The following is an 82,925-nucleotide window of genomic DNA, read 5'->3' as shown; positions in this document are numbered from 1 at the left end:
CGAGGGATTCCTCACCTGTCACAATGCTCAACCTCACAGCCCCGAACGCCTTCCCCACCCACCTCGGCCGCCTCGACAGCGGCGAAGTGAAGAGCACCCTCGCCGGTCGGCTGGACACCGACCTTGCCGCTGTCGTCGGCATGTCGGCCGGCGTGGGAGGCGCCTTCCAGGCGGCCCGCGCCGATGAGCGCCTCTCCGCAGTGATAGCCCTCGACGGCCGTCCATACGACGCCCGACCCAGTTCGTATGACCAGCCGGCGCCGGCGCTCACCAACCGATCGGGGCTGGAGGAAAATCCCACCTATCTCCCTCACTTGGGGCGAGGACTCGAGCGCAGCACGAAGACCGGCTACCTGCTCACGATCCCCGGCACCACCCACCCGACCTTCACTGACGCGCCGCTGTGGTGGCCGCCGGTGCCGTGGCTGGTCGGCACCCGCGGGCGCACCGAAGGCAACCGCATCATCACCGAGCTGACGATCGGCTTTCTCGACGCCGAGCTCCGCGGCCGACCGACGGACCTTCCCGCCCTCTTCTCCAAGCATGGCGAGCTGACTGTTTACGACTCCGACGAATAACAGCGGCACGCATGGCTCGTTCGCCGCCTGAACGCCGGCCTGCTGCGCCAGTTCCTCGGCACTTGGGGGCCGGGTAAGGCGCCGCCTACTGCCAGGACTCTTCATGGCGCGGCGGACGCCTGCTCGCCGCGGCTCTGCCGCGCGCCTTTGTGGGTCGGGCGCCAGCCCACCACGACGCAGGCAGTGCCTCGCCAGTACGACCAGCTGACTCGGTCACCCCGGCCCACACTCACCTAGCAGTTAGGTTAGGCTTACCTAACTGACTCAGTTCAGAGTCTTCCGCCTGCTGCCATGGGAGAACTTGGATGCGTCCCTTCCGCGCCCGCGTCACGCAGCCGACCCACGCCGAACGAGTGCGCTCGATCCTGGTCGCGGCCCACTCGATGACGGTGGTCAGCGACGGGCTCCACACCGAAGTGCACCGGCTCCACGAGACCGGGGCGACGGGGCACGTCCACCTTCACGCACCCCCCGAGTCCGCTCCCGCCGGCAGCGAGAGGCGTGTCCCGGTGAGGCTGGAGCTGACCGACATCGCGCCCACACCGGTACGGGACCGGCTGCGGGCCCAGGTCACCCTGACCGGACTGCTGGCAGCCCCGTACGACGAGGGCGCCACGGCGAGCACCTGCATGGAGTTCGGACAGGCGCTTCTCGAAGACTCCCGCGGACGAACGTTCGTGACGCTGGAGGAGTTGCAGTCGGCAGCGCCAGACCCACTGGCCACCTGCGAGGCGGGTTTGCTCACGCATCTGCTGGACGGTCACCGCGAGTTCGTGCCGCTGCTGCTGCGACTCGTACGCCCGCAGCCAAACAGGGGCGTACTGCGCGCTGTCCCTGTGGCGCTCGACCGTTACGGGGTGACGCTGCGACTGGAGTACTCCGGAACCCACTGCGATGCCCGGCTGCCTTTCGCGTCGCCCGTGACCCACCCCGACCAGGTCGACTCCCGGTTCCAGGCCCTGCTGGCCGCGGCCCGCCGCGCATCCCACCCCAACTGCCTGCTGACCTGATCGACGACCCCGGGCAGGGGTCACCAATTCACGGGCCGCGCACCGGTGTTGACGCCGCCGCCGTCCCCGGACGAACGTGACGCCGGGGCGGAGAGTTGCGGCGGGCCGGGTCAGGATTCGGCCGCCTCCAGGAACCGTTCCAGTTCGGCGCGGGTATCGGGCCCGCAGGGCTGGAAGACGATCTCCGTGACGCCCTGTGCGGCGAAGTCGTCCAGGCGGCGCCGGACTTGGTCACGGGTGCCGCTGACCGTCACGTCCTGGAGCATCCGGTGACCGCCGGCCTTCCACGCAGCCTCGTCGGCTTCGTTGAGCTCGACGCAGTGCCCCTCGTGGACCGCGAGGTGACGGCGCTCCTCGGGGGCCCGCTCCACGGCGTCCATCCACTCCGCGCCGCCCGGGAGTTCACGCACCGCGGAGGGGCCGCCGAATTCATAAGCCCCGTGGTAGGCCAGGGCCCAGCCCGGTCCGCCGGCCAGGCGGGCGTGCTCGGAGTCCGAGGCTTCCCCTTCGTCGAGCACCGTTCCCCATACCAGGTTGGGCACCCACGAGTACTCCTTCATGAACTCCGGCAACTGGAGAGTGACGTAAAGGCCGTCGCCGATCTCCTTCGTCACTCCGTGTCCCTTGGGGCCGAGCGCGCTGATCAGGACGGGAACGTCGACCGGGCGGGCGGGAGCGTGCCCGTCGGGGTGCAGCATCTGCATCTGCGCCCCCTCCCACTCGACGACCTCGCCCCGGAGCAGCCCCCGGTAGGCGCGGATGTAGGAGTCCATGTAGGACCAGGTGATCGCGCGGTACCCCATGGCGCGGCGGCCGGTGAACCCGGTGCCGAAGGCGACCGCGACGCGGCCGGGGGCCAGTTCGGTGAGGGTGGCGGTCGCGGCGGCATTGACCATCGGGTGGCGCAGGCTGGGGATCAGCACCCCCGGCCCGAGGCCGATCCGCTCCGTCCTCTCGGCGGCCAGAGCGAGGGTCATCCACACGTCCGGGCTCTGCTGAGGCGTGTCGTACACCCAGGCCCGCGCGTATCCAAGGCGCTCGGCCAGTGCGATGTTGTCCGGTGAGTCGAGGGCGGTCGGGAAAGCACAGGACACCTCCACGGCCCCTCCATTTCTCAGATGTCGGATCGGGCGGAACGGGACAGGCGGCCGGGCGCCGCAGGCACGCGGCCGATTCGGTCAAGGCAGGCCGGCGTGCGGGATGTCGACGCGTACCGCCAGCAGTTGGGCTTCGCGCACCGGGCGGCGTTCGTGTTCCGGGAAGGAGGGCGCAGCGCACAGGAACAGGGTTCGGCCGTCGTCACCGCCGAGCATGCAGGCGAACACGCCGGTCCCCGTGGGTATCTCCTCCAGGATCTCGCCGCCCTCTGCGACGCGCAGTACGCGGTGGTGCAGCGCGTCCGCCACCCAGATCGCGCCGTCGGCGTCCGCGCAGAGCCCGTCGGGACCGACCTCGAGACGCTCGACGGCCTCACCGACGTCCTCGGTGCCGGGCGTCTCGCCGAACTGCGCCCATACGCGCCGGTTGGTCAACTCGCCGTCCCCGCCGACGTCGAAGGCGGTCAGCCTCCCGGCGAACGTCTCCGCGACGACCAGGACTCCGCCCGGCAGGATCACCATGCCGTTGGGGAAGCCGAGGTCCTGTGCCGCGGTCGTCACGGTGCCGTCCGGGTCGACACGGGTGAGGGTGGTGTACCGCAGAGCGGCCCCGCCCATGAGGTCGAAGCCGAAGTTGCCGACGAAGGCACGTCCGTGCTCGTCGACGACCATGTCGTTCAGCACTCCGGAGACGGCGCCTGACAGGTCGGCGTGCTCGGTCAGCTCTCCCGTCGCGTCGCGGGCGAGGACACGGTGATCGCGCATCGAGACGATCAGTGCGCGCCCGTCGGGCAGGAAACCGAGCCCGGACGGCTGGCCGGGCACCTCCGCCACGACCTCGGTGCCGCCGCGGCCGTCGGTCGCCACGACCTGGTTGGTGTAGAAGTCCGACACCCACAGCCGGCCGTCGTGCCACCGCGGGCACTCCAGGTAGGAGTAGCCCTCCAGCACGACTGTCAACTCCCGGGCAGACGGCTGTACTTCCTCCATCGTGACCTCGTTCCCCCACGCCGTCGTGGGCAGTTCGGAAGGCCTGGTCCCACGGTGGCTCCTGGGGGCGGCCACGTCGCACGTCACGAGGGCGGCGCAGCGAGGCTTGTGGGACGTACTGACTAAGCGCATAGTCATTCCAGCGGGAACGGGTGTCAAGGGTCCGGACGACGACTTCGGGAAGGGGCGGCGGCGGGACGGTGACTGAGCGCATGGTCACCGGCGCGTGGTACACAGTTCGAGGCGCTCGTGACGCGGAGCCTCACCGAGCGGGCACCGCATGCGAGCCGGAACCGAGCCGGCAGCGAAGCCAGGATCCGTACCGGAACCGCAGGAAAGGCGTCTCGGCATGGCCAAACGGCAGGCCCGTTTCACACCAGGGGAGATGGAGGGCGACCCCCGCCTGCAGGACCAGTCCCCGGATCTGTGGAGCGAGGACTTCGGAGACGTCGCCCGCAGTCTGCTCGCCTCCGCGGTCCGCTGCTTCGCCGCGAACGGCTTTCACGCCACGACCACGCGCGACATCTGCGCGGGTGTCGGGCTCAGTCCGGCCGCGCTGTATGTGCACTTCCCGTCCAAGGAGCTCGTGCTGTACGAGATCACGCGCATCGGCCACGAGCGCGCTCTCGCTCACATACAGGTGCCCGAAGTCGAGGCGGCCGGCGGTGCCGCGGACCGTCTGCACCTGCTCATGAGGCGGTACACCGCCTGGCACGCACGCCATCATGTGGCGGCGCGGGTCTGCCAGTACGAACTCAACGGGCTCGCCCCGGACCACTACGACGAGATCCGGCAGCTGCGTCGCCGCACCAACGAGGTGTTCCGCGACGTCGTCGCCGGCGGCGTCGCGGACGGCTCCTTCGCGCAAGTCGACGTGAACAGGGTCGTACGCGGCACGCTCTCGCTCGGCATCGACCTGGTCCGCTGGTACCGGCTGGACGGGCCCGACTCCCCGGAGGAACTCGGCGAGTTCTACGCCGATCTCGCTCTGCGGATGGTGGCGGGGACCGCCTCGGAGGACGGCCGGTCCACGACCGCGCCGCCGCGGTCACGCAGCGGCCGGAAGGCGAGCAGCTCCCCGGTCCCGGTCACCGGCTAGCTGTATTGACCTGATGCGTTGTTCACACGGCTGATTGGTGGCTGGCCTCCCAGTGCTGTGTGGCATCGGTGGTGGTTGTAGGTGTGCAGGAAGCTGTCCAGTGCGGCTGTGCGCTCTGCGTTGCTGGCGTAGGGCTGTTGGTAGGCCCATTCATCGAGAAGGGTGCGGTTGAAGCGCTCGACCTTGCCGTTGGTCTGTGGCCGGTAGGCGCGGGTGCGCTTGCCCGTCGCGCCGAGATCGGTCAGAGCCTGCTGGAACAAGCTGCTCTTGCGGTAGGACCAGGCGTTGTCGGTCAGCACCCGCTCGATGCGGCGGATGCCGTGGTGGGCAAAGTGGGCGGCCGCTCGGTAGAGGAAGCCGGCGCATGTGGCTGCCTTCTCATCGGTGTGGACCTCGCTGTAGGCCAGGCGGCTGTGGTCATCGACGGCGGAGTGGATGTAATCGAAGCCGACACCGGTCTTGGTGAGCCGGCTCTCGGCCCGGCCGTGGACACGCCAGCCGCCGCCATCGGGGATACGTCCGAGCTTCTTGACATCGACGTGTACCAACTCGCCGGGAGCCGCGCGTTCGTAGCGTCGGATCACGGTTCCAGTGGGTCGGTCCATCCAGGCCAGCCGGTGCAGACCATGCCGCGTCAGTATCCGGTGAACGGTCGAGGCGGGCAGGCCCAGGATCGGCCCGATCCTGGCCGGTCCCAGCTTGCGGATCCGGCGCAGTTCGCACACCCGGGCCTCGTCTGCGGCCGGGGTGCGACGCGGCGTGGTGTGCGGTCGGCTGGAGCGGTCGTGCAGCCCTGCTTCGCCCTCCCGGCGCCAGCGGCGGACCCACTTGTGGGCGGTGACCCGGGAGATCCCCATCGCACCCGCAACATGAGCGACGGGACAGCCGGAACGGACACGATCGACCAGCAGCCGCCTGCCATGAACAGTCAGACGGGCATTACGGTGGGACACGAAGACCTCCCTGCGGTGCAGTCCTTAGACAGCTCCACCACAGCGGAGGTCTTCGCTATTGATCAAGACCCCAGAGTTAACAACGCTCATGATCAATACAGCTAGCAGCTTCCTCCACGTCGCCGGCGGCGGGCCGCCCTGGGGCGCTCACGTGGCGGCGGCACGGACCGCTCTTCGTTGTTCTGCCCGGCCGGACCAGCTCACGCCAACCGGAGGATGTGCCAGTGCCGTTCAACCGTCCCGCCGCTGTTTCCGCCACCCGGATCGGACTCGGTCTGGCCGCCCTCGGGCGCCCCGGCTACATCAACCTCGGCCGGGAGTCCGACCTGCCCGCCGAGCGGACGGCCGAGGCGATGGAGGCACGTGTCCGCGCGGTACTGGACGCGGCGTACGAACGCGGGGTGCGGTACTTCGACGTCGCCCGCTCGTACGGGAGAGCGGAGGAGTTCCTTGCCGGCTGGCTGCGGAGCCGCCCGGAGGCCGACGATGCGGTGATCGGCAGCAAGTGGGGCTACACGTACACGGCCGAGTGGCGTGCCGACGCGACGGTGCACGAGGTGAAGGACCACAGCCTGGCCACCTTCGAACGCCAACTGGCCGAGACGCGCGGCTTTCTCGGCGGCCGCCTCGACCTCTACCAGGTCCACTCGGTGACTCCCGACAGCCCCGTGCTCACGGACCGTGCCCTGCAGGACGCACTCGCCGCTCTCGCCGCCGAAGGCGTCACCATCGGCCTGTCCACGTCCGGTCCCGGGCAGCCGGCCGCCATCCGCGCCGCTCTTCGGGTCACGGTCGACGGCGGCCCGCTCTTCTCCAGCGTCCAGGCCACGTACAACCTGCTCGAACCCTCGGCGGGACCCGCGCTCGCCGAAGCGCACGAAGCCGGACGCACCGTGATCGTCAAGGAAGCCCTCGCCAACGGGCGTCTCGTGCACGAGGCTGCCGGCTCGCCCCTCGGCCGCCTCGCCCGGGAGACCGGCACCGCACCCGATGCCCTGGCCATCGCCGCCGTACTGCGGGAACCGTGGGCCGACATCGTCCTGTCCGGCGCCGCCACCACAGGGCAGCTCGACGGCAACGTCTCGGCGCCGGCCGCGCACCTCACGGACGGTCACGTCGAGCAGCTGTCTGCCCTGGCTGTGCCGGCCACCGACTACTGGCGACACCGGTCAGCCCTGCCCTGGACCTGAACGGCACCTCTCGGACCGGAACCGTCCGGTCACCGCCGCGCACAGCAGGTCACTCGTCCCCGTGACGGCGGCGTCCGCATCCTCCGGAGACGGCCTCCGCCCGGCGTTACCGTCGAAAGCAGGAGGAAGGGGGACAAAATGTCGTCCCGGATGCTGCACGACAGCACACTCACCGGCCTGCGCACGGGCTTCACCGGCACCCTGCTCACACCAGGCGACCCCTCCTACGAGGAGACCCGCGCCGTCTTCAACGCCATGATCGACCGCTCCCCCGCGCTGATCGCTCTGCCCCACAACGAGGCGGAGGTCGCCCGGGCAGTCGCCTACGGCCGCGCGGAAGGCCTGCCGATCGCGGTGCGCGGCGGCGGCCACAGCGTCGCCGGCAACTCCACCTGCGACGGTCTCGTGGTGGACTTGCGCGAGATGAACGGCGTCACCGTCGATCCCGCGGCCCGCACGGTGCGGGTGGGCGGAGGCGCCACCATGCGTGATCTCGACACCGCCGTCCAGCCCTACGGGCTGGCCACGACCGGCGGCCGCGTCTCCACGACCGGTGTCGGCGGGTTCGTGCTCGGCGGAGGCTCGGGGTGGCTGGAGCGCGCCTTCGGGCTGGCCTGCGACAACCTCCTGGCCGCCGAGCTGGTGACGGCGGACGGCAGTCTCGTACGGGCGACGGCGCACAGCGACAGCGAGCTGTTCTGGGCACTGCACGGGGGCGGCGGCAATTTCGGCGTGGTGACGTCGATGACGCTGAGGCTGCATCCCCTGCCCGTGCTGACCGCCGCACTGCTGATCTGGCCGGAGGAAGCCACGCCCCAAGTGGTGCGCGAGTACAGGGATTTCATGGAGAACGCGCCCGACCAGGTGGGCGGGGGGCTGATCTGCCTGACGGCGGGTCAGGAGTCCTTCGTCCCGGAGGACCTCGCCGGGAGACTCGCCTGCGCCGTGCTGATCACCTACACCGGGCCGGAGTCACAGGCCCGCGACGTCATGGCTCCCATGCTCCGGCTCGGCCACGCGGGAGAGATGATCGCCGAGATGCCGTATGCGGAGCTGCAGAGCATGCTCGACGACCCGCCCGGCTACCGGAACTACTGGTCCGCGGAGCACCTCGACGCGTTTCCCGACGAGGCCGTGGATCTTTTCTGCGCGCGGGCTCACGACATGGTGGTTCCCTCGCCGTCCCAGCATGTGCTCTTCCCCCAGGGCGGCGCGGTCGCGCGGGACGCCGGTCTGTATCCGCTGCCCTGGCGCAGCGCCCCGTGGACGGTGCATCCGTTCGGCCTCTGGGACGATCCCGCCGACGACGCCCGGGCGAAGGAGTGGGCACGCGGCCTGCGCAGCGATCTGCAGCCCTGGGCGAGCGGTGCCGTGTATCTGAACTTCATCGGACAGGAGGGCCAGGACCGGATCGTCGCCGGCTTCGGGCCTGAGAACTACGAGCGCCTGGCCGCGGTCAAGGCCTACTTCGACCCGGAGAACGTCTTCCGGCTCAACCACAACATCCAGCCTGCCGCCTGAGCGCGCGAGGCCGTCGCGGGTGACGGCACGCCGCTGCTGTGCGTCACTCCTCGTCGAGGGCTGCGCTGAGCAGACGCCGGGTGCCTTCCTCGACGCGGTCGGCGTAGTAGTCGTAGAGCGCCTGGCGGCCCAGGCGGGCAGCGAGCGCACCGTCGCCGTCGCGGATCGCGGCGAGGACCTGCCGGTGGTGGGCGATGGAACGCTGCATCCAGACGGTGGCGTCGGCGGCCACCGCAATCTTCTCCTCGATGACCTCGACGACGGCGTCGTGGACGGCGCGTGCGCACAGGCCCAGCAGCGAGTTGCCGCTGGCCTCGGCCACGGCCTGGTGGAAGAGCGCGTCGGCCTCGCTGAAGGCGTGCAGCCCGGCCTCTCCGGCGCTGAGCGTCTCCATCCGCTCGATCTGCTCCGCCATGCGCGCCAGGTCGCTCTCGCTGTGCAGACGGGCGGCGAGGCGGTTGCTCTCGGCGTCCAGCACCATGCGGAACTGCACCAGCTCGCCGAGGGTGGACAGATGGGAACGGGCGAGCCGTCCCAGGGTGCGGCTGAGGTTGTCCGGGGTGATGCCGAGGACCTCGGCCCCCAGGGGGTCGCCGGGCCGGGAGCGTACAAGCCCGGCGGACTGCAGTACGCGCAGTGCTTCGCGGACCGTGGAGCGTCCGACGGCAAACTGGCTGACCAGCTCGCGCTCGCCGGGGAGCCGTGAGCCCGGCGGAAGGTCGCCGCTGAGGATGCGCTCCTCGATCTGTTCCGCGACGCGCTGGTATGCGCGCACCGGCTCCACCGGCTGGAAGATGGCCTCCTCCGCGGACATCTGCTCCCCCTCGTCGTACCGGTCGGCTCCTGGACTCCTCGTACTCACGGCCCCGGACCTCCGCTCCGGCGGAGGAAACGGCATGTTCTCCCCCTTGACCGGGGCGTGAGCGCCCTAGGAGAGTACGGGAATTCAACTGGTCTGACCAGTCTCCTGGTTGCCTGGCCAGGTGTCTTGGAGGGTTGCCACATGCGTTCCAGTCCTGGTGCTCCGCCGCGTGATCCCGTGGTCGACGCGGAGGCCGCCGTCCGTCTCACCCGCGATCTGGTGCGGCTGCGCACCGTGAGCGATGCGGGAGACGGCGGCGTGGAGGAGCCGGCCGTCGGCCTGCTCGCGGAGCTCTTCACCGAGTTCGGCTGGGAGTACGAGGTGACCGAGGTCGCCCCGGGACGCCCGAACCTCGTCGCCGTCGTCGAGGGCGGCGGCGGGGACGGGCCGACGCTGATGTTCGAGGGGCACACCGACGTCGTCACGGAGGGACGCGTCGAGGACTGGAGCGTCGACCCGTACGGCGGCGAGATCCGCGACGGCAGGCTGTGGGGCCGGGGCTCGGCCGACATGAAGTCCGGCCTGGCCGCGATGATCCACGGCGTACGGGGGCTGCAGCTCGCCGGCCCCTTCCCAGGACGGATCGTCCTCGGCGTGCTGTGCGACGAGGAGGGGATGATGCTCGGCGCCAAGGCGTTCGCGGCCTCATCGCTCGCGGCCGGGGTGGACGGGGTCGTCGTCTGTGAGCCCGAAGGCTACGAGGTGTGCACCTCGGCCCGCGGCGGCATCCGCCTCCGGCTGGACCTCACGGGCGTCATGGCGCACGGCGCGATGCCGCAGGAGGCGCGTTCTCCTCTGGTTGCCGGAGCCCGGATCGTCGAGGCCCTCGCGGAAGTGGAGGGGTGGGCCGTGCGGCGCTTCGGCACGCATCCGCATGCCGGGGCGGTGACCGTGACGCCGACCGTGCTGCACGCGGGGGACCCGGAACAGCTCAATGTCATTCCCGCACACGGCATGGTCGGCGTCGACGTACGCACGGTTCCCGGCACCGACCACGCCGAACTGATCGCCCGTGTGCGGAAGGCGGCGGCCGACGCCGCCGGGACGGCCGGCGTCACGGTCGCGACGACCGTCGTCGACGACCGGCCCGCGATCGAGATCGGCGAGGACCATCCCGTCGTCGCCGCGCTGGTCGCCGGGCACCGCGCCGAGCACGGCTCCGCACCCGCGTTCGGGGCGGTGCCGGGCACCACGGACGGCACGATCCTCACCCGTGACGCGGGCCTGCCGACCGTGGTCTACGGCCCGGGCGGCAAGTGGATCGCGCACCAGAAGGACGAATACGTCGAGGTCGCCGAGATCGGCGAATACGCGAGGGTCTACGCGGCCGCCGCCCGGCACTTCCTCACCGCGGGGCCCCGGGAGTCCGAGGGGGCGGCACGGTGAACGCCTTCTCACCTTCCGGCGGTCCCCTGCTCGCCGGCTTCCTTCCGGACGGCCTGACCGGTTCGCTTCCCGTCGGCGACGAGGGGGTGCCCGCCGAGCGCCGGGAGCCGGTGCGCTTCCCGTACGACGGCAGCGAGGTCGCTCCCGCCCCGGTCGGCGACGAGGCGCTCGCGCTGCGGGCGGCCGGGCACGCGGCTCAACTGCGCAGGCAGGTCGCGAAGCTGCCGACACGGGTACGGCGGCGGGTCCTCACCGGAGTCGCCGCGGCGCTGCAGGAGTCGGCCCGCGGTATGGAGGATCTGCTCGTACTGGAGACGGGCAAGCCCCGCACGGACTGCCGCACAGAGGTGGTGCGGGCCGTGGCCACGTGGGAGGCAGCGGCCGACGAGGTGTCCCGCGTGCACGGTGAGACGGTGCCGCTGGACGGCCTGCCGACCGGCGACGGCCTGACGGGGTTCTGGACGCGCCGGCCGGTCGGTGTCGTCGTCGGGGTCGCCGGGTTCAACTATCCGATGATGCTGGCCTCGCACAAGATCGCTCCGGCGATCGCCGCCGGCTGTCCTGTGATCGTCAAGCCCGCGCCGGCGACGCCGCTCGCGACGCTGTGGCTCGTCGCGCTCGTGCGGGAGCAGCTGACGGCGGCCGGGGCGCCGGCCGGAGCGGTGCAGATGGTCACCGGCGGCGCCGGCGTGGGGCGGGCGCTGACGACGCATCCGGACGTGGCGGCGGTCTCCTTCACGGGGTCCGCGGAGATCGGGCACCGCATCGCGCGCGAGGCGGCACCGCGCAAGGTGGTCCTGGAGCTCGGCTCGAACGCGGCGCTGGTGGTGGCCGCCGACGCCGATCTCGACGCGGCGGCGGACGCCGTGGTGCGCGGCGGTTTCTACGCCTCGGGTCAGGCCTGCATCTCCGTACAGCGCGTGATCGCCGTGGAGGAGATCGCCGGCGAGCTCGAGCGGAAGATCACCGAGCGGCTGCCCGGCGTCGTCGTCGGTGATCCACGCGAGCCGGACACCAGGGTTTCGGCGCTCATCGACGAAGCGGCGACGCAGCGGGTGTGCTCCTGGATCGAACGTGCCCGTGCCGCGGGAGCGCGGCTGGTGCACGGCGGTACCCGCAGCGGCCCGTGCGTGACGCCGACGCTGCTGGCCGGGGTGCCCGACGGCGAGCCCGCCTGGGACGAGGAGATCTTCGGGCCGGTGGTGTGCCTGCGGTCCGTGCCCGATCTGGATGCCGCGTACGCGACGGTCAACGCCAGCCGGTACGGGCTGCACGCGGCGGTCTTCACTCGGGATCTCGGAGCGGCCCTCGACGCCGTCGAGGAGCTGGAGACCGGAGGCGTCGTCGTCAACGAGGTCCCCGGCTACCGCTGCGACATCGCACCGTACGGCGGCGTGAAGGACTCGGGGACCGGCCGGGAGGGTCCGCGGTTCGCGATCGAGGAGATGACGGTGACGCGGATGGCGGTGTTCCGGCGGTGAGCGCGGCAAGGGAGGAGAGCAAGGTGGCGTACGCGGATCTGTTCCGCCTGGACGGGCGCCGCGTGGCGGTGGTCGGCGGGGCCAGCGGCATCGGCCGGGAATCGGTGCGGGCGCTGGCCGCGCACGGTGCTGAGGTGGTGGTCGCGGACAGGGACGCGCAGGGCGCGCAGGAGACGGCGCGGCTCGCCGCCGGTGAGCGCCCGGCGCCGGGGGCCGGCACGGGCGCGGTCAGCGCATGCACCCTCGACGTGCTGGACGACGCCGCAGTTCGGGAGGCCGTGGCCGGGTGGGGAGAACTGGACGGCCTCGTCGTCACGGTGGGCGCCAATGTGCGCAAGCGGATCGCCGACTACACGCCGTCCGACTTCGACCGGGTCATCGGGCTCAATCTGCGGGCGTATCTGACGCTCGTGCAGTCGGTGGCGCCGGGGATGGCCGAGCGGGGCCGGGGCAGCGTCGTGGGGCTGGCTTCGATGCGGGCGTTCCAGGTCGAGGCGGGCCAGAGCGTGTACGCGGCCTCGAAGGCGGGGCTTGTGCAGTTGCTGCGTACCGCGGCCGCGGAGTGGGGGCCGCGCGGAGTGCGATTCAACGCGGTGGCACCGGGGGTGGTGCGTACCCCGCTGACCGATCAGATCGCCGCCGATCCGCAGTGGTACGACGCGTATGCGCAGGCGTCGGCGCTCGGGCGGTGGGCAGGCGCGGAGGAGATCGCGGGGGCCGTCGCGTATCTCGTCTCGGACGCCTCGACGTACGTCACCGGCAGCGTGCTGAGTGTGGACGGTGGCTGGACGGCGGTGGACGGCCGTTTCGAACCGTCGCTGTAGCCCTTCCGGCGGGCTTCCGGTCCGGCCTGCGGAAATGCCGAGCGGCCGGCACCGGGCACCGGGCTCCGGGCAGCGGAGAACGAGCAGCGGACGAAAAGCAGGACAACGAGCAGCAGCAGCGCAGACGGCAGCACAGAAGGAGCGACATGTCCGACAGCCGATCAGAACCAGGCCAGGAGGAGCCCGGCCGGGACGAGGCCGGCCGGGCTGGTCCGCCCGGGGCGGCACCGGCCGCGAAGAGGCGCCGCCGCTCGCTGTGGCTGCTGGTGGTCCCCGGTGTGCTGTACTGCGCGGCGCCGGTGGTGGCCAACAGCATCGAACCGCGCATTCTCGGTGTGCCGTTCCTGCTGGCCTGGATCATCATGGCGACCGTCGTCAGCCCAGTGATCATCTGGGTTGCCGCCCGCCTCGACCCCGCCTACCGCGCTGACGCGATCGAACCGATACCCGCGGACGACGTCCCGGGCGGAGCCGCGGAAGGCGGCGAGGAGCGCGGGCCGGCCGCCACGGGAGGTCCGGCATGAGCGGCTCCGCTGCGATCGCGACGACGATCTTCGGTCTGGCGATGGTGGCCACCATCGCCGTGGGTCTGCTCAGCGCGCGCGGCAGGGACAAGGGACTGGCGGAGTGGTCGGTCTCCAGCCGCGGCCTGGGGGTGCTGTTCATCTGGCTGCTGATGGCCGGGGAGACCTACACGAGCTTCTCCTTCCTCGGCACGGCCGGCTGGTCGTTCTCCTTCGGCGTGCCGATCCTCTATCTGGTGGCGTATCTGACGACGGGATTCGCCGTGGCGTACGTGGTGGGCCCCGCCCTGTGGACGTACGCGAGCCGGCACCGCCTGATATCCATCGCCGACATGGCCGAACACCGCTTCCGTTCCCGGCCGTTGGGAATGCTCGTCGCGGTCGTGGCGACGATCTTCATCGTGCCCTACATCCAGGTGCAGATTCAGGGCATGGGCGTGGTGGTCAACGCCATGACGTACGGCAGCATCGATCTGCGCGTCGCCGCGGTGATCTCCTTCGTCGTCGCCGAGGTCTTCATCCTGGTGTCCGGTCTGCGCGGTTCGGCCTGGGTCAGCGCGCTCAAGGACGTCCTGGTGATCGCCGTCGTGGTCTTCCTCGCGGTGTACGTGTCGATGCACTTCGTCGACGGGCTGGGCGACTTCATGCACCGGATGGTGACGGAGAAGCCGGAGTGGCTGACCTTCCCCGGCCATGAGTCGGACGGCCTTGACGGCACGTGGTTCGTCACGACGCTGCTGCTGAACGCCGTGACCATCACGATCTTCCCGACGACGGTCGCCGGCTACCTCAGCGCGAACTCCCCGAACGCCCTGCGCCGCAACGCGGTTCTGCTGCCGTGGTACCAACTGCTGCTGTTCATCCCGATGATGGTCGGCGCGACGGCGCTGTTCGTGGTGCCCGATCTGAAGAACCCGGACCTGGCGCTGTTCTCGCTGGTCACCGAATCGCTGCCGGCTCCGCTCGTCGCGGTGATCGGTGTGGCGGGGGCGCTGTCGGCGATCGTCCCGATGAGCGTGTTCATGCTGGCGATCGGCACGCTGTGGGGACGTACCCTGCTCGGCGGCGGCAACGGAGCCGACCCGCGCAGCCGCCGCAGCGGCTCGGCTCCGGCCGACGACATGCGCACGAAGCGGCTCTCGCAGCTGGTGTGTCTCCTGGCGGGGCTGCTGGCCCTGGCCGGAAGCCTGTTCTTCCCCAACACCCTTGTCCAGCTGTCCGTTCTGTCCTATCAAGGCCTTGCGCAGCTGGTTCCCGCCGTGTTGCTGGCGCTGTACTGGCGGCGGATGCCTGCCGCGGCGGCCGTCGCGGGAATGCTGGTGGGCCTGACGGTGATGACGCTGCTCTGGGCCACCGGCAACGATCCGCTCAACGGCATCAACGGCGGCATCATCGCCCTGGCGGCGAACCTCGCCGTGACCGGTGCCGTCACCTGGCTGCGCCCCGCCCGGGGAGGCCCGCCCGCGGTCGCCCCGCAGGACCGCGCACCGGATACCGCAACTGCGACAAGGGAGGCCAAGTGACCGGCGGACTCAGCGAGATCCGGCCCGTGCTCCACCGCGCCGCCCGCATCGTGAGCCAGCAGACGGGCGGCGGTCCCGAGCCGGAGGCGATCGCCGTCGCCGGCGGCCGGATCGCGGCCACCGGCACGGTGACGCAGCTGCGCGACCGGTTCCCCGGCGCGCAGGAGGTCGACTTCGGGGACGCCGCCGTCGTACCGGGCCTGAACGACGCGCACATCCATCTAGCCATCGCCGCCGAGGACTTGCTGCATCTCGACCTGTCGGCCGACGCTGTCGGCGGCGTCGAGGACCTGCTCGGCCACGTACGGGCCGAGGCGTCACGTGCCGCACCCGGGGAGTGGATTCGCGGCAGCCGGTACGACGACACGAAGACCGGCCGGCTCACCCGCTGGGACCTGGACCGTGCGGCGCCCGGACACCCCGTCCTCGTCGTGCAGGTCGCGGGCCACTGGGGCGTCGCCAACTCCGCCGCGCTGCAGGCACTCCACATCGACGAGGACTCCTCGCCGCCCGACGGCGGGGACTTCGGGCGCGGCACGGACGGACGCCTCGACGGCCGGCTCATCGAGCGTGCGCTGATGAACGTCGTCTATCCCGCCACCGCCCGCGGCGACTCGCCCCTGCGGCCCAGTTCGCCGCAGGAGAAACTGCGCGGCCTGTCCCGCGCCCAGCGGCAGTGGCACGCGGCAGGACTGACCTCCGTGTGCGACGCCCTCATCGCCCCCGAGGACATCGCCCTGCTGCGCCGGGCGCGGGCCAGGGACGAACTGACCCTCCGCGTCGGCATGCTGCTGTCCATCGACCACTACGCGGCGGCGCAGGCACTGGGCGTCGGCAGCGGCTTCGGCGACGACGTGCTGCGGCTCGTCGGGGTGAAGGCGTTCGTGGACGGCGCGATCGGCGGGCGTACGTGTCTGCTGGCGGAGCCCTACTCCGACTCCGGAGGCCACGGGCTGCAGACCACGCCCACGGAGGAGCTGTCCGCGCAGGTACGGGCCGTGCACCGGGACGGCAACCGCATCGGCGTCCACGCCAACGGTGACGCGGCGATCCGTCTCGTCCTCGACGCGTTCGAGGCCGCGCAGCGGGAGATGCCGCAGCCGGACCTGCGGCACCGCATCGAGCACTGCAGCGTCATCGACGCGGACATCCTGGAGCGGATGCGCAGGCTCGGCGCGGTCGCGGTGCCCTTCGCGGGCTATGTGGGCTACCACGGCGGCGCGTTGAACCGCTGGTACGGCGAGGAGCGCACCGAGCGCATGTTCGCGCACCGCTCGTTCCTGGACGCCGGGGTCGCGGTCGCCGGTTCGTCCGACTACCCGTGCGGCCCTTATCAGCCGCTGCTGGGCATCCAGTCGATGGTCACCCGGGAGGGGGCGGACGACGGTGTGCCGGTCGGTCCGTCGCAGCGGATCAGCGCGCGGGAGGCGCTCGGCGTCTTCACTCTCGGCTCGGCCGAGGCGGAGGGCACCTCACGGTACAAGGGGCGCCTGGAGCCCGGCTGTCTCGCCGACTTCACGGTGCTGGGCGAGGACATCCTCACCGTGGAGCCGGAGGGCATCGGCTCCGTGCCGGTGCGTGCCACGTACGTCGGGGGTGAGTGCGTCCACGAGGGGTGACCGGTGACATCTCGCGGCGGCGGAAACGGCGGACACCTCTGACGTACGGGAGAGGCGTCCGCCGTGTCCGGCCGGACGGACAGGCCGCCGGCCGGGACCGCTCCACGGCGGCCACGCCTGAGCGCCGCCCCGCTACTGCGGGTGCGGCCGCAGCGCCGGGTCGACGCAGCGAGGCGGTTCGAGACGGTCGGCGATGCCGCGCAGCGTACGTGCGAGCGTGCGACGCGACTTGCGGACCTTCTCGGGCCCGTCCGGGACGACGGGAGCGTCGGGCAGCGCGGAGTGGGCCAGATGACGTGTCGCGTCGGCGACGATGGGGCCTTCGATCGGGAACATGGCGTCTCCTTCGGGGTCAGTGGGGTGCCGGGCCGGTGGTGGCCCGTACTACCAGTTCGGTGGGCAGCTTGATGCGCGGCACCTTCTCCTCCTCCGGGGGTTCGAGCAGCAGCCGGCCTGCGAGCCGCCCCTTCTCGCCCATGGGCTGGCGCACGGTCGTCAGGCGTGCCCTGCCCGCTTCCGGGACGTCGTCGAAGCCGGCGACGGAGATGTCACGTCCGACGGCGAGCCCCCGCTGCTCGCAGGCGTCGAGCACCCCGAGCGCGAGCACGTCGCCGATCGCGAGCACCGCGGTGGGCCGTTCGGCGACGTCGAGGAAGTGGGCAGCGGCGGAGGCTGAGGCGGAGCGGGAGTTGCGGCCCGCTGCGACGACGCGGACGCTGCTCCAGTCGACTCCGGCCTCTTCCAGGGCGTCGCGGTAGCCCGCGAGGCGGCCGCGCAGGTCCGCGCAGTCGGAGGCGAGTTGCTCGTCGAGGCTCGCGGGGCCCGACACCCCCGGGCCGACGACGTGGTCGACCATGACCGCGACCCGCCGGTGGCCGAGTCTGGCGATGTGTTCTCCGGCCAGCCGGGCCGACGCCCTCTCGTCGATGCCGACATACGGGATCGACGGGTCGTCGCTCTCGTCGGTGGTCACGAGCGGCAGTCCCCGTGCCCGTATCAGCTCCTTCGCGGGGTGCCCCTTGGGCACGCAGTAGAGGCAGAAGCCGTCCACGACCGCGTTCCGCACGGCCGTCTCCGAGTCGCCCCCGCCGGCGGGCGGCATGGGGATGAGCAGCAGGCCGGTGCCCGAGGCCTCGGCGACCTCGGCCACGCCCCGGAGGAAACCCACCGAGTACGGGTCGGCGAAGGCGTAGGAGAGGGTCTCGGTGAAGACGAGTCCGATGGCTCCGGCCCTCCCCCGCCGCAGCGAACGCGCCGTGGCGTCCGGGCCGGAGTAGCCGAGGCGCCGCGCGGCCTCGAAGATCCGCTCACGGAGGTCCTTGTTGAGCTGGTCGGGACGGCCGTACGCATTGGAGACGGTCGTCCGTGACACCCCGACGGCGTCCGCGACGGTCTGCAGAGTCGCCCGCTTGCCTCGCGAATCCATGGTGCCCACCGCTTCTGTATCGATTAAGTCTGTATCGATACAGTAGTGCGCCGCGGCAGCGGGTGTCCAATTCTTTTTTCGGTGCGGCAGCTGCACCCCGCGCCTCGGGACGGTTCAGGACCGCCGGGACCTCAGGACCGGTTCCTGGCCGATTCGACGGCCTGCTTGATCCGCCTTCCGAAGTCCTCCGCGTCCTTGCGTGCGGCGTTCAGGGCGACACCGGCGATCATCTTGCCGACGCCGTGACCGGTGAGGGAGTTGAACAGCCGCACGCGCGTGCGGCCTTCACCCGCCGCCTCCAGGTCGTAGCCGCCCTCCTCCGCGGTCACCAGATTCTCCGAGATCTCCGTCCAGCGGATCCTGGTCGGCGGTTCGAACTCGGTGATGCGGAATTCCCGGCGGGTGCGCACCCCGGCGTCCTTGACCGTGCTCCTGTACACGGTGCCCACCCCGGTCGGGCCGTCGGTCACCTTCGCCATCTCCTCGACCCTGGGGCTGAAATCGGGGTCGTTCCGCCCGTCGGCGAGGAATGCGAAGACCTCCTCGACGGGACGGTCGATCTCCGTCGTCACCTCGAACTGTCCGGCCATCGCCTTCTCTCCCCTGCCTCGGATCACCTCCTGGACCGGCCTCCCCTCAGGGCTGCTTGCGGGCCTGTCTGGTGGCCTTGTCCGCCGCGTCCCGTTCGGAGCTCGCGCTCGCGGTGCTCAGTGCACCGCCGGCGCTCTCCAGGTGTGCCCGTACGAACCACTGGAAGAGTTCGAGGCTCCGCAACTGCTCGATGAGCATGTCCTGGGTGATGGGGTCGGTCTCGTCGGTGGCCTTCACCGCTTCCCGGTGGTCCTTGATGATTCCGCTGTAGACGAGGTCGAGAGCACCGAGGTGCTCGATGGACTCGGCGCGGCCGATGGCGTAGTCCTCCCACCGGCGCTCCGCCACGAGGGCCCCGGGGGTGCCTTTCGGCGATCCGCCGAGTGTGGAGATGCGCTCAGCGGTGGTGTCGGTCATGTCGCGTACGGAGTCGACCTGGGGGTCGAGCATCTCGTGGACGGCGATGAAGTGCGGGCCGACCACGTTCCAGTGGATGTGCTTCAAGGTGAGGGCCAGGTCGTTGAGGGCATGCAGCCGCATCATCAGCAGCCGGATGACGTCGCCGCCGTCCCGCTGGGACATGCCGGGGACCGTGTACTTCGGTTCGGGCGCACTGCTCGGCACTCGTCTCTCCCTCTCCGCGGACGGTCCGCCCCACCTCGGCGGCTTCTCCCATGCGACCACCGGCGACCTCCTGGCGCGCGCCGGGAGAGCGCCGAGTCGCCCATTCGGGAGCGGTGAACCCGTGGCGGCGCGGGTTCTCCCGCGGGTGTGAGGCCGGTACGGCGCCGGAGCGCCCGCCGGCGCCGGCCACCTGGACGCTCCGGGCGTTCACGTGCCGGCCGGCGGCGCCGCGACGCTCCGTACGAGCGCGCTGAGCCGCTGGTCGGCAGGCGGCGCCAGACGGGCCTGTTCCAGAGCCGTGAGCGCGGACGCGGCGAGCTGGCCGATGCGCGCCTCGACGGCGGCGACGGCACCGAGACCGGTGAGGAGGTCCTGGATCCGCCCGAGCTCGCCGGCGCGGAGTTCCTGGTTGCCGAGCGCGGCACGCAGCCGCCGCTCGGCCTCGTGTCTGCCGTGTGCGCGTGCCCGCTGCAGCGCGATGGCCATCAGATACGTGGAGACACCGTCCCGGATGTCGTCACCGGCCGGTTTGCCCGTACGGACTGGCCCTCCGAAGACGCCGGCGAGGTCGTCGCGCAGCTGAAAGGCGACGCCGGCGCTGCGTCCCGCCCGGCGCAGCGCGGCGATGAGCTCCGGGCCCGCTCCCGCCATGGCGGCTCCCAGATGGAGGGGGCGTTCGACGGTGTAGAGCCCGCTCTTGAGGTAGGCCACCCGCAGCGACTCCTCGGGAGAGTCCACGCCGGTGCCCTGCCCGTACAGGTCGAGGTACTGGCCGGCGATGGTCTCGGTACGCATGGCCTGCCAGGCGGGACCGACGGCCCGTCTGGCCCTGCTGTCGAGCCCGGCGGTCTCGAACAGGTCGTCCGCCCACACCAGCGCGAGGTCGCCGGCGAGGATGGCGGCCGAGACCCCGAAGGCGTCGGCGTTGCCGCGCAGCCCCGCCGCCCGGTGCTGGTTCGCGAAGGCGACGTGGGCGGCCGGCGCGCCCCGGCGCAACAGCGAGCCGTCCATCAGGTCGTCGTGGATGAGCGCACAGCCCTGGATCAGCTCCAGTGCCGTGGCGACCTTGAGCACCGCCTCGGCTCCCGCGCCCCGCGGCGCACCGCCGCAGCCGCGCCAGCCCCACCACAGGAACGCGGGCCGGGTGCGCTTCCCGCCGCGCAGGACGACATCGGCCAGCAGGTCGATGACGTCTTCCGCGAACCGGCCGCTGCTGCGGGCGGCCTCCTCCCTGCGGACCGAGATGTGCCGGGTCAGCAGCGCCTCGATGACGGCCGCGGTGTCCTGATCGGGATCGATGCCGAGCGTACGGACGTCCCGTACGTCCTGGTTCCCTTCGCGTACATGCGCGCTGGGTCGGCGCTGCATGGCGGCTCCTTCCCACGGGTCGGCCCGACAGCGGGCACGCCGCTCGCACTCACGGACGGTGAAGGGAGATCTGCAGAGAGTTTTTCAGCAGTGCCGCGCAGGTGCACCTCCGCACCGCGCACCTGCCGGGAAGCGGCCGTACGGGGCGACGAGACGGCCCGGACCAGGGGCGGAGCGGACCTGCAGGCATTCACCGGGGCCGGTGGGGCACCCGTCCACCGAATGGTACGAATCATGCGAAAGGCGGCACACACCGATGCCGAGGGGCAGAGACATCCTCCGGGACCGCCGGCTGTCACGGAGAACCCAGGGCCATGCGGCACTCGGGAGGTTCCGCCGCCGGATCGCGGACGGAACACGCGTGGTGGCCCGTACGGACGCCGGCGTTCTCCGAGCCGCCGGCCAGGGCCGCGGGACTTCACCGGGCGGCTCCGGAGCCCCGCCCGACCGGCCGGAAGACCTGTACGGGAGAGGGGACGCCCCATGAGTGACATGAAGCAGGGATCCCAGCGCGATCAGCTCTTCGCCGACTTCGCCCGGCACGTGAATCTGCCCGCCGGCCAGCTCGAGCACTGGCTGGAGACGGAGCGGTCGCGCAACGTGGGCCGGCACAAGGGTCAGCGGGAGAGCCACGGCCACGCCGCCGGGCGGCGCATACTGCGGCTGCTGCGCACCCCTCGGGCGGACTTCACCGCGGACGACCTGGTGCACATGCGCCGGGCGATCCACCACATCGACCGGCAGCTCAAACACCGGCCGCGGGGCGACGTCAGCGACACCGACTGGCGCTTCGCCCTCATGAACTGGGGGCACGACCCGCAGCGCTGAGGCCGTCCGGAAGCACCGCACAGGGGCTGGGGCGGCCGTGCGGACCGCCGCGCCGCGGGTGATGCGCAGCCGGGGCGGGCGAGTGAGGATGGTGCCATGCTGCTGGCCGACATCGCCCGGACGTCGAGGGAGATCACGACGGTCACCGCCCGCAAGGAGAAGGTGGCCCTGCTCGCGGAGCTCTTCCGTGCGGCTTCGCCCGCCGAAGTCCCGGTCGTCGTCACGTACTTGGCGGGCCGGCTGCCGCAGCGCCGTACCGGTGTCGGCTACCGGACCCTCTCGTCGTCCCATCCGCCGTCGCCCGAGGCCCGGTTGACCATCGCCGAGGTGGACGCCGCGCTGGAGGAGATCGCCTCCGTTCGGGGCAAGGGCGCACAGACGGAGCGGAAACGCCTGCTGGACGCGTTGATGTCCGCGGCGACGGAGGAGGAGCAGGACTTCCTCTTCCGGCTGCTCACCGGCGAGTTGCGGCAGGGAGCGCTGGACGCGTTCGCCGTGGAGGGGCTGGCGGAGGCGGTCTCCGTACCGTCCGGGCAGGTGCGCCGGGCCGTGATGTTCGGTGGTTCGCTCGGCGCGGTCGCGAGTGCGCTGCTGGCCGAAGGGCCCTCCGCGCTGGAGGAGTTCCGGCTGCAGACGGGCCGGCCGGTTCAGCCGATGCTCGCGCAGAGCGCTAAGAACGTACTGGAGGCGGTCGACCGGCTCGGTCCCTGCGCCGTGGAGGAGAAGCTGGACGGCATCCGCGTGCAGGTGCACAAGGACGGCGAGAGCGTGGGGATCTACACGCGCACCCTGGACGACATCACCGCCCGGCTTCCCGAGGTCTCCGGCGCCGTCGCCGCTCTCCCGGTGCGGCAGGTGGTGCTGGACGGCGAGGTGACAGCGCTGGACGAGGACGGCCGGCCGCGTGCGTTCCAGGAGGTCTCCCAGCGTGTGGGGTCGCACGCTGACGTGACCGCGGCGCGTGGGACTCTCCCGGTGACGCCGCGCTTCTTCGACGTGCTCTCGGTCGACGGCCGCGATCTGGTGGACCTGGACGCGGCACAGCGTCACGAGGCTCTCGCGCAGGTCGTTCCCGAGTCCCTCCGGGTACGGCGCCTCGTCGTCGCCCGTCCGCAGTCGGACGAAGAACGCAGCGCCGCTGAGCAGTTCGCCCAGCGGGTCCTGGACCAGGGCCATGAGGGCGTCGTGGTCAAGGCGCTGGACTCCGCCTACACGGCGGGGCGGCGCGGCGCGTCCTGGCTGAAGGTGAAGCCCGTCTTCACGCTCGATCTCGTGGTGCTGGCCGCGGAGTGGGGCCACGGGCGGCGCACGGGGCGTCTGTCCAATCTCCATCTGGGCGCCCGGTGGCCGGGCGGATCGTTCGCGATGCTCGGCAAGACCTTCAAGGGGCTGACGGACGAACTGCTGGCCTGGCAGACCGGGGAGCTGCTCGCGATCGCGGAGCACGAGCACCGCTGGGGCGTGACGGTGCGCCCGGAACTGGTGGTGGAGATCGCCGTCGACGGGCTGCAGCGCTCGACGCGCTACCCGGCGGGGGTGACGCTGCGCTTCGCACGCGTGGTGCGCTACCGGCCCGACAAGAGCGCGGCGGAAGCCGACACGGTCGACGACGTCCTCGTGCTGCGGCGGTGAACGGGGCAGCGGCGCATGGGCGTACGGGCGTGGGGCGTACCCGTGGCCGCCCGGCACCGCGGCGTCCGCGGTGCGGGGCGAGCGGGCCGCGGTGCGGGCGGCGGACGGCCGGTGCCGGACGGGTGAAGTCCCCCGCCCCCTGAGGCGGTTCAGCCGCGCGGGACGACCATCGAGAGGACCTTCGGCAGCGGGTACCAGTCGGAGGTCGCGAAACTGGCGTGCGATGCGGCGAGTTGGGTGACCCGGTCGCGGGCCTCCTGCTCGCCCGGTTCGACGTTGTCGATCTCCGGGGCAACCTTGTGCGCGTCCGTCATCACCGTGAGATAGCCGTTCTCCTGGTACCAGGCGGTGTCGATTCCGTCGCCGGTGAACGTCGCCGCGTCGCCGTCGAAGACGACGAACCAGGGGCGCAGCGCCTCCTCGTAGCGTTCCGTGCGGGGGTCGCCCTTCTCCGCGCCGTGCACCGCCGGGAAGGCACCGGCCTCGGCCAGCGAGCCCTCGGCGGCGAGGTCCTTGAGGTGGGTGGCGTACTCCTCGTCCGTCCACAGGTCGTCGGCCGGGTTCTCCTCCTCGACGGTGCCGGGGATCAGTTCCACGAGGAACTTGCCGGCCATGGCGTCACGGGCGGGCCAGCCGGTGCTTCCCACGGCTTCGTCGAGGGTGGCGTGTCCACCGGTGACGTCGGAGGGGCGCAGCAGGGCGTCACCGAGCTTCTCGCCGAGCAGGGCGTCGAGTTCGTCGGGGCCGCGGTCGGCCTTGTCGTAGAAGCCGTCCTTCATCTCGACCTTGATGAGGACGGGCGGATGTCCTGGGTTGGCGTCGTGCCAGGCGCGCATGTCGGCGAGGCAGCCGTCGAGGCGCTGATCGCGTTCCTTCGTGCGCAGTTCGTCCGCGGATGCGGCGTTCTCGCAGTTGTTGTCGTTCCCGGTGGGGTTGCTGTGTGAGACACGCCAGCCCTTGCCGAGGACGTTGGTCCACACGTCGAGTTCGAGGAGGGAGGCGCCCGAGTCGAGAGCGTCGGCGAAGTACTCGTATTTGTCCTGCTCGTAGGCGTTGTGCACGCCGACTCCTGTGGTGTCGCCGTAGGAGGAGGCTGCCGGATTCCCGGGGCCCGCCTGGGCGGTGACCGGGAGGGCGAGCGCGGTGGCGGCGGTGACGAGCGCGGCAGTCGACACGGCGAGGGCGAGGCGGGATCTGCTCATGGCCTGAGTCCTTGGTGGTGTGGGGGGTCCAAGTGGCCATCAGCGTAGAGCGGTTCACCGTCCGGGGGTACGGGTTGCGGCGAAAGTGCCCAGCGCAACAGGGGACCGGTCACAGGGCCGGTGACCGGCAGGGGCTCAGCGACCGGCGCCGGCAGCGGCACCGGGCCGGCGGCATGCGAAGGCCCCTTGCCGGAGCATGTGTCCGGCAAGGGGCCCCTGCGGTCGACGGGTTCGCCGCGTGGGCGTGCCGCTCAGCGGCGGCGGCGTTTCGAACGGTCGAGGGCGGAGACGCCGAGTGCCGCCAGGACGAGCTGGATCAGCCACTCGACCCAGTCGACCCCCTTGGTGTCGGCCACACCGAAGTACGTGGCGATGGCCGACCCGATCAGGGCGGCCACGATGCCGACCCCGATCGTCAGGAGGAGGCCGACGCGCTGACGTCCGGGCACGATGAGCCGCCCGAGCACGCCGATGACGATCCCGATGACGATGGCGCTGATGATGCCTGAGATCTCCATGATCTCCCCTTGTCGGTCGTCGTGTTCCCTCCTTCTGCCCGCTTACCGGGCCTGCACTCGGCACTTCTCACCTCGGCTTCCCTGCGTGCGACGCCCCCTGCGTGCCGTCACCGGCGCGGGGGCCGGCGGCCGATTCCCGCCGTCCGCTTCCGTACCGGGCTGCGACACTGGCGGTGTGCGGCCGGCCCGGTTCGTACAGCGGCAAAGCACCAAGGAGGTCCGGCAGTTGGACGCCCTCATCCCCGCTCCCCCGTCGCGCCCCGCGCCCGGTGCCGTGCATCTGCCCGGGTGGCTCGGCATGGATGAGCAGCGGCGTCTGGCCACGGCCTGCCGGGAGTGGGCGGCCGGTCCCGTACCGCTCCGGCACACGAGGCTGCCGCGCGGCGGCGTGATGTCGGTGCGGACGGTGTGCCTGGGATGGCATTGGCAGCCCTACCGCTACACACGTACCGCCGACGACGTGAACGGGCGCCGGGTGGCCGGCTTTCCCGGATGGCTGGCGGAGTTCGGCCGCCGGGCACTGGGCGACGCGTACGGCGAGAGCGAGGCCACGCGGCAGTACGCCCCGGACACGGCACTGGTCAACTTCTACGACGGCAGCGCACGGATGGGCATGCATCAGGACAAGGACGAAAAATCGGCCGAACCGGTCGTCTCGCTGAGCATCGGCGACTCGTGCGTCTTCCGCTTCGGGAACACCGCCTCGCGCGGCCGGCCGTACACCGACATCGAGCTGGCCTCGGGCGACCTGTTCGTCTTCGGCGGCCCGTCCCGGTTCGCCTACCACGGCGTGACGAAGGTCTTCCCGGGCACGGGCGACCCGGCCACGGGCATGGCGTCGGGGCGGCTGAACCTCACTCTGCGGGTCACCGGTCTGGCGGACTGAACCCGGACCGGACCGGCGGAGACGGCGGCCGGTGCCCCTCTGCGTGTATGGATCGCGCATCGCTGCCCACCCGGGGGCCATGGACGAGAAATACCCGGACCCGGACGATCCCCGGCACACACCCGGTCTGGAGCCGGGCGGTGGTGTACCGCCCGGGGAGACGCCTCCCGGCGAGGACAGCACGGGCGGCGCCGGGCCGGACGAACGCCACAACCCCGCGAAGGGCTGGGCGAGGACGCCGGTGATCGTGCTGGCGCTGCTCGTCGCGGTCTTCTTGGTCTACTTCCTGGCCTGGGCGGTCGAGCTCTGAGCGGAGGCGCCCTGCTCACGGCGCCGGAGCAGCGCTCGCGGCGCCGTGAGTCGGGCGAGGAGCCGGGCGCAAGGCGGAATCCCGGCGGTGACCGGTCGCGTCGGGGCACGGTCCTGCCGTGTCCGACCGTGCACGTGCGTGTCTCTGCGGCGGTGCGGCCTGGGCCGGCACAGCCGGAGGCCGTGGGCGGACAGGCAGGAAGGGGATGTGCCTGTCGCCCACGGCCTCCGTCCGGGGCGGTCCGCCGTCGCGGACCGGCTCGCTCTCCTACGGCACTACGGCAGCTGCGTCACGGCGCCGGCGGAGCCGGCTGCGGCTCCGGGTCCGGCGGGACGGGCTCGGGACCGGGAGCCGGCGGGATCGGGTCGGGTGCGGGCCCCGGCGGCGGGGCCGGTGTCGGCGCCGGCACCGGATCGGGTGCAGGCCCGGGACCCGGCCCGCCGGGGCCGGGCGGCGGAGTGGGCTTCGGCGGAACCGGGTCGCGCGCCCGCACGGACGCGAACCTCGTGCCTGGCTGCTGAGCCATCACAACTCCAGCGGTCTCACGTAGCGGCCTGTTCCTGCTCCCGCTGCGGGTGCCCGGTTGTCCGCGTGGCACTCCCCGCCCGCCGGCTGACGCCCGGGTGGGCACCCGCCGGTCAGTCCGCGGACACCTCGCTGCGGTCACCGCCCCAGAGCGTGTGGAACGTCCCCGGGCGGTCCGTGCGCCGGTAGGTGTGCGCTCCGAAGAAGTCGCGCTGCCCCTGTGTGAGGGAGGCGGGCAGCCTCGGGCTGCGCAGGGCGTCGTACGAGGCGAGGGCGGCGGAGAAGCCCGGCACGGGGATGCCGTGCCCGGCCGCGGTGGCCACCACCGACCGCCAGTCGCCCTGTGCCTCGCCGATCTCCTTGGCGAAGCGGTCGTCCGCCAGAAGGGTCGGCAGATCGGGCCGGGCGGCGAACGCGGCACGGATGCGGTCCAGGAAGACCGCGCGGATGATGCACCCCGCGCGCCAGATGGCGGCGACTGCGCCGGGGTCGATGTCCCATCCGTATTCCTGGCTGCCGCTGGAGATCATGTTCCAGCCCTGCGCGTACGAGGTGATCTTCGAGGCGTAGAGCGCCTGTTCGACCTTCTCCGCGAACCGCTCGGCGTCGTCCGGGGCGAGCGGCGCGGCGGCAGGGCCCGGCAGGTGGGTGCTGGCGGAGCGCAGATCGGCGTGGCCCGACAGGGAGCGGGCGAAGACCGCCTCGGCGATGCCTGAGACCGGCACTCCGAGGTCGAGTGCGGTCTGCACGGTCCAGCGGCCGGTGCCCTTCTGCTCTGCCTGGTCGGCGACGACGTCGACGAAGGGCTCTCCGGTCGCGGCGTCGTCGTGGGACAGGACCTCGGCGGTGATCTCGATGAGGTAGGAGTCCAGACGGCCCGTGTTCCACTCGCGGAAGGTCTCGGCGATGCGGGCGGGGCTGTAGCCGGCGACGTCGCGGAGCAGGTGGTAGGCCTCGCCGATCAGCTGCATGTCCGCGTACTCGATGCCGTTGTGCACCATCTTCACGAAGTGGCCCGCGCCGTCGGGGCCGACGTGGGTGGTGCAGGGAGTGCCGTCCGGGGCCTTGGCGGCGATGCTCTCCAGCATCGGGCGGAGCGACTCGTAGGCGTCGGCGGAGCCGCCGGGCATGATGCTCGGGCCGTGCAGCGCGCCTTCCTCACCGCCGGAGATGCCGGCGCCGACGAAGTGCAGTCCTCGTTCCCGGAGTGCCTTCTCGCGGCGGCGGGTGTCGGCGTAGTGGGCGTTGCCGCCGTCGATGATCACGTCTCCGGGTTCGAGCAGTGCGGCGAACTCGTCGATGACTGCGTCGGTGGGACCACCTGCCTTGACCATGATCACCAGCCGTCGTGGCCGTTCCAGTGCGGCGACGAACTCCTCCGCCGACTCGGCGGCGACGAAGCTGCCCTCGTCGGAGAAGTCGCGCACGAGGTCACGGGTCCTGGAGACGGTCCTGTTGTGCAGGGCGACGGTGTATCCGTTGCGTGCGAAGTTGCGGGCGAGGTTCCGGCCCATGACGGCGAGGCCGGTGACACCGATGTGTGCGCTGGTGCTCATGCTGGATGCTCCTGTGAAGTGCGGTCGGGGCGTTGCGGAGGGGACACGACTCAGGCGGCTTCAGCCCTCGCGGCTGAGGGGCGGAAGAGGCAGGGGCAGAGCCGGCAGCCCGTCGAGGCTGACGCCGACGTGCTCCTTCTTCTCGCAGTACGCGGCGAAGGATTCGTCGGTCTCGCGGGCGAAGCGCCGGGTGTGCAGGGGACGGTCTCCCTGCCACTCCATGAAGGGCACCGCGAAGCCGCACGTGTCGCTGATCCGCTCCGCGCGCACCGTGATGAGGGCACGCAGGTCCGTGCGCCTGCGCATGCTCTCGTCGAAGTGCGGCAGCAGCTCCGCAAAGCGCGGGTCGTCGCGGAAGACGGGGGTCCCGGTGCCGTGGATGCGTACGATGCGCGGCGGACCGCCGAAGGCGCACCACATCAGGGTGACGCGGCCGTTCTCCCGCAGATGCGCGACGGTCTCGGCGCCGCTGCCGCCGAGGTCGAGGTAGGCCACGGTGGTCTCGTCGAGCACGGCGAAGGACCCGGCGAGGCCCTTGGGTGACACGTTGACGTGCCCGTCGGCGGCCAGCGGCGCGGTCGCGGTGAAGAAGACGTGCTGCTCCTCGATGAAGGCACGGAGCCCGCCGTCGATGCGTTCGTAGATCTTGCCCATCCCGGCATTGTGGGCCGCAACCGGGCCCGCCGAGCGGGGATTTCACCAAAGCGCGCGGCACCCGGGTGTCAGCTCAGGGGCGTGCCGTCGACGACGGTCTCGATGCCGTCGGCGAGGAAACAGAGGTGTCCGGCGATGCGCACCGCCTCGTCCAGTGGCTGCTCGTAGCACCACGCGGCGTCCTCGATGACGACGCCGCCGGTGCGCAGCGTCCGGTAGGAGGCCCGGCCCTTGTAGGGACAGTGCGTGTGGGTCGCGCTGGGCCGCAGGAGTTCGGTGCGTACGTCGGCCGCCGGAAGGTAGTAGCGGTTGGGCAGGCCCGTCTCGGAGAGCAGGTACGCCCTGCGGCTCTCGGCGATCTCCGTGCCCGCGGCCCTGACCACCACGTGACGGCCGGTGGGGCGTACGTCGACGCGGTGGTACGGGTCGCGTACGTGCCCGCTGACCTCCTCGTCCTCGTCGAACCAGGCGTCCATGGCCGCCCAGTACACGGCGACGTGTCCCTTGAGCCACCCGGCGCCCTCCAGCGGATCCGGGTAGCTCCACACGGCGTTCTCCGCGAGGCGGTCGCCGGAGCGCACGCTCCAGTAGCGGGCGTCGCCCTTGAAGGGGCAGTGGGTGGTGTGGCCGCTCTCCTCCAGCAGGTCCTCGCGCAGGTCGCCCTGCGGTACGTACAGCTGCGGCAGCAGGTTGCTCTCGTGGAGCAGCTTGGCGCCGGCGGAGTCCAGCACCGTCTCGCTGCCCAGCAGCGCCCGTACGCGGCGCGGGAACGGCTGCCACAGCAGCCGGTGAGCCGGGCCGTCGATGGTGTAGTTGACGGTCTCCGGGGACCGCGAGGCGAGCGGTCCGCCGCCGAGGGTGAGGGTCATGGTCTGCGCCTCCGGATCAGCGTGGCGGTGCGGTGCGCTTCCCACTCTCGCACCGCGTCCGCCCCGGCGCGGGCTCTCACCCGTACGGTCCGGTCCCGCTCATCTCACCGGATGGGGCTCCCGGAGACCGTCCGGGCGATGACCAGCCGCTGGATCTCGCTCGTCCCTTCGAAGATCGTGTAGATGGCGGCGTCGCGGTGCATCCGCTCCACCGGGTATTCGCGTGTGTAACCGTTGCCGCCGAGGATCTGCATGGCCTGGGCCGTGACCGTCTTGGCCGTCTCGCCCGCGTAGAGCTTCGACATGGACCCCTCCGCGGACTCGAACGGCCTGCCCGCCGCCGCCATCCACGAGGCGCGCCACACCAGCAGGCGGGCAGCGTCGATGCGGGTGCGCATGTCGGCCAGCTGGAAGGCGATGCCCTGGTTGTCGATGATGGGCCGCCCGAACTGGACCCGGTCCTTGGCGTAGTCGAGCGCGACCTCGTACGCGGCCCGCGCGATGCCCACGGCCTGCGCGCCCACAGCCGGGCGTGAGGCCTCGAAGGTGGCCATGGCCGCGTTCTTCACGCGCTCACCGCCCTGCTTGGCGCGCTCACGCGTGCGGGCGAGACGCTCGTCCAGCTTCTCCTTGCCTCCCAGCAGGCAGCTGCCGGGAACGCGGACGTCTTCCAGGACGACCTCCGCGGTGTGCGAGGCGCGGATGCCGTGCTTCTTGAACTTCTGGCCCTGGGACAGGCCCGGCGTGCCCGGCGGGACGATGAAGGACGCGTGCCCCTTGGAGCCCAGCTCGGGGTCGACGACGGCGACGACGACGTGGATGTTGGCGATGCCGCCGTTGGTGGCCCAGGTCTTGGTGCCGTTGAGGACCCACTCGTCCTTGGCCTCGTCGTAGACGGCGCGGGTGCGCATGGCCGAGACGTCGGAGCCGGCGTCGGGTTCGGAGGAGCAGAAGGCGGCGACCTGCACGTCATCGGGGGTGCCGTACATCTGCGGGACCCAGGTGCCGATCTGCTCCTCGGTTCCGTTGGCCAGTACGCCGACGGCCGCCAGGCCCGTGCCCACGATGGACAGGGCGATCCCGGCGTCGCCCCAGAACAGCTCCTCCATCGTCATGGCGATGCCGAGACCGGTCGGGTCGAAGAACTGCTGCGCGTAGAAATCGAGCGAATACAGACCGATCTTCGCGGCTTCCTGGATGACGGGCCAGGGGGTTTCCTCGCGTTCGTCCCATTCGGCGGCCGCCGGGCGGATCACGTCGGCCGCGAATCCGTGAATCCACTCACGGATCTCCTTCTGGTCGTCATTGAGATCGAGCGCGAATGCGGAGTCGCCCATGACCCGTCCTTCCAAGAGCAGAGTTACCAATGGTAATGGCAAGTCTGTTACTGGTCGGTAATTGATGTCAACTCCCGGCCGCGACCGGTCATCCGGCTGCGACGGGTGTTACGTTTCGCTGGGGTAGCGAGATTGCAAAGGGTGGGGAGGCACCATGGAGACCACACAGCCGGCGGAGCAGCGGAGCGCCGCGGAGCAGCGCCGCAAAGAGCTGCTGGAGGCCGCCGACCGCGTGGTGCTGCGCGAGGGCCCGGGTGCCTCGATGAACGCCATCGCCGCAGAGGCGGGAATCACCAAACCCATCCTCTACCGCCATTTCGGGGACAAAGAGGGGCTTTATCGTGCGCTGGCCGTACGGCACACCGACGCCCTGCTCAGCGCGCTGAGAGCGGCGCTGGACGCCCCCGCGGAGCGGCGCCAGCGCGTCGAGGCCACGCTGGACACCTACCTCGCCGCCATCGAGGTCCGGCCCCAGGTCTACCGCTTCCTGATGCACCCCTCCGAGGGAGGCTCGGGCAGCGACCGGGGCTTCGACGCGGGGCAGCACTCCGCTCCCCTGCTGCGCCGCCTCGGGGACGAGCTGGGCAAGGTGATCGAGGAACGCCTCGACCTCGGGCCCGGCGGTCAGGAGGCGGCGCGCGTATGGGGACACGGCGTCGTCGGCATGGCCTACGCCGCCGGTGACTGGTGGCTGCGCGAACGGCCTTGTTCGCGGGCGGAGTTGGTGAGGCAGCTCGCCGACCTGCTGTGGGGCAGCCTTGCGAGCGCCGAGGACCGTCCCGGCGCCCCCGGCCGCCTCTGAGAGCGCCACGGAGCTTCCGCGCACACGTCCGCGTGCAGACGGCGGCCCCGGCCCCCGGGCAGGAGCGGGTCACCTGTGCATGAGGGCAAGTCGGCTGTGGGTGAGGCGGTTCGGGCACAGCGGCGGACCTCGGTAGGCTGCTCCCCACCGAGGGGCAAGGAGGAGCAGGACGATGGCAGGCAACCAGGAGCCGCTGTCTCCGCGGGCCAGGCTGGCCGTGACGGCGGGCAAGGCCGCGGCGGCGGTGTCGAGGGCAGCGGGTCGCGGCAGCGGATCGGTGATCGGCGGCAGGGTCGCTCTGAGACTCGATCCCGACCTGCTGGCTCAGTTGGCCCATCATCTCGACGTGGTCCTGGTGTCCGCGACCAACGGCAAGACCACCACCACCCGCCTGATCGCCGAGGCGCTGCGCGCCAACGGCGGAGTGGTCTCCAACGCGCTGGGCGCGAACATGCCCGCAGGGATCACGTCGGCGCTCGCGGGCGGATCGGACGCCCGGTACGGCGTGATCGAGGTCGACGAGAAGTACCTCGACGCCGTCGCACGCGATGTCACCCCCAAGGCGATCGCCCTGCTGAACCTCTCCCGCGACCAGCTCGACCGTGCCGCCGAGACGCGCATGCTCGCCGAGCGCTGGCGTGAGGGGCTCTCCGGCACCAAGGCCGTCGTCATCGCCAACGCCGACGACCCCCTCGTCGTCTGGGCGGCCTCCTCCGCGCCGAACGTGGTGTGGGTGGCCGCCGGCCAGGAGTGGAAGGACGACGCGTGGTCGTGCCCCGCGTGCGGCGGCGTCATGCAGCGCCCGGACGACGACTGGTTCTGCGGCGAGTGCGGTTTCCGCCGCCCGACGCCGAGTTGGGCGCTGTCCGGGGACGAGGTGCTGGACCCGCACGGCTCCGCCTGGCCGATCAAACTGCAGCTCCCGGGCCGCGCCAACAAGGCCAATGCCACGACGTCGGCCGCCGTCGCCGCGGCGTTCGGGGTGGCCCCTCAGGTGGCGCTGGAGCGGATGCACTCGGTGACCGCCGTCGCAGGCCGCTACGACGTGGTGAACTACCGGGGCCGCGAGGTGCGGCTGCTGCTGGCGAAGAACCCCGCCGGTTGGCTGGAGACCTTCTCCCTCATCGACGCGCCGCCCGCTCCCGTCATCCTCTCGGTCAACGCGCGCGGCGCCGACGGCACGGACACCTCCTGGCTTTGGGACGTGGACTACTCGCGGCTGGCCGGGCACCCGATCTGCGTGATCGGCGACCGCAAGCTGGACCTGGCCGTACGGCTGGAGGTCGCCGGCGTCGACTTCCAGGTCTGCGAGAGCGCGGCCGAAGCGGTCTCGGCGTGCCCGCCCGGACGCATCGAGGCGATCGCGAACTACACGGCCTTCCAGGACCTGCGCCGCGTCGTCGGCAACTGAATCCATCGACCCGCTCAAGGAGTTGGCGAGCATGAGTGACACGGGCCTGCGGGTGGTGTGGGTCTACCCCGACCTCCTCAGCACCTACGGCGACCAGGGCAACGCGCTGGTGGTGGAGCGGCGCGCGCAGCAGCGGGGGCTTGCTGTGCAGCGCACCGACGTCCGTTCCGACCAGCAGGTGCCGACCTCGGCGGACATCTATCTGATCGGCGGCGGCGAGGACCGGCCGCAGCGGCTCGCCGCGGAGCGGCTGCTGCGCGACGGCGGGCTCAGCCGGGCCGTCGACAACGGCGCCATCATCTTCTCCGTCTGCGCCGGCTATCAGATCCTGGGCCGGGAGTTCGTCAACGACTTGGGAGAGCCCCAGCGCGGCCTCGGACTGCTGGACGTGGTCAGCACCCGTGGCGAGGCGGAGCGCTGCGTGGGCGACGTACTGGCCGACATCGACGGCGAGTTGGGCCTGCCGGAGCTGACGGGCTTCGAGAACCACCAGGGCATCACGCACGTCGGGCCCGGCGCCCGCCCGCTCGCCCGGGTGCGGCTGGGCAAGGGCAACGGCACCGGGGACGGCACCGAGGGCGCGTGGAACGACACCGTCTTCGGCACGTACATGCACGGCCCGGTTCTGGCGCGCAACCCCCAGATCGCGGACCACCTCATCAAGCTCGCGCTGGATGTCAACGCGCTTCCGTCGGTCAACGACCAGTGGTATGAGGCGCTGCGCAAGGAGCGCATCTCCGCGGCGCTGCAGCCCGCCTGACGCCGCCTGACGGCCCTTCCTTCCCCGCCCCCGGTCGCCGTACCGGAGGCGGGGTCTTTCATGCCCGGACCGGGAGCGGGTCCCCGGGGGCCACGGCCCGGGAGCGGGCGAATACGCTTGTCGGGCAGCCCAAGTCAGGAGAGAGCGCAGATGGACCACGGCGGGCACGGCATGACGATGGATCTGCCGCCGTTCACACTCGGCCGCGGTCTGGAGTTCACCGGGGAGCCGTTCTTCCTGGTGGGGTGCCTGCTGGCGCTGACCCTGTACGCCGCCGCCGTGGCGCGGCTCCGCAGGCGTGGTGACGCGTGGCCGCTGCCCCGCACCGTCGCGTGGGTGCTGGGTGTGCTCAGTGTCGCCGTGACGATGTGCACGGCGCTGAACGAGTACGGGATGGTGCTCTTCAGCGTCCACATGGTCCAGCACATGATCATCAGCATGCTCTCGCCGATCCTGCTGCTGCTGGGAGCGCCGGTGACGCTGACGCTCCGTGCGCTGCCGTCGGCGGGGCGCGGGCGCAAGGGCCCGCGGGAGCTGCTGGTGGCGCTGCTGCACAGCCGCGCGCTGCGCGTCCTCACCCATCCCGGCTTCACGATCCCGCTGTTCATCGCGAGTCTCTACGGGCTGTACTTCACGCCGCTCTTCGACTTCCTGATGGGGTCGGCCGCCGGGCACCTGGCGATGATGGTCCACTTCCTGATGGTCGGGCTGGTCTTCTTCTGGCCGATCATGGGCGTCGACCCGGGGCCGCACCGGCCCGGCTACCTGATGCGGATGCTGGAGCTGTTCGCCGGAATGCCCTTCCACGCCTTCTTCGGCATCGCGCTGATGATGGCCTCGGAGCCGATGATCGCCACGTACGCGAACCCGTCGGCGTCACTGCAGGTGACAGCGCTGTCCGACCAGACGGCCGCGGGCGGGATCGCCTGGGCGTTCAGCGAGATCCCGTCCGTGCTGGTGCTCCTCGCCCTGGTCTTCCAGTGGCACAGGTCGGAGGAGCGCGAGGCGCGCCGCAGGGACAGGATGGCCGACCGTGACGGCGACAAGGAGCTGGCCGCCTACAACGCCTACCTGGCATCCCTGCAGGCCCGTCAGCAGTGACCTCCGGACGGTAGCGCCACCGCCCTCCGGCGAGCGACCATTGGAGGCGGATCCGGTCCTTTTTGTACGGGAATCCCCGTCGCCCGGCCGGATCGCGGGAGGAGGGTGCAAGGATGCCTGGCTCAGCGAAGGCGATGACCGTCGGTACCGTGTCGGCGCTGGTGCTCGTGACGGCCTACACGGTGACCCTGGGGAGCAGCGGGTGGCTGTGGTTCGCGTGGGTCGTGCTCGTACTCGTCACGCTGGGAGCCGTCTCCGCACAGCGGAACTGAGTCCGTCAGCGGTGGGCCCCCTCCCCCGCCCGCCGGGGAGGGAGCTACCCTGCGATCTCACCGGAACGCATGGGGGAAGGCCTTAGCGTGTTCTACAACTTGTTCAAGTACGTGTTGCTGGGGCCCCTGTTGCGCCTGTACTTCCGTCCGCGGATCGAAGGGCTGGAGAACATCCCTGACGACGGGGCGGCCATCGTGGCCGGGAACCATCTCTCCGTCTCGGACCACTTCCTGATGCCGGCGATCCTGCGACGGCGCATCACATTCCTTGCGAAGTCGGAGTACTTCACCGGGCCGGGCCTGAAGGGCCGTCTGACGGCGGCGTTCTTCCGCAGCGTGGGCCAGATCCCGGTGGACCGCTCGGGCAAGGGCGCCGGGCAGGCCGCCATCGACGAGGGTCTGGGCGTTCTCCGCAAGGACGAGCTGCTCGGCATCTATCCCGAGGGCACCCGGTCCCACGACGGACGGCTGTACAAGGGCAGGGTCGGCGTCGCGTCGATGGCTCTTCAGGCAGGGGTGAAGGTGATTCCCTGTGCGATGGTCGGCACCTTCGAACTGCAGCCGCCGGGACGGAAGATGCCCCGGTTCGGGCGGGTGACGATCCGCTTCGGCAAGCCTCTGGACTTCTCCCGTTACGCGGGTATGGAGGGCGAGCGCACGGTGCTGCGGGCCGTGACCGACGAGATCATCCACGAGATCCTTCAGCTGTCCGGCCAGGAGTACGTAGACATGTACGCGCCCGAGGCGAAGGCCCTTCAGGCGCAGGAACGGCAGCAGGCCCGTACACGGGGGCGGAGCGAGGAGCGCGGCAAGAGCTGAGCCGCCTGGACCTGGCGGTACGTGACGAGGGGCGGCCGGATGTTCCGGCCGCCCCTCGTGCGTTGCGCTGTCGGCCCGCGCCCTCAGCTCAGCGCGGCCCCTGCAGCCGCGCGGCGCCGGCCTTGGCCTCCGGCAGGCTCACGCTGGGGACGATCTGCGGGACCGGCGCCGAGTGCGGCGCACAGACGACGTCCTTCCCGCCCACCGTGCCCTCGAGGAGATAGGTCTCGACACGCTTGTTGATGCAAGGGTTCCTGACGTCGGTGATTCCGTGCGAGCCGGCGTCCCGTTCGGTGATGAGCCGCGAGCCCTTGAGGCGCTTGTGCACCTCCAGGGCACCGCCGTACGGGGTGGCCGCGTCCCGCTCGGACTGGGTGATCAGGACAGGCGGAAGCCCTTCCCCCGAACCCACCTCGACCGGTTCCTGCTGCTTCACCGGCCAGGTGGCGCAGGGCAGGTTGAGCCAGGTGTTGGACCAGGTGAGGAACGGGTGCTTCTCGTGCAGCCGCGTGCTGTCGCTGTCCCACTTGTCCCAGCCGGCGGGCCACTTGGCGTCGGTGCACTCCACGGCCGTGTAGACGGCGTTGCCGTTCTCCGCCGCCTTGTTGCCGGCCTTGTCGGACAGATCGGGTCCGGCGGCTTCGACGAGAGCCTTCTCGTTCCCCTTGCGGTGGTCGGACCAGACCTTGGCGACCTGCGGCCACATCTGGTCGTAGTACGGGGCGTTCTGGAAGAAGGTCAGCAGTTCCGCCGGCCCGACGACGCCGCCGAAGGGCTTCTTCGCGGCCTCGGCCCGCAGCTTCTTCCACTGCTCGTTCACCTTCGCGGCCGTGTCGCCGATGCCGTAGGTCTCGTCGTGCTCGGCGACCCACTTCGTCCAGTCCTCCCAGCGGCCCTGGAAGGCGACGTTCTGGTCGAGGTTGTTCTTGTACCAGATCTGGTCGCGGGAGGGATTGACGACGCTGTCGAGGATCATGCGGCGCACATGCGCCGGGAAGAGGGTGCCGTAGACGGAGCCGAGGTAGGTCCCGTAGGACACCCCGAGGTAGTTCAGCTTCTTCTCGCCCAGAGCGGCACGGATGACGTCGAGGTCGCGGGCGGTGTTGGGCGTCGTCATGTGCGGCAGCAGGCCGCCGCTGCGCTCCTTGCAGCCCTCGGCGTACTCCTCGGCCAGCTTGCGCTGGGCCCTCTTGTCAGCCTCGTCGCCGGGCACCGGGTCCTGCTTCGGAGCCTTGACGTACTCCTGGGGGTCCATGCAGGAGACGGGCGCGGAATGCCCGACCCCGCGCGGGTCGAAGCCGACGAAGTCGTAGGCCTTCGCGGCCTTCTTCCAAAGGGCGTCGTTCTTGGTGATGCGCGTGGGGAAGGACAGCCCGGAGCCGCCGGGCCCGCCCGGGTTGTAGAGCAGCGAACCCTGGTGGTCCTTCTCGGCACCGGTGGACTCGGCCCGGTCGACGGCGATCTTGATCGTACGTCCGCCGGGGTCGCTGTAGTCGACGGGAACGGTCACGAACCCGCACTGGACGGGCTTCTGGACTCCCCAGTCCTCCGGGCAGTCCTTCCAGTCGACACCCTCCTTGGCGGCGCGCGCCGCTGCGATCTTCACGCCTCGGGCCTCGGCACCACCGCCGGGCTGGGCCTGGCCGCTGCGGGCGTCCGCGAACGCCGGGGGGACTAGGACGAAGCCGGCCGTGAGCGCGGCTGCGCCGACGGCGGCGATGCTTGCGTTTCGTATGTTCACGTGGGGTGGTCCCCCTTGGGGTGGCTGGCCGCTGGAGGCAGACCGTGATCGTTGATCACGGTTAACGTCGATCCCTACCTGCCCGCGGCACACAGGGGACAGGGTGCGCAGGCGATCTTTATCAAGTCGTGAATCTACCGGTCCCGGCCGGTGCACGCCTGAGCAGCGCGGCCGTTCGGGTAGCCGGCGCCTGGCGGCCGCAGTCCGTACGCGAGGCCGCACCGTCAGACCTGTTGCGCCCGCGCGGTGTTGGAGGATTCACGCGGACGGCTTGCCGCGCTCGCGCCGCTCCGGCACGTTCATCGCGACCAGCGCCCGCAGCGCCTTCTCGAATGCGTCCGGGTCCATCCCGCCGAAGAGCGCCTGCTGCACGAAGTACCCCTGCACCATGCCGATGAGGGTGCGCGCGACGTGGTCGGGGTCCGCTCCCGGGTCCACCCGGCCTCGCGCCTGGTACTGCTGGACCAGCGCGACCCACTGCCCGCGCAGCCCCTGGTATCCGTCCGCCAGCACTCGCGCCACTTCGGGATTGCGCAGCGTCTCCCCCCACACCTGCATCAGCATCTGCGGAAGCGCCCGCTCGTCGTCGGAGTCCGCACCGACTTCCGCAGGCGGGCGGGGACCGTGCCGAACAGCTCGTCCGGGGTGGGCGGCGGATCCGCGGCGGCCACCGCGGCGTAGGAATCGCGGACGCTCTCCAGCGTCTCGGCCGCGACCGCGGCGACTGATCTCACCCGCGGTCAGCGCGAGCGTGGCCGGTCTCGGCACCCTGCTGGGACCGGCGGGCAGCGGACTCCCCTGTGCTGGTGCTGACCGTTCGGGCGGTCGCCGGCCTCACGCTCGTGACGATCGGGGGGCTGCGCCGGCGGACGGGCACGCAGGCGGCCGGCGAGGCAGAACCGCGGCCACGGGTGCCGGCGGCCTGACCGCCCGGACGGCGGTCCCAAGTACGGGCCGTACGCCGCCTGTTGGAGGGACGGGCGGCGTACGGCTCCGCGGTGTTTCACCGCACCCCTGAGCAGGCTGTTCCGGTCGCGACTCTCCGTATGCCGCAACCCCCCGTCCGGTAAACGCTCTTGACGCCGTGCGTGCCCGCGGACGATTCTCATCTGGACGCAAGACCCAGCAGTAACTTCGAACCCCCCACACAGCATCGGAGTCCCTGTGATCCGCAAAGAGAAGCGTCGTACTCTCATAATCGCCTCCGCGAGCACCGCGCTGGCGGCAAGTCTGCTCGGGGCAGGCGCAGCTCAGGCGGCCAAGCCGGAGCAAGCGGCCGCACCCGACATCTCCGTGGACGCCGTCCAGAAGGACCTCAAGGAGCTTCAGTCGGTGGCGGAGGCCAACGGCGGCAACCGCGCGCACGGCGAGCCCGGATTCAAGGCGTCCATCGACTTCCTCAAGAAGAAGCTCGACGACGCCGGATTCAAGACCGAGGTCCAGGAGTTCGACCACGGTGGCGCGACCGGGTACAACCTCGTCGCCGACTGGCCGGGTGGCGGTTCCGCCGACGAGACGGTGATGGTCGGCTCCCATCTCGACTCGGTGGGCAGCGGCGCCGGCATCAACGACAACGGTTCGGGCTCCGCCGGTGTGCTCGAGACCGCCCTCGCCGTCTCCGCCGAGAAGCTGGAGCCGAAGAAGCACCTGCGCTTCGCGTGGTGGGGCGCCGAGGAACAAGGCCTCGTCGGCTCGCAGCACTACGTCGACAGCCTCTCCCAGGACGAAGTGAAGAACATCAGCGCCTACCTCAACTTCGACATGATCGGCTCGCCCAACGCGGGCTACTTCGTGTACGACGACGACGCGGCCGTGCAGAAGGTCTTCACGGACTGGTTCAAGTCCAAGGACATCAAAACGGAGACGTCCGCGGAGGTGGGCGGACGAAGTGACCACGCCTCGTTCGCGGCTGCGGGAGTGACCGTCGGCGGCACCTTCACCGGCGCCGGGGACACCATGACCGAGGAGCAGGCCAAGCAGTGGGACGGCCAGGCGGGCGAGCCGTACGACAAGTGCTACCACTCGGAGTGCGACGACGTCTCGAACATCAACGAGAAGGCGCTCGACCTGAACAGCGACGCCATCGCCCACGCCGTCTGGGAGCTCAGCTCCTGACGCCCCGCGACGTCTCACCCGTGTGAGCCGCGCGCCGCTTCCGCAGCGCTGAAGCTCAACTCCCCCGGCCCGGCCGCCTGTTACCGGCGGCCGGGCCGCGGTGCTGTGCGGCGATGCCGAAACGCTGACGTTCGCCTTCGGCGGAAGACACGTCGCGCACCGTCGAGACGGTGCTGATCACACCGTCCTCCGCCGCAGCGTTCAGCTCTTCCAGTTTCGCCAGGTCAGCAGCCGATACGAGCGCCACGAGCGGCTTTCCGTGCCGCGTGACCACCACACGTTCGCCGCCGTAGACCACACGGTTGATCAGGTCGGCGAGGGCCGCGCGTGCTTGCGTCACCGGAATCTCGTAGGTCATGCTCCCAGCATAACGTCATGTACGTCCTGTACATTTTTGACGTTCGACGACCCCGACCGTGGGAGAGGTGACGTGATGCCCGAACGGCCGTCGGCCCGCTACGTCCTGCCGGAGCTGACCGAGCGCACCAGCAGCGGCACGCGCACGCTCGATCCGTACTCCAAGCTCCTCGACGAACGGATCATCTTCCTGGGCACACAGATCGACGACACCGCGGCGAACGACGTCATGGCCCAGCTCATCCACCTGGAGGCGGCTGCGCCGGAGAGCGACATCTCGATCTACATCAACTCCCCCGGCGGCTCCTTCACGGCCATGTCCGCGGTCTACGACACGATGCGCTACGTCAGCTGCGACATCGAGACGGTCTGCCTGGGGCAGGCGGCCTCTTCCGCCTCGGTGCTGCTGGCCGCCGGAACTCCCGGCAAGCGGCTGGCACTTCCGGGCGCGCGCATCGTCATCCATCAGCCGGCGTTCGCCGAACCCGTCCAGGGGCAGGCCGACGACCTGGCCATCCAGGCGAGAGAACTGCTGCGCACACGCGAGCTGCTGGAGCAGATGTACGTGGAGCACACCGGGCAGCCGTTGGAGAGAATCCGCGCGGACCTGGAACGGGACAAGATCTTCGATGCGGAGGGAGCCGTCGCCTACGGCCTGGTCGACCGGCTCACCGAGGGCCGCAAGGGCGCGGCGGCCGGCAACCGCTCCGGGCGGTGAGGCGCCGTGCTTCCGCCCGAACTGCCGCCGCTGCCTGCCCTGACGCGTGCCGAGTGCCAGGTCGTCGACACGTATCTGGAAGTGCTCGACGTGCTGGGACGCATCAACCCGGCACGTGGCGAGCACACCTACGGCGGACTGCGCGCGGCTCAGGCGCTCGTGGTCAAGGCGACCGCGCTGCGCGACGCGCTGACGCTCATGCATGAGAGGGGCGAGAGCGAACTGCACGGTCCGACGCTGGCAACCGCCCTGCGGGTGCTGGACGGTGAGCGGCGCGCCTCGCGCGTGACGCTGCCGCCCGACGGGTCGAGGGCGGGCTGAGAGCCCCCGGGGCGAGGGCCTGCGCCGGTCTGTTCAGCGGGCGCCGGCCGGCGCGTTCCGCTCGATCGTGGAGACCGCCGAGGCGAGCTGCTCCTCGTCCAGGTCCGCGCGGGCTGTCAGACGCAGCCGTGAGATGCCGTCCGGCACCGACGGCGGCCGGAAGCAGCCCACTTGGAGTCCGTCGGCGCGGCACGCCGCCGCCCAGCGGACGGCGTCGTCGGGGGTGGGTGCCCGTACGGAGATCACGGCGGCGTCCGGGCGGCCCGCGTACAGCCCGGCGGCCGTCAGCCTGTCGTGGAGGAAGGCGGCGGCGGCGCGCACGCGGAGGGAGCGTCCGGGCTCGCGGCGCAGGACACGCAGCGCGGTCAGTGCCGCTCCGGCTGCGGCGGGTGCCAGCCCGGTGTCGAAGATGAACGTGCGGGCGGTGTCGACGAGATGGGCGATGACGTGTGCGGGTCCGAGCACCGCACCGCCCTGGCTGCCGAGGGACTTGGAGAGCGTGACGGTCGCGACCGTACCGGCGGTGCCGGCGAGGTCGGCGGCGTGCAGGGCCCCGCGTCCGCCTTCGCCGAGCACCCCGAGGCCGTGTGCGTCGTCGACGACCAGCGCGGCTCCGTGCGCGCGGCAGACCTCGGCCAGTGCGGGGAGCGGTGCCGCGTCCCCGTCGACGGAGAAGACGGAGTCGGTGACGGCCAGCGCGGGGCCGTCGTGCCCGTCGAGCACCTTGTGCACGGCGTCAAGGTCCGCGTGCGGGACGACGGCGGTCTCGGCGCGGGAGAGGCGGCAGCCGTCGATGAGGGAGGCGTGATTGCCCGCGTCGGAGACGAGCAGGCTGCCGCGCGGGGTGAGTGCGGTGAGCGCGGCGAGGTTCGCGGCGTACCCGGAGGAGAAGACGAGTGCCGCCTCGAAGCCACAGAACTCCGCGAGTTCCGCTTCGAGTCCGGCGTGCAGTTCGGTGGTGCCGGTGACCAGGCGGGAGCCCGTCGAGCCCGCTCCCCACCGGTGTGCCGCCTCGGCTGCGGCGCCGGTCACCTCGGGGTGGCGGGCCAGGCCGAGATAATCGTTCCCGGCCAGGTCCAGTGCGGCCGAGCCGGCGGGACGGGGGCGCAGTTCACGTACGAGCCCGGCGCGCCGGCGGTCGCGGCGGGCCCGGACCGTCCAGGAGAAGGGGTCGCCGGCGCCGGCCGGGAGCGGCGGAGGCGTGTGCTCCGCGCCGGAAGGGGACGCGCCCGACGAGCCGGTGGCGGCGGCGGTGGGCTCATCGGGCATGGGTGGTCCTCCTCGTGTCTCCGTCCGCAGGTGCCTCACCGGCCGGGCCGGCCGGGGACGGGGACGGGAACGCGGCACGTGCTTTTGTCGGCAGTCCATAGACCGTAGTCCCTCGGCCGCCGGGGAGCGGTGTGGCGATACACACACCGCTCCGGGGCGGTGTTGTGAGTTCTCTCCTTGGCCTTGAGCGGGGAAATCGGCAAGGATCACCACCATGGACCTGCTGAACACGCTGGCGGACAAGGGCCTCCGCCGCGAACTGCCGACCCGCGACGAGGCCCTCGCCGTTTTGGAGACCTCCGACGACGAACTGCTCGATGTCGTGGCCGCTGCCGGGAAGGTGCGCCGCCACTGGTTCGGGCGGAGGGTGAAGCTCAACTATCTCGTCAACCTCAAGTCCGGGCTGTGTCCTGAGGATTGCTCGTACTGCTCACAGCGTCTCGGTTCGAAGGCCGAGATCCTCAAGTACACCTGGCTGAAGCCCGACGAGGCAGCCTCCGCCGCGGAGGCGGGTCTCAAGGGCGGCGCGAAGCGCGTCTGTCTGGTCGCCAGCGGCCGCGGGCCCACCGACCGCGACATCGACCGTGTCTCGCAGACCATCTCCGCCATCAAGGACCAGCACGAGGGCGTCGAGGTGTGCGCGTGCCTGGGCCTCCTCTCCGAGGGCCAGGCGGCGCGCCTGCAGGAGGCGGGTGCCGACGCCTACAACCACAACCTCAACACCTCCGAGGCGACCTACGGAGAGATCTGCACGACCCATGACTTCTCCGACCGGCAGGAGACGGTGCGTCAGGCGCAGGGCGCCGGCCTGTCGGCCTGTTCCGGGCTGATCGCAGGCATGGGCGAGAGCGACGGGGACCTGGTGGACGTGGCCTTCGCGCTGCGCGAGCTGGACCCGGACTCGGTGCCCGTCAACTTCCTCATCCCCTTCGAGGGGACACCGCTGGCGGACCAGTGGAACCTCACGCCGCAGCGGGCGCTGCGCATCCTGGCGATGGTGCGCTTCGTGCACCCCGACGCCGAGGTGCGGCTGGCGGCCGGACGCGAGGTGCACCTGCGCACGATGCAGCCGCTCGCGCTGCACCTGGCCAACTCCATCTTCCTCGGCGACTACCTCACCAGCGAGGGCCAGGCGGGCCAGTCCGACCTCGACATGATCGCGGACGCGGGATTCGAGGTGGAGGGCACCGGCACCACGACCCTGCCGGAGCACCGTGAACACCCCGGACAGCGCGCCGGGGATCTGGTCGCCGTGCGCCGGCGCGGAGCCGGCACCGCGCTGCCGCCCAATGCGTGAGGACGCCCGCTCCCCCATGGGTCACGACTCTCACGCTGCCCGGAGCCCCCTGGACACCCGCGAGTTGCTCGACCTGGACCGGCGGCACGTATGGCATCCGTACGGGCCCATGCCCGGCCGCGCGGCACCGCTGGTCGTCGAGTCCGCGTCCGGGGTGCGTCTGCGCCTCGCCGAGGAGTTCTGCGGGCGGCGCGAGCTGGTGGACGGGATGTCCTCGTGGTGGTCGGCGGTGCACGGCTACAACCACCCCGTGCTCAACGAGGCGGCGCGTGCGCAGCTGGAGAGCATGAGCCACGTGATGTTCGGCGGGCTGACGCACGAGCCTGCCGTGCGGCTGGCGAAGCGCCTCGTGGACATCACCCCGGCGGGACTGGAGCACGTCTTCCTCGCTGACTCCGGGTCCGTCTCCGTCGAGGTCGCCGTCAAGATGTGCCTGCAGTACTGGCGTTCGCAGGGGCGAGGCGCCAAGCGGCGGCTGATGACCTGGCGCGGCGGATACCACGGTGACACCTGGCAGCCCATGTCGGTGTGCGACCCCGAGGGCGGCATGCACGAACTGTGGTCCGGGGTTCTGCCGCGGCAGGTCTTCGCGGACGCACCACCCCCCGGTTTCGGTGCCGCACCGGACGAGGCCTATGTGCGTCACCTGCGCGAGACGGTCGGCAGGCACGCGGACGAACTGGCCGCCGTGATCGTGGAACCCGTCGTCCAGGGTGCGGGCGGCATGCGCTTCCATTCTCCCGCGTACGTACGGGCGTTGAGGGAGGCGTGCGACGAGCACGACGTGCTGCTGGTGCTGGACGAGATCGCCACGGGTTTCGGACGCACCGGCGCCCTGTTCGCCGCGGATCACGCCGGCGTCACCCCGGACGTGATGTGCCTGGGCAAGGCCCTCACCGGCGGTTACCTGACGCTCGCGGCGGCCCTGTGCACGCCGCGGGTCGCCGCGGGCATCTCGCAGGGCGAGGTTCCGGTGCTGGCGCACGGTCCGACGTTCATGGGCAATCCGCTGGCCGCCGCCGTCGCGGACGCGTCCGTCGGGCTGCTCCTGGAGGGGGACTGGGCCGCGGAGGTGCGCCGCGTCGAGGAGGGGCTGCGCACGGGCCTGGCCGGCGCCGAGGAGCTGCCGGGTGTGACCGGGGTACGGGTACTCGGCGCGATCGGTGTGCTGCAGCTCGGCCACGAGGCCGACATGGCCGCGGCGACGCGTGCTGCGGCGCGCCACGGAGTGTGGCTGCGCCCGTTCCGCGACATGGTCTACGCGATGCCTCCGTACGTCACGGGCGACGAGGACCTCGCGGCTGTCTGCGCGGCGATGCGCGCCGCGGCCGCGGAGGGCTGACCGGTGCGGGGCGTCACCGTCGTCACCGGGACGGACACGGAGGTCGGCAAGACGGTCGCCACGGCGGCGATGGCCGCGGCTGCTCTGGCACGCGGCTGCTCCGTGGCTGTCCTCAAGCCGGCTCAGACGGGCCTGGCCGACGGTGAACCGGGCGATGTGGAGCGGGTGCGGCAGCTGGCGGGCGAGGAGGTCACCGGCGCCGAACTCGCCCGCTACCCCGAGCCGTTGGCACCCGGGACCGCCGCGCGCCGGGCTGGGCTTCCGTCCGTCACCCCCGGGCAGGTGGCGGAGGCGGCGCGCGAGCTGGCCGCCGTTCACGATGTGGTGCTGGTCGAGGGCGCGGGCGGGCTCCTCGTACGGTACGACGATGCGGGGACCACGCTGGCGGACGCGGCACGCCTGCTGGACGCCGACGTCGTGGTGGTCGCCGCCGCCGGGCTCGGCACACTCAACGCGACCGCTCTGACGGCGGAGGCGCTGCGCGCACGCGGGTTGCGCATCCGCGGCGTGGTCATCGGAAGCTTCCCCGCCGAGCCCGGTCTGGCCGCGCGCTGCAACGTGGAGGATCTGCCGGCGGCCGCCGGCAGCGCCCTGCTGGGCGTGCTGCCCGCGGGGGCGGGAGCCATGGCCACCGCCGACTTCCGTGCGGCGGCGCCGGGTTGGCTGGCAGCCGGTCTGGGCGGCTCCCGCACCGGCGGCTGAGACCCTCAACGGCCGGTATCCTCCCGGGCGAATGTGCCGGCGGGGCAGAATCAGGGCATCCTGCCGCGTCACTCCGGCGCGCCGGCCTCCGAGGGAAGGGACGGGCCATGCCCGCACGTGACACCGAACGGGCACGTGAACGAGCCGTGCGTCACCCGCTGTTCGCCCGTTTCTACGAGCGGCAGAGCGAAGCGGCCGACGTACGGATGGGGGTGCGGGCACACCGGGAGGAGCTGCTGTCCGGGCTCACCGGCCGGGTGATCGAGATCGGAGCGGGCAACGGACTCAACTTCGCCCGCTACCCCCCGGGCGTCTCCGAGGTGATCGCCGTCGAGCCCGAGCCGCGTCTGCGCGGGGCCGCCACCGCGGCAGCGGGCAAGGCACCGGTGCCGGTGCACGTGGTCGACGGAACCGCACAGGCGCTTCCCGCCGCCGACGCCTCGTGCGACGCGGCGGTCTGCTCCCTGGTGATGTGCTCTCTCCCCGATGTCCCACTGGCCCTCGACGAGGTACGTCGCGTGCTGCGGCCCGGTGGTGAACTGCGCTTCTACGAGCACGGCCGCGCCGAGGACCGGCCCGGGATGCTGCGGTTCCAGCGTGTCCTCGACGCCACGGTGTGGCCACTGCTCCTCGGCGGCTGTCACACCTCCCGCGACCCGGTCGGGCTGATCAAGGAGGCGGGCTTCACGGACGTCTCGTTCCGGCGGCTGGTCGTGCCGCAGGACGGTCCGGTGCTCCCGAGCTCGTTCCATGTGCTGGGCAGCGCACGGCGCCCGTGAACCGCTGCATGCGGGCGGTCCCGCGCTGTCACCCGTCCCGTCTCCCCGTCCCGTCGCGGGGTCCTTGCGTCCTGTCAGCGCGTCCAGGAGCGCAGTTCCAGGGCGATGTCGCGTACGCCCGCTGAGCCGTCCTTGACCAGCCAGGCCAGATCGCGGATCTTCTCCGGCGACGTGGTGACCCGCAGGCCGCTGGCGACGAGATAGCCGTAGGCGGCGGCTGAGGCGAAGAGGGCGTTGCCGCGCTCCAGCGCCGGAACATGGAGCAGCAGCTGCAGCAGTGCGGCGGCACGGTCGTGCGGCTCCGCGTAGACGGGACGTTCGAATATGGTCGCTTCGTGCCTGCTGACGGCGGCGACGAGGGCACCGTAATCGGTGACACGCGGGTCCCCCGGGGCTTTCGCCTCCGCGACCATCAGAAGCCAGGCGAGGTCGATGCGGAGAGTCACGTACGCGGAAGGCCCTCGCTCTCGCGCCGTCCCGGTTCGGGGAACTCCTCCGCGAAGACCGACTCGTAGTTCTTCATGAAGTCCGACGCCGCCTCGACGAAGGTCTGGCCGGCCTCGCCCGCGTCCCGCTCGACTAGTTCCTCGATGTAGCGGTTCATACTCATCCCCCGCTCGGTGGCGCGCTCACGCGCTGTCTGTGCGGTCGCTTCGTCCACGCGGACGTTCAGCTGGGTCTTCGACACACCTCTACGCTAGCACTCATGCGCTAGCAGCGGGAGGGGGAGCGTGCGGGGGTTGCCGCGGACGTGCGGTGCCGCCGAGATGCTTACGCGGCCACCGGCCGGTGTCAGTGCCCGGCTCTAGAGTTCCGTGAGTCGAGGGGCTTGTGGGGATCCCTCGGATCACGGGAGGGGGAAGGCCGTGCACTGGGCAGGCTGGGTGGCGTCGGCGCTGGTGGCCGTCACGGGCGGCTGGATGCTCTTCGACGGGCTGCACGCCCTGGTGACCGGCGACTTCGTGACGCCGGACAGCGGCACGCACGCCGGTCAGCTGGGCCCCTGGGCGAATCTGCTCTCCGGCATCGGGCTCGACCCGAGGTCGCTGCCGGTCAAGTGGATCTTCGTCGGCTATGCGGCGGCGTATCTCACCTCGGGGGCCGTCTTCGCCGCGGGCGCGGCGGGGGCCTGGCGGGCGGTGACGATCATCGCAGTGCTCGGGTTGTGGTATCTGCCGTTCGGGACGGTGGCGAATCTGGCCGTGCTGCTTGTCGTGCTGACGCCGTCGTTGCGAATACGCGGCTGATTGAGCGCTGAGCGAGGAGTGCCACGCGGACCGCGTCCGAATGGTGAAAACCCTGGCTGTCGCCGGCGGCCGGATGCTCGACTGCCGGCATGAGCGATCTCGTGATACGGGCAGCGACAGGCCACGACGTCGACGGCGTTCTGGATTTCTGGGCGGAGGCCGCGGAGGGCACCAGCATCAGCGACGACCGGAGCGGCGTGAACGCACTCGTCGCCCGGGATCTGCACGCCTTGCTGCTCGCGGAACGCGACGGAGAGCTCGTGGGCACGGTGATCGCCGGCTACGACGGCTGGCGCTGCCATCTCTACCGTCTGGCCGTGTGCCCCCGGCAGCGCCGGCAGGGCGTGGCCGGCGCGCTCCTTCAGGCAGCCGAGCGGCGGTTCGCCGCACTCGGCGGCCGGCGGGCCGATGCGATGGTGCTCGACCACAACGCCCCGGCGCACTCCGCGTGGACCGCCGCCGGCTACGGCTCGGAGCCGCAGTGGAGCCGGTGGGTCAAGCACCTGTCCTGAGCGCATACCGATGCGATGCCGGGGGAACTCGCCGGGGCACTGTCCGTCTACGATGAACGACCGCCGTCACTTGCGAACCTCCGACCAGTGACGTCCGCGACCCCGCGCACCACCCGGGGCAGCCTCGACCGAAAGGTGTGAGAGTCCGCCGATGGGCGATTCTCCCAACAGCAGACAGCACCGTGACCGGCACGTCGTGACCGCTCAGCCCCGCCCCGCGTTTCACGCCGCGTCCCGCCGCGCCTTCCGGCCGCCAGCGGAGGCCGTGCGGTGACCGAGGTTCTCTTCCTCCTGCTGGCGCTGCTCCTCGCGCTGGCCTGCGGAGCCTTCGTCGCCGCCGAGTTCTCGCTGACGACGGTCGAGCGCGCCGATCTGGAGCGTGCGGTGCAGCGCGGCGAGCGGGGCGCGCAGAGTGCCCTGGCAGCGGTGCGGTCGCTGACCTTCCAGCTGTCCGGGGCGCAGCTCGGGATCACGGTCACCAACCTCGTCGTCGGCATGCTCGCCGAGCCGTCGATCGCCAAGCTGATCGCGGGCCCGCTCCGGGCGGCGGGTGTGCCGCCCTCGGCGGCGCCGTCTGCGGCACTCGTCATCGGGACGGCGCTCTCCACGCTCGTGCTCATGGTGGTCGGGGAGCTCGTACCGAAGAACTGGGCGATCTCCCGGCCGCTGCCCATCGCCAAGGCCGTCGCCACACCGCAGCGTGTCTTCTCGGCCGTCTTCCGTCCGCTCATCCGGCATCTGAACAACACGGCCAACCGGATAATGGTGATGATGGGCCTGGAGCCGACCGAGGAGCTCGACTCCGCGCGCTCACCGCGGGAACTGGCCGCCCTCGCCCGGCACTCGGCGAAGGAGGGCGCGCTGGAGGCCGACACCGCCGATCTGTTCGTGAGGACCCTGCACCTCGCGGAGCTCACCGCGGAGAACGTCATGACCCCGCGGGTGCAGGTCACCTCCCTGGATGTGCAGGCGAACGCCGAGGACGTCGCCAACGCGACGCGTGCCACGGGGCTCTCCCGCTTCCCCGTGGTCCGCGGCGGGCTGGACACGGTCGTCGGCATCGTACGCATCAAGGACGTGCTGGCGGTCCCGGCCGAGGAGCGCCCCCGCTATCCGGTGACGGAGCTGATGAGGGAACCGCTGCTCGTACCGGAGTCGCTGACCGTGGACCGGCTGCTGGACCGCATGCCCGGCGGGGAGCGCAGCATCGCCGTCGTCATCGACGAGTACGGCGGCACGGCCGGCGTCGTCACCCTCGAGGACATCATCGAGGAGGTCGTGGGCGAGGTGCGTGACGAGCACGACCCTCAGGAGCCGCCGGACCTCGCGCCCGCCGGCCACGATCCCGACGGAAGGCGGGTCTTCGACGCGGACGGCGCCACCCGTACCGACCAGCTCGAAGCCATCGGCATGCGCGCCCCGGAAGGCCCGTACGAAACGCTCGCCGGGCTGATCGCCACCGAACTCGGACGGATTCCCGAGCGGGGTGACGCCCTGGACGTCGCCGGCTGGCACATCGAGGTGGTCGACGCGCACGGACGCCGCGCCGCCCGCGCGCAGCTCACCGCTCCCCCGGAGCCCGAAGAGGACGGCGAATCCGCCGGGGAGGAGAAGCCGTGACCGCGATCCAGCTGTTCATCGGGCTGCTGACGCTAGTCGCCAACGCCTTCTTCGTGGGCAGCGAGTTCGCGCTGATCTCCGTGCGCCGCGCGCAGATCGAGCCCCGCGCCGAGCAGGGCGACAGGCGCGCACGCCGCGTCCTGTGGGGCCTGGAGAACGTCTCCGCGCTGATGGCCGCGGCGCAGCTGGGCATCACGCTGTGCACGCTGGTGCTCGGTGTCGTCGCGGAGCCCGCGATCGAGCACCTTCTGGAGCCTCTCTTCCACACGATGGGCGTGGGCGAGGGCCTGGCCCGCATCATCTCCTTCGTCATCGCACTGTCCGTCGCCACGTACGCGCACATGCTGCTGGGCGAGATGGTGCCGAAGAACATCGCGCTGGCCGGGCCGGAGCGTGCGGCGCTGCTGCTGGGGCCGCCGCTCGTCGCGCTGTCCCGCGCGCTCCGGCCGGTGATCTTCACGGTGAACGCCTTCGCCAACAGCCTGCTGAAGCTGCTGCGCGTGGAGCCGAGGGGCGAGGTCGTCTCGACGTTCTCGGACGACGAACTGGCGCAGATGGTCGCGGACTCCAGCGAGGCGGGGCTGCTGGACGACCGCTCCACGGAGCGGCTGCGTGACGCGCTGGAACTCGGCCGGCGACCCGTGGGCGAGATCGCGAAGCCGACCGAGCAGGTGGTCGCCGCGCGTCTGGGGGTGACTCCCGAGGAGCTGGAGCAGCTCTCGGCAAGTTCGGGCTTCTCCCGGTTCCCCGTCGTCGACAGCAAGGGGCGCGCCCTGGGCTATCTGCACGTCAAGGACGCTCTCGACGCCCTCCCCCGCGATGCGGCCTTCCCGGCGACGGCGATGCGCCCTATCGCGCGCGTCCGTGCGTCGATGCCGCTGGACGACGTGCTGGGAGCGATGCGCTCCAGCAGCACGCACCTCGCCGCGGTGATGGACGACGACGGGCGTACGGCGGGTGTGGTCACGATGGAGGACGTGCTGCGCGAACTGGTGCACCGCAGCCAGGAGGACGAGCAGCGGTGAGCCGCGGCTGAGCTGAGCTGAGCCGCCCAGGAGGAGCGCCCGAAGGTCGCCCGGAGCAACCGGATACGATGGACGGCCGTGAGCAGCACGCAGGAGTTTTCGCAGCCGGCCCCGTCCGCCACGACGACCGGCTCCGCAGGGACAGACGGGGCCACCGGGACAACCGGATCCGCGGGGACAGCCGGTGCCGTGGCGCCGGACTGCACCGCCGGGCATCCCGAAGCCCCCGTCGTCCGCAGCTTCGTCGCCCTCGGCGACTCCTTCACCGAAGGCATGTCCGACCGGCTCCCGGACGGCAGCTACCGCGGCTGGGCCGACCTGCTCGCCGCGCGTCTCGCCGCCCGCGCCGAGGAGACTCCCGCACCCTCCGCCGCAGGGACGCGGCAGGATGCCGAGGAAGGCTTCCGGTACGCGAACCTCGCGGTGCGCGGCAAGCTCATCGGGCAGATCGCGGCAGAGCAGGTGGACACCGCCGCGGCGATGAACGCCGACCTGGTCACGCTCGTCGGCGGGCTCAACGACACGCTGCGCCCCCGTTGCGACATGGCCAGGGTGTGCGGCGTGCTGGAGGAGTGCGTGGCGAAGCTGGCCCCCAGCTGCGGGCGGCTGGTCCTGATGCACAGCCCCGGACGCAACGGTCCCGGACTGGAGCGCTGCCGGGGCCGCATGGAGCAACTGTTCGCCTTCATAGACGAGTTGGCCGAACGGTACGACGCGACCGTCGTGAACCTGTACACCGGTGCGTCCCTGGCCGATCAGCGGCTGTGGGACGTCGACCGGCTGCATCTGACCGCAGAGGGCCATCGCCGGGTGGCCGAGGCGGTCTGCCAGCAGCTCGGGCATCCCGCGCTCTCGGACTGGCGCGCACCGCTCCCGGCGTCTCCCGCACCGGCGTGGCTCGCGCGGCGCCGTGCCGATGTCCGCTTCACGCGCGAACATCTGCTGCCCTGGATCGGCCGGCGGCTGACGGGCCGCTCCAGCGGGGACGGACGGGCTCCGAAGCGCCCGGAGCTGACCGCGCTGGCCTGCGAGGACACCCAGTAGAGGCCGGTGCGCCACCCCGTAGAATCGGGCGGTGTGACTGACAAGCCCCGCATCCCCGACGTCCTCGCCTCCCGCTACGCGTCCGCCCAGCTGACCCGTCTGTGGTCCCCGGAAGAGAAGGTGGTGCTGGAGCGGCGGCTGTGGCTCGCGGTGCTGCGCACCCAGCGCGACCTGGGCGTCGACGTCCCGGAGCAGGCGCTCGCCGACTACGAACGCGTGCTCGGAGACGTCGACCTGGCCTCCATCGCGGAGCGCGAGCGGGTCACCCGCCACGATGTGAAGGCCCGCATCGAGGAGTTCAACGCACTCGCCGGGCACGAGCACGTGCACAAGGGCATGACCTCCCGCGACCTGACGGAGAACGTCGAGCAGCTGCAGATCCGGCGCTCCCTGGAGATCGCCCGGGACCGTACGGTCGCACTCCTGGCGCGCCTGGGCCGGCTCGCGGGTGAGCACGCGGAACTGGTCGTCGCCGGACGTTCGCACAACGTCGCCGCACAGGCCACGACACTCGGCAAGCGATTCGCGACCGCCGCCGACGAACTCCTCGCCGCTCACGGACGGTTGACGGATCTGCTCGCCCGCTACCCGCTGCGCGGCATCAAGGGCCCCGTCGGCACCTCGCAGGACATGCTGGATCTCCTCGGCGACGAGGAGAAGCTGGCCGAACTGGAGCGCAGGGTCGCCTCCCATCTCGGCTTCTCCCACGCCCTCACCTCCGTCGGGCAGGTCTATCCGCGCTCCCTCGACCACGACGCCCTCACCGCGCTGGTGCAGCTCGCCGCCGCGCCCTCGTCGCTTGCGAAGACGATCCGGCTGATGGCCGGGCAGGAGCTCGTCACCGAGGGGTTCAAGGAGGGGCAGGTCGGTTCCTCGGCCATGCCGCACAAGATGAACACCCGCTCCTGCGAGCGCGTCAACGGCCTGATGGTCGTCCTGCGCGGCTACGCGTCGATGACGGGCGAGCTCGCAGGCGACCAGTGGAACGAGGGCGACGTCTCGTGCTCCGTCGTGCGGCGGGTGGCCCTGCCCGACGCCTTCTTCGCCTTCGACGGGCTGATGGAGACCTTCCTGACGGTGCTGGAGGAGTTCGGCACCTTCCCCGCCGTCGTGGAGCGCGAACTGGACCGCTACCTCCCCTTCCTGGCCACGACGAAGGTGCTGATGGCGTCCGTACGGGCCGGGGTCGGCCGGGAGAGCGCACACGAGGTGATCAAGGAGCACGCCGTGGCCTCGGCGCTGGCGCTGCGCGCGGGTGCGGAGCGCAACGAACTGCTGGACCGGCTCGCCGAGGACGAGCGGATCCCGCTGGGACGCGAGGAGTTGGGCGCCCTCATGGAGGACCGGCTCGCCTTCACCGGCGCGGCGGCCGGCCAGGTGGGCGCGGTGATCGCCCGTATCGAGGAGGTCACCAAGGAGCACCCGGAGGCCGCCGCCTACACGCCTGGAGCGATCCTCTGACGCGGCGCGCTCCTCGCCTGAGCCGGGAGGAGCTGGAGGCCGCCCGCGGCAGACTCGTCCCGGACGTGACCGCGGAAGGGCTGAGGGTGCTCTTCTGCGGCATCAACCCGGGCCTGATGTCGGCGGCGACGGGGCATCACTTCGCCCGGCCGGGCAACAGGTTCTGGCCGGTCCTGCACGCGTCCGGGTTCACGCCGCGCGTGTTGCGGCCCGACGAGGAGCGTGAACTGCTGACGTACGGGCTGGGCATCACCAACGTCGTGCAGCGGGCCAGCGCACGGGCCGACGAGCTGAGCGACGAGGAGTACCGGGAGGGCGGCAGGCAGCTCGCGGAGAAGGTGACCCGGCTGCGGCCGCTGTGGCTGGCCGTCGTGGGTGTGACCGCCTACCGCACGGCCTTCGGCGAGCGAGCGGCTCGGATCGGCCCGCAGGAACGGCTGATCGGCGGGGCGCGTGTATGGGTGCTGCCCAACCCCAGTGGCCTCAACGCCCACTGGACGCCGCAGGCCATGGCCGAGGAGTACGCCCGGCTGCGGGAGGCGGCCGCGGCCGGGCAGGGACCGGCGGCGGAGGCCTCCCGCCCCGGGCCGGAACGGGGGCGCAGGACAGGGCCTAGGGAGGGTCGTTGACGGTGACGGCGGCGATGAGCTGGAAGGGCAGCTCGGGGCCCTGCTGCGAGACGCCCACCGCTATCCACCGGCCGTCCGCCTGCCACAGCTCCACGTAGGGGACGCCGCCGCTCAGCCCCTGCCACGGCTCGGTCATCTCCTCGCCCTCCGTACTCCGCGTCAGGACGCCGTACAGGCTGACGACCTGCGGCTCGCCCCACCGCCGGGTGAGCAGCATGCTCAACGCCCCGCACTCCGCGCCGTATTGGTCCTCCGTGGCGGAACGCGCAGTGCCGTCGTCCTCCCAGAAACCCTCACTCGTGGACAGCTCCGCCACGTGGTAGCCCGGGCCGCTGACCACGCCGGCTTCCCTGCCGTGCCGGGCGGGGAAGTGCCTGGCGCGTAACAGCTCGATGGTGGCCAGGTGTTGTGCGAGGTCGCTCATCGTCCCAGTAAACCGTCCACGGCCGACATCCGGATACGCACGAGGGCGGTCACGGGCAGGGCGGCGGCCGGGGCCCGTTGCGAGGCGGGCGCCCGCAACGGGGCGGCACCGGCCGCCGGTCCCGCCCGTCTCACGTGTCGCGGCGCCGCAGAGACAGCCAGCCCGCGCCCAGCGCGGCCGCCGCCCACAGTGCCGTCACCCCCAGGCCGGTCCACGGGCCGAGGGAACTCTCCTGGGTCTGGTGGAGCACCAACTGGCCTGCCCTGTCCGGCAGATAGCCTGCGACGCTCCCCGCGGCGTCGCTGATGACGAACCCCACGATCAGCAGGAAGGGGATGAGGACGCTGAGTACGGCGATCCCGCTGCGCAGCAGAGCGGTCAGGCCCGCCGCCAGCAGCGCCATGAGCGCGAGGTAGAGGCCGCACCCGACGCACGCCCGCAGGGCTCCGGGTGACGTGAGACCGAGTCCGCCGTCCCCGAGGAACGCCTGTCCGGACAGGAACGTGACCACACCCGTGACCAGGCCGGACGCCAGGGCCAGACCGCCTACGACCGCCGCCTTGGCCGCGAGGAGAAGGTTGCGGCGCGGCACCGCGGCCAGGGACACCCGCAGCGCCCCGTTGTGGAACTCCGAGGAGAACGCCACCACTCCGAACGCGATCGACCGCACTCAGGCGGTGATCGTGGCGTACGAGTCAGGCTTCGCAGCGCCCGGGTGAAGGCTCCCCTACTCGCGGTAACACACCGCACCGGATACCATCCGTCCCTGGACTCAGGCAGGGAGGCGGACTTGGCGCGGCTCTCCGGCAGAGATCCTTCTCTGCTGCGACGCATCAACTCGACCGCCGTGCTGCGCGTGCTGCGCTCGGAGTTCGGCCGCGCCCCGCTGACGCTGACCGACCTCGCGCAGGCCACCGAGCTGTCCCGTCCCACCGTCGAGGGCGTCGTCGAGGGACTTGTCGAAGCGGGTCTGGCCGAGGAGAGCCCCGGCGGCACGGAGCACGCGGCACGGCGCGGACGTCCGGCGCGCCGCTTCCGCTTCCGCGCCGAGGCCGGGCACGCGCTCGGGGTCGAGATCGGATCGCACCGCACGGCAGCCGTACTGGCCGATCTCACCGGCGGCTTCACCGGCACAGTCACCCACGACGTCGACGAGGAAGCGGGCGCGGAGGAGCGGCTGGCGCAGGCACACGGCACCGTCGCCGAGCTCCTCGATGCGAGCGGGGTGGGGTGCCGGTCGCTGCGCGCTGTGGGCGTGGGCACACCGGGCATCGTCGATGCCGACGGCACCGTGCGGCTGAGCACCGCACTGCCCGGATGGACGGGACTGCAGCTCGGCGAACGGCTGCGCGAGGCGTTCAACTGCCCGGTGCTGGTCGAGAACGACGCCAACGCCGGTGTCGTCGCGGAGCGTTGGCAGGGGGCGGCGGCAGGTGCCGAGGACGTCGTCATGGTGCTGGTCGGGCTGAGCCCCGGCGCCGGGTCACTGATCGGGGGGCGGCTGCACCGCGGGTTCGGCGGGGCCGCCGGGGAGATCGGCGCGCTGCACCTGCTGGGCCGCGAGGCCACTCCGGAGCGGCTGCTCTCGACCACCGGTGAGCCGCTCCATCCGCTAGACGAGACGGCCGTGGCCCGGGTCTTCGCCCTCGCCCGCGCGGGCGACGAGCGCGCGGAGCGGGCCATGGAACGGTTCGTGCAGCGGCTGGTGCACGACGTGGCGGCGCTGGTACTCGCGCTCGACCCCGAACTGGTCGTGATCGGCGGCTGGGCATCAGGGCTGGACGACGTACTGGAGCCCCTGCGCGGCGAGTTGCAGCGTTACTGTCTGCGGCCGCCGCGCGTCGCGCTGTCGGAGCTGGGCGAGGCGGCGGTGGCCACCGGAGCGCTGCGGCTCGCTCTCGACGAGGTCGAGAGCGAGCTGTTCAGCGTCAACGCCGGCTGAGACGCGCTCCGGCGCGGTGCCTGCGGTGGGCCGGTTCGGCGGGCCCGTCGGCGCCCGTCATCAGGGGCTCGGGCACCTTGCTGTCGCCGAAGGTGAGGCGGCAGGTGTCGGCACGGTAGGTGGAGACCCCTACGGCGGCCGTGGTGCCCTGCGCGATGTAGCAGGTGGTGACGACCAGCACGGGAGCGCCGGGCAGCCGGTCGAGCTGCCGTGCGTCGTCGGCGCGTACGGAACCCAGCTCCACGGTGCGCTCCTGGCCCTCCAGGTCCAGGCGCTGCAGCTCCCGCAGCACGGCGCGGCCGCGTGCGGCACCGGCACCGGGCTCCGCGGCGGGCAGCGCGGGGACCGAGGAGTGCGGTACGTAGAGCACCTCGGTCGCCACCGGCTGACCGTGCGTCATGCGCGTACGGCGCACGGAGTGGACCGGCTCGCCCTGCTCATGGCCCAGCAGTGCGGCAACGCCGGCTGGGGGCGCGGTCTCCTCGCTCTCGCCGGTCTGCCAGGCGTCGTCCGGGGTGCCCGGCCAGCCCTGCTCGCCCTGGACGACGTCCACGCCGAAGCGGGGCGGAGCGACGGTGGTGCCGACGCCGCGCCTGCGCTGCAGCCTGCCCTCGAGTTCGAGCTGTTCGAGGGCCTGCCGGAGGGTGGCGCGGGCGACGCCGAAACGTGCGGCCAGTTCGCGCTCGTTCGGCAGGATCTCGCCGACCGCGAACTCGGAGTCCAGCGCGTCCGACAGCACGGTCTTCAGGTGCCAGTACTTCGGCTCCGGCACCGTGTCCAGCTGTGTGGTCCCCACTGTGGCTCCGCCTTCCCCTGTCAGCCTGCCGCGTTCCGGACGGGCTTTATGCGTGCTTGTTTTTTAAAGGTCCTTGCGTATGGCCGACCTTAAGGCCGCCATAAGAGTTGGTCAAGACCAATCCGAAACGGGTGAGATCTGGCCATGACCAGCCGGGGGTGCAATGATCGATCATCGTTCATCAATGAAGGTGAGGAGCCATGACCACACGGCAGCGGATCACGGTCGTCACCGGCGGCAGCCGCGGCATCGGAGCAGCCGTCGCCGTGCGCCTGGCGCGGGCGGGACAGCACGTGGCCATCGGGTACGAGCGCTCACGCGAAGCCGCCGAGAGAACAGCGCAGGCGGTACGCGCCGAAGGGGTGCGCGCCCTGGCCGTACAGCTGGACACCAGCGTCGAGGCGGACGTGGACGGGCTCTTCACCACTGTGCGCGAGGAACTGGGGCCCGTGACGGGCCTGGTGAACAACGCCGGAGTGACCGGGCCCCTCGGCCGCTTCACCGAGACGCCGACGGACGTGATGCGCCGCGTCCTCGATGTGAACGTGCTCGGTGCGCTGCTGTGCGCGCGCCGCGCCCTGCTGGAGATGTCGACCGAGCACGGCGGCGACGGCGGCAGCATGGTGAACATCTCCTCGGCGGCGGCGACCCTCGGCGCTCCGGGCGAGTACGTGCACTACGCGGCGTCGAAGGCGGCCGTCGACGCGATGACGGTCGGCCTCGCGAAGGAGTTCGGGCCGGAGGGCGTACGGGTCAACTCGGTCCAGCCCGGGGCCGTTCTGACGGAGATGCACGCCACGATGGGAGACCCGGAGCGGCCCTGGAAGAAGGCGGCGGCAATTCCGGTGGGACGGCCGGGCGAGCCGGACGAGGTCGCGGCCGCGGTGGCGTGGCTGCTCTCGGACGAGGCGTCGTTCACGAACGGTGCGGTGCTGCGGGTCACCGGCGGAATCTGAACGGACCGCCCTGGCACCGGCCGTGGCCGGTGCCAGGGCGGTCCGTTCAGGGCGATCCGTTCAGGGCATGCCGCTCAAGGGGTCCGCAGATGAGCCAGCTTGTCCGGGTTGGCCAGCAGATAGACGGAGCGGATGCGGCCGTCGGCCACGTCCAGGAACATCACAGCCGCCGGCTTGCCCCCGATGGAACCGACGGTGGCTGCCGCGCCGTTGAGCTCTGTCAGGGCGAACTCCATGTCGGCGAGGCCCTGTTGGGCGATGCCCAGGATGAAGCGGCTCACCTTGCCGGCCGAAGTGATCGTCCGCAGCGGCGCCTTGGCCTTGCCTCCGCCGTCGCCGACCACACGCACGTCGGGTGCGAGCAGCTCCAGCAGGCCGTTGATGTCGCCGCGGGAGGCGGCGTCGAGGAACCGCGTCGTCAGCTCACGCTGCTGTGCCGGGTCCACCTCGTAGCGGGGGGTGCGCTCCGAGACGTGCGCACGCGCACGTGAGGCGAGCTGCCGTACGGCGGCCGGGCTGCGGTCCAGCACCGCGGCGATCTCCTCGTGGGGGAAGCCGAACGCCTCGCGCAGCACGAACACCGCACGCTCCAGAGGCGAGAGGGACTCCAGGACCACCAGCACGGCCACCGAGACGGACTCGGCCAGCATCACGCGGTCGGCGCCGTCCGGCACCTGACCGGCATGGATGTCGGTGGGCAGCGGCTCGGGCAGCCACGGTCCGACGTAGGTCTCGCGACGGTGCTGCGCCGAGCGCAGCCGGTCCAGGGCGAGCCGGGTGGTGACGCGTACGAGGAACGCCCTGGGCTCCCGCACCTCCCCGCGCCCGGCCGAGGCCCAGCGCAGCCAGGCGTCCTGGACGATGTCCTCGGCGTCTGCGACGCGGCCCAGCATGCGGTAGGCCACGCCGAGCAGGACCGGCCGGTGCTCCTCGAACACCTCGACCTCGGTCGCATCGCTCTCTTCGGCGTCCACGGGCCCATGATGTCACCCGCTGCCGGGACCTCCTCACGCACGTACGCCTGTGCGCCGGCACGTGCGTTGCCCCGGGAGGCTTCCGCGGCGGGCCACTTGCTGACATCGTGTCTACGAACGCCCGGGCGGCGCCGGCCGTTCCGTGTCCGACGTACGAGCAATCCACGAGGAGTGCAGCATGACCTCCGTCGCCTCCCCCCACGCGCCTGTGCCGCCCACGGAGTCCTTCGTGCACGTCACCCGGGCGGGGCAGCCCGGCTTCGACCTCGCCTACGAGCGGCGCGGCAGCGGCGAGCCCGTCGTACTGCTGCACGGCATCGGACATCACTGGCAGGCGTGGGAGCCCGTGCTCAGCATCCTCAGCGCCTCCTGCGAGGTGATCGCGGTCGACCTGCCGGGCTTCGGTGCCTCCCCGGAGCTGCCGGACGGCGTCTCCTACGAACTCGACAGCGTGATACCGCTGCTGAGCTCCGCGTTCGACGCCCTGGAGCTGGAGCGTCCACATGTCGTCGGCAACTCCCTGGGCGGTCTGCTCGCTCTGGAGCTGGCCCTGCACGGACACGCGCGCTCGGTCACGGCCCTCTCCCCCGCCGGTTTCTGGACCGGCGCGGAGAGGCGCTACGCCTACGCCGTACTGATGGGCATGCGGGCAGGCGCCAAGGGCATTCCGGACGGACTCCTGCAGCGGATGGCCCGCAGCGCGGCGGGCCGGGCGGCGCTCACCAGCACCATCTACGCGCGGCCGGGCCGCCGTTCACCCGAGGCGGTCGTGGCCGAGACCCGCTCGATGCGTGCGGCGACCGGGTTCGCTCCGACCCTCAAGGTGGGGCGCAGCCCTGACGTGATCTTCAAGCAGGACATCCCGGACGTGCCGGTGACGATCGGCTGGGGAGACAAGGACAGGCTGCTGCTGCGCCGCCAGGGGGCGCGGGCGAAGAAGGCGATCCCCGGCGCGCGGCTGGTCCCGCTTCCCGGCTGCGGGCATGTGCCGATGAACGACGACCCGGCGCTGGTGGCCCGTCTGGTGCTGGAGACCGTACGGGCGGTCTGAGCACCGGCGGAGGCCGTGAACGCGTGAGGGGCCCGGCACGGTGCCGGGCCCCACGCGTTCAGGGCAGGGGCCGGTGACCTTCCGGCACCGCTTCCCCGTCGGGCACCGGCCCCGGCGGTGTGCCGTCACCGAAGGGTCTGCCGCCCAGCTGCTCCCGGTGGTGCGGGGTGAGCCAGCCGGCGAGGTCGGGACCCGCGGGCACGATGCCTGTCGGGTTGATGCCGGCGTGGACGCCGTAGTAGTGCCGCTTGATGTGGTCGAAGTCGGTGGTGTCGCCGAACCCGGGCGTCTGGTAGAGGTCCCGCGCGTACGCCCACAGCACCGGGTCCTCGGTGAGCTTGTTGCGGTTGCACTTGAAGTGGCCGTGATAGACGGCGTCGAAGCGCACGAGGGTGGTGAAGAGGCGGATGTCGGCCTCGGTGATGCTCTCCCCCACCAGGTAGCGGCGGCCGGCCAGCCGCTCGGAGACAAGGTCGAGCCGCCGGAAGACGTCGCCGTAGGCCCCCTCGTACTCCTCCTGACCAGTGGCGAATCCGGCCCGGTAGACACCGTTGTTGAGGTCGCGGTAGACGCCGTCCATGACCTCGTCGATCTCGTCGCGCAGCGCTTCCGGATAGAGATCCGGGGCGCCCGCACGGTGCAGATGCGTCCACTCGGTCGCCAGATCGAGGGTCAGCTGCTGGTAGTCGTTGGTGACGAGGCGGCCGCTGGGGACGTCGACGACCGCGGGGACGCTCACACCGCCCGGGTACTCCTTCTCGCGGGCGTCGTAGGCCTCGTGCAGGAAGCGGATGCCGAGAACGGGGTCCTCGTCGCCGGGGTCGAGCGTGAAGCGCCAGCTGCGGTCGTCCTGCAGGGGATCGGTGACGGCGAGCGACAACGCGTCCTCCAGGCCCAGCAGCCGCCTCGAGACGGCGGCCCGGCTCGCCCACGGGCAGGCCCGGCTGATGACGAGCCGGTATCGCCCTGCCTCCACCGGCCAGCCGTCCGCAGCGTCGGCGGTGATCCGGTCCGCGAAGTGGCTCTTGGACCTCTTGAATGCCTTATTCCCGTACGCGGTGTTGCTCTGGGCCGTGTCGCCGGTGGTGGACGTGTCGCCGTCGAGGCTCAAGGTGCGGTTCCTTCCCTGTGGGTCTCCGGTGACCCTCTACCCCCGTGCGGGCCCGTCCACCTGCGGCCGGGCGGTGACATTCCGGAAACGCCGGGCGGAAGGGGCCGCTCAGCCGGTGCCGTCCTCCGTACGGCACCGGGGGCCGGGGCCGGCACCGGGGCCGGGGGCACCAGGCGGCAGCCGCCGCCCCGGGCGCCGTCAGACGATCTCCTCGCTCATCTCCGCCAGTTCACGGTCGCCGCTGCCGCTGCTCAGGGTGGGCGTCGTGTACGAGCCGCGTCCGGCGACCGCCCACCAGAACGAGGCGAGCCCCAGCACGCAGATCAGGGCGACGGGTGCGTAGTTGAACGAGTCGACGTTGATGGGGTTCGTCTGCGGGAGGCAGAAGAGCACGGTCACGAACGCCACCCACACCACGGCAGTCCAGCCGATCGGCACACCCCAGCGGCCGAGATTCCACTTCCCCTGCCGGAAGCGCTCCTTGTAGCGCAGCCGCAGGAAGATCGGGATGGCGTAGGCCGGGGTGATGCCGATGACGGCGATCGCCGTCACCGCGCCGTACGCCGCCTTGCTGAAGAGCGCCGGTGAGGCGAGGAGCGCGGCCACGGCGACGGTCAGCAGCACGGCACGGGCCGGCGTACCGGTGCGGGGGCTGACGCGCCGCCACTGGGCCGAGAACGGCAGTGCACCGTCACGGGAGAAGGCGAAGACCATGCGGCTGGCGGCTGCGACCTCGGCGTTGCCGCAGAAGAGCTGAGCGATGATCACGATCAGCAGCAGCAGCTTCGCGCCGGTCAGGCCCAGCGCGTCGAGGAAGATCTGTGCGGGTGGCACACCGGTCGCGCTGTTCTGGGTGCCCGCGTAGTCCTGGATCGCGAAGGTCACCCCGGCCAGCAGGACGAAGCCGGCGACCCAGGACCATCCGACGGCCCGAACGATGCCGCGCGCGGCGCTGACCTCGGCGTCCGTGGTCTCCTCCGACAGGTGGGCGCTGGCGTCGTATCCGGTGAAGGTGTACTGGGCGAGCAGCAGCCCGATCATCACCACATACAGCGAGCTCGACCAGCCTGTGTCGTTGACGAACTCGCCGAAGACGAACGAGGCGCTGCGGTGCTCGGACGGTATGAGCGCGAGCGCGGTGACGATCACCGTCACACCGGCGAAGTGCCACCACACGCTGACCGAGTTGAGGACGCTGACCAGCCGCACTCCGAACAGGTTCAGCGCCGCGTGCAGCATGAGGATGCACAGGAAGATCAGCATGACGACGCCCGGCGTCGGCTCGACCCCCCACTGGAGGTTGAGCAGCGCGCCTGTGAACATCGCTGCGCCGTAGTCGATTCCGGCGAGGGTCCCCAGCAGGCCGAGCAGGTTCAGCCACCCGGTGTACCAGCCCCACCGGCGGCCGCCGAGCTGGTCCGCCATGTAGTACAGGGCACCGGAGGTGGGGTAGGCGCTGGTGACCTCGGCGAGGCCGGCGCCGACGAACATCACCATCAGGCCCACCAGCACCCAGCCCCAGAGCATGACCGCGGGTCCGCCGGTGACCAGGCCGAACCCGTACAGGGTCATGCATCCGGAGAGGACGGAGATGACGGAGAAGCTGATGGCGAAGTTGCCGAACGGGCCCATGCGGCGGATCAGTACGGGGTGATACCCCAGGTCGCGCAGCTTGGCGTCGTCGTCGATCCGGTCGTCGCGACGCGGCCTGACGTTGGGGATCAACGGAAACCTCCTGGGTGGTGCGAGGGGACGGAAGCGGGTGGCGGCGGGTGCGGCGGAACAGTGGCGGGGCGGCGGTTGCTGGATCGCGGCGACCGGGTTGCGGTCCGGCCGCGGCGGTCAGCTGTCCGCTGCGAAGGACTCCTCGCGGGCCCGGCAGTACTCGGCCCTCGCCGATTCGGGACGTTCAGGGTCCTCGGCGACCTGGAGCCACGGCTGCTGCGTGAAGTACGGGCCCAGCGCGGCGAAGACGCGTGCCGCGTCCGCCGCCCGCTTGCCCGCCCACAGAGCGTGCGCCAGGTGGTTGAGGTCCAGTACGGACTGGCTGGTGGGGTCCGTGTGGTCGAACCAGCCCTGCAGGGCCGTACGGGCGTCGAGGGCGACGGGATCGTGCGCCCACTGCTGCCGCAGCAGCGGATCGTCCTTGCCTTCGGCGATCTGGCGCCGGTACTGCTCGACGTAGGCGTAGAGCGGGAGCGCCAGCAGGGCCGAGCCGGCAGGCGCCCAGGAGGAGACCCAGCGGACGAAGTCGACCGCGGACGCGTGGGTGGAGAAGCTGCCCTCGGAGCGCGCGTGCAGGAAGTGCAGCATGCGGTGGTGAGCCTCGCGGTTGTATCTGTCGCGTTCGTAGACGCGGTAGAGCAGCCCCCACGGTCCGGGCGGGAGCATCGGCTCCGCGGCGCGCTCGCGGTGCTCGCCCCGCTCCTGGCGCTCGTCGAGACGGGCCAGGGCCAGCAGGCACACCCACGGCACCGGGTCGGCCGGCAGCAACTCGGCCGCGGCATGGCACTCCAGACGAGCCGCCTTCTCCAACTCTCCGGCGCTGAAGTGGTGTTCACGACGGGCGCGGACGGCGCGCTCCACCGCGACCCGTGCGGACATCATCCGCGCGTCGGCGTTGCGCGGGTCCTCCTGCAGCCAGGCCTCCACGACCTGTGACCCCGCCGCCACGACGCCCAGCACCTGCGAACGGGCCGTGCGCAGCCCCCATGAGGTGCCCGTACGGTCCAGCAGCATGCGCATGGCCACCCAGCGCCCGGCGCGCAACTCCTCCAGGGCGCCGCGCAGTTCGTTGTCGAATCCGGCCGGGCTGTAGACGGGGCGGATCCCTCGGCCGGCTCCCCCGGTCGTGCGCCGCATCAGTTCCGCTCCGTGGCCACCGGGCGCGACGGCGAACGGCGCGTCGGGCTGATCGGGGACGGCGGCGGGTGGTGCGGCATCACGGAAGTTCCTCAACGGCTGGGGCGGGGACCGCGGCATGCCGGCGACCGCGCGAAGCGGACGAGCAGGGAAGCGTGACCGCGTGTCCCGGTTTCATCACCGAACCTAACTCCTCGGAGGTCACAAGCCAGCAGTGGGAAATGTGACGGTCCTGCGCCGAAAGTCCGCGAACGGTCGTCGACCGGCATCCCTGCCGCTTCCGCGTCCGTCTTCCAGGCTCATCTCCTCCGCCCCACCGCGGAGAAGAAGGTGCCGTCGTGGGCGCCGCGCGCGTGGGGGACCGCGCTGACGCGCCAGGTCAGGATGTAAGGAGAGAGCTTGGAGGCAGCGGCGACACACGTCAAGACCCGTATGGGGTGTGCGACTTGCGCGGCCTTCGTACGCAGCGCACGGAACCCTTTCTGCAGTTGCTGCGTCGGTGTTCACTGAGTCCGGTGTTCGTTCGCTGTGCTCGCCGAGGTGTCGCGTGCACCGCCCGCGAGGCGGTGATACGTATCGCCCGTTCCGGTCCGTACCGCCCTGTTGTCCGTCCGCGATCCAGGAGGCTCGTCCATGGCGCACGAGGACCCCATCTTCCGCACCACCGGCGGCACGGCGCCGGGACGGCGTGCGATGCTGCGCGGCTCACTGGTCGCGTCCGCCGCCTTCTCCCTGCCGGCGTTGTCGGGTGCCGCACCGTCACAGGCGCTCGGCGGACGTCCGCGGGCGAAGTGGGGTGTCCAGACCGGTGATGTGACGACGTCGTCGGCTCTGGTGTGGGTACGGTCCGACCGGCGGGCCCGGATGGTGGTGGAGACCTCCGCGACGGAGTCGTTCCGGGGCGCCCGCCGCTGGGAGGGCCCGGTGGTGGGCCCGGGCACGGACTTCACGGGCGTCACCCCGCTGCGTGGGCTGCCGGCGGGGGAACAGGTCTTCTACCGCGTCACGCTCGCGGATCCCGACGACCCGCGGCGTACGGGCGAACCGGTTCGCGGCACCTTCCGCACCGCGCCCGGCAGACGGCGGCAGGGCGTGCGTTTCCTCTGGTCGGGAGACCTGGCCGGGCAGGGCTGGGGGATCAACCCCGACCGCGGCGGCTACGCGATCTTCGAAGAGATGCGGCGTCTGGATCCGGACTTCTTCCTCAACAGCGGCGACACCATCTACGCCGACGGGCCCATCGAGGAGAAGGTGGCGCTGCCGGACGGCGGGGTGTGGCGCAACGTCACCACCGAGGAGAAGTCGAAGGTCGCCGAGACCCTCGCGGAGTTCCGCGGCAACTTCCGCTACAACCGGCTGGATGAGAACTTGCGCCGGTTCCAGGCACAGGTGCCCTCCGTCGTCCAGTGGGACGACCACGAGGTCCTCAACAACTGGTACCCGGGCGAGATCATCGACGACGACCGCTACAAGGTGAAGGACGTCGACACTCTCGCCGCCCGCTCGCTGCGCGCCTTCGCCGAATACCACCCGCTCACGAGCCTCCCGGCGAAGGACGAGGACGGGCGAGTGCACCGCGTCGTCCGCCACGGCCCGATGCTGGACGTCTTCGTCCTCGACATGCGGACCTACCGCAACGCCAACTCCCCTGGCAGGCAGGAGCAGGACCCCACGGGAATCCTGGGCGAGGCGCAGCTGAAGTGGCTGAAGAAGGAGCTCTCGCGCTCGCGGGCCGTGTGGAAGGTGATCGCCTCCGACATGCCGATCGGCCTCGTCGTCCCCGACGGGACGACGGACTTCGAGGGCATCGCCCAGAGCGACCCCGGTGCGCCGCTGGGCCGGGAGCTCCAACTCGCCGGACTGCTGCGGCACATCAAGCGTGAACGCATCACCGGCACCGTGTGGTTCACCACGGACGTCCACTACACCTCGGCACAGCACTACGACCCCTCGCGGGCGGCCTTCAAGGACTTCGAGCCGTTCTGGGAGTTCGTCTCGGGGCCGCTCAACGCGGGAGGATTCCCCGCCCTGAAGCTCGACGGGACCTTCGGACCGTCGCAGGCCTTCGTCAAGGCGCCGGAGAAGGCCAACACGCCGCCGTCCGAAGGCGGCCAGTACTTCGGGCAGGTCGACATCGACGGCGGCAGCGGCGAGTTGACCGTGAGGCTGCGGGAGCAGGGGGGCGAGACGCTCTTCACCAAGGTGCTGCAGCCCGGCCGGGTCGGCCAGTGAGCCACGGGAAGGTGACGCCGTGAGCGGCGCCGGCCGCCCCCCGCCCGGTGAGCCCCTCAACTATCCGGGCGCGGGCGCCACCGCGGACGCCACGGGGAGCCGCCCGGCCGGCTTCCGCACGCTGCACGTGAGCACTCAAGTCGGTTCGGGCGGGGCCGACTTCGAACTCGCGGCGGAGGCGGTGATGACATGGCGCCTCCACCGGGCCGCTGGTGTGCGTTTCGTCACCGAGGCGCGCCGTGCGGCACCGGGAGTGGAAGTCCTCGTCGGCCTGGGCTGGGGCGGGCTTCGGGTGAACGCGCCGTGCCGCGTGGTGTGGACGGCCGACCGGGAACGCCGCACCGGATGGGGGTACGGGACGCTGCCCGGTCACCCGGTGCGGGGCGAAGAGGCGTTCGTGGTCGTACAGGACGAGGACGGCACGGTCCGGCTGGACGTACTGGCCTTCAGCAGGCCGTCGGCCTGGTTCACGGTGGCGGCGGGCCCACTGCTGCCGGTGTTCCAGCGGTGGTACGCGCGCAGGTGCGGACGGGTCCTGCGGCGGCTCGTACGCACCGGACGGAGAACGGGCGAGGGCCCCGAAGCGCGCACGGGCGCGCCCCCGGGCGGCGGCGCGGCGGCGGGCGGGGGAACCGGCCCCGGCCGGGGCGAAAGCGGCCATCACGACGGCCGGGAAGAAAGCGGCACCGAGGGGACAGATCAGCCTTAACCCATCGGTCACAAGGCGTTCTTGATCGGGCAACGCCGGTGCTTGAGAGTGGCTTCATGACTGACTTGTCACACAACGAGCACCCGGCTCCACAGCGTCTCCGCAACCTCTTCGCAGGCTGCGTCGGCGACTGGCGGTCGCTGCTCCGCAGGCACCGCCCGCAGTCACCGGCGCGAAGCGCCGAGGGCTGCGCGGCCGGGGTGAAGTCCCCGGGGACGGCGGCGGCTTCGCTGTGGCGGGTGCGCACGACTGTGCCGGACGAGCCGGGGACGCTCGCGCGGCTGTGCGCGGCGTTCGCACGGGAGGGTGTCGACATCGTCTCGCTGCAGACCTTCCCTCTGGGCCTGCGGCCCGGCGAGACCCCGTACCTCGGCCTGCGGCCCGGTGGCGGTCCGGACCACGGGCATCGCCCGGAGACCGGCGCCGGGCCCGGTGACCGCACGGGTACCGGGCAGGACGCCCGTGAGCAGGCCATGGACGAGTTCGTGCTGCGCGCACCCGCCCGTCTGGAGGCCGGCGGGCTCGCCGGGATCGTGAACGCCGCCGGCGGCAGCAGCACTTGGGTCGAGCGGGCCGACGCCCACGACCTCGTCGACACTCCTACCCGCGTGCTGCGCCTGGCCGCCCGCACCGCCGTCGACACCGCCGAACTGCCGCTCGCTCTGCGGCAGTTGCTCGGGCGGTGCACCGTGCGGTCCGTCCCGGCCGTCTCACCGTTCGCCGGTGCGCCGTCGCCACTCGAGGTCCCGCCGGAAGGCACGTGCGAGGGGACTGTGCTGCGCCTGCCCGATCCCGCCGGCGGCGTCCTCGTCGTCGAACGGCCCCAACTGCCTTTCACCCCCGCCGAATTCGCGCGGGCCGCCGCGCTCGTGGAGCTGGACCGCGTGCTGGGTGCCGGTGTAAGGGTGCCCCGATCCCCGGACGCGCTGTCGCTGCCGGACGGCTGGCCGGTCACCGTACGGCGCGCCGACACCGGTGATCTGGAGGCGGCGCTGGAGATGCACGAGCGGTGCTCGAAGACGACGCTCAGGCAGCGCTACCACGGTCCCGTGGGCGAGGCCGACCGTTACCTGCGGCACCTGCTCTCACCGCGGTTCGGCCGGACCCTGGCCGCCCGTACGGCCTCGGGGAAGCTCGTCGCGCTCGGCCATCTGCTGTGGGACGGGGACGAGAGCGAGGTCGCGCTCCTCGTCGAGGACGACTGGCAGCGCAGGGGAATCGGGAGCGAACTGCTCTGCCGCCTGGCGCGGTTGGCGCAGGAGGCGGGTTCCTCGGACATCTACGCCGTCACGCAGGCATCCAACACGGCCATGGTCTCGGCGATGCGCAAGCTGGGAATGCCCCTCGACCACCAGGTCGAGGACAGCACACTCGTCATCACGGCCCGGCTGGGCGGCGCAACCGCGCCCGCGGGTGAGGTTCACGCACCGGCCGCCGCGTCGTCCGTGCCCCGAAGCCCCGGCTGAACCGGCTGAACCGGCTGAACCCGCTCGCAGGGACGGGCACACCCGGGCGAAGTCCGCCCGGGTGTGCGGCGGCCCGGCGACCGCCCGCCTCCCGGCAGGCCCCGGCACAGCGGATGCTGATGACGCCGGGGGCCTGCGCATACCAGGATGGGAGCATGTCCGATCCGATGAACTCCACCCCCCTGCCGCGACAGGTCGCCGACGCTTACGTCGACGCCCTCGTCGAACTCGACCCGATCACCGGTACGTACCTCGGCGTACCGGAGAGCCACGGCCGCTTGCCCGATTTCTCCCCCGCAGGCCAGGAAGCGCTTGCCGAGCTGAGCCGCACGACGCTCCGCCGGCTCGCCGAGGCGGAGGAAACGCCCGGAGCCGACAGCGACGCGGAACGCCGCTGCGCACGGCTGCTGCGCGAGCGGCTCACGGCGGAACTCGCCGTGCACGACGCCCAGGAAGGGCTGCGCGCCGTCAGCAACCTCCACTCCCCCGCCCACTCGGTACGCGGGATCTTCACCGTCATGCCGTCCGAGACCCTGGAGGACTGGACGGCCGTCGCGCAGCGTCTGCGTGCCGTCCCGGACGCTCTCGACGGCTACCGGGAGTCGCTGGAGGCAGGCCTCGCCAAGGGTCTGCACGCGGGCCCCCGCCAGGTCTCGACCGTCCTAGGACAGCTGGAGGAGTGGGTCGGCGACGGTGACGACGGTGACGGCAAGGGATGGTTCGCCGCCTTCGCGGCGGAGGGCCCCGACGCGCTGACGGAGGTCCTCGCCTCCGCCGCCGCCGACGCGACCGGCGCGGTCCGGGAGCTGCGCGACTGGCTGCGCGAGGTGTACGAGCCGGGTGTCGCGGGATCGCCGGAGACCGTCGGACGTGAGCGGTACGCCACTTGGGCGCGCTACTGGAACGGCGCCGACCTCGACCTGGACGAGGCGTACGCCTACGGCTGGTCCGAATTCCACCGACTGCTCGGTGAGATGCGCACCGAGGCGGAGAAGGTCCTGCCGGGTGCGTCCACGCCGTGGGAGGCGCTGCGGCACCTCGACACGGAGGGCGAAGCGGTCGAAGGCGTCGACGAGGTCCGCGAGTGGCTCCAGGGCCTCATGGACGAAGCCATCGAGAAGCTGGACGGCACGCACTTCGAACTGGCAGAGCGGGTCAGGCGCGTGGAGTCCCGCATCGCGCCCCCGGGCGGCGCGGCCGCGCCGTACTACACGCAGCCGTCGCTGGACTTCTCACGTCCCGGCCGCACCTGGCTGCCCACCATGGGAGAGACCCGCTTCCCCGTCTACGACCTGGTCTCCACCTGGTACCACGAGGGTGTGCCGGGCCACCACCTGCAGCTGGCGCAGTGGACGCACGTCGCGGACGAACTGTCCCGCTACCAGACGACGGTGGGCATCGTCAGCGCCAATGCCGAGGGCTGGGCGCTGTATGCAGAGCGGCTCATGGACGAGCTGGGTTTCCTCGTCAACGCCGAGCAGCGGCTGGGCTATCTGGACGCGCAGATGATGCGGGCGACGCGCGTCATCGTCGACATCGGCATGCACCTCTCGCTGCGTATCCCGGACGACTCGCCGTTCCATCCGGGCGAGCAGTGGACTCCTGAACTGGCCCAGGAGTTCTTCGGGATGCACAGCGGCCGGCCGGCGGACTTCGTCGAGAGTGAGCTGGTGCGCTATCTGGGAATGCCCGGACAGGCGATCGGCTACAAGCTGGGTGAGCGTGCCTGGCTGACGGGGCGTGAGGCGGCGCGCAAGGCGCACGGTGACGAGTTCGACCCGAAGAAATGGCACATGGCGGCGCTGTCGCAGGGGTCGTTGGGGCTGGACGACCTGGTCTCGGAGCTGTCCGCGCTCTGAGGTCAGCTCGCCCGGCGTGAGACGCCGCGCGGTATGTGGCCGGCCGGGCGAGGCATCCGGCACGCACCGCGCGGCGCTTCCATGCGCGGGTTCGCGTTCGCTGAGGAAGTCGTCGCGGCGATGTCCCCTCAGCGATTTGGCGACAAGTCGCCCCGTCGACTGATGGTTTCATTGACCGGGCGGCCCCCTCTCCCCGGCACGCCACGGCACTCCCGTGCAGCCACGGCCGCACGGTCAACGGGCGAAGCCGTTCTCGGAGTTGATGACCTCGCCGGTGATCCATGCCGCCTCGTCCGTCGTGAGCCAGGAGACGAGGCGCGCGGGGTCGTCGGGCGTGGCCCAGCGTCCGTCCGGGAAGAGCGCGGCGACGGCGGCATGTGCCTCGCCCTGCAGATAACCGGTGTCGACGGGCCCCGGGTTGACCGCGTTCACGGTGATGCGGGGTGCCAGCGCCGTCGCGAGCGTACGTACGGACGAGGCGAGGGCTCCCTTGGCCAGGCTGTAGCAGATCTCCTCCGGCATGCCGCCTCGTACGTCCTGGCCGGACGTCATCACCACGACGTGGCCCGGGGGCGCTTCACCGGGGCGCGGGAGGCGTGCGAACGCCTGGACAAGAAGGATCACCGAGCGGGTGTTCACCGCCCAGTGGGCGTCGAGCATCCCGGCGTCGACGGAGTCGAGGGGGCCGTCGTTGCCGCTCAGGGCGTGGTTGGCGACGAGGATGTCGAGCCCGTTCCCGCCGAGTGCCTCCGCCGCCTCGCCGACAAGGCGCGACGGTGCTCCGGGCGCGGTCAGGTCGCCGGGCCCGTGCGCGACGGTCGCACCTGGCACGGCGCACTCGCGCACGGCGTCGGCCAGCGCATCGGGGCCCTCCGGGTCGCTGCCCCAGGGCTGGGCGGAGTCGTGCGGGAGGTGGTGGTGCGTGTAGACGCTCGCGCCGTAGGCGGCGAGCCGGCGTGCGACGGCGTGGCCGATGCCGGCACGGCGGCTGGCTCCGGTGACGAGGGCGGTGCGGCCGGCCAGCGGCAGCGGGTCGCGGCGGGGTGCTGAGTGAGCAGGCATGGCGGACAGCCTGATATGCGGCGCCGGCTGCGTCACGTGGTTTTCCCGGCTCCGGGCTGTGCGGCACCCGGTCAGGCGTCGGCAGGTGACGACCGGTGCCGCAGCGCGGAACCCTGCCGGGACTTGGTGACCTCCAGCTGGACGGGGATGCGCTGCCGCAGGTCGGCGACGTGGCTGACGATGCCGACGCAACGGTCCCGCTCCCGCAGGGAGTCTAGGACGTCGAGGATCTCGTCGAGGGTCTGCTCGTCGAGACTCCCGAAGCCCTCGTCGATGAAGAGCGTCTCCAGCCTTGTGCCGCCCGCCTCGTCGGTCACGACGTCGGCGAGACCCAGGGCCAGCGCGAGCGACGCCGAGAACGTCTCGCCGCCGGAGAGCGTCGCGGTGTCGCGCTCGGCTCCCGTCCATGCGTCGATGACGTGCAGGCCCAGCCCCGAGCGTGCCCGGCCGCCGGCGAGGGCGTCGGAGTGCACGAGGGTGTAGCGGCCGGCGGACATCCGCGCGAGGCGTTCGCTGGCGGCCGCGGCGACCTGCTCCAGGCGTGCGGCGAGCACATAGGACTCCAGCCGCATCCGGCGTTCGTTCTCGGCCGAGGTGCCGGCGGCAAGACCCGCGAGGCGCGCGACGTGTTCGTGAGCTTCGCGCAACGGAGCGAGCTCGCGTGCACCGGCCGCCGCCTGCCCGCTGAGGGTGTCGAGCTCGGAGCAGCGGGTACGGGAGGCGTCCTCCGCGGCGGAGGACGCACGCAGCCGCCGGGTGGCCTCGTCCGTGGCGCTCTGTGCGGCGTCGGCGTCCGCGGGCGGCAGTGCGGCCGCGGCGATGAGCACCGGGTCGTTCAGCTCCGCCCCGACGGTGGCCTCGGTGGCACGCCACTCCTCCAGCCGCGTCTCCAGCACGCGCTGTTCCTCGTCGCCGAGGACGGCCGACGCCGCGTCGGCCGGGCTCCCGAACCCGGCACGGGCGGCCGCGGCGGCGAGCTGGGTGCCGGCCTCCTCGACTCGCCGGCCGGTCTCCTGTGTCCTGCGGGCCGCTTCCGCCGCCTCGGTGAGCGCGGCGGTGCGGCGCCGCAGGGTGGCGGCCCGTTCGGTGACGCTCGGCGCGTCGCCCCGGGCATGCGCCAACTCGGCGCTCAGCGTGGCCAGTTCACGCTGGAGGGCCTCACGGTGCGACGTACGTGCCGCTGTGCGGCGCTCGGCTTCGCGCATCTGGGCAAGGCGCTCCGAGTGCTCCCGCTCTGCGCGGGCCAGGGCCTCGCGCGCGGCGTGCGCGTCGGCCGCCGCACTGTGTGCCAGTCCGTGATTCCTGTCCAACTCGGCCACCGCGGCGGCCAGTTCACCGGTCTCTTCCCCCTGCGACTCGGCGCGGGCCGCCGCCAGCGCCTCCCGTACCCGGTGCGAGGCGGTGTCCGCCTCCTCGCGTGCCGCCTCGGCGGCGCGGTACGCGGCCAGCGCGCCGTCCTCGGCGGCCTGGTCGACTGCTCCGGCTCCGGCGCGAGCGGGTCGGGGGTGCGCGGTGGCCCCGCATACGGTGCAGGGCTCGCCCTCCCGCAGTTCCGCGGCGAGTTCGGCGGCGATGCCGCGCAGCCTCAGGTCCTTCAGCCGCAGCCACTCCTCGTGGGCGGCGGCTGCACCTTCGCGTGCGTCCAGCAGCCGCCGGCCGGCGTCCTCGGCATGCTGTGCCAGCTCGTCGCGCCGCCGGGCCGCGGCGAGGCGGAGCTTCGCGGGCTCCAGCCGCCCGGCGAGCTGCTCGGCCCGGGTGGCGGCCTCCTGCGCGGCGTCGACGCGCCGCTGGTGAGCCTCACGTGCGCCGTCCCAGCCGGACAGCCACTCCGACGCCTCGCGCAGGGCCTCCTCGTCCGTACGCGACTCGCGCTCCAGCGCGGCGAGTTCGGCCTCGACGTCGTGGCGGCGCTGCTCGGAACGCCGGGCGGCCTCCAGCGAGCCGAGCTCCTGCCGGAACTCCCCCGCCAGGCGTGTCAGTTCGTCCGCCGGTGCGTCGCCCAGCTCCGGAGGCAGCTGCCGGCGGTGTCGCGCCTGCCCGGCCAGCGCCTCCTCGTGGGCGGAGGATGCCGAGGTGTGCAGGGCCACGGCGGGGGCGACTCCGGCTGCTGCGCGGGCCCGCTCGAGACGCTGCCGTGTCTCTTCGCGCTCCGCCGAGCGGGCCTCCAGGTCGCGGGCGCACCGCTCGGCGTCCGCGTACTGCCGCTGCCGCCGGGCGAGTTCACGGGTCTCGGCCAGCTGGGACATGGCCTCGGTGTGGGCTGCCTCGGCGGTGGCCGTGGCGATGCTGTCGGCGTCGAGCCGCTCACGCGCGCTCGTACGGGCCAGAGCGGCCCACTCCAGCACGGCGGCGGTCAGCCCCGGGTCCCCCGGTGCCAGGCCGGCGCCGTTCGCGGCCTCGCGCGCTGTGCGCTGCCCCTGCCTGCTCCTTCCGCCCCGCTGGCCGGGCAGACCGGACGCGCCGGACGCGTCCTCCTCGCCTCTCGGCGCCGAGCCCGCCGGCGCGGAGCCCGGCGGCAGTGCGTCCAGGCCGCCGACGCCGCCGAGCGCCTGCCGCATTCGGTGAAGCAGGCCCAGCAGGGCCTCGTCCCCGGCACGCACCTCGTCCTGCGCGCTGCGGCGCATGCGCGCCAGCTGCTCCTCCGCGGCGGCGAACCGGCCCGTGTCGAAGAGCCGGCCGAGGAGCTTGGCGCGGTCCTCCGCACCGGCTCGCAGGAACCGCGCGAAGTCGCCCTGCGGAAGGAGCACCACCTGGCAGAACTGATCTCGGCTCATCCCGGTCAACTGCGCGACCTCTTCACCGATCTCCTGGTGGGAGCGGCTCAGGCCGCGCCACTGTCCGCTCCCCGCGTCGTACTCGCGCAGCCAGGACTGAGCGCGCTCCCGGGTGCTGCCGGTGCCGCGGCGTTTGGGGCGGGTCTGCTCGGGGCGGCGGGTGATCTGCAGACGTCGGCCGCCCACGGTGAGGTCGAGCACGACCTCGGTCAGGGTGCCCGGTGCGGCGTGGTCGCTGCGCAGGGTGCCGCCCGGCTGCTGGCGCACGCCCGGCACCGTGCCGTAGAGGGCGAAGCACACGGCGTCGAGCACGGAGGTCTTGCCGGCGCCCGTCGGCCCGTGCAGCAGGAACAGCCCGGCGGCGGACAGTTCGTCGAAGTCGACCTGCTGGGTGCCAGCGAAGGGCCCGAAGGCGGTGACCGTCAGGGTGTGCAGCCTCATCCGCGGGCCTCCGCGCGCTCCGGCGCCTCACCGGACGCGTCCTCGGCGCGCGCGGCCTCGAGGGCTTCGCCGAGCATCCGGCGCTCGCGGTCGTCGGCGGTGCGCCCCGTACGGACGTGTCCGACGAAGTCCTCGGCGATCTCCTGGTCGCTGCGTCCCTTCAAGCGGCGTGCGTATGAGACGTCCGTGCCGGTCTCCGGCGCGGGGTCGGGGTCGAAGACGAGGCTGACGGTGTGCGGGAAGCGCTCCGCCAGGCGGGCCATGGGCGCGTGCGGCCGTGCCGCGTCGGTGAGCGTGGCCTCGACCCACGCCTCTTCGTGCGGGGCGTGGGCCGGATCGTGGAGCAGCTCCTCCAGGCTGCCGCGCAGCCTGGCCAGGGGACGCGGTACGGGGCAGCCGACGCGACGTGCCTCGACGCTCCCCGCCGCGTCGAGGTCGACGAGCCACATCGACTTGCGGTGTGCGGCCTCGGAGAAGGAGTAGGCGAGGGGCGAACCCGAGTAGCGCACGCGCTCGCTGATGGTCTGACAGCCGTGCAGGTGGCCGAGTGCCGCGTAGTGGACTCCGTCGAAGACGGAGGCGGGCACGGAGGAGACTCCGCCGACGGTGATGTCCCGCTCGCTGTCGGAGGATTCGCCGCCGTGCACGAAGGCGTGCGCGAGCACGACGGAGCGGGTGGTGGGCGGGCGTGAGGCGAGATCGGCGCGCACCCGGTCCATCGCGGCGCGCAGTACGGCGGTGTGGCCGCTGCCCTCGGCTCCCAGTGCGGCGGAGGCGAGCGCGGGTTCCAGGTAGGGCAGCCCGTAGCAGGCCACGTCTCCGTGCTCGTCGGAGAGCAGCACCGGGGTGCCGCAGCCTTCCGGGTCCGTACGCAGGTGGACGCCGGCGTGCCGCATGAGGCCGGAGCCGACGCCCAGGCGCCGGGCCGAGTCGTGGTTCCCGGAGATCATGACGGTGGGCACGCCGAGCTGCGCGAGCCCGTGCAGCGCCTCGTCGAAGAGCGCGACGGCGGCCAGCGGCGGCACCGCGCGGTCATAGACGTCGCCCGCCACGAGGACGGCGTCGACCCGCTCCTCCTCGACGGTGGCGAGCAGATGGCCGAGGAACTCCCGCTGCGCGTCGAGCATGCTGACGCGGTGAAAGCCCCGCCCCAGATGCCAGTCCGATGTGTGCAGCAATCTCACAGCACTGCTCCCGCCCGCACGCGCGCGCTCCTCCGTCGTCAGGTCGCCTGAACACCGACTGGTCTACCAGCCGGCACTGACAACGCGGCAATCGGCACGTCCGGCTGTGGCCACGGCGGAGGGTCGCCCGGCCGCTCCCAACAGCCTTACGGCGCCGCCGGCCTGACGTCACGTCGTCGCGTCCGCGGGGACGGGAAGGCGAGGTGCAGGCCCCCGTGGTCCGCCGGCAGGCCCTCTCCGGGCGCGCCCGGGCTTCCCGAAACCCGCTTGGCGCGGGGCGAGTTGAGGACCGCCCGGCCGGGGCGCGGGAAATGGCAGCCGTCGGCGTGAACGACGGTCAGGGGGTCTCGGGCCGCAGCCGAAGTCCCTGCATGCCTCCGTCGACGGCCAGTTCGGTGCCGGTCGTCGCACCGGCCGACGGCCCGGCGAGGTAGCACACCGCGGCGGCGACCTCCTCGGCGGAGACCAGCCGGCCCGTCGGCTGCCTGGCTTCCAGGGCGGCTCGTTCGGCGGCCGGGTCCGGTGCGGCATCCAGCAACCGCCCGATCCAGGGGGTGTCGGCCGTACCGGGGTTGACGCAGTTGACGCGGATGCCCTCACGGATGTGATCGGCGGCCATGGCGCGCGTTAGCGCGAGAACGGCGCCCTTGCTGGCGGAGTAGAGGGCACGCTGCGGCAGTCCCGCGGTGGCGGCCACGGAGCAGGTGTTGACGATGGCCGCGCCGCCGGGTGCCGCTGCCGCGCCGTCCGCGGCGGCCGCGCGGCGCAGCAGCGGCAGGGCGGCGGCGCTGACCCGGGCGATGCCCGTCACGTTGATGTCCAGAACCCTGCGCCACTCGTCGTCGTCGTTGTCCTCGACGGTGCCCTGGGCGCCGACGCCCGCGTTGTTCACCAGTACGTCGAGACGTCCGAAGCGCTCCCCGAGGGCCTCCAGCGCGGCGTTCACCGACGCCCGGTCGGCCACGTCGCAGGGCAGCCCCCACAGGCCGTCCGGCAGCGCGCCGCCGGCGACGTCCAGGACGCACACCTGCGCGCCCCGCCGGGCCAGTTCCCGGGCGACGGCCAGGCCGATCCCGGAGGCGCCGCCGGTCACGGCGGCACTCCGGCCGCCGAACTCGCCCTCGGAGGATGCCGTCTGCTGAGCCATGCTGCCTCGCCGTCCTTCGTACGTGATGCCGCCGTGCGTGCCGGATGCCGTGCGCGCGGGTCCGCCGCCGGACCGCCGGTACGCGCCTGCACCGCATCCTGGCGGCGTGGTCGGCAGAGCGTAAAGGCGGGTGCGCGGATGTCCACACGGTCCCCGCCGGTCCCTCAGGCCTCGGGCCCGTCCTCCTCGCCGGTGGTCCGCCCGGCTGCCAGGTCCCGCGGCCTCCCCCGCTCGTACAGCAGCGCCGACGCGACGAGCCCCGCGGCGAAGAACCCGGCCGCGCACCAGTAGGCGACCGCGAAGCTGTGGACGTTCGCCCGCTCGACGAGATCCGGGGTGCGCTCGTGGGTGCGTGTGTAGTCGGTGAAGGCGTGGGCCGCCATCGTGTTGAAGAGCGCGGTACCGACCGAACCCCCGACCTGCTGCATGGTGTTGACGGTGGCGGATGCGACGCCCTGGTCCCGTTTGACGACGCCCAGCGTGGCCAGGCTGATGGCGGACGGCATGACGAGCCCGAGCCCCACGCCCATCACGAGCAGCGGCGGCAGCACGTGCGCCGCGTAGCCGCTGTGCGGGCTGAGTGCGGTGAGCCAGACCAGCCCGGCCGCCGCCAGCCCCATTCCCGCGGGGACGACGGGCTTCGGGCCGATGCGGGGAATCAGCACGTTCGTCGAGAGCTGGGCCGTCGCCATCAGGGCGCCGACCATCGGCAGGAAGGCCAGGCCGGTCCGCACGGGTGAGTAGCCGAGCGTCCTCTGCAGGTAGTAGGTGAGGAAGAGGAAGACCCCGAACATGCCCGCGCCCGCGATGAAGACGCTGATGAAGGACGCGGCGCGGTTGCGGTCGCGCACGATGCGCAGCGGGAGCAGCGGGTTGTCCGTACGCGATTCGTGGACGACGAAGCAGGAGAGCAGCACGGCACTGAGGGTGAGGGAGGCCCAGCACCGCCAGTCGCCCCAGCTCTCGGTGTCGGCGCTGGAGAACCCGAAGACCAGGCAGAAGAGCCCTCCGCCGACCAGCGCCGTCCCCGCCAGGTCCAGCCGGGGACGGTGGGTTGACCGGTGCGGCGGCAGGATCGCCATGGCGCACAGGGCTGCGACGACGGCGATCACGATGTTCACGTACAGCGTCCAGCGCCACGTCAGGTACTCGGTGAGCACGCCGCCCAGCAGCAGTCCGATGGCCGCACCGGAGCCCGCGATGGCTCCGAAGACGCCGAACGCCCGGGAGCGCTCACGCGGCTGAGTGAAGGTGGTCGTCAGCAGGGACAGCGCGGACGGGGCGAGCAGCGACCCGAACATGCCCTGCAGCGCACGTGCGCCGATCAGCGCCGTGAAGCTGCCCGCGGAGCCGCCGAGGGCGGAGGCGACGCCGAAGCCGATGAGCCCCGTCACGAAGGTCCTGCGGCGCCCGAGCAGGTCGGACAGGCGGCCGCCGAGCAGGAGCAGGCTGCCGAAGGCCAGCGTGTACCCGGTGATGACCCACTGCCGGCCCTCGTTGGAGAACCCGAGGTCCCGCTGCGCGGAGGGCAGGGCGATGTTCACGATCGTCGCGTCCAGGACCACCATCAGCTGGGCCAGGGCGATGACGGTGAGCGCCCACCACCGGTGTGACGTGCGCTCCTCCTCGCGCGCGCCGGAGGCGGAGCCGGAACCGGCGTCGCCGCCGGGAGAGGGACCGGCCGGTCTGGGGGGCATCGGCGGACCTCGCGGCTCCACGGCTGACAGGACGGTGACGCTTCGCAGTCGTCACGCTATGTCCGGATTCCGGTAGCCGCAAAAGATCAAGGTCCCGGGCGGTCCCACGGAACGGTACGCGCGGCGCGAGGGTCAGGACGGGCGGGTGCCACGACGGGCGAGGCCGGGGCGAGCCGGAACCCGGTGCTCAGGGGCTTCCGTATGCCTCGCCACCGACCGCGAGGCGTGCCGTGCCCGCGGTGCTGTCCGCCAGCCAGTCGCGGAAGCCGTCTAGTTCCGCCTCGGGCAGCCCCACTTCGATCGTCACCTCGGCGCCGTAGCTGACCTCGCGTACGGAACGGCCGCCGGAGCGCAGGCCGTTCTCCAGCCTGCCTGCACGCTGGTGGTCGGTGGTGACGGTCACCAGGCGGTACCGCTGCCGCACACGGGTGCCGACGGCGTCCAGTGCCTCGCCGACGGCGCCGCCGTACGCGCGGATCAGCCCGCCGGCCCCCAGCTTCGTACCGCCGAAGTAGCGCGCGACGACGGCGACCGCACAACGGACCCCGCGGCGCGTGAGCATCTGCAGCATGGGCAGCCCGGCGGTGCCGCCCGGCTCTCCGTCGTCGTCGGACTTCTGCAAGCCGGCGTCAGCGCCGATCACGTACGCCCAGCAGTGGTGACCGGCTCCGGGGTGCTCCGCGCGGACCCGCGCGATGAACGCCTTCGCGTCCTCCTCGGTGGCCGCGGGAGCAAGTGCGCACACGAACCGGGAGCGGCTGACCTCGGTCTCGTGCACGCCTTCGCCGGCGACGGTGACGTACTGCTCCTGCATACCGGCACCTTACGTTCACGCCCGGCACAGCCGGGAGCGGGAATGGCGGGGCCCGTCCTGCCCGTTGGAGAGGTCATGGACTCAGACGCGGAGACGGTACGCAGGATTCTCACCGAGTCGGGCGACACGTGGGCGGTGGTCGGCCTCTCGACGAACCAGTCGCGCGCGGCATACGGCGTCGCGGGTGTGCTCCAGCGCTTCGGCAAGCGCGTGGTGCCGGTGCACCCCAAGGGCGAGACGGTCCACGGCGAGCAGGGCTACGCGACGCTCGCGGACATCCCCTTCCCCGTGGACGTCGTGGACGTGTTCGTCAACTCCGAACTGGCGGGGCAGGTCGCGGACGATGCCGTGGACGTCGGGGCGAAGGCCGTCTGGTTCCAGCTGGGAGTCGTCGACCGTAGCGCGTACGAGCGCACCCGGGCCTCCGGCCTGGACATGGTCATGGACCGGTGTCCGGCGATCGAGATCCCGAAGCTGGTATGAGCGGCACTGAACTGCCTGACCGTGGTGCACGGCCGTGATCAGGACCCGCATGGCCGTCCCGGACGACGCCCGCGAACTGGTGCGCCTTCGCAGGCTGATGTTCCTGGGCATGCACGGGAGGGACGAGCCGGGCCCCTGGGAGCGGGACGCGGAGGCCGTCGCCCGCCGTGAGCTGCGCCGGGACACGGCGAGCGGCCGCCTGGGCGCGTTCGTCGTGGACGGGGACGAGCCGGGACCGCCGCATCTGGCGGCCTGCGCGGTGGGCACGGTCGAGGAGCGCCTCCCCGCGCCGAAGCATCCGGCCGGGCGCTTCGGGTTCGTCTTCAGCGTCTGCACGGACGAGCGCTACCGGGGGCGGGGCTACGCGCGGACGACGACCGAAGCGCTCCTGGCGTGGTTCGCCGGGCAGGACGTGACACGGGTCGATCTGCATGCGAGCGGCGACGCCGAACACCTCTACCGCTCCATGGGGTTCGCCGATCATTCGATTCCGCTCTCGATCGACCTGTCGGCGCGGCGGGAGTGACGGCCCCTTCGAGAGCCCTGCGCGTCCCGGGCGGCACGGCCTGTCCGGGTGCGTACGCCCGGCTCAGACGCCCAGGTCCTCCAGGACGACGGCGCCCGGCAGTCCGGCCAGCGCCTTGCCGGGGACGATGAGCTTGCCCCGGCGGCGGCCGCTGCCGATCAGGGTCCAGGGCAGTTCCGTGACGGCCGCGTCGATGAGCACCGGCCACCCCTCGGGAAGCCCGATGGGGGTGATGCCTCCGTACTCCATGCCCGTCTCCTCGACGGCGGTGTCCATGGGCGCGAACGACGCCTTGCGCGCCTGCAGCCGGCGCCGGACGGCGCCGTTGACGTCGACGCGCGTGGTGGAGAGCACCACGCAGGCGGCCAGGGTGCGTTCTCCGCCGCGTTTCGCGGCCACGACGACGCAGTTGGCCGAGGTGTCGGTCAGGTCCTCGCCGTAGTGCTCCACGAAGACGGCCGTGTCGGCCTTGTCCGGATCGGTGTCGACGTACAGCAGCTGGTCGGCGGGCACCTCGCCCTTCCAGGCCCGGACCGCGTCCGCCGCCGGGCCGGTGAAGTGACCGGCCGCTCCGGCGGGTGCTGCCGACTCGAAGTTTCCGATGGGTGCGCGCATGCGCCGCACGCTAGCAGCGGGCCGCGGACCGACGGGCGCCGGTCAGCGGGGTGCGGGCACCGAGATGGCCATGGTCATCTCGACCGGCTCACCGCCCTCGTTGCGGTAGCCGTGCGGCACGTTCGCCTCGAAGGACGCGGAGGTTCCCGTGGGTACCTCGTAGTCCTTGCCCTCGACGCTGAGGGTGAGCAGACCCTCGCGTACGTGCACCAGCTCGGTCGTGCCCGCCGGGTGCGGGTCGGAACGGCTCCCGTCGCCCGGCATGAGCCGCCACGACCACAGCTCCAGCGGGCCCGGAGCCTCGGCACCCGCCAGCAGCGTGCTGTGGCTGCCCGCCTCGGTGGACCACAGCCGAACCGCGTGCTCCGCGGGCACGAGACGCACCTGCGGCTCCTGGTCGTAGTCGAGCAGGGTGGTGATGCTCACGCCGAGGGCGTCGCCGACCTTGACGACCGTGCCGACGCTGGGGTTGGTGCGGCCCTGCTCGATCTGGATGAGCATCCCGCGGCTCACGCCTGCCCGGGCGGCGAGGGCGTCGAGGGTGTAGCCGCGCTCCTGGCGCCGGCGCTTCAGGTTGCGGGCCAGGGACTGCGTGAGGTGGTCGAGGTCCGTCACGGGCTCCGTACACCGTCCAATATTCTGGATGACAGAGTTCAGCGTACTAAACTACGGTGAGCTGTACTTCCTTGTTCACGCCACTGTACTGCGAGGTGCTTCATGACCGCCGCCCTGGCCCTGGTCACCAGCCTGATGTGGGGGCTCGCCGACTTCGGGGGCGGCCTGCTCACGCGGCGCATGTCCGCGCTGACCGTCGTCGTGGTCTCCCAGGCGCTGGCCGCCGTGGTGCTCGGCGCGGTCGTGATCGCCACGGGCGGCTGGAGCGAGTGGGGCGGGCAGCTGTGGTTCGCCGCGGCGGCCGGCATCGTCGGGCCCGTGGCCATGCTCGCCTTCTACAAGGCGCTCTCACAGGGGCCGATGGGCGTGGTCTCGCCGCTGGCCTCGCTCGCGGTGGTCGTCCCCGTCGGGGCCGGTCTGGCACTCGGCGAACGGCCGGGCTGGATCCAGGCGGCGGGCATCACCGTGGCCGTGGCCGGTGTGGTGCTCGCGGGCGGTCCGGAGCTGCGCGGCGCCCCGGTGCAGCGGAAGACGATCGCCCTCACGCTCGTCTCCGCGCTGGGCTTCGGCGCGGTGATGGCGCTGATCGAGCACGCCGGCACCGGCACCATGGCCGGCCTCTTCCTCGCGCTGTTCGTGCAGCGCGTGTGCAACGTGGCCGTGGGCGGTGCCGCGCTGTACGTGCAGGTCAGGAGGGGGGTTCCGGCGCTGCCCGCCGAAGGGGGCGGCCGCGCCGTTCTCGCTGCGCTGCCCGCGCTGGCCTTCGTCGGCCTGGCGGACGTCGCCGCCAACGGCACGTACATGCTCGCGACCTCGTACGGCCCGGTGACCACGGCCGCGGTGCTCGCCTCCCTCTAT

81 protein-coding genes and 1 pseudogene (1 of these 82 only partly in view) are annotated in these 82,925 nt (G+C 71.8%); 45 read left to right on the top strand and 37 right to left on the bottom strand.

Translation table 11 applies throughout. The features are described from left to right. Together AN215_RS00865 and AN215_RS00860 are read left to right on the top strand one after the other, a co-directional pair. Positions 1 to 578, top strand: a 578-nt coding sequence (locus AN215_RS00865; protein ID WP_488803501.1) for an alpha/beta hydrolase, incomplete at its 5' end; no start/stop codon positions are given. A 305-nt stretch (positions 579 to 883) separates the two neighbouring features. Beyond that, positions 884 to 1,588 (top strand): DUF2470 domain-containing protein, encoded by a 705-nt coding sequence (locus AN215_RS00860; RefSeq protein ID WP_070008771.1) that lies wholly within the window; start codon positions 884 to 886, stop codon positions 1,586 to 1,588. 110 nt (positions 1,589 to 1,698) lie between these two features. On the opposite strand, the gene AN215_RS00855 is transcribed toward AN215_RS00860, so the two are convergent. Next, on the bottom strand, positions 1,699 to 2,682 hold the full coding sequence (locus AN215_RS00855; protein ID WP_245694127.1) for an LLM class flavin-dependent oxidoreductase: 984 nt from the start codon (positions 2,680 to 2,682) through the stop codon (positions 1,699 to 1,701). Between the two features lie 84 nt (positions 2,683 to 2,766). Continuing rightward, positions 2,767 to 3,675 (bottom strand): SMP-30/gluconolactonase/LRE family protein, encoded by a 909-nt coding sequence (locus tag AN215_RS00850; RefSeq protein WP_070008769.1) that lies wholly within the window; start codon positions 3,673 to 3,675, stop codon positions 2,767 to 2,769. A 349-nt stretch (positions 3,676 to 4,024) separates the two neighbouring features. Between AN215_RS00850 and AN215_RS00845 the strand changes: the two genes are divergently transcribed. After that, on the top strand, positions 4,025 to 4,774 hold the full coding sequence (locus AN215_RS00845; RefSeq protein ID WP_070008768.1) for a TetR/AcrR family transcriptional regulator: 750 nt from the start codon (positions 4,025 to 4,027) through the stop codon (positions 4,772 to 4,774). Here AN215_RS00845 and AN215_RS00840 read toward each other — a convergent pair. After that, positions 4,771 to 5,727, bottom strand: coding sequence for an IS481 family transposase (locus tag AN215_RS00840; RefSeq protein ID WP_070008767.1), 957 nt, complete (start codon positions 5,725 to 5,727; stop codon positions 4,771 to 4,773). The two genes, AN215_RS00845 and AN215_RS00840, sit on opposite strands and share 4 nt — an antisense overlap. Positions 5,728 to 5,951: 224 nt before the next feature. On the opposite strand from AN215_RS00840, the gene AN215_RS00835 reads away from it, so the two are divergent. Further along, on the top strand, positions 5,952 to 6,917 hold the full coding sequence (locus AN215_RS00835) for an aldo/keto reductase (RefSeq protein ID WP_070008766.1): 966 nt from the start codon (positions 5,952 to 5,954) through the stop codon (positions 6,915 to 6,917). A 138-nt stretch (positions 6,918 to 7,055) separates the two neighbouring features. Next, a complete protein-coding gene (locus AN215_RS00830; RefSeq protein ID WP_070008765.1) occupies positions 7,056 to 8,438 on the top strand; it encodes an FAD-binding oxidoreductase in 1,383 nt (460 codons plus the stop codon). A gap of 43 nt (positions 8,439 to 8,481) precedes the next feature. Here the strand turns inward: AN215_RS00830 and AN215_RS00825 are convergent, their stop codons facing one another. Continuing rightward, positions 8,482 to 9,300 carry a FadR/GntR family transcriptional regulator gene (locus AN215_RS00825; protein ID WP_245694125.1) on the bottom strand — a complete coding sequence of 273 codons (819 nt, stop codon included), beginning with the start codon at positions 9,298 to 9,300 and terminating at the stop codon, positions 8,482 to 8,484. Positions 9,301 to 9,441: 141 nt separating this feature from the next. Between AN215_RS00825 and AN215_RS00820 the strand changes: the two genes are divergently transcribed. The 6 genes from AN215_RS00820 (at position 9,442) to AN215_RS00795 (ending at position 16,657) form a co-directional block, all read left to right on the top strand. Beyond that, positions 9,442 to 10,686, top strand: coding sequence for a M20 family metallopeptidase (locus tag AN215_RS00820; protein ID WP_070008763.1), 1,245 nt, complete (start codon positions 9,442 to 9,444; stop codon positions 10,684 to 10,686). After that, positions 10,683 to 12,167, top strand: coding sequence for an aldehyde dehydrogenase family protein (locus AN215_RS00815; RefSeq protein WP_245694123.1), 1,485 nt, complete (start codon positions 10,683 to 10,685; stop codon positions 12,165 to 12,167). Before AN215_RS00820 ends, AN215_RS00815 begins: the two co-directional genes overlap by 4 nt. Next, the gene (locus tag AN215_RS00810) at positions 12,164 to 12,991 is read left to right on the top strand and encodes an SDR family NAD(P)-dependent oxidoreductase (RefSeq protein ID WP_216093786.1); all 828 of its coding nucleotides are present in this window, start codon (positions 12,164 to 12,166) and stop codon (positions 12,989 to 12,991) included. The genes AN215_RS00815 and AN215_RS00810 overlap by 4 nt, the downstream gene beginning before the upstream one ends. Before the next feature lie 146 nt (positions 12,992 to 13,137). Then, positions 13,138 to 13,515, top strand: a complete 378-nt coding sequence (locus tag AN215_RS00805) for a DUF3311 domain-containing protein (protein ID WP_079122566.1) — start codon at positions 13,138 to 13,140, stop codon at positions 13,513 to 13,515. Continuing rightward, entirely contained in the window at positions 13,512 to 15,038 is a 1,527-nt protein-coding gene (locus AN215_RS00800) for a sodium:solute symporter family protein (protein WP_070008762.1), read from the top strand. The genes AN215_RS00805 and AN215_RS00800 overlap by 4 nt, the downstream gene beginning before the upstream one ends. Further along, entirely contained in the window at positions 15,035 to 16,657 is a 1,623-nt protein-coding gene (locus tag AN215_RS00795) for an amidohydrolase (RefSeq protein WP_216093785.1), read from the top strand. Before AN215_RS00800 ends, AN215_RS00795 begins: the two co-directional genes overlap by 4 nt. A 132-nt stretch (positions 16,658 to 16,789) precedes the next feature. Here the strand turns inward: AN215_RS00795 and AN215_RS00790 are convergent, their stop codons facing one another. The 5 genes from AN215_RS00790 to AN215_RS00770 form a co-directional block, all read right to left on the bottom strand. Beyond that, complete coding sequence (locus tag AN215_RS00790; RefSeq protein WP_070008761.1) at positions 16,790 to 16,993, bottom strand: hypothetical protein; 204 nt, start codon at positions 16,991 to 16,993, stop codon at positions 16,790 to 16,792. A 16-nt stretch (positions 16,994 to 17,009) separates the two neighbouring features. Beyond that, positions 17,010 to 18,083 (bottom strand): LacI family DNA-binding transcriptional regulator, encoded by a 1,074-nt coding sequence (locus AN215_RS00785; RefSeq protein ID WP_070008760.1) that lies wholly within the window; start codon positions 18,081 to 18,083, stop codon positions 17,010 to 17,012. A gap of 131 nt (positions 18,084 to 18,214) precedes the next feature. Next, positions 18,215 to 18,673 carry an SRPBCC family protein gene (locus AN215_RS00780; protein ID WP_070008759.1) on the bottom strand — a complete coding sequence of 153 codons (459 nt, stop codon included), beginning with the start codon at positions 18,671 to 18,673 and terminating at the stop codon, positions 18,215 to 18,217. 46 nt (positions 18,674 to 18,719) lie between these two features. Further along, on the bottom strand, positions 18,720 to 19,256 hold the full coding sequence (locus AN215_RS00775; protein WP_107374247.1) for a Dps family protein: 537 nt from the start codon (positions 19,254 to 19,256) through the stop codon (positions 18,720 to 18,722). Between the two features lie 249 nt (positions 19,257 to 19,505). Next, positions 19,506 to 20,666, bottom strand: coding sequence for a polyprenyl synthetase family protein (locus tag AN215_RS00770; protein WP_079122565.1), 1,161 nt, complete (start codon positions 20,664 to 20,666; stop codon positions 19,506 to 19,508). Between the two features lie 483 nt (positions 20,667 to 21,149). On the opposite strand from AN215_RS00770, the gene AN215_RS00765 reads away from it, so the two are divergent. Together AN215_RS00765 and AN215_RS00760 are read left to right on the top strand one after the other, a co-directional pair. Continuing rightward, complete coding sequence (locus AN215_RS00765) at positions 21,150 to 21,494, top strand: DUF3140 domain-containing protein (RefSeq protein ID WP_070008757.1); 345 nt, start codon at positions 21,150 to 21,152, stop codon at positions 21,492 to 21,494. A gap of 96 nt (positions 21,495 to 21,590) precedes the next feature. Next, positions 21,591 to 23,126, top strand: coding sequence for an ATP-dependent DNA ligase (locus tag AN215_RS00760; RefSeq protein WP_070008756.1), 1,536 nt, complete (start codon positions 21,591 to 21,593; stop codon positions 23,124 to 23,126). Between the two features lie 149 nt (positions 23,127 to 23,275). On the opposite strand, the gene AN215_RS00755 is transcribed toward AN215_RS00760, so the two are convergent. Both AN215_RS00755 and AN215_RS00750 read right to left on the bottom strand, forming a co-directional pair. Then, positions 23,276 to 24,328, bottom strand: a complete 1,053-nt coding sequence (locus AN215_RS00755) for a phosphatidylinositol-specific phospholipase C domain-containing protein (protein WP_070008755.1) — start codon at positions 24,326 to 24,328, stop codon at positions 23,276 to 23,278. A gap of 251 nt (positions 24,329 to 24,579) precedes the next feature. Next, entirely contained in the window at positions 24,580 to 24,846 is a 267-nt protein-coding gene (locus AN215_RS00750) for a GlsB/YeaQ/YmgE family stress response membrane protein (RefSeq protein ID WP_070008754.1), read from the bottom strand. Positions 24,847 to 25,072: 226 nt separating this feature from the next. On the opposite strand from AN215_RS00750, the gene AN215_RS00745 reads away from it, so the two are divergent. Together AN215_RS00745 and AN215_RS00740 are read left to right on the top strand one after the other, a co-directional pair. Then, positions 25,073 to 25,732, top strand: a complete 660-nt coding sequence (locus AN215_RS00745) for an alpha-ketoglutarate-dependent dioxygenase AlkB family protein (RefSeq protein ID WP_070008753.1) — start codon at positions 25,073 to 25,075, stop codon at positions 25,730 to 25,732. Positions 25,733 to 25,811: 79 nt separating this feature from the next. Continuing rightward, positions 25,812 to 26,042 (top strand): DUF6480 family protein, encoded by a 231-nt coding sequence (locus AN215_RS00740; RefSeq protein WP_070008752.1) that lies wholly within the window; start codon positions 25,812 to 25,814, stop codon positions 26,040 to 26,042. A 638-nt stretch (positions 26,043 to 26,680) separates the two neighbouring features. On the opposite strand, the gene gndA is transcribed toward AN215_RS00740, so the two are convergent. From gndA to AN215_RS00720, 4 genes are all read right to left on the bottom strand, one after another. After that, on the bottom strand, positions 26,681 to 28,123 hold the full coding sequence (gndA, locus tag AN215_RS00735) for an NADP-dependent phosphogluconate dehydrogenase (protein ID WP_070008751.1): 1,443 nt from the start codon (positions 28,121 to 28,123) through the stop codon (positions 26,681 to 26,683). Positions 28,124 to 28,183: 60 nt separating this feature from the next. Continuing rightward, on the bottom strand, positions 28,184 to 28,777 hold the full coding sequence (locus AN215_RS00730; protein ID WP_070008750.1) for a pyridoxamine 5'-phosphate oxidase family protein: 594 nt from the start codon (positions 28,775 to 28,777) through the stop codon (positions 28,184 to 28,186). A gap of 68 nt (positions 28,778 to 28,845) precedes the next feature. Then, entirely contained in the window at positions 28,846 to 29,646 is an 801-nt protein-coding gene (locus AN215_RS00725; protein ID WP_070008749.1) for a DUF427 domain-containing protein, read from the bottom strand. Positions 29,647 to 29,750: 104 nt separating this feature from the next. Beyond that, entirely contained in the window at positions 29,751 to 30,983 is a 1,233-nt protein-coding gene (locus tag AN215_RS00720) for an acyl-CoA dehydrogenase family protein (protein WP_070008748.1), read from the bottom strand. 154 nt (positions 30,984 to 31,137) lie between these two features. Between AN215_RS00720 and AN215_RS00715 the strand changes: the two genes are divergently transcribed. The 6 genes from AN215_RS00715 (at position 31,138) to AN215_RS00695 (ending at position 36,148) form a co-directional block, all read left to right on the top strand. Beyond that, on the top strand, positions 31,138 to 31,785 hold the full coding sequence (locus AN215_RS00715) for a TetR/AcrR family transcriptional regulator (protein ID WP_070008747.1): 648 nt from the start codon (positions 31,138 to 31,140) through the stop codon (positions 31,783 to 31,785). A 172-nt stretch (positions 31,786 to 31,957) separates the two neighbouring features. Next, positions 31,958 to 33,196 carry a Mur ligase family protein gene (locus tag AN215_RS00710; RefSeq protein ID WP_070008746.1) on the top strand — a complete coding sequence of 413 codons (1,239 nt, stop codon included), beginning with the start codon at positions 31,958 to 31,960 and terminating at the stop codon, positions 33,194 to 33,196. Positions 33,197 to 33,227: 31 nt separating this feature from the next. Beyond that, positions 33,228 to 33,956, top strand: a complete 729-nt coding sequence (locus tag AN215_RS00705) for a type 1 glutamine amidotransferase (RefSeq protein ID WP_070008745.1) — start codon at positions 33,228 to 33,230, stop codon at positions 33,954 to 33,956. 150 nt (positions 33,957 to 34,106) lie between these two features. Next, a complete protein-coding gene (locus AN215_RS00700; protein WP_070008744.1) occupies positions 34,107 to 35,057 on the top strand; it encodes a cytochrome c oxidase assembly protein in 951 nt (316 codons plus the stop codon). Between the two features lie 113 nt (positions 35,058 to 35,170). Then, complete coding sequence (locus AN215_RS29680; protein ID WP_171904100.1) at positions 35,171 to 35,329, top strand: hypothetical protein; 159 nt, start codon at positions 35,171 to 35,173, stop codon at positions 35,327 to 35,329. Positions 35,330 to 35,416: 87 nt separating this feature from the next. After that, complete coding sequence (locus tag AN215_RS00695) at positions 35,417 to 36,148, top strand: lysophospholipid acyltransferase family protein (RefSeq protein ID WP_070008743.1); 732 nt, start codon at positions 35,417 to 35,419, stop codon at positions 36,146 to 36,148. A gap of 88 nt (positions 36,149 to 36,236) precedes the next feature. Here AN215_RS00695 and AN215_RS00690 read toward each other — a convergent pair whose 3' ends face one another. The 3 genes from AN215_RS00690 to AN215_RS29675 all read right to left on the bottom strand — a co-directional run bounded on the left by AN215_RS00690 (position 36,237) and on the right by AN215_RS29675 (position 38,623). Further along, positions 36,237 to 37,889: an alpha/beta hydrolase gene (locus AN215_RS00690; protein ID WP_079122563.1), complete on the bottom strand. Its 1,653-nt coding sequence runs from the start codon at positions 37,887 to 37,889 to the stop codon at positions 36,237 to 36,239. A 258-nt stretch (positions 37,890 to 38,147) separates the two neighbouring features. After that, positions 38,148 to 38,453: a TetR family transcriptional regulator C-terminal domain-containing protein gene (locus AN215_RS00685; RefSeq protein ID WP_070008742.1), complete on the bottom strand. Its 306-nt coding sequence runs from the start codon at positions 38,451 to 38,453 to the stop codon at positions 38,148 to 38,150. Continuing rightward, a complete protein-coding gene (locus AN215_RS29675) occupies positions 38,447 to 38,623 on the bottom strand; it encodes a hypothetical protein (protein ID WP_171904099.1) in 177 nt (58 codons plus the stop codon). Before AN215_RS29675 ends, AN215_RS00685 begins: the two co-directional genes overlap by 7 nt. A gap of 430 nt (positions 38,624 to 39,053) precedes the next feature. Between AN215_RS29675 and AN215_RS00680 the strand changes: the two genes are divergently transcribed. After that, positions 39,054 to 40,004: a M28 family metallopeptidase gene (locus tag AN215_RS00680; RefSeq protein WP_070008741.1), complete on the top strand. Its 951-nt coding sequence runs from the start codon at positions 39,054 to 39,056 to the stop codon at positions 40,002 to 40,004. A 55-nt stretch (positions 40,005 to 40,059) separates the two neighbouring features. Here the strand turns inward: AN215_RS00680 and AN215_RS00675 are convergent, their stop codons facing one another. Continuing rightward, positions 40,060 to 40,362 (bottom strand): type II toxin-antitoxin system Phd/YefM family antitoxin, encoded by a 303-nt coding sequence (locus AN215_RS00675; RefSeq protein WP_070008740.1) that lies wholly within the window; start codon positions 40,360 to 40,362, stop codon positions 40,060 to 40,062. 75 nt (positions 40,363 to 40,437) lie between these two features. Between AN215_RS00675 and AN215_RS00670 the strand changes: the two genes are divergently transcribed. After that, positions 40,438 to 41,079, top strand: coding sequence for an ATP-dependent Clp protease proteolytic subunit (locus tag AN215_RS00670; protein WP_070008739.1), 642 nt, complete (start codon positions 40,438 to 40,440; stop codon positions 41,077 to 41,079). A 6-nt stretch (positions 41,080 to 41,085) separates the two neighbouring features. Beyond that, positions 41,086 to 41,400: a hypothetical protein gene (locus tag AN215_RS00665; RefSeq protein WP_070008738.1), complete on the top strand. Its 315-nt coding sequence runs from the start codon at positions 41,086 to 41,088 to the stop codon at positions 41,398 to 41,400. Positions 41,401 to 41,433: 33 nt separating this feature from the next. Here the strand turns inward: AN215_RS00665 and AN215_RS00660 are convergent, their stop codons facing one another. Further along, on the bottom strand, positions 41,434 to 42,669 hold the full coding sequence (locus AN215_RS00660) for an 8-amino-7-oxononanoate synthase (RefSeq protein ID WP_070008737.1): 1,236 nt from the start codon (positions 42,667 to 42,669) through the stop codon (positions 41,434 to 41,436). Between the two features lie 214 nt (positions 42,670 to 42,883). Here AN215_RS00660 and bioB point away from each other — a divergent pair, with 214 nt between their 5' ends. The 4 genes from bioB (at position 42,884) to AN215_RS00640 (ending at position 46,789) form a co-directional block, all read left to right on the top strand. Continuing rightward, positions 42,884 to 43,966, top strand: coding sequence for a biotin synthase BioB (gene bioB / locus AN215_RS00655; RefSeq protein WP_070008736.1), 1,083 nt, complete (start codon positions 42,884 to 42,886; stop codon positions 43,964 to 43,966). Between the two features lie 16 nt (positions 43,967 to 43,982). Then, positions 43,983 to 45,308, top strand: coding sequence for an adenosylmethionine--8-amino-7-oxononanoate transaminase (locus AN215_RS00650; RefSeq protein WP_070008780.1), 1,326 nt, complete (start codon positions 43,983 to 43,985; stop codon positions 45,306 to 45,308). A 3-nt stretch (positions 45,309 to 45,311) separates the two neighbouring features. Beyond that, positions 45,312 to 46,010 carry a dethiobiotin synthase gene (bioD, locus tag AN215_RS00645; RefSeq protein ID WP_070008735.1) on the top strand — a complete coding sequence of 233 codons (699 nt, stop codon included), beginning with the start codon at positions 45,312 to 45,314 and terminating at the stop codon, positions 46,008 to 46,010. A 107-nt stretch (positions 46,011 to 46,117) separates the two neighbouring features. Next, a complete protein-coding gene (locus tag AN215_RS00640; RefSeq protein WP_070008734.1) occupies positions 46,118 to 46,789 on the top strand; it encodes a class I SAM-dependent methyltransferase in 672 nt (223 codons plus the stop codon). Positions 46,790 to 46,863: 74 nt separating this feature from the next. On the opposite strand, the gene AN215_RS00635 is transcribed toward AN215_RS00640, so the two are convergent. Both AN215_RS00635 and AN215_RS00630 read right to left on the bottom strand, forming a co-directional pair. Further along, a complete protein-coding gene (locus AN215_RS00635) occupies positions 46,864 to 47,235 on the bottom strand; it encodes a fic family toxin-antitoxin system, toxin component (RefSeq protein ID WP_070008733.1) in 372 nt (123 codons plus the stop codon). Next, entirely contained in the window at positions 47,232 to 47,477 is a 246-nt protein-coding gene (locus AN215_RS00630; RefSeq protein ID WP_070008732.1) for a toxin-antitoxin system HicB family antitoxin, read from the bottom strand. The genes AN215_RS00635 and AN215_RS00630 overlap by 4 nt, the downstream gene beginning before the upstream one ends. A gap of 178 nt (positions 47,478 to 47,655) precedes the next feature. Here AN215_RS00630 and AN215_RS00625 point away from each other — a divergent pair, with 178 nt between their 5' ends. The 7 genes from AN215_RS00625 (at position 47,656) to mug (ending at position 54,327) form a co-directional block, all read left to right on the top strand. Continuing rightward, entirely contained in the window at positions 47,656 to 48,036 is a 381-nt protein-coding gene (locus AN215_RS00625; protein ID WP_070008731.1) for a hypothetical protein, read from the top strand. Between the two features lie 89 nt (positions 48,037 to 48,125). Next, entirely contained in the window at positions 48,126 to 48,548 is a 423-nt protein-coding gene (locus AN215_RS00620) for a GNAT family N-acetyltransferase (protein ID WP_070008730.1), read from the top strand. 270 nt (positions 48,549 to 48,818) lie between these two features. Then, positions 48,819 to 50,168: a hemolysin family protein gene (locus AN215_RS00615; protein WP_070008729.1), complete on the top strand. Its 1,350-nt coding sequence runs from the start codon at positions 48,819 to 48,821 to the stop codon at positions 50,166 to 50,168. After that, a complete protein-coding gene (locus AN215_RS00610; protein ID WP_070008728.1) occupies positions 50,165 to 51,193 on the top strand; it encodes a hemolysin family protein in 1,029 nt (342 codons plus the stop codon). Before AN215_RS00615 ends, AN215_RS00610 begins: the two co-directional genes overlap by 4 nt. A 273-nt stretch (positions 51,194 to 51,466) precedes the next feature. Further along, a complete protein-coding gene (locus tag AN215_RS00605; protein WP_079122571.1) occupies positions 51,467 to 52,237 on the top strand; it encodes an SGNH/GDSL hydrolase family protein in 771 nt (256 codons plus the stop codon). A gap of 33 nt (positions 52,238 to 52,270) precedes the next feature. Next, positions 52,271 to 53,698 (top strand): adenylosuccinate lyase, encoded by a 1,428-nt coding sequence (gene purB, locus AN215_RS00600; RefSeq protein ID WP_070008726.1) that lies wholly within the window; start codon positions 52,271 to 52,273, stop codon positions 53,696 to 53,698. 17 nt (positions 53,699 to 53,715) lie between these two features. Further along, entirely contained in the window at positions 53,716 to 54,327 is a 612-nt protein-coding gene (gene mug / locus AN215_RS00595; RefSeq protein ID WP_107374245.1) for a G/U mismatch-specific DNA glycosylase, read from the top strand. On the opposite strand, the gene AN215_RS00590 is transcribed toward mug, so the two are convergent. Then, on the bottom strand, positions 54,311 to 54,751 hold the full coding sequence (locus AN215_RS00590; RefSeq protein WP_070008725.1) for a hypothetical protein: 441 nt from the start codon (positions 54,749 to 54,751) through the stop codon (positions 54,311 to 54,313). The genes mug and AN215_RS00590 overlap by 17 nt on opposite strands. Positions 54,752 to 54,881: 130 nt before the next feature. After that, positions 54,882 to 55,421 (bottom strand): annotated as a pseudogene (locus AN215_RS00585) (ABC transporter permease); the annotation flags it as partial. Between the two features lie 120 nt (positions 55,422 to 55,541). Between AN215_RS00585 and AN215_RS00580 the strand changes: the two are divergent. Next, complete coding sequence (locus AN215_RS00580; protein ID WP_070008723.1) at positions 55,542 to 56,693, top strand: ROK family transcriptional regulator; 1,152 nt, start codon at positions 55,542 to 55,544, stop codon at positions 56,691 to 56,693. Here AN215_RS00580 and AN215_RS00575 read toward each other — a convergent pair. Beyond that, positions 56,680 to 57,489 carry a GntR family transcriptional regulator gene (locus tag AN215_RS00575; protein ID WP_079122562.1) on the bottom strand — a complete coding sequence of 270 codons (810 nt, stop codon included), beginning with the start codon at positions 57,487 to 57,489 and terminating at the stop codon, positions 56,680 to 56,682. The genes AN215_RS00580 and AN215_RS00575 overlap by 14 nt on opposite strands. A gap of 200 nt (positions 57,490 to 57,689) precedes the next feature. On the opposite strand from AN215_RS00575, the gene AN215_RS00570 reads away from it, so the two are divergent. Continuing rightward, complete coding sequence (locus AN215_RS00570; protein ID WP_070008722.1) at positions 57,690 to 58,445, top strand: SDR family oxidoreductase; 756 nt, start codon at positions 57,690 to 57,692, stop codon at positions 58,443 to 58,445. A gap of 74 nt (positions 58,446 to 58,519) precedes the next feature. On the opposite strand, the gene sigJ is transcribed toward AN215_RS00570, so the two are convergent. Continuing rightward, a complete protein-coding gene (gene sigJ / locus AN215_RS00565; protein WP_070008721.1) occupies positions 58,520 to 59,419 on the bottom strand; it encodes an RNA polymerase sigma-70 factor in 900 nt (299 codons plus the stop codon). Positions 59,420 to 59,597: 178 nt separating this feature from the next. Between sigJ and AN215_RS00560 the strand changes: the two genes are divergently transcribed. Beyond that, positions 59,598 to 60,470: an alpha/beta fold hydrolase gene (locus tag AN215_RS00560; RefSeq protein WP_070008720.1), complete on the top strand. Its 873-nt coding sequence runs from the start codon at positions 59,598 to 59,600 to the stop codon at positions 60,468 to 60,470. Positions 60,471 to 60,528: 58 nt separating this feature from the next. Here the strand turns inward: AN215_RS00560 and AN215_RS00555 are convergent, their stop codons facing one another. From AN215_RS00555 to AN215_RS00545, 3 genes are all read right to left on the bottom strand, one after another. Then, entirely contained in the window at positions 60,529 to 61,581 is a 1,053-nt protein-coding gene (locus AN215_RS00555; RefSeq protein ID WP_070008719.1) for a glutathione S-transferase family protein, read from the bottom strand. A 198-nt stretch (positions 61,582 to 61,779) separates the two neighbouring features. After that, entirely contained in the window at positions 61,780 to 63,306 is a 1,527-nt protein-coding gene (locus AN215_RS00550) for an amino acid permease (RefSeq protein ID WP_070008718.1), read from the bottom strand. Positions 63,307 to 63,423: 117 nt separating this feature from the next. Further along, complete coding sequence (locus AN215_RS00545) at positions 63,424 to 64,443, bottom strand: hypothetical protein (protein ID WP_070008717.1); 1,020 nt, start codon at positions 64,441 to 64,443, stop codon at positions 63,424 to 63,426. Between the two features lie 633 nt (positions 64,444 to 65,076). Between AN215_RS00545 and AN215_RS00540 the strand changes: the two genes are divergently transcribed. The 4 genes from AN215_RS00540 to AN215_RS00525 all read left to right on the top strand — a co-directional run bounded on the left by AN215_RS00540 (position 65,077) and on the right by AN215_RS00525 (position 70,709). Beyond that, entirely contained in the window at positions 65,077 to 66,675 is a 1,599-nt protein-coding gene (locus tag AN215_RS00540; protein ID WP_070008716.1) for an alkaline phosphatase D family protein, read from the top strand. Positions 66,676 to 66,694: 19 nt separating this feature from the next. Further along, on the top strand, positions 66,695 to 67,384 hold the full coding sequence (locus tag AN215_RS00535) for a DUF1990 family protein (protein ID WP_070008715.1): 690 nt from the start codon (positions 66,695 to 66,697) through the stop codon (positions 67,382 to 67,384). Between the two features lie 56 nt (positions 67,385 to 67,440). Next, the gene (locus AN215_RS00530; protein ID WP_079122561.1) at positions 67,441 to 68,850 is read left to right on the top strand and encodes a GNAT family N-acetyltransferase; all 1,410 of its coding nucleotides are present in this window, start codon (positions 67,441 to 67,443) and stop codon (positions 68,848 to 68,850) included. Positions 68,851 to 69,017: 167 nt separating this feature from the next. Beyond that, complete coding sequence (locus AN215_RS00525; RefSeq protein ID WP_431306299.1) at positions 69,018 to 70,709, top strand: DUF885 domain-containing protein; 1,692 nt, start codon at positions 69,018 to 69,020, stop codon at positions 70,707 to 70,709. A 234-nt stretch (positions 70,710 to 70,943) separates the two neighbouring features. On the opposite strand, the gene AN215_RS00520 is transcribed toward AN215_RS00525, so the two are convergent. The 6 genes from AN215_RS00520 to AN215_RS00495 all read right to left on the bottom strand — a co-directional run bounded on the left by AN215_RS00520 (position 70,944) and on the right by AN215_RS00495 (position 79,828). Next, positions 70,944 to 71,771 carry an SDR family oxidoreductase gene (locus AN215_RS00520; protein WP_070008778.1) on the bottom strand — a complete coding sequence of 276 codons (828 nt, stop codon included), beginning with the start codon at positions 71,769 to 71,771 and terminating at the stop codon, positions 70,944 to 70,946. 71 nt (positions 71,772 to 71,842) lie between these two features. After that, the gene (locus tag AN215_RS00515; protein WP_070031079.1) at positions 71,843 to 74,986 is read right to left on the bottom strand and encodes an AAA family ATPase; all 3,144 of its coding nucleotides are present in this window, start codon (positions 74,984 to 74,986) and stop codon (positions 71,843 to 71,845) included. Continuing rightward, the gene (locus AN215_RS00510; RefSeq protein ID WP_070008711.1) at positions 74,983 to 76,170 is read right to left on the bottom strand and encodes an exonuclease SbcCD subunit D; all 1,188 of its coding nucleotides are present in this window, start codon (positions 76,168 to 76,170) and stop codon (positions 74,983 to 74,985) included. The genes AN215_RS00515 and AN215_RS00510 overlap by 4 nt, the downstream gene beginning before the upstream one ends. A gap of 337 nt (positions 76,171 to 76,507) precedes the next feature. Then, positions 76,508 to 77,317, bottom strand: coding sequence for an SDR family NAD(P)-dependent oxidoreductase (locus tag AN215_RS00505; protein ID WP_070008710.1), 810 nt, complete (start codon positions 77,315 to 77,317; stop codon positions 76,508 to 76,510). A 164-nt stretch (positions 77,318 to 77,481) separates the two neighbouring features. Beyond that, complete coding sequence (locus AN215_RS00500; RefSeq protein WP_070008709.1) at positions 77,482 to 79,014, bottom strand: MFS transporter; 1,533 nt, start codon at positions 79,012 to 79,014, stop codon at positions 77,482 to 77,484. A 187-nt stretch (positions 79,015 to 79,201) separates the two neighbouring features. Then, positions 79,202 to 79,828, bottom strand: coding sequence for a YigZ family protein (locus AN215_RS00495; protein WP_070008708.1), 627 nt, complete (start codon positions 79,826 to 79,828; stop codon positions 79,202 to 79,204). A 75-nt stretch (positions 79,829 to 79,903) separates the two neighbouring features. On the opposite strand from AN215_RS00495, the gene AN215_RS00490 reads away from it, so the two are divergent. Together AN215_RS00490 and AN215_RS00485 are read left to right on the top strand one after the other, a co-directional pair. After that, complete coding sequence (locus tag AN215_RS00490; RefSeq protein ID WP_070008707.1) at positions 79,904 to 80,311, top strand: CoA-binding protein; 408 nt, start codon at positions 79,904 to 79,906, stop codon at positions 80,309 to 80,311. A 34-nt stretch (positions 80,312 to 80,345) separates the two neighbouring features. Continuing rightward, the gene (locus tag AN215_RS00485) at positions 80,346 to 80,837 is read left to right on the top strand and encodes a GNAT family N-acetyltransferase (protein WP_070008706.1); all 492 of its coding nucleotides are present in this window, start codon (positions 80,346 to 80,348) and stop codon (positions 80,835 to 80,837) included. A gap of 63 nt (positions 80,838 to 80,900) precedes the next feature. Here AN215_RS00485 and AN215_RS00480 read toward each other — a convergent pair whose 3' ends face one another. After that, positions 80,901 to 81,452: a YbaK/EbsC family protein gene (locus AN215_RS00480; protein WP_070008777.1), complete on the bottom strand. Its 552-nt coding sequence runs from the start codon at positions 81,450 to 81,452 to the stop codon at positions 80,901 to 80,903. Positions 81,453 to 81,494: 42 nt separating this feature from the next. Next, positions 81,495 to 82,067, bottom strand: a complete 573-nt coding sequence (locus tag AN215_RS00475) for a helix-turn-helix domain-containing protein (RefSeq protein WP_070008705.1) — start codon at positions 82,065 to 82,067, stop codon at positions 81,495 to 81,497. Positions 82,068 to 82,169: 102 nt separating this feature from the next. On the opposite strand from AN215_RS00475, the gene AN215_RS00470 reads away from it, so the two are divergent. Further along, a protein-coding gene (locus AN215_RS00470) for a DMT family transporter (RefSeq protein WP_070008704.1) crosses the window boundary here: on the top strand, positions 82,170 to 82,925 show its 5' portion. It continues 114 nt past the right edge of the window; only the first 756 of its 870 coding nucleotides appear in the window; its start codon is at positions 82,170 to 82,172; its stop codon lies off the right edge, out of view.

Origin of the sequence: Streptomyces abyssalis, assembly GCF_001751365.1 — a bacterium.
Lineage (GTDB): Bacteria > Actinomycetota > Actinomycetes > Streptomycetales > Streptomycetaceae > Streptomyces > Streptomyces abyssalis.
Note: the sequence above shows the minus strand (reverse complement) of the source record. Positions and strands in the feature narration are given on the sequence as shown.

Excerpts from the sequence above, each read along its gene's own strand:
- AN215_RS00770 (WP_079122565.1), bottom strand. The coding sequence starts at position 20,666 with ATGCAGCGCCGACCCAGCGCGCATGTACGCGAAGGGAACCAGGACGTA.
- AN215_RS00800 (WP_070008762.1), top strand. The coding sequence starts at position 13,512 with ATGAGCGGCTCCGCTGCGATCGCGACGACGATCTTCGGTCTGGCGATG.
- bioB (WP_070008736.1), top strand. The coding sequence starts at position 42,884 with ATGGACCTGCTGAACACGCTGGCGGACAAGGGCCTCCGCCGCGAACTG.
- AN215_RS00605 (WP_079122571.1), top strand. The coding sequence starts at position 51,467 with ATGTCCGACCGGCTCCCGGACGGCAGCTACCGCGGCTGGGCCGACCTG.
- AN215_RS00850 (WP_070008769.1), bottom strand. The coding sequence starts at position 3,675 with ATGGAGGAAGTACAGCCGTCTGCCCGGGAGTTGACAGTCGTGCTGGAG.
- AN215_RS00675 (WP_070008740.1), bottom strand. The coding sequence starts at position 40,362 with ATGACCTACGAGATTCCGGTGACGCAAGCACGCGCGGCCCTCGCCGAC.
- AN215_RS00505 (WP_070008710.1), bottom strand. The coding sequence starts at position 77,317 with ATGGCTCAGCAGACGGCATCCTCCGAGGGCGAGTTCGGCGGCCGGAGT.
- AN215_RS00755 (WP_070008755.1), bottom strand. The coding sequence starts at position 24,328 with ATGAGCAGATCCCGCCTCGCCCTCGCCGTGTCGACTGCCGCGCTCGTC.
- AN215_RS00545 (WP_070008717.1), bottom strand. The coding sequence starts at position 64,443 with ATGCGGCGCACGACCGGGGGAGCCGGCCGAGGGATCCGCCCCGTCTAC.
- AN215_RS00660 (WP_070008737.1), bottom strand. The coding sequence starts at position 42,669 with ATGCCCGATGAGCCCACCGCCGCCGCCACCGGCTCGTCGGGCGCGTCC.
- AN215_RS00790 (WP_070008761.1), bottom strand. The coding sequence starts at position 16,993 with ATGTTCCCGATCGAAGGCCCCATCGTCGCCGACGCGACACGTCATCTG.
- AN215_RS00700 (WP_070008744.1), top strand. The coding sequence starts at position 34,107 with ATGGACCACGGCGGGCACGGCATGACGATGGATCTGCCGCCGTTCACA.
- AN215_RS00670 (WP_070008739.1), top strand. The coding sequence starts at position 40,438 with ATGCCCGAACGGCCGTCGGCCCGCTACGTCCTGCCGGAGCTGACCGAG.
- AN215_RS00540 (WP_070008716.1), top strand. The coding sequence starts at position 65,077 with ATGGCGCACGAGGACCCCATCTTCCGCACCACCGGCGGCACGGCGCCG.
- AN215_RS00560 (WP_070008720.1), top strand. The coding sequence starts at position 59,598 with ATGACCTCCGTCGCCTCCCCCCACGCGCCTGTGCCGCCCACGGAGTCC.
- AN215_RS00775 (WP_107374247.1), bottom strand. The coding sequence starts at position 19,256 with ATGTCCCAGCGGGACGGCGGCGACGTCATCCGGCTGCTGATGATGCGG.
- AN215_RS29680 (WP_171904100.1), top strand. The coding sequence starts at position 35,171 with ATGCCTGGCTCAGCGAAGGCGATGACCGTCGGTACCGTGTCGGCGCTG.
- gndA (WP_070008751.1), bottom strand. The coding sequence starts at position 28,123 with ATGAGCACCAGCGCACACATCGGTGTCACCGGCCTCGCCGTCATGGGC.
- AN215_RS00750 (WP_070008754.1), bottom strand. The coding sequence starts at position 24,846 with ATGGAGATCTCAGGCATCATCAGCGCCATCGTCATCGGGATCGTCATC.
- AN215_RS00765 (WP_070008757.1), top strand. The coding sequence starts at position 21,150 with ATGAGTGACATGAAGCAGGGATCCCAGCGCGATCAGCTCTTCGCCGAC.
- AN215_RS00830 (WP_070008765.1), top strand. The coding sequence starts at position 7,056 with ATGTCGTCCCGGATGCTGCACGACAGCACACTCACCGGCCTGCGCACG.
- AN215_RS00570 (WP_070008722.1), top strand. The coding sequence starts at position 57,690 with ATGACCACACGGCAGCGGATCACGGTCGTCACCGGCGGCAGCCGCGGC.
- AN215_RS00715 (WP_070008747.1), top strand. The coding sequence starts at position 31,138 with ATGGAGACCACACAGCCGGCGGAGCAGCGGAGCGCCGCGGAGCAGCGC.
- AN215_RS00705 (WP_070008745.1), top strand. The coding sequence starts at position 33,228 with ATGAGTGACACGGGCCTGCGGGTGGTGTGGGTCTACCCCGACCTCCTC.
- AN215_RS00620 (WP_070008730.1), top strand. The coding sequence starts at position 48,126 with ATGAGCGATCTCGTGATACGGGCAGCGACAGGCCACGACGTCGACGGC.
- AN215_RS00820 (WP_070008763.1), top strand. The coding sequence starts at position 9,442 with ATGCGTTCCAGTCCTGGTGCTCCGCCGCGTGATCCCGTGGTCGACGCG.
- AN215_RS00520 (WP_070008778.1), bottom strand. The coding sequence starts at position 71,771 with ATGCCTGCTCACTCAGCACCCCGCCGCGACCCGCTGCCGCTGGCCGGC.
- AN215_RS00480 (WP_070008777.1), bottom strand. The coding sequence starts at position 81,452 with ATGCGCGCACCCATCGGAAACTTCGAGTCGGCAGCACCCGCCGGAGCG.
- AN215_RS00490 (WP_070008707.1), top strand. The coding sequence starts at position 79,904 with ATGGACTCAGACGCGGAGACGGTACGCAGGATTCTCACCGAGTCGGGC.
- AN215_RS00710 (WP_070008746.1), top strand. The coding sequence starts at position 31,958 with ATGGCAGGCAACCAGGAGCCGCTGTCTCCGCGGGCCAGGCTGGCCGTG.
- AN215_RS00530 (WP_079122561.1), top strand. The coding sequence starts at position 67,441 with ATGACTGACTTGTCACACAACGAGCACCCGGCTCCACAGCGTCTCCGC.
- AN215_RS00525 (WP_431306299.1), top strand. The coding sequence starts at position 69,018 with ATGAACTCCACCCCCCTGCCGCGACAGGTCGCCGACGCTTACGTCGAC.
- AN215_RS00590 (WP_070008725.1), bottom strand. The coding sequence starts at position 54,751 with ATGAGCGACCTCGCACAACACCTGGCCACCATCGAGCTGTTACGCGCC.
- AN215_RS00720 (WP_070008748.1), bottom strand. The coding sequence starts at position 30,983 with ATGGGCGACTCCGCATTCGCGCTCGATCTCAATGACGACCAGAAGGAG.
- AN215_RS00730 (WP_070008750.1), bottom strand. The coding sequence starts at position 28,777 with ATGGGCAAGATCTACGAACGCATCGACGGCGGGCTCCGTGCCTTCATC.
- AN215_RS00780 (WP_070008759.1), bottom strand. The coding sequence starts at position 18,673 with ATGGCCGGACAGTTCGAGGTGACGACGGAGATCGACCGTCCCGTCGAG.
- AN215_RS00740 (WP_070008752.1), top strand. The coding sequence starts at position 25,812 with ATGGACGAGAAATACCCGGACCCGGACGATCCCCGGCACACACCCGGT.
- AN215_RS00725 (WP_070008749.1), bottom strand. The coding sequence starts at position 29,646 with ATGACCCTCACCCTCGGCGGCGGACCGCTCGCCTCGCGGTCCCCGGAG.
- AN215_RS00640 (WP_070008734.1), top strand. The coding sequence starts at position 46,118 with ATGCCCGCACGTGACACCGAACGGGCACGTGAACGAGCCGTGCGTCAC.
- AN215_RS00515 (WP_070031079.1), bottom strand. The coding sequence starts at position 74,986 with ATGAGGCTGCACACCCTGACGGTCACCGCCTTCGGGCCCTTCGCTGGC.
- AN215_RS00495 (WP_070008708.1), bottom strand. The coding sequence starts at position 79,828 with ATGCAGGAGCAGTACGTCACCGTCGCCGGCGAAGGCGTGCACGAGACC.
- AN215_RS00845 (WP_070008768.1), top strand. The coding sequence starts at position 4,025 with ATGGCCAAACGGCAGGCCCGTTTCACACCAGGGGAGATGGAGGGCGAC.
- AN215_RS00685 (WP_070008742.1), bottom strand. The coding sequence starts at position 38,453 with ATGCTGATGCAGGTGTGGGGGGAGACGCTGCGCAATCCCGAAGTGGCG.
- AN215_RS00650 (WP_070008780.1), top strand. The coding sequence starts at position 43,983 with ATGGGTCACGACTCTCACGCTGCCCGGAGCCCCCTGGACACCCGCGAG.
- AN215_RS00785 (WP_070008760.1), bottom strand. The coding sequence starts at position 18,083 with ATGGATTCGCGAGGCAAGCGGGCGACTCTGCAGACCGTCGCGGACGCC.
- AN215_RS00805 (WP_079122566.1), top strand. The coding sequence starts at position 13,138 with ATGTCCGACAGCCGATCAGAACCAGGCCAGGAGGAGCCCGGCCGGGAC.
- AN215_RS00760 (WP_070008756.1), top strand. The coding sequence starts at position 21,591 with ATGCTGCTGGCCGACATCGCCCGGACGTCGAGGGAGATCACGACGGTC.
- AN215_RS00860 (WP_070008771.1), top strand. The coding sequence starts at position 884 with ATGCGTCCCTTCCGCGCCCGCGTCACGCAGCCGACCCACGCCGAACGA.
- AN215_RS00500 (WP_070008709.1), bottom strand. The coding sequence starts at position 79,014 with ATGCCCCCCAGACCGGCCGGTCCCTCTCCCGGCGGCGACGCCGGTTCC.